93 protein-coding genes and 2 tRNA genes (1 of these 95 running past the window's edge) are annotated in these 115343 nt (G+C 53.8%); 62 read left to right on the top strand and 33 right to left on the bottom strand.

What is annotated here, in order from left to right; genetic code table 11:
- Positions 1-111 precede the first annotated feature (111 nt).
- From HMPREF0573_RS02925 to HMPREF0573_RS02880, 10 genes are all read left to right on the top strand, one after another.
- Positions 112-867, top strand: coding sequence for a GntR family transcriptional regulator (locus HMPREF0573_RS02925; protein ID WP_004007903.1), 756 nt, complete (start codon positions 112-114; stop codon positions 865-867).
- Positions 854-1459 carry a histidine kinase gene (locus tag HMPREF0573_RS02920; protein ID WP_112668458.1) on the top strand — a complete coding sequence of 202 codons (606 nt, stop codon included), beginning with the start codon at positions 854-856 and terminating at the stop codon, positions 1457-1459. Before HMPREF0573_RS02925 ends, HMPREF0573_RS02920 begins: the two co-directional genes overlap by 14 nt.
- 8 nt (positions 1460-1467) lie before the next feature.
- Positions 1468-2274, top strand: a complete 807-nt coding sequence (locus HMPREF0573_RS02915) for an energy-coupling factor transporter transmembrane component T family protein (protein WP_004007905.1) — start codon at positions 1468-1470, stop codon at positions 2272-2274.
- 56 nt (positions 2275-2330) lie between these two features.
- Positions 2331-3110, top strand: a complete 780-nt coding sequence (locus tag HMPREF0573_RS02910) for an energy-coupling factor ABC transporter ATP-binding protein (protein ID WP_244855368.1) — start codon at positions 2331-2333, stop codon at positions 3108-3110.
- On the top strand, positions 3101-3919 hold the full coding sequence (locus HMPREF0573_RS02905) for an energy-coupling factor ABC transporter ATP-binding protein (RefSeq protein ID WP_004007907.1): 819 nt from the start codon (positions 3101-3103) through the stop codon (positions 3917-3919). The genes HMPREF0573_RS02910 and HMPREF0573_RS02905 overlap by 10 nt, the downstream gene beginning before the upstream one ends.
- Before the next feature lie 29 nt (positions 3920-3948).
- Complete coding sequence (locus HMPREF0573_RS02900; RefSeq protein ID WP_004007908.1) at positions 3949-4707, top strand: BtpA/SgcQ family protein; 759 nt, start codon at positions 3949-3951, stop codon at positions 4705-4707.
- 1 nt (position 4708) lies between these two features.
- Complete coding sequence (locus HMPREF0573_RS10045; protein ID WP_004007909.1) at positions 4709-5212, top strand: ureidoglycolate lyase; 504 nt, start codon at positions 4709-4711, stop codon at positions 5210-5212.
- Positions 5213-5378: 166 nt separating this feature from the next.
- Entirely contained in the window at positions 5379-6146 is a 768-nt protein-coding gene (locus HMPREF0573_RS02890; protein ID WP_244855366.1) for a carbohydrate kinase family protein, read from the top strand.
- Positions 6147-6350: 204 nt separating this feature from the next.
- Positions 6351-7763 (top strand): MFS transporter, encoded by a 1413-nt coding sequence (locus HMPREF0573_RS02885; protein WP_004007911.1) that lies wholly within the window; start codon positions 6351-6353, stop codon positions 7761-7763.
- Positions 7764-7816: 53 nt separating this feature from the next.
- Positions 7817-8794, top strand: a complete 978-nt coding sequence (locus tag HMPREF0573_RS02880; RefSeq protein WP_004007912.1) for an SPFH domain-containing protein — start codon at positions 7817-7819, stop codon at positions 8792-8794.
- A gap of 55 nt (positions 8795-8849) precedes the next feature.
- On the opposite strand, the gene HMPREF0573_RS02875 is transcribed toward HMPREF0573_RS02880, so the two are convergent.
- The 6 genes from HMPREF0573_RS02875 to HMPREF0573_RS02850 all read right to left on the bottom strand — a co-directional run bounded on the left by HMPREF0573_RS02875 (position 8850) and on the right by HMPREF0573_RS02850 (position 13612).
- Positions 8850-9200, bottom strand: coding sequence for a cupin domain-containing protein (locus tag HMPREF0573_RS02875; protein WP_013188844.1), 351 nt, complete (start codon positions 9198-9200; stop codon positions 8850-8852).
- 25 nt (positions 9201-9225) lie between these two features.
- Complete coding sequence (locus HMPREF0573_RS02870; protein WP_036324424.1) at positions 9226-10029, bottom strand: class I SAM-dependent methyltransferase; 804 nt, start codon at positions 10027-10029, stop codon at positions 9226-9228.
- An 81-nt stretch (positions 10030-10110) separates the two neighbouring features.
- Positions 10111-10716: a response regulator transcription factor gene (locus HMPREF0573_RS02865; RefSeq protein WP_004007915.1), complete on the bottom strand. Its 606-nt coding sequence runs from the start codon at positions 10714-10716 to the stop codon at positions 10111-10113.
- Positions 10713-11927 carry a sensor histidine kinase gene (locus HMPREF0573_RS02860; RefSeq protein WP_013188842.1) on the bottom strand — a complete coding sequence of 405 codons (1215 nt, stop codon included), beginning with the start codon at positions 11925-11927 and terminating at the stop codon, positions 10713-10715. Before HMPREF0573_RS02860 ends, HMPREF0573_RS02865 begins: the two co-directional genes overlap by 4 nt.
- Positions 11924-12688: an ABC transporter permease gene (locus HMPREF0573_RS02855; protein ID WP_004007917.1), complete on the bottom strand. Its 765-nt coding sequence runs from the start codon at positions 12686-12688 to the stop codon at positions 11924-11926. The genes HMPREF0573_RS02860 and HMPREF0573_RS02855 overlap by 4 nt, the downstream gene beginning before the upstream one ends.
- Positions 12689-12700: 12 nt before the next feature.
- Positions 12701-13612, bottom strand: a complete 912-nt coding sequence (locus HMPREF0573_RS02850) for an ABC transporter ATP-binding protein (RefSeq protein ID WP_013188841.1) — start codon at positions 13610-13612, stop codon at positions 12701-12703.
- Positions 13613-13724: 112 nt separating this feature from the next.
- Between HMPREF0573_RS02850 and HMPREF0573_RS02845 the strand changes: the two genes are divergently transcribed.
- From HMPREF0573_RS02845 to HMPREF0573_RS02810, 8 genes are all read left to right on the top strand, one after another.
- Positions 13725-14519: a thiamine diphosphokinase gene (locus tag HMPREF0573_RS02845; RefSeq protein ID WP_013188840.1), complete on the top strand. Its 795-nt coding sequence runs from the start codon at positions 13725-13727 to the stop codon at positions 14517-14519.
- Positions 14520-14538: 19 nt separating this feature from the next.
- Positions 14539-15180: an endonuclease III domain-containing protein gene (locus HMPREF0573_RS02840; protein WP_004007920.1), complete on the top strand. Its 642-nt coding sequence runs from the start codon at positions 14539-14541 to the stop codon at positions 15178-15180.
- Complete coding sequence (locus HMPREF0573_RS02835) at positions 15177-15830, top strand: HAD family hydrolase (RefSeq protein ID WP_013188839.1); 654 nt, start codon at positions 15177-15179, stop codon at positions 15828-15830. Before HMPREF0573_RS02840 ends, HMPREF0573_RS02835 begins: the two co-directional genes overlap by 4 nt.
- An 85-nt stretch (positions 15831-15915) precedes the next feature.
- Positions 15916-16728 carry an alpha/beta fold hydrolase gene (locus HMPREF0573_RS02830; protein WP_013188838.1) on the top strand — a complete coding sequence of 271 codons (813 nt, stop codon included), beginning with the start codon at positions 15916-15918 and terminating at the stop codon, positions 16726-16728.
- 183 nt (positions 16729-16911) lie between these two features.
- Positions 16912-16985, top strand: a tRNA-Gly gene (locus HMPREF0573_RS02825).
- 668 nt (positions 16986-17653) lie between these two features.
- Positions 17654-17899 carry a TfoX/Sxy family protein gene (locus HMPREF0573_RS02820; protein WP_041797911.1) on the top strand — a complete coding sequence of 82 codons (246 nt, stop codon included), beginning with the start codon at positions 17654-17656 and terminating at the stop codon, positions 17897-17899.
- A gap of 78 nt (positions 17900-17977) precedes the next feature.
- Positions 17978-19027, top strand: coding sequence for a virulence RhuM family protein (locus tag HMPREF0573_RS02815; protein WP_013188835.1), 1050 nt, complete (start codon positions 17978-17980; stop codon positions 19025-19027).
- Positions 19028-19318: 291 nt separating this feature from the next.
- On the top strand, positions 19319-20134 hold the full coding sequence (locus HMPREF0573_RS02810; RefSeq protein WP_013188834.1) for an Abi family protein: 816 nt from the start codon (positions 19319-19321) through the stop codon (positions 20132-20134).
- Between the two features lie 485 nt (positions 20135-20619).
- On the opposite strand, the gene HMPREF0573_RS02805 is transcribed toward HMPREF0573_RS02810, so the two are convergent.
- Together HMPREF0573_RS02805 and HMPREF0573_RS02795 are read right to left on the bottom strand one after the other, a co-directional pair.
- Positions 20620-22239 carry an ABC-F family ATP-binding cassette domain-containing protein gene (locus tag HMPREF0573_RS02805; RefSeq protein ID WP_013188832.1) on the bottom strand — a complete coding sequence of 540 codons (1620 nt, stop codon included), beginning with the start codon at positions 22237-22239 and terminating at the stop codon, positions 20620-20622.
- Between the two features lie 471 nt (positions 22240-22710).
- Entirely contained in the window at positions 22711-23139 is a 429-nt protein-coding gene (locus tag HMPREF0573_RS02795) for a hypothetical protein (protein ID WP_013188830.1), read from the bottom strand.
- Between the two features lie 348 nt (positions 23140-23487).
- Here HMPREF0573_RS02795 and HMPREF0573_RS02790 point away from each other — a divergent pair, with 348 nt between their 5' ends.
- From HMPREF0573_RS02790 to HMPREF0573_RS02760, 7 genes are all read left to right on the top strand, one after another.
- Entirely contained in the window at positions 23488-31107 is a 7620-nt protein-coding gene (locus HMPREF0573_RS02790) for a DUF5979 domain-containing protein (RefSeq protein ID WP_236589757.1), read from the top strand.
- Between the two features lie 75 nt (positions 31108-31182).
- On the top strand, positions 31183-32637 hold the full coding sequence (locus HMPREF0573_RS02785; protein ID WP_041797907.1) for a SpaH/EbpB family LPXTG-anchored major pilin: 1455 nt from the start codon (positions 31183-31185) through the stop codon (positions 32635-32637).
- Between the two features lie 24 nt (positions 32638-32661).
- Positions 32662-33609, top strand: a complete 948-nt coding sequence (locus HMPREF0573_RS02780) for a pilin N-terminal domain-containing protein (RefSeq protein WP_013188827.1) — start codon at positions 32662-32664, stop codon at positions 33607-33609.
- Positions 33578-34495, top strand: a complete 918-nt coding sequence (locus tag HMPREF0573_RS02775) for a class C sortase (protein ID WP_049776692.1) — start codon at positions 33578-33580, stop codon at positions 34493-34495. Before HMPREF0573_RS02780 ends, HMPREF0573_RS02775 begins: the two co-directional genes overlap by 32 nt.
- Before the next feature lie 190 nt (positions 34496-34685).
- A complete protein-coding gene (locus HMPREF0573_RS02770; protein ID WP_013188825.1) occupies positions 34686-35267 on the top strand; it encodes an FKBP-type peptidyl-prolyl cis-trans isomerase in 582 nt (193 codons plus the stop codon).
- Positions 35268-35285: 18 nt separating this feature from the next.
- Entirely contained in the window at positions 35286-35906 is a 621-nt protein-coding gene (dcd, locus tag HMPREF0573_RS02765; protein WP_004007949.1) for a dCTP deaminase, read from the top strand.
- Positions 35907-36047: 141 nt separating this feature from the next.
- Entirely contained in the window at positions 36048-37085 is a 1038-nt protein-coding gene (locus tag HMPREF0573_RS02760; RefSeq protein ID WP_013188824.1) for a hypothetical protein, read from the top strand.
- A gap of 29 nt (positions 37086-37114) precedes the next feature.
- On the opposite strand, the gene HMPREF0573_RS02755 is transcribed toward HMPREF0573_RS02760, so the two are convergent.
- The 7 genes from HMPREF0573_RS02755 to HMPREF0573_RS02730 form a co-directional block, all read right to left on the bottom strand.
- On the bottom strand, positions 37115-37384 hold the full coding sequence (locus HMPREF0573_RS02755; protein WP_004007952.1) for a DUF4235 domain-containing protein: 270 nt from the start codon (positions 37382-37384) through the stop codon (positions 37115-37117).
- A gap of 130 nt (positions 37385-37514) precedes the next feature.
- Entirely contained in the window at positions 37515-38846 is a 1332-nt protein-coding gene (locus HMPREF0573_RS02750) for a DUF4921 family protein (RefSeq protein ID WP_013188823.1), read from the bottom strand.
- A 34-nt stretch (positions 38847-38880) separates the two neighbouring features.
- Positions 38881-39288 carry an ACT domain-containing protein gene (locus tag HMPREF0573_RS02745; RefSeq protein ID WP_004007954.1) on the bottom strand — a complete coding sequence of 136 codons (408 nt, stop codon included), beginning with the start codon at positions 39286-39288 and terminating at the stop codon, positions 38881-38883.
- A 313-nt stretch (positions 39289-39601) separates the two neighbouring features.
- Entirely contained in the window at positions 39602-40279 is a 678-nt protein-coding gene (locus HMPREF0573_RS02740; RefSeq protein ID WP_004007955.1) for a histidine phosphatase family protein, read from the bottom strand.
- A gap of 51 nt (positions 40280-40330) precedes the next feature.
- Positions 40331-41158: an HAD family hydrolase gene (locus HMPREF0573_RS02735; protein ID WP_004007956.1), complete on the bottom strand. Its 828-nt coding sequence runs from the start codon at positions 41156-41158 to the stop codon at positions 40331-40333.
- A 77-nt stretch (positions 41159-41235) separates the two neighbouring features.
- Positions 41236-41301, bottom strand: coding sequence for a 30S ribosomal protein bS22 (locus tag HMPREF0573_RS09460; protein ID WP_438358277.1), 66 nt, complete (start codon positions 41299-41301; stop codon positions 41236-41238).
- Between the two features lie 150 nt (positions 41302-41451).
- On the bottom strand, positions 41452-41682 hold the full coding sequence (locus tag HMPREF0573_RS02730; RefSeq protein WP_004007957.1) for a helix-turn-helix domain-containing protein: 231 nt from the start codon (positions 41680-41682) through the stop codon (positions 41452-41454).
- Between the two features lie 304 nt (positions 41683-41986).
- On the opposite strand from HMPREF0573_RS02730, the gene HMPREF0573_RS02725 reads away from it, so the two are divergent.
- Both HMPREF0573_RS02725 and HMPREF0573_RS02720 read left to right on the top strand, forming a co-directional pair.
- Positions 41987-43357, top strand: a complete 1371-nt coding sequence (locus HMPREF0573_RS02725; RefSeq protein ID WP_004007958.1) for a TrkH family potassium uptake protein — start codon at positions 41987-41989, stop codon at positions 43355-43357.
- A 22-nt stretch (positions 43358-43379) separates the two neighbouring features.
- The gene (locus HMPREF0573_RS02720; RefSeq protein ID WP_013188822.1) at positions 43380-44555 is read left to right on the top strand and encodes a hypothetical protein; all 1176 of its coding nucleotides are present in this window, start codon (positions 43380-43382) and stop codon (positions 44553-44555) included.
- An 8-nt stretch (positions 44556-44563) separates the two neighbouring features.
- On the opposite strand, the gene HMPREF0573_RS02715 is transcribed toward HMPREF0573_RS02720, so the two are convergent.
- The gene (locus HMPREF0573_RS02715; protein ID WP_004007960.1) at positions 44564-45226 is read right to left on the bottom strand and encodes a potassium channel family protein; all 663 of its coding nucleotides are present in this window, start codon (positions 45224-45226) and stop codon (positions 44564-44566) included.
- 295 nt (positions 45227-45521) lie between these two features.
- Here HMPREF0573_RS02715 and HMPREF0573_RS02710 point away from each other — a divergent pair, with 295 nt between their 5' ends.
- From HMPREF0573_RS02710 to HMPREF0573_RS02675, 8 genes are all read left to right on the top strand, one after another.
- The gene (locus tag HMPREF0573_RS02710; protein ID WP_231294071.1) at positions 45522-45812 is read left to right on the top strand and encodes a hypothetical protein; all 291 of its coding nucleotides are present in this window, start codon (positions 45522-45524) and stop codon (positions 45810-45812) included.
- Between the two features lie 314 nt (positions 45813-46126).
- Complete coding sequence (gene dnaK / locus HMPREF0573_RS02705) at positions 46127-48001, top strand: molecular chaperone DnaK (protein WP_013188820.1); 1875 nt, start codon at positions 46127-46129, stop codon at positions 47999-48001.
- The gene (locus tag HMPREF0573_RS02700; protein WP_004007965.1) at positions 47998-48798 is read left to right on the top strand and encodes a nucleotide exchange factor GrpE; all 801 of its coding nucleotides are present in this window, start codon (positions 47998-48000) and stop codon (positions 48796-48798) included. Before dnaK ends, HMPREF0573_RS02700 begins: the two co-directional genes overlap by 4 nt.
- A gap of 33 nt (positions 48799-48831) precedes the next feature.
- The gene (locus HMPREF0573_RS02695; protein WP_004007966.1) at positions 48832-49935 is read left to right on the top strand and encodes a DnaJ C-terminal domain-containing protein; all 1104 of its coding nucleotides are present in this window, start codon (positions 48832-48834) and stop codon (positions 49933-49935) included.
- 8 nt (positions 49936-49943) lie between these two features.
- Entirely contained in the window at positions 49944-50516 is a 573-nt protein-coding gene (locus HMPREF0573_RS02690; protein ID WP_004007967.1) for a heat shock protein transcriptional repressor HspR, read from the top strand.
- Positions 50517-50696: 180 nt separating this feature from the next.
- Complete coding sequence (locus tag HMPREF0573_RS02685) at positions 50697-53444, top strand: ATP-dependent Clp protease ATP-binding subunit (RefSeq protein ID WP_041797904.1); 2748 nt, start codon at positions 50697-50699, stop codon at positions 53442-53444.
- A gap of 189 nt (positions 53445-53633) precedes the next feature.
- Positions 53634-54281, top strand: a complete 648-nt coding sequence (locus HMPREF0573_RS02680; protein WP_004011500.1) for a TetR/AcrR family transcriptional regulator — start codon at positions 53634-53636, stop codon at positions 54279-54281.
- Between the two features lie 23 nt (positions 54282-54304).
- A complete protein-coding gene (locus HMPREF0573_RS02675) occupies positions 54305-55255 on the top strand; it encodes a serine hydrolase domain-containing protein (protein ID WP_013188818.1) in 951 nt (316 codons plus the stop codon).
- A 38-nt stretch (positions 55256-55293) separates the two neighbouring features.
- Here HMPREF0573_RS02675 and HMPREF0573_RS02670 read toward each other — a convergent pair whose 3' ends face one another.
- Complete coding sequence (locus HMPREF0573_RS02670) at positions 55294-55986, bottom strand: TrmH family RNA methyltransferase (RefSeq protein WP_004007972.1); 693 nt, start codon at positions 55984-55986, stop codon at positions 55294-55296.
- Positions 55987-56033: 47 nt separating this feature from the next.
- Here HMPREF0573_RS02670 and pyrE point away from each other — a divergent pair, with 47 nt between their 5' ends.
- Positions 56034-56579 (top strand): orotate phosphoribosyltransferase, encoded by a 546-nt coding sequence (gene pyrE / locus HMPREF0573_RS02665; protein WP_049776691.1) that lies wholly within the window; start codon positions 56034-56036, stop codon positions 56577-56579.
- 188 nt (positions 56580-56767) lie between these two features.
- Positions 56768-57793 (top strand): class II fructose-bisphosphate aldolase, encoded by a 1026-nt coding sequence (gene fbaA, locus HMPREF0573_RS02660; RefSeq protein WP_004007974.1) that lies wholly within the window; start codon positions 56768-56770, stop codon positions 57791-57793.
- Positions 57794-57902: 109 nt separating this feature from the next.
- Here fbaA and HMPREF0573_RS02655 read toward each other — a convergent pair whose 3' ends face one another.
- Positions 57903-59327 (bottom strand): ROK family protein, encoded by a 1425-nt coding sequence (locus HMPREF0573_RS02655; protein ID WP_236589759.1) that lies wholly within the window; start codon positions 59325-59327, stop codon positions 57903-57905.
- 185 nt (positions 59328-59512) lie between these two features.
- On the opposite strand from HMPREF0573_RS02655, the gene HMPREF0573_RS02650 reads away from it, so the two are divergent.
- From HMPREF0573_RS02650 to HMPREF0573_RS02635, 4 genes are read left to right on the top strand one after another with little or no spacing between them, the layout of a single operon-like run.
- On the top strand, positions 59513-60967 hold the full coding sequence (locus HMPREF0573_RS02650) for a xylulokinase (RefSeq protein ID WP_004007976.1): 1455 nt from the start codon (positions 59513-59515) through the stop codon (positions 60965-60967).
- Positions 60968-60972: 5 nt separating this feature from the next.
- Positions 60973-62049, top strand: coding sequence for an ABC transporter permease (locus tag HMPREF0573_RS02645; RefSeq protein WP_004007977.1), 1077 nt, complete (start codon positions 60973-60975; stop codon positions 62047-62049).
- A gap of 2 nt (positions 62050-62051) precedes the next feature.
- On the top strand, positions 62052-63053 hold the full coding sequence (locus HMPREF0573_RS02640; RefSeq protein WP_004007978.1) for a substrate-binding domain-containing protein: 1002 nt from the start codon (positions 62052-62054) through the stop codon (positions 63051-63053).
- A 49-nt stretch (positions 63054-63102) separates the two neighbouring features.
- Positions 63103-64635, top strand: a complete 1533-nt coding sequence (locus HMPREF0573_RS02635; RefSeq protein ID WP_013188814.1) for a sugar ABC transporter ATP-binding protein — start codon at positions 63103-63105, stop codon at positions 64633-64635.
- Between the two features lie 20 nt (positions 64636-64655).
- On the opposite strand, the gene HMPREF0573_RS02630 is transcribed toward HMPREF0573_RS02635, so the two are convergent.
- Entirely contained in the window at positions 64656-65507 is an 852-nt protein-coding gene (locus tag HMPREF0573_RS02630; protein ID WP_013188813.1) for an SDR family NAD(P)-dependent oxidoreductase, read from the bottom strand.
- A 199-nt stretch (positions 65508-65706) separates the two neighbouring features.
- On the opposite strand from HMPREF0573_RS02630, the gene HMPREF0573_RS02625 reads away from it, so the two are divergent.
- The 3 genes from HMPREF0573_RS02625 (at position 65707) to HMPREF0573_RS02615 (ending at position 79814) form a co-directional block, all read left to right on the top strand.
- Entirely contained in the window at positions 65707-66534 is an 828-nt protein-coding gene (locus tag HMPREF0573_RS02625; RefSeq protein WP_013188812.1) for an HAD-IIA family hydrolase, read from the top strand.
- Between the two features lie 139 nt (positions 66535-66673).
- Positions 66674-67534 carry an exodeoxyribonuclease III gene (locus HMPREF0573_RS02620; protein WP_041797902.1) on the top strand — a complete coding sequence of 287 codons (861 nt, stop codon included), beginning with the start codon at positions 66674-66676 and terminating at the stop codon, positions 67532-67534.
- A gap of 115 nt (positions 67535-67649) precedes the next feature.
- Positions 67650-79814, top strand: coding sequence for a cell wall-binding repeat-containing protein (locus tag HMPREF0573_RS02615; protein WP_236589761.1), 12165 nt, complete (start codon positions 67650-67652; stop codon positions 79812-79814).
- Between the two features lie 595 nt (positions 79815-80409).
- Here the strand turns inward: HMPREF0573_RS02615 and HMPREF0573_RS02605 are convergent.
- Positions 80410-81528, bottom strand: coding sequence for an ABC transporter ATP-binding protein (locus HMPREF0573_RS02605; protein WP_004007985.1), 1119 nt, complete (start codon positions 81526-81528; stop codon positions 80410-80412).
- A 224-nt stretch (positions 81529-81752) separates the two neighbouring features.
- Between HMPREF0573_RS02605 and HMPREF0573_RS02600 the strand changes: the two genes are divergently transcribed.
- Complete coding sequence (locus HMPREF0573_RS02600; protein WP_013188809.1) at positions 81753-83348, top strand: serine/threonine-protein kinase; 1596 nt, start codon at positions 81753-81755, stop codon at positions 83346-83348.
- Positions 83349-83400: 52 nt separating this feature from the next.
- On the opposite strand, the gene HMPREF0573_RS02595 is transcribed toward HMPREF0573_RS02600, so the two are convergent.
- Positions 83401-83476: transfer RNA gene (locus tag HMPREF0573_RS02595), tRNA-Thr, on the bottom strand.
- A 188-nt stretch (positions 83477-83664) separates the two neighbouring features.
- Between HMPREF0573_RS02595 and nadA the strand changes: the two genes are divergently transcribed.
- From nadA to HMPREF0573_RS02560, 7 genes are all read left to right on the top strand, one after another.
- Positions 83665-84654 carry a quinolinate synthase NadA gene (nadA, locus tag HMPREF0573_RS02590; protein WP_013188808.1) on the top strand — a complete coding sequence of 330 codons (990 nt, stop codon included), beginning with the start codon at positions 83665-83667 and terminating at the stop codon, positions 84652-84654.
- 18 nt (positions 84655-84672) lie between these two features.
- Complete coding sequence (nadB, locus tag HMPREF0573_RS02585; RefSeq protein WP_013188807.1) at positions 84673-86265, top strand: L-aspartate oxidase; 1593 nt, start codon at positions 84673-84675, stop codon at positions 86263-86265.
- A gap of 40 nt (positions 86266-86305) precedes the next feature.
- On the top strand, positions 86306-87220 hold the full coding sequence (gene nadC / locus HMPREF0573_RS02580; RefSeq protein ID WP_004011512.1) for a carboxylating nicotinate-nucleotide diphosphorylase: 915 nt from the start codon (positions 86306-86308) through the stop codon (positions 87218-87220).
- 10 nt (positions 87221-87230) lie between these two features.
- On the top strand, positions 87231-87929 hold the full coding sequence (locus HMPREF0573_RS02575) for a uracil-DNA glycosylase (RefSeq protein ID WP_004011513.1): 699 nt from the start codon (positions 87231-87233) through the stop codon (positions 87927-87929).
- A 93-nt stretch (positions 87930-88022) separates the two neighbouring features.
- The gene (locus tag HMPREF0573_RS02570) at positions 88023-88649 is read left to right on the top strand and encodes a LytR C-terminal domain-containing protein (RefSeq protein WP_004011514.1); all 627 of its coding nucleotides are present in this window, start codon (positions 88023-88025) and stop codon (positions 88647-88649) included.
- Positions 88650-88871: 222 nt separating this feature from the next.
- Positions 88872-90500 (top strand): chaperonin GroEL, encoded by a 1629-nt coding sequence (gene groL, locus HMPREF0573_RS02565; protein ID WP_004007992.1) that lies wholly within the window; start codon positions 88872-88874, stop codon positions 90498-90500.
- 379 nt (positions 90501-90879) lie between these two features.
- Positions 90880-91422, top strand: coding sequence for a hypothetical protein (locus HMPREF0573_RS02560; protein ID WP_004007993.1), 543 nt, complete (start codon positions 90880-90882; stop codon positions 91420-91422).
- A gap of 108 nt (positions 91423-91530) precedes the next feature.
- Here the strand turns inward: HMPREF0573_RS02560 and HMPREF0573_RS02555 are convergent, their stop codons facing one another.
- From HMPREF0573_RS02555 to HMPREF0573_RS02540, 4 genes are all read right to left on the bottom strand, one after another.
- Complete coding sequence (locus tag HMPREF0573_RS02555) at positions 91531-91821, bottom strand: WXG100 family type VII secretion target (protein ID WP_004007994.1); 291 nt, start codon at positions 91819-91821, stop codon at positions 91531-91533.
- Between the two features lie 148 nt (positions 91822-91969).
- Positions 91970-92986, bottom strand: a complete 1017-nt coding sequence (locus HMPREF0573_RS02550) for a hypothetical protein (RefSeq protein ID WP_236589762.1) — start codon at positions 92984-92986, stop codon at positions 91970-91972.
- A gap of 149 nt (positions 92987-93135) precedes the next feature.
- Entirely contained in the window at positions 93136-95058 is a 1923-nt protein-coding gene (locus HMPREF0573_RS02545) for a sensor histidine kinase (protein WP_013188805.1), read from the bottom strand.
- A 76-nt stretch (positions 95059-95134) separates the two neighbouring features.
- Positions 95135-95860: a response regulator transcription factor gene (locus tag HMPREF0573_RS02540; protein ID WP_004007997.1), complete on the bottom strand. Its 726-nt coding sequence runs from the start codon at positions 95858-95860 to the stop codon at positions 95135-95137.
- A gap of 240 nt (positions 95861-96100) precedes the next feature.
- Between HMPREF0573_RS02540 and HMPREF0573_RS02535 the strand changes: the two genes are divergently transcribed.
- The 4 genes from HMPREF0573_RS02535 to panC are packed head-to-tail and all read left to right on the top strand — an operon-like array spanning position 96101 to position 100223.
- Positions 96101-97033: a Rossmann-like and DUF2520 domain-containing protein gene (locus tag HMPREF0573_RS02535; RefSeq protein WP_013188804.1), complete on the top strand. Its 933-nt coding sequence runs from the start codon at positions 96101-96103 to the stop codon at positions 97031-97033.
- 50 nt (positions 97034-97083) lie between these two features.
- Positions 97084-97584: a PH domain-containing protein gene (locus HMPREF0573_RS02530; protein ID WP_004007999.1), complete on the top strand. Its 501-nt coding sequence runs from the start codon at positions 97084-97086 to the stop codon at positions 97582-97584.
- 19 nt (positions 97585-97603) lie between these two features.
- Entirely contained in the window at positions 97604-99382 is a 1779-nt protein-coding gene (locus HMPREF0573_RS02525) for a PH domain-containing protein (RefSeq protein ID WP_236589764.1), read from the top strand.
- Between the two features lie 4 nt (positions 99383-99386).
- The gene (gene panC / locus HMPREF0573_RS02520; protein ID WP_013188802.1) at positions 99387-100223 is read left to right on the top strand and encodes a pantoate--beta-alanine ligase; all 837 of its coding nucleotides are present in this window, start codon (positions 99387-99389) and stop codon (positions 100221-100223) included.
- Between the two features lie 160 nt (positions 100224-100383).
- Here panC and HMPREF0573_RS02515 read toward each other — a convergent pair whose 3' ends face one another.
- Entirely contained in the window at positions 100384-100647 is a 264-nt protein-coding gene (locus tag HMPREF0573_RS02515) for a hypothetical protein (RefSeq protein ID WP_004008002.1), read from the bottom strand.
- 130 nt (positions 100648-100777) lie between these two features.
- Here HMPREF0573_RS02515 and lysS point away from each other — a divergent pair, with 130 nt between their 5' ends.
- Together lysS and gluQRS are read left to right on the top strand one after the other, a co-directional pair.
- Complete coding sequence (gene lysS / locus HMPREF0573_RS02510) at positions 100778-102343, top strand: lysine--tRNA ligase (protein WP_013188801.1); 1566 nt, start codon at positions 100778-100780, stop codon at positions 102341-102343.
- A gap of 49 nt (positions 102344-102392) precedes the next feature.
- The gene (gene gluQRS / locus HMPREF0573_RS02505; RefSeq protein WP_013188800.1) at positions 102393-103295 is read left to right on the top strand and encodes a tRNA glutamyl-Q(34) synthetase GluQRS; all 903 of its coding nucleotides are present in this window, start codon (positions 102393-102395) and stop codon (positions 103293-103295) included.
- A 72-nt stretch (positions 103296-103367) separates the two neighbouring features.
- Here gluQRS and HMPREF0573_RS02500 read toward each other — a convergent pair whose 3' ends face one another.
- The 5 genes from HMPREF0573_RS02500 to sqr all read right to left on the bottom strand — a co-directional run bounded on the left by HMPREF0573_RS02500 (position 103368) and on the right by sqr (position 109341).
- Positions 103368-103940: a DsrE/DsrF/DrsH-like family protein gene (locus HMPREF0573_RS02500; RefSeq protein ID WP_004008005.1), complete on the bottom strand. Its 573-nt coding sequence runs from the start codon at positions 103938-103940 to the stop codon at positions 103368-103370.
- Positions 103941-103961: 21 nt separating this feature from the next.
- Positions 103962-105650, bottom strand: a complete 1689-nt coding sequence (locus tag HMPREF0573_RS02495; RefSeq protein ID WP_041797899.1) for a TusE/DsrC/DsvC family sulfur relay protein — start codon at positions 105648-105650, stop codon at positions 103962-103964.
- A gap of 104 nt (positions 105651-105754) precedes the next feature.
- Positions 105755-106906 carry an NAD(P)H-dependent glycerol-3-phosphate dehydrogenase gene (locus tag HMPREF0573_RS02490; protein WP_081458833.1) on the bottom strand — a complete coding sequence of 384 codons (1152 nt, stop codon included), beginning with the start codon at positions 106904-106906 and terminating at the stop codon, positions 105755-105757.
- 72 nt (positions 106907-106978) lie between these two features.
- The gene (locus HMPREF0573_RS02485; RefSeq protein WP_041798126.1) at positions 106979-107548 is read right to left on the bottom strand and encodes a DsrE/DsrF/DrsH-like family protein; all 570 of its coding nucleotides are present in this window, start codon (positions 107546-107548) and stop codon (positions 106979-106981) included.
- Positions 107549-107619: 71 nt separating this feature from the next.
- The gene (gene sqr, locus HMPREF0573_RS02480; RefSeq protein WP_013188796.1) at positions 107620-109341 is read right to left on the bottom strand and encodes a type III sulfide quinone reductase, selenoprotein subtype; all 1722 of its coding nucleotides are present in this window, start codon (positions 109339-109341) and stop codon (positions 107620-107622) included.
- Positions 109342-109540: 199 nt separating this feature from the next.
- Between sqr and HMPREF0573_RS02475 the strand changes: the two genes are divergently transcribed.
- The gene (locus tag HMPREF0573_RS02475; protein ID WP_236589774.1) at positions 109541-110932 is read left to right on the top strand and encodes a MurT ligase domain-containing protein; all 1392 of its coding nucleotides are present in this window, start codon (positions 109541-109543) and stop codon (positions 110930-110932) included.
- Positions 110929-111768: a type 1 glutamine amidotransferase gene (locus tag HMPREF0573_RS02470; protein ID WP_013188794.1), complete on the top strand. Its 840-nt coding sequence runs from the start codon at positions 110929-110931 to the stop codon at positions 111766-111768. Before HMPREF0573_RS02475 ends, HMPREF0573_RS02470 begins: the two co-directional genes overlap by 4 nt.
- Here the strand turns inward: HMPREF0573_RS02470 and HMPREF0573_RS02465 are convergent.
- Together HMPREF0573_RS02465 and HMPREF0573_RS02460 are read right to left on the bottom strand one after the other, a co-directional pair.
- A complete protein-coding gene (locus HMPREF0573_RS02465; protein WP_004008012.1) occupies positions 111761-112336 on the bottom strand; it encodes an NYN domain-containing protein in 576 nt (191 codons plus the stop codon). The genes HMPREF0573_RS02470 and HMPREF0573_RS02465 overlap by 8 nt on opposite strands.
- Before the next feature lie 188 nt (positions 112337-112524).
- Positions 112525-114570, bottom strand: coding sequence for a TPM domain-containing protein (locus HMPREF0573_RS02460; protein WP_236589766.1), 2046 nt, complete (start codon positions 114568-114570; stop codon positions 112525-112527).
- Positions 114571-114747: 177 nt separating this feature from the next.
- Here HMPREF0573_RS02460 and HMPREF0573_RS02455 point away from each other — a divergent pair, with 177 nt between their 5' ends.
- Both HMPREF0573_RS02455 and HMPREF0573_RS02450 read left to right on the top strand, forming a co-directional pair.
- Positions 114748-115125, top strand: coding sequence for a cold-shock protein (locus HMPREF0573_RS02455; RefSeq protein ID WP_004008014.1), 378 nt, complete (start codon positions 114748-114750; stop codon positions 115123-115125).
- Positions 115126-115177: 52 nt separating this feature from the next.
- On the top strand, positions 115178-115343 hold the 5' end (the start) of the coding sequence (locus HMPREF0573_RS02450) for a DUF3027 domain-containing protein (protein ID WP_013188792.1). The gene runs 653 nt beyond the window's last position; the window shows 166 of its 819 coding nt (coding positions 1-166); it begins with the start codon at positions 115178-115180; its stop codon lies off the right edge, out of view.

The raw sequence follows: 115343 nt of genomic DNA, 5'->3' as shown, positions 1-115343 counted from the left end.
GTTAAAAAGGCAATAAGTGTCATGTACAGAAAAGCTGTACAGCAAAACCGTTGACTTGTATATTCGGTACAAGTAACTTATTTTCATCGCAGTTTTTGTAAAGGGGCAAAAATGGTCAACACGTCACCTCCAGTATATGAACAAATTGCTGAGGTTATACGTCGGCAGATTCATGACGGTGATTACCTCGTGGGAGACAAGTTGCCCTCTGAGAATGAACTCTGTGAAATTCATAAAGTGGCACGTGGAACAATCAGAAGAGCGATAAATGGATTAATCGCGGAAGGTTTGCTGGAATCTGAGAAGGGCAAAGGAACATTTGTCACGTCGCCCGAAAGTAAAACTTTATTGTGGAATTTTGGTTCACTAACAGACCGTCTCAATGATACTTCCGAGCGTGCCCTAGCTAAAGTTCTGGAGCAGACCGTCGTGATTCGTGGAAATAGGAAAATGTTGAGATTGAAACGTTTGCGCTCTATTGAGACGGAAAATACGGTAATACCAATCAGCCTTGACATTTCGTTTCTTCCCGTAGACCTGCTTCCAGGTATCGAAAAGTACGATTTTGAAGATGAGTCTATCTATCGCATCTTGAGGGAAAAATACAATCGGAATCCGACCCAATCTCTTGTTTCACTAAAAGCCAGGATAGCAGATCAGGGCACAAAGCGGATTTTGAAAGAATTGCCCAGCACTCGCTGTTTATTACATGCTACTGGCGCTACCTACGATAATGTTCATGTTTGCATTGAGGAAAGCGAGATTACCTATTCTTCTCGAGTGCAGGCAGTTATGCACATCGATCATCACAATGGATATACTAAACCACTACAAATGACAAAGGAGTTACATCATGTCCATGAATAAAATGACAATCTATCTAATACCAGTTGCGATAGCGCTTAATATTGTTGTTTCGCAAATTGTATTTGCGCTGAAGCTTCCCATTTGGTTGGACTCTATCGGGGTCGTTCTTACGGCAGTGATTTGTGGATTCTGGCCTGCCACTATCGTCGGTGTGCTGACCGGAGCAGCCTCCCTGATAACAAACCCCTCCAACATATTTTACATTCCTTTATTTGTCGTCACCGCCGGGGTAGCCGCTTTACTGGCTCGTAAGCACGGATATTCGTCCTTCCTTCGTTCTCTCCTGTCAGGTATTTTAAATGGGCTAGCAACTGGTATTACGGGGTCTCTTATTACGATTATGGTCTATGGTGGTCTCTCTTCAACCGGAACTGGAATCATTGCTGGACTGTTGCGCCAGGTTGGCGCCCCAAACTGGACTGCTGCTATGGCAGCCGGGGTATCGGGTGATATTACCGATAAAGTTTTGACTGCTTTGATTGTGTTCTACATACTGATTGCGCTGCCCCAGCGCACACTTGCCAAATTCCCTCGTGGAGAAGCCTATTTGCTCACCCGCGAGAAAAAACAATCAGATAAAGACTCTGAATAGGTGTTGATATGGCACAGGTTGAGGAGATTTCCAATGATATTAGGCGCTTCGTTTTTCACCCGAGAAAAACCCATCGCTACCAGCACATTAATCCCGTAGTAAGGTTTCTAATACCTCTGGTTCTCATGGCGGGTGTGCTGGCAAGCGGGGACCCCTTAACCTTCTATATCTTCACTGGGTTAAATATCGCCGCTGCAGCAGCTTTGCAAGTATTGATACTGTTTTGGTCTCGATTCTGGAAGATTGCTCTCACAGTGTCGATATTTACTTTAGGAGTCCGGGCGTTTTTTGAATACGGCGATCACGTCGTATTCAATGTTGGACCCCTAGCTGTTACGCAAGAAGGGTTGGCATCGGCTAATTGGTATGTAGCAATGCTTCTTGCTGTATGCGCTCCCCTGGTACTGCTCACATCGATTCTGTCTTTGCAAGATTTGTCTCATGCCTTGGAGCTACTTGGGGCGCGGCGCCAAGTCTGTTATGTAGTAATCAATTCAGCGAGATTGATTCCTGAGCTTGCCACTCGAGGGAAAGCTGTGCGTGATGCGCAGCGTTCCCGTGGGATACAGGTTGAGGGTAGTCGTCTGGTTAAGCTAAAAGCTGTTCTGCCCACGATTGCCCCCCTGGTCCTCTCCGCGCTGTCAAGTGTGGAAGAACGAGCCGTTGCCATGGAGGTGAGAGGAGCTAGCATCACCGAAATTAAAGGGACCCGTTTGATTCCTCAAGATAAGATTTCCGGATTCGGGTACTTGGGTATTTTCGTTGCAGCTTTACTCTCGGTGTTTATTGGAATAGGAGGACGTCTGCTTTGGTAGTGGCAATAAAAACTACGCAGGTAGCGGTTAAGCATCCCTTAGCGAAAACCTGGGCATTGGAAGATATCAATTTGAATTTGGAGTCTGGAAAAGTTTACGGATTGATGGGGGCTAATGGTTCTGGAAAAACAACATTATGTAACACGCTAAAGGGACTCATTCCAGGTGTCCTTGGCGGCGAAGTAAAAGGTAAAATAGAGATTTTCGGTAAAGACCTGAACGGACTGTCGCAACGAGAGTTGGTTGAAACTATCGCTTTGGTCTTTGAAAATCCATACACCCAGTTGACAGGTACGTGCCAGACGGTTGTCGAAGAGATTGCCTTTGGGCTTGAGAACCTGGGTTGGGAACGCGAGCGCATAATTGAGCAAACCGCACGCGTGATATGCGATATGGATTTGCAAGACCTTGCGTTTAGAGACCCCCTGGAGTTGTCCGGTGGGCAGAGACAAAGAGTCTCTGTTGCCGCGGTGATGGCTATGGATACCCCGGTTATTGTTATTGATGAACCCACTTCTCAGTTGGATCCTGCAACCACAGAAATGATTTTCGCTGCTATTACGAAAATGAAGGACGCCGGAAAAACCGTGCTTCTCTGTGAAAATAAAATTGACCAATTGGTAGAAATTGCGGACGAAATAATCATTTTAGATAACGGAAGGGTTTACACTGCAGGGCAACCCGGTGAAGTACTATCACGAGCCAAATCCGATGGGCTTCACTGCGGTTTCCCGGAACTATTTACGTTATCTTCGGGTTTAAATGTCTCACCTAGATGGATTACATTCGCGCAGGCTAAAGCATCTGTCAATACGTATGTTGAGGAATGGCAATGATTAATTGTGACCACGTTGAATACTGTTATCCGGGTGGGACTCGGGCTCTCACAAGCGTATCCCTCAAAATAGAATGCGGAGAGTGCGTTGCACTCATAGGGCAAAACGGAGCTGGTAAAAGCACCCTGTCGAAGCTACTGAACGGACTAATCCGACCTACCTCCGGAACTATTTACTTAGAAGGGCAAGATACCTCAAATTATCGAACCGATGAAATAGCACAGCGCGTAGGATACGTGTTTCAGAATCCCGATGATCAAATTTTTTCTAAAACAGTACACGAAGAATGTGAGTATGCGCTCAAGCGTCTAGGTGTAGAACAAACTGAAAGGGAAGAGAGAATCACCCAGGCTCTGAGCGTATGTAACTTACTGGAAGAAGCAGAGACTAATCCACTAGATTTGCCCCTTGCGCAGCGTAAGTTTGTCGCAATAGCTGCGGTGCTTGCTATGGACCCTAATTATGTGATTCTGGATGAGCCAACCGCCGGACTGGATGAGTTAGGTCGACGGGATTTAGTCGCCATTATGCAATGGGCCAGTAATGCTGGTAAGTCCGTAATCGCAGTTTCGCACGACATGCGCTTCGTTATTGAAAATTTTCCGAGGGTTGTGGTGATGAGCCAGGGTGGCATAATCAGTGATAATTCTGTAGCAGATGCGTTCTCCAATGATCAAGTCTTGGCAGAGGCGAAGTTAACCGTCCCCCCTGCGGTCCAAATATCTCGGCACGCCGGCGCGCCTAAAGAGTTATTACAAATGGATCAAATTTTCAATTGGTGCAAAGACTTCTTATATCGAAAATCATAAATTTATCCATTTAGAAAGGCATTAACAACATGATGCAAACTAAACAGAATCTACTCGGTAACTGGCCCGGAAACGGTGAAAAACTCTTGCTAGGGATGATTCATTTAAAAGGTAATGAAATAGACGATATCTATTCCCGTGCCGTACGCGAGTGCGACATATATGCTCGTGGCGGATTTGATGGCGTAATAGTTGAGAATTATTTTGGCACTATAGACGACGTTCGCTATTGTCTGCCGCGGCTACAAGACAAGTTCCCTCAGCTTTATGTCGGTGTTGATGTGATTTGGGATAACGATAAGAGCTTCGATTTAGCTGTCGAGCACCAGTTGCCCTTTATCGAGCTTGATTCTCTGGCAGGACAACTCCCTCCTCAAGAGGAGCCGCAATTTGAGGAACGTATCCGTTGGTGTCAGGAAAACTCACCTGCCGTAATTCTTGGAGGAGTCAGACTTAAGAATCAACCCGTTCTCAGTGGAAATCCGCTCGAGGTAGATTTAATGCTTGCCAAAAAACGTGGCGATGGAGTCATTGTTACGGGAGTGGATACGGGAGTTGAAACCGAGCTTTCCAAGATAATTCAATTTCGAGAAATCATAGGTGACTTTCCACTGTTGGTCGGCGCTGGCGTAAATGAGAAAAATTGCACGGAGCAGTTGACAATCGCCGATGGTGCCATCATCGGGTCCTCACTCAAACAAGGAGGAAACGCTAAAGGTGATTTGGAAATGGATAGAGTCGAACGATTAGTTACGGCAGTTAGAGCATTGCGGGGAAAGGTAAAGTAACATGAGCAAGCGGTTAGTAGTCGGAAAAGATGACGTGTCGAAATGGGGGATAGCACTACTTTTTTCACCAGGAAGCGATTCTGTCGTGGTCACTAACGGTGATGGATGGCATGACTTTAAGAGCGCTGCGAAGATTTCAGACGGTGCAGTCAATCTTGCTATGACGCAAGTTAGTGTCCTGCCGAAACGGATTGAAAGAATGGAGAGACATGACCATACAAAGGAAACTCTTTGTCCTACCAATCATTCGATAGTGCTAGGGGTATGCGCGAAAGAATTTGATGTCCCCGAGACTGACCAATGTGTGTTGTTGGAAATTCCCTGTGGAACTGCCCTTGTTATGGATAAAGGAACCTGGCATTCGCCATGCTTCGGGGTTAGCGAGCCAACCCAGTACTACTGGATTGCTACCTCGGACCCTCGTTTTCCGTCAGAGTGGATACCGTTAGCAGGCGGTAGCTTGGAGACATACATGGAGACGGAAAGTGATTCTGATGTCCTCTGACGAGCTAGGAGATTCACTTGAAACACAGTTCGAGAACGGGGGTGCTATCTGTTTCATCGGTGAACCCGTTCTTGACATATATATAAATCTTGACCATTGGCCGAAGCTGGGGGATAAGGCATGTCTGCTGAGTCAAGAGACCTTGCCTGGAGGAACAGTAGCTAATATGGCAGTCAATGCCTCTTGGTTAGGGCTAAAGACCCGCATGATCGGCTGTCTAAAATCCGGAGAAATCAGCGACCAGCTGATAAAAGACTTAAATGAGCATGGGGTTAACACCGACTTCATTTCCTTGACTACCGACGCGCCTGACCCTGTCTGTTACGTCTTTTTAACTGAAGGAAGTAATGTGGCAGCGTACCCGGATCGTTCAAGGGAAAAGCTGTTTTTAGATCAGGAGAGCCTAGAAACGATTTCAAAATCAAGAGTGGTGTGCTCGACACCTGAAAAACTGAGAAGAATATGTAATCATGATGATTTTCTGCAATCGATTCGTAAGGTGAAGCGTTCAGGGGGGCATCTGGTGCTTGATATAGATACCGGCGCAGAATTCGATGCTAAACACCCTCTAGAAACAGAGGCTTCCATAGTAATTATGAATGAGTTTGGGGCTGAGCGTCTATTTGGCATGAACTGGGAACAGCTATCTTCACGACTACCAGACCAATCTCCCGACATTAAATCCGTATTTACATGCCCGGATATTACTCTGTTCGTAACCGGGTCAGAAAAGGGCGTGTGGACTTACAGAGATGGATGGCGCCTGTGGGAGGTAACTCCCGCTCCGGTAGTAGATCCGACCGGGGCAGGAGATGCTTTCGTTGCCGGAATCGTTACTGGTATAGCACAAGGTTATTCCTTTGAACGTTGCGTTTTGCAGGCGTTAGACTGTGGTAAGCAGGCGGTGGGAATAAAGGGTGCCCGATTACGCTGATTAGCTGGACTATTCGCAAATAAACTGATTATGCAGCGGTTATCCTAAGTTGCATAATGGTGGTCTCTGCCACCAACCCTTGTTACGGGCTTTTGACCTGTAACCCGAGCAACGAAAATATATTTTGGTAACTCCCTGTCAGAGCCTTAACCTAGTGTTCCGACAGGGAGATTGTTTCGATTGAAATGAAGGAGTGAAAAATCCGTGGACAGCGTGGAAGCAACGGGACGCAACGAGAAGTCATCTGAGAACCAGGGGAATAACTATCTCAGCGGTTACCTAGCAGCCTGGTTTAAAATCATCGCAACCGGCATGATTACCCTGGTTGCTTTTGAAGCTATTGCGGTCAACACGGCCATGCCCTTCATTGTGGACCGCTTGGACGGCAAAAACCTGTTTGCTCTGGCTGCCGGGATTTCCATGTCCACGCAGTTAATTACTACCGCCCTCGCCGGGACTTGGGTCGATACCAGGGGTCCAAAACCGGTAATTTACGTGGGTATTGCTGCTTTCACTGGTGGATTGCTGGTGGCGAGTTTCGCCCCGAACATTTGGTTCGTCGTGGTGGGGCGCGCGGTTCAGGGCTTGGGTGGCGGTTTGCTCATTGTGCCTCTCTATGTGATGGTCGGTTCCTACGTCTTACCGCACAAGCAGCCAGCTTTTTTTGCGGTTTTTGCTATTGCCTGGGTGGTCCCTTCCCTGGTCGGACCGCTGGTGGCGGGGTTCCTGGTGGACTATGTGCATTGGCGTTTTGTTTTCGGGATTTGCCCCATCCTGTTCCTGGTGTTTTTCCCGTTGCTGTGGCCAAAATTCCGCCAATTTCCCCAGCTACACGACCCGGTTCCGTTTCGCCCCTCGCCTCGACTGCTGTGGGGTTCTATCTTTAGCGGCATTCTGATTGGTACTCTGCAGGTCATTTCCGGGGTGGAACGAGAGACTGTCTCCCCGATATTCATTGTTGCGGCTTTAACCTTGACCTTGGCGCTGTTCTTTGCGGCTCGTCCCATCCTTCCTTCCGGGACTTTCCGAGCAGTTCGCGGAGTTCCCGCCACGGTGGCGATGCGGGGACTATTGAACGGTACTTTCGTCACTGTAGATCTCTACCTGCCCTTGCTGCTGAAAGAAATTCACGGTTGGGGTCCCACCATGGCTGGTCTGTCGATGACAGTTTCATCTATTACTTGGGCATTTAGTTCGTGGATTCAAGGGCGGATTGTGGATCCGGCGCATCGTCGCTGGCTGATTTTCATCGGTCCGATTATCGAAATTTTTGGCACGTTGGTGGTGCTCCTGGCGGTTGTGCCAGGTTTCAGTCCCTGGTTTGTGTTGGTGGGTTGGGCCATAGCTGGTTCGGGGCAAGGTTTGATTTTCCCGCTGGCCACGGTTCATGCCCTCTCTCTGACTCCGGCTCAACGTCACGGTGAGGTTTCCGCAGCCTTGAACGTAGCCGACACGCTGGCGGCTGCCGCGCTGGTGGCGTACGGCGGAATCACCTACGCTACGACTCTCTTTTTAGGACCTTGGGCATTCGCTGCCACGATTGGTTTGATGGTGGTGATGATGTTCGTCCAATTCTGGGTCGGTACCAGGATTTTTGAGTCTTCTTCGCACAAGTGAGGTGCTATAGTTTGTTGTGAGGCTAGGTTTTTGTTGATTGGAAGGATTGGAAGATGGGTGCTTTCCTCGCTTTGTTCGAAAATGTGCTGACTTTGGCGGTTATTGTTGTCATCGTCCTGGCGTTGCTCATCATAGGTGGAATGTTCTTTGTGGTGAAGCAACAGACTAACTATGTGATTGAACGTTTCGGTAAATATCACAAGGTTGCACTGCCCGGTCTGCGGATGAAGATTCCGTTCGTGGATCGGATTGCGAAAAAGGTTCCGCTGCGTATCATGCAGCTGGATTCCGTGGTGGAAACTAAAACGAAAGACAACGTGTTTGTCACGATTCCGGTTTCGGTGCAGTATCAAGTACAAAACGTGGTTGATTCATTTTATCGTTTAGCCAATCCGGAACGTCAGATTCAGTCTTACGTCTACGACCGGGTGCGTACCTCCCTGGCGAAACTAGACCTGGATGAGGCGTTTTCTTCGAAAGATCAAATCGCCCAAGATGTCGAAACGACTTTGGCTGCTGCCATGAACGCTTATGGTTTCGCCATCATCAATACCCTGGTGACAGACATCAATCCGGATCCGACGGTGCGCGCGTCCATGAACTCGATTAATGCTGCTCAGCGGGAGCGCGAGGCAGCGGTTTCCCTGGCGGAAGCCGAGAAAATTAAGACTGTGAAACAGGCTGAAGCCGATGCAGAATACAAGCGCTTGCAAGGTGAAGGTATCGCGGCTCAGCGTAAAGCTATCGTCGATGGCTTGGTCAGCCAGTATGAAGCGTTGCGCGACGCCGGAATTGGAGCCGAAGCGCAAGAAATGCTGCTGTTGACCCAGTATTTCGATACATTGCAGGAAGTCGCGAAAGCCTCTAATACTCAGACGCTGATGCTGCCGTCCAACCCTGGTGGGGTCAGTAACGCGATGGAGGAACTGCGCAACTCGCTGTTCGCCGCCACTCGTGCCGCGGATCAAAAGCCGAAGACCGCGGTACCGCCGCGTTCGCGTACCGTACCCACAACCTCAGCGCAACAGTAACACTGTAATTCCGTGATTTCGTGTCTAGTTAGTGTCGTTGGGAACCTAAAGGGTGCTATTTACCCTGCTCGCTAAGCATATAGAGAACCATTTTTGCGGGAGTCAAGGCTTTAACAGCGTGTGGTAAGCGGGTAGAAAAATGCACCATTCCGCCGGGAAGCAGTTTCACAGTTTTGCCGTCGGCGGTGATTTCAATTTCCCCTTCCAGGGTTTGCACGATCACCGGCATAGCAGCGGTGTGCTCTGATAGTTCTTCGCCGCTGTCGAAGGAAAATAGCACAACATTGACCCCTTCTGCACGCATCAGGGTTTTAGAAACGGTAGAGTTCGGGGAGTACTCAATTTGTTCCGCAAGATTATCTATATACCCTAGATCAGTAGTAACTGATTCTTCTTTTGAATCCATGTTGAATCTCCTCTGACATTTATCTCTATTTACTGGGTTTACGCGCTGTTATAGCTATTCCGGTCAGATTCTTACGGTAGTGCTTAAACGTGGCGCGCATTTCTAAAATCCTCGCCCGTAACTCTCGATCGCGTAGAACATTACCGAGTATCCGCAACACTCCCTTGAGACCTTCATCAGCTAGGTTACGCCGTGGTGACAGCGAAGCCATGGGTTCAAAACCGACCCATTCAATAATAAAACCAGCATTTTCCAGTACCTTGCGCCATTCATTTTCGGTGAGGGGACGAGCGTTCGCGCGAATAACTTGGGCGAGACGCTTGCGCAACTCATCAGCTAGCTGCATGTCTATATCGTTAGGAGTTAACCCGAGTTCGTGAATCGCGTAGCATCCACCTGGTTCTAGTATCCGGTATGCTTCTGAAACAATTTTTTCTTTGTTTTTCTCGCTTTGCATGGTGAGCATCGCCTCACCCACCACTACCTGAGCTGATTGTGACTCTAAACCGGTGTCCTGGGCGTCTGCTTGCACCACTCTGCCGCCGCTGTCCGCAACGATGTTCTGCACCCGCTGGGCTGCGTCCGGGTCTTTATCTACCCCTGTATAGGACTCGACGGGCGCGTCAATAATAATTTTGGCAGTTTTGCCTAATCCGGGTGCAAACTCTACAACTCTCTTTCCTGGTATATCAGCTGCTTGGAGCATCCGGTTGGTAAGTTTGAGTCCTCCGGGACGCAGCACCCGTTTTCCAGCACGCGCTAGTACCCAATATCCGGGTGCGACTTTAGTTGCGCGGGTACTTTGCGGAAGATTACAGTCATCATTCATGTTCCCAGTCTATCAGAATAGGCTTAGGCAAGCCTTACCTATTCTAAGTAGTTTGGGTGCTTGGACGCACAAGCGGTGTGTTTAGAGCCATCCGAGTTCACGGGCTTTTCGGGCTGCGCCTGCCGAGGTGTCCGCGTGGGTTTTGCTGATCGCACTAGAGAGGTAGTTGCGTACCGTGCCGGGTGAGAGATACACCTGGGTTGCGATTTCTTGGACTTTCAAGCCTTTTTCGGCGATTTTCAGGACTTCAATCTCGCGTTCTGTCAGCGGGTTATCGCCCTCGAAAAGGGATTCGGTGGCCAATTTTTGGTCCACAGCGGTACCGCCGGCGGCGATAGTTCGTACCGCGGCGGCGAGTTCTTCGGCAGGAGTTTCCTTGACCATAAAGCCTTTGGCGCCGGCGTTCAAGGCGCGTTTCAAGTAGCCGGGACGCCCAAAAGTCGTCAAAATCAGCGTTTTAGTGTCGGCAGCAGTCTCGGTGATGGCTTGGGTGGCAGCGATTCCGTCAAGGTCGGGCATTTCGATGTCCACCACAGCAACCTGGGGGTGGTGGGTTTGGACGGCATCGAGGAGCTCGCGACCATTGCTGGCCTGGGCGACTACCTCAATGTCGCCTTCGAGTTCCAGCAGTGCCGCAATTGCTCCGCGCACCAGCGCTTGATCATCAGCCAATACCACGCTAATCACAACTTTACCTCCACTACGGTGCCGGTCTCCGGGATGTTTTGCCGCTCGCTCTCGGCACTTGCGGCACTCGTGACCTCACGTTTCCCAACTATACTGAGAGTCCCGCCGACCTGTTCCACACGAGCCTTGAGCCCCTCCAGACCATGTCCGGTAGCATCGGGGGAGATGCCCACCCCATTATCGGTGATAGTCAGACTGCTCCGGTTCATCTCGATAGTGACTTGACGAGCCGCCGCGTGACGAATGATATTAGTAGTCGCCTCCCTAATCACCCAGGCAAAAATCGCTTGGTTCACAGCGGGGATGGAATCGAGATTTGACCAGGCGGTGCCCTCCCGCTGCAAGTCAATACCGGCACTCTCCAATGCCTGAGACGCGGCGGCGATTTCTTCGAACAAACTCTGTACTTTGAGCCCCGCCACAGTCTGCCTAACCTCTTCGATTGATTCCCGCGCCAGGTTTGTAATCTCGTGCAGTTCCGCCTGGGCACGCCCGGAATCACGTTCCAGCAGTTTTCCGGCCAGTTCCGACTTGAGAGCAATGACCGTAAGGGTGTGACCCAGGACATCGTGTACATCCCTGGCAACGCGTTCGCGTTCTTCCAAAATCGCTTGTGTTCTGGCTTGGCGCTGGCTCTCGATACCGGAACCGATAAAGAAAGCTATTCCCGCCACGAACATAAACACCGCTGAGGTGGAGATGGAGAGACCAAAATATTCTTGACCATTCGGTACAAAACGGGGGATGAGGAAGGAGGCTAAAACCGTCAAGGCTCCGGCAATGTAGCCAGCCGCCTGGGGCAGGGCGAAAGGTGCGGCAGCAGCGATAAACGGCAGGAAAGTTAAGGATTTCAGCGGTCCTAACACTGCCACCTGTAGCAATGTAATCAGCACAAGTACCACAAAGACTATGGCGTCGCTCTTGCGTAGGCGGTGCCGACCGTCGAAGTAGCGGAAGTTACGCTCTCCCATGATTGGTTTGCGCCACGAGAGTGAAAAAGCAGCCACGTAAGCCAGCGCGAATATGGCGGTTAATACCAGGGAAATTATCTTCGGTCCCAGGGGTAAGGTCAGGGCTCGACTAATCGGAAAGTACAGGAACCCCAGCCATACGAGACTCATGAAGGTGCTCGTGAAAATGTAGGAGTTCGAAGGCGAACTGGTGAGACTGCGATCTTCTATGGCGAGGGCAGGGGAAGATTCCGGGTTCATGCGTGCCTCCGTGAACGTTGATAGCCCCACAGTGCCAGAAGAGCAAAAATCAAGATCCACACTACAAAGTTCACGATGCCAATTCCTAGGTTTTCGGTGTACGGCTTTCCGTCCATAGTAATCTGATTTCCGTTAGTGCCGGCATATCTGGCGAGAATTCCGTAACCGTAGCCCGGCATGAATTTCGCGAAATCCAGCAGCCATCCGCCCAGGGGCATGAAAAAATTCGCTATGAAAGCAAACAGGGTGGTCAGTCCCGAGGCGATAGAGACGGCTGTATCGGAATGCAGCAACAGTCCGAAAGCCAGACCGTAGAGGGTGAAAGTGAGTGATCCGCCCAGAATCACCAAGACAGAGATAATCCAGGCAGAGGGCTCCGCTTTGGCTTGAGTCAGACCACCCAGCAGGAAGATGACCGCCACGGGCAAAGCCGCCAGCAGCGCTCCCAGGGCGATTTTGGTACCCAGGTACCTCCCGTTACTCAGGGGAGTCAGTGCGATTTGGCGTCCCCAACCTTGAATCTTTTCCACGGAGGTGCCAGCGGCAAAGCTGGCGGTGGAGAGAATGGCTCCGTAGGCGGCGATATTGACCATAATGACCCAGGCCCAATTGACAGTCGTGTCGGCGACCATTTCCTTGGCGTAGGTCGCGGCAACCCCAAAAATCAGGTAAATCACCACCGGAAGGCCAATGACAAACATGGGTACTTCGGGTGAGCGCAGAATTCGCTTTAAATCCAGAGCAAATATTTTCGTGTTCATGATGAGATTTCCTTAGTTGCTGGTTAGGGTAAAGAAAGTGTCCTCCATGGAGGGAGGTACGATTTCCAAATGGCTCACGCCTGGTTGAGAGAGGATGAAACGCGCGAAATCATCCGATTTCTGTACCGAGAGGTACATTCTGTGGCCTTTGATTTCGACAGATTCTTGGGGCCAATGTTGCTGTATCTGAGCGGTGAGCGCGTCGAGGTGCGAGGAATCAACCTGGAAGGACACGTTGCGCGTTCGCTGGGCAGTAATTTCTGCCGGGCTGGCATCCGCAATAATTTTTCCGTGATTCATCACCACGATGCGATCAGCATAATCCGCGGCCTCCTGCAGGTAGTGGGTGGCAAAGATGATGGTCTTGCCGTTTTGTGCCTGACCGTGCATCACTTCCCAAAAGTCGTGGCGCGCGTTGGCGTCCATCCCCGCAGTCGGTTCGTCGAGTATCAATAAATCCGGGTTTGGCAACAGAGCTAGCGCGAATTTAATCCGCTGCTGTTCCCCGCCGGAGCATTTCCCAATCTTACGTTTGCGGATTGGTTCCAGGTTTGCCGCGCTTATCACTCGCTCCCGATTTTCCGGGGTGTCAACATCGTGACCGTAAGCTGCGGCAATCCAGCGGACGACTTCGGAGACATACATGTCTTTGAGCAGGCCCCCCGTTTGCAGGACGGAGGCAATTTGACCGCGGGAAATCGCAGTTTTTGGGCTTTCGCCCAGAACCTGCACTTCCCCGGAGGTCGGTGCACTGAGCCCCAGAACCATATCCAGAGTGGTGGTTTTTCCCGCCCCGTTCGGTCCCAGCAGAGCCATAACTGTACCAGTCGGTACATTAAGTTCGATGCCGTCCACCGCGTGGACTTTCCCGAAGTGCTTATGCAGATGAGTGAGCTGCAGAGCAGCTGTAGTGGTTGTGTTCATGTATTTAAGTCTCGCGCCCCGGCGTTTGAGCCGGTAGTGTGCGCAATCACAAAAATTAGATGACATCTGTCATGTTTTCCGGGCTTTGTGGGAGCCAGATTAGAATGACTCCATGACCAAGATGTGCGAGTATCTGGACGATTCGGCAAAAAATGGCGCTGTGTCGGTTGGTTCACGCTGCCTGGTGGTGGTCGGAGGGGTGCAAGGTCTGCGTGCGCTGTGCGCTGATAGCTGGGATTTTTTGACCTATGAGCTGGTAATTTGTGGCGATTCGGGTCAGGATGTGGCGCGAACTTTGGGGATTAATCCCGACGTCTATATCGGCGACTTCGATTCTTCGCCGCGTCCGGCAGGTCAGACTGAGTTCGCGGACGGACGCACCCGCTCTCCCGAAACCTTGGCGGCAGTGCCCGTCATCACCCCTAGTGATGCGGTTCCCGGCGATGGCGTGGAAGTGATAGTACTCCCCGTAGCCAAAGAAGTTACAGATTCTGAAGCGGCAGTCGATTTGGCGTATTCTCGAGGTTACCGGCACATTGATGTCATTGGCGGCTTGGGGGGGCGCTTGGATCATACTTTGGGGAACCTTGGTATCTTGGCGAAATACGCTCACACTTCCGCCCGACTACGCTGGATAGATGGCTACAACATGGTGTCCTTGGTGGGTCCGGGAACCCATACGGTACCCCGCAACGACTACCGCTATTTCGGTTTAATTCCTTTCGACGGTGATGTGCAGGGGCTCACCCTGGCGGGGACACGCTACCTGGTCGAGGACTTTACCCTGGTTCGCGGCTCAACACGCGGGGTTTCCAACGAAATCACCGCACAGTGCGCCACCGTTTCTTTCACCAGCGGCAGACTGCTGATGGTCTCGTCACGAGACTTGCAGATTTCGGGTCAATAGTCCGTCCGGGTGGCTCTTCATGACAAGCGCGGTAGGGCAGGTTTCAGGTTTTCGCGAGCTATTCGAGATTTTGCAACGCAATGTGAGAGATGCGGGAAAGTGGTGGCCGGCAGAAACGAAGTTTGAGATCCTGGTGGGTAGTGTGCTGACCCAAAACACGACCTGGACCAGCGTGGAAAAGTCCCTAGAGAACCTGCGGAAGCAGGGACTGCTTAACCCGATGCGGCTGGTGGGAGCGAAATCGAGCGAACTGGAGACACTCATTCGACCCAGCGGATTCATGCGCGCGAAAGCACAATACCTGAAAAACTTGACCGAATGGTACATAAAAACTGATGCCCGGGCTGGTGAGATTGACACCCCAACGCTGCGCAACTCCCTTTTGCGAGTTCCGGGAGTGGGTGAGGAAACTGCCGACGACATCCTGCTTTATGCCTATGACCGCCCGGTTTTTATTTTCGATACCTATGCGCGCCGGTTGCTAGCGGCAGCTGGTTTGGGCGAGTTTCGGACCTATCGTCAAGCGAAGCAGGTCTGTGATGCGGCATGGCGAGTGGAGGGATTTACGGTGGCGGAACTGGCGATATTCCACGGTTTAGTGGTACAGGCCGGAAAGGACGCGCGCCGGGAGGGAAGTTGGGAAGGTATCCTGAGGACATGATTAAAGGCGCGATTTTCGATTGTGACGGGACGCTGCTCGACACGATGCCGCTGTGGCGAGAGGCAGCCGGAAAATACTTGACGACCTTGGGGATAGAGGTCGAAAAAGGTTTGGGGGCGCAATTTTTCGAGATGACTTTGCCCGAGTCGGCTCGCCTGGTGCGCCAACGCTTCGGTTTGGACTTAACGGTCAACGAAGTCGTGAATGGTATCAAAGATGCGGTCTATACCGGCTATCTCGAGGACGTGCAGCTCAAGCCCGGTGCCAGAGGTTTCTTGGAGGTGCTGTCCGAAGCGGGGGTGCCGATGACGGTGGTCAGTTCCGGTTCTGAGGGTCTGATTCGCCCGGCTTTTCGGCGTCTGGGGATTGAGGAGATGTTTGCCCAGTATTTTGCCTCCTCGGAGACTGGGATGCATAAGCGCGAGCCGACTATGTTTTTGCAGGCGGCGGAGGCGATGGGCAGCGTGCCGGAGGATGCTTGGGTGTTTGAAGATGCGGTTTATGCGGTCCGGGTGGCGAATGCGGCTGGGTTTCACACGGTGGGAATTGCTGACGATGCCAGCCTGGGCGAGTCGGATGTTCTGGCGCGCGAGGCGGAGGCGTACTGGGAAGAATTTCCCGCCGCTATCCCTGACTTCATGCTCCAGTAACAACCCGGCGATGTTCCAGTCGCGATTGAGGGTTTCGCCGACGTTTTAAAAACCCATTTTGACTAAGAAGGCAGAAAGGAGCCCGATGCGTTCAGGCAGTTTCACGACCAATCTTGGGGTCATTCGCTATTGGGTGACCGATGCGCCGTTGGCTGGCAAGCCCTGGCTGGTGTTACTGCCGGGCTTGACTGCTGATCACCGACTGTTTGCGCGACAGATTAAATATTTTACCGGTCGGTACAATCTGTTTGTGTGGGACGCGCCCGCGCATTACCGCTCGCGGCCCTTCGAACTAGCTTTTGACCTTGACGATATGGCTCGCTGGCTGGGCGAAATACTTGACGTGGAGTGTATCGAGCGGCCCGTCTTGGTGGGGCAATCCTTGGGTGGCTATATCTCGCAGGCCTTCATGGGCCTGTTCCCGGGTCGGGCGGAGGGCTTCGTTTCGATTGACAGTGCTCCCCTGCAAAAGCGGTTCTATCCGGACTGGGAGCTGGCTGCCTTGAAGCGCATGGACGCAATCACCCGCTACATTCCCTGGAGTGTGTTAAAGCCTTGGGGTGCCAGGGGGACCGCCACCACTAAGTACGGGCGCCGCCTGGTCTATCGTTTCTTGGAAACGTACGGAGAGGCGGAATATCGGCGATTGATGGTCTTTGGCTATGGCATGTTAGCCCGCGCCGTGGAAAAGGACCGTGCGTACCGAATCGACTGTCCGCCCCTATTGATTTGTGGGCAGCGCGACCATGCCGGCGACGTAAAGACCTACAACCGCAAGTGGTCGCGGGCGATTGGCTGTCCGGTGCATTGGATTAGGGGGGCTGGGCACAACTCGAACACCGACCGACCTGGGGAAATCAATAGTCTCATCGAGGGCTTTGTAGGTTCCCTTCAATAGGTTCCTCTGGTTGCGTCAACAAAACACCAAACGAAAAAAGATTCATCGCCTAACAGTGCGGAGCTGATTAAGAAACGATGTGCCGTTTCCGGCGTCGTACCTCAGAAATAAAACGACTCTTGTCGCCTGCGATTTTTGCACTAACAGCATGTGTGAGATACTGAGGAAGCGTTTGTGCGCCTTGCGGGCGTAGTTCATCGGTAGAACGACAGCTTCCCAAGCTGTAAAGGCGGGTTCGATTCCCGTCGCCCGCTCCATTGACTAAAAGCCGGGCTTTAGCCCGGCTTTTAGTCAATCTGGGGGGCTGCGACGGGAATCGAACAAGTTCGCTCAGCGGCAGCGACGCAGTCGCATGAGCCGCTGAGTAAAACGGTGGAGGCGTTAAAAAACGGCACTGGTGTGCCGTTTTAGCCGGAACGCCTTAAAAATCCTCCGTCGCCCGCTCCACAAAATAAGCCCCGGCAGGAATCAAACAAATTGCGCGACGGCATCGAGCGTAGCGAGAGTGAGCCGTCGCGAAAACGGTGGAGGCGGCATAAAAGCAATGCCCAGTGGGCATTGCGCCGCCGGAACGCCAAACAGAAAACGGCAGCGACGCAGTCGCGTGAGCCGCTGAGTAAAACGGTGGAGGCGTTAAAAAACGGCACTGGTGTGCCGTTTTGCCGGAACGCCTTAAAAATCCTCCGTCGCCCGATCCATGAAACCAACAAAGCCCACCAATCCCGACCTTTTGCGGTAGTACCACGCAGAAACCCGAAATAAAGACACACGAAATGTTACTTAAGCCAAAATAGGTTGCGTTAGCGGGTATATTGATAGCACATGATTATTCCCACAGTGTTCGTTGCAGAAACTGGTGGAAGGTGTTGGGCCCGGGGTTCTTTCTGCGCTGAGAGTGCTTTTGGTCTGGAGAAATGGAGCGCTGATGAACGACTTGACTGATCTTCCAAATATTGGGCCAAAGTTAGCGCAAGCACTTATTGAGGCGGGGATTGACACACCTGCGAAACTGGCCGAGGTTGGCAGTGTAGAAGCATGGTGGCGTGTTCACCCCCGATTCACCTGCCAGCACTCGTTACTAGCTCTTGAAGGCGCGATACAAGGCGTCCCTAAAAGCCTGCTTAATCAGGAAATTCGCGAACGATTGCGACAGGAAACACTTAGTGATTGATGTGTTATGAGTCGGTTCATGACGAGTAACCGCAAATGACCGCAACGTCTATTCAGTATTTGCGCAGGGAGGAGTGCCATGACCACAAGGGACGGTAGCCAAACCGATGAACCAAAAGGACAGATGCTGATTTATCAGAGCCCAGACAACTCCGTAACTATTGAGGTCAGGCTTGAGGGCGAGACGGTTTGGCTCACGCAACAGCAGATGGCAGAGCTCTTTCAGAGTTCAAGGTCTAACATTATCGAGCATATTGGCAATATCTATGCCGAGGACGAGCTGGATGAGGAGGCAACTTGTCGGGAATTCCGACAGGTTCGTCGTGAGGGCAGCCGCAACGTGACGAGAACACTGCCTCACTACAACCTTGACATGATTATTTCCTTGGGATATCGAGTAAAATCAAAGACTGCTACGCAATTTAGACGGTGGGCAACCGAGAGGTTAAAAGAGTACCTCGTCAAAGGTTTTACCTTGGATGATGAGCGACTCAAGAACCTCGGGGGCGGATCGTACTGGTACGAACTTCTCGAACGAATCCGTGATATCCGTTCATCGGAGAAGGTGATGTATCGGCAGGTGCTGGATTTGTACGCCACAAGTGTCGACTACGACCCGAGGAGTGCAGAATCGATTGCGTTTTTCAAAATGGTTCAGAACAAGTTGCATTATGCTACCCACGGACACACCGCGGCGGAAATCATCCATGAGCGAGCCGATGCTTCCAAGCCTTTCATGGGAATGACCGCTTTCAAGGGTAGTCAACCCACACTTGAAGAAGCAAAGGTCGCGAAGAACTACTTGACAGAAGACGAGCTGAGAGTGCTGAATCGTCTTGTTTCTGGTTACTTCGATTTTGCCGAAGTTCAAGCTATGAATCATCGTCCGATGCACATGAGCGACTACGTCGAGCACCTTGACAATATTCTGGCAGCAACTGGGCAACAGCAACTTCAAGGAGCCGGAAAAATTAGCCACCAGGTCGCGATTGAAAAGGCAACTACTGAGTACCGCAAATATCAGACACATACGCTGTCTCAGGTCGAGCGGGACTATCTGGAAACCATTAAAGCTCTCGAAACGAAAGCCAAGAAAGGCGAGAGTGACGCCCCCGATTCGGACAGATAAGTCCAAATCAAGAAAGCGCGGAGTAGATTGCGCCTGTCCAACCTATCTGGTCACATCAAAATACGCCAGACGCTCACTAACACCGACCTTTTGCTGCAATACCGGGCAAAAACCAGAAATAAAGACACGTAAAATGTTACTTAAGACACAGGTTTCACAATACCTGCTGATACTGTTGCCGGTATTGTTTTTTTCGGTTGCTATCGCTTAGAATGACGCTATCAAGACCGGTTCCGCCCGTGAGGGTCCAGGGCCGGTCCTCATCGTTTCTGCGCCGAGTAGGAGTTCGTGATGCCACAGTCTCTCGCTACTCCTCAGGTCAATCAGTTCAAAACCCATAGCGAGCAGATAGCTTTGCTGCGTGAACGTGGAATGCTCATCGAATCTGATTCTAAAGCGTGCAGGTTACTTGACCAGGTGAATTACTATCGGCTTTCGGGATACTGGTATTCATGGCGCAAACTACTGAAAACGGGAGAACGCGCCGATAGTTTCATTGCTGGCACGACATTGGCTGATGTGGTTGCCGTCTATATGTTTGACTGCAAGCTTCGTGAGGCTGTATTTACCTGTCTCGCTCCGATAGAGCTTTCAGTGCGTTCTATGCTTGGGCATGAACTCGGTCGCATTGACCCCTTCTCGCATCTACACCCAGATAGTCTCGGTTCCTTGGCGCGAGCATCCGACTGTGAGGGGTCGTCTTCTGGACACCAAAAGTGGCTGGAGCGTTATGAAAAAGAGCTACGCGCATCGCGTGAAGATTTCGTGGATCACCACAAGAAAAAGTACGGTGGCAAGCTTCCCATCTGGGCTGCTGTGGAAGTAATGGATTGGGGTTCGCTGACTCACCTGTACAAATTAGCTCCCATCGGTGTGCGAGACACGATTGCTGCTCGCGTAGATTTGAATGCCACCCAGTTAGGTTCATGGCTGAAAGCGCTAAATATTTTACGCAACTATTCATCTCATCACGCGCGTATGTTTAACAGGGTTTATGCTATCAAACCCTGGCTACCTAGAAAAGCCCGAACTGGACATGATTGCGGACACGGTAAACCGGATTTTTGGTCAGCTAACTTTGATCCAATATCTTCTGGTTCACCTTGACCTTGGAAACGTCGCCATCCTTCCTGAACTCCTCGAACAGTACCCACGGGTCAAGCCGCTACCAATAAGCCACCTTGGTATGCCCGATAATTGGCAGGAAAATCCTCTTTGGGCAACCAAAACTGTCTTGTCCTTCCGATAGAACCTCTGTCGCCCGCTCCACGAAACAAAAAACCCACCAACGCCGACCTTTTGCTGCAATACCAGGTGCGGCTCTCACTGGTTAGGAACGGTAGAGACAAAACTGGATAAATCCGCGAAATTCTTTTCTCATTTTTTAGGTTTTAATGTCGCGGCGGGTTATTATCTAGGTAATCGTTCAGCCCGCCTCGACTCTTGTCGAGAGTGGGCTGGATCTCTTTCTACCGCTTTTTGAGGGCAGGTGTATTGACCAAGCAGGTGAAACCAGCCGCGACCATCGATCAACATGTTGATTTGTTGCAGTAGAGAACGCAGAGTGGCGGACAGGTTTGGTCATTGGAGTATTACTGGATATCAATCGTCGAGCCTTGCCAATGGTCGATGAGCCAGCGGTCGTGACTGGCGATAATCAATGTTCCTTTCCACCTACTCAGCGCATCTTCCAAGGCCTGCATACTGTCGAGGTCGAGGTAGTTGGTCGGCTCGTCGATGATGAGGATGGTAGGGGTTGAGGCTAGGGCTAGGGCGATTTGTGCGCGGCGCTGGTTGCCCGCAGACAGTTCGGGGATTGGGGTTGTCCACATTGCGGGGTGCAGGATTCCTTTCCCGGCTTCGCCGATTCCCCCTCTCCAGACTTCGGTGGTGAATCCAAAATCACGGACTTTCGGTAAATGTTGGGGCACCAGGCTAATCGCTTTGTCGCGCGTGATGGTTCCGCTTGCCGTGGCGTCAGCAGGGGGCTGTCCAGAACTTATCCAGTTCAAGAGTGTGGATTTCCCCGACCCGTTAGCGCCGGTGACCAGCAGGTGTTCGCCATAAACGACATCGAAACTGAGTGGCGCGAGGCGCTGTTCCACGCTTGCCTGCCTTGCAGATACCGCCACCCCGGTACGCTCGGCAGGCTGGGCAAACGCGAAGGACAATTCATAGTTACGGGGTTTGCGTACTTCTCGCGCCGCTAAGGTGTCTAAGCGCTGGTCGTCGTTTCGTATCCGACGTGTGGCGGTCGCGGCGGCACGGTCGGAAAAATACTTCTTTGCTTTGCCTTCAGCGCTGGCAAGACGCACACCTCCGCGAGAGATTTTTCCTGCCGCCTGCCGATGCCTCCGCACCTTACGCGTTTCGGCTTGCTGGGCAGCGTGCAGTTCCACATACTTGGTGCGGGCACGGGCTTTTTCAGCCAGATAGTCGGAGTAACCCCCAGTGCAACGGTAAAGACCTGCGGTTTCGCCCACCCCTTCGGCCTTCGCCAAGGCATTGAACACCTCCACGTCCATATCGTAAATCACCGTGGCGGTGTCCTCTATGAAGGCCCGATCGTGGCTGGCCATCAGGACCGGACCGCCCCAGCTATTGACCGTTTGTGTCAGAAAACTGAGTGCCTGAGCGTCGAGATGGTTGGTAGGTTCGTCCAAAATCAATACTGCCGGTTTCAAGATGAGGGTCGCCGCTAATTGCAGGCGGCCGCGTTGACCGGGAGACAACCGGGACAGCTCCCGGTTCCGCCCCGACCTTGTAAAAGATATCAAACCGAGCCCGGCCAGCACTTCGGCTACCCGAGCGTCGAGCGACCAAATATCAAAACTCGTCATCTGAGCCAGCAGCTGGTCATACTCTCGCTCCCACTCGCCAAGTGCGCCGCCCTCGTCGATTCGCACAGTTACCTCCGCAAACTGGCCAGCTATGGTTCGCAGTGGACGTAGCGCGGCGTCAAGGTAGTCGCCGACGCTACCATCAAACTGTTCGATGCTGGGTACCCGGAAGCGCTCCGATTCGGTTCCCTCGACTTTGCCCCGCTGTGCCGGCAGGTCACCCGAAGCGATACGCAGCAGTGTAGTTTTGCCACACCCGTTGGGTCCGACCAGGCAGGCGCGTTCACCGTCGCTGACGTGCAAACTGACATCATTGAGCACCGGGACGGTCGCATAGGAAAAAGAAATATTAACGAGGTTGATGGCAGGCATAGTAATCTCCAGGACGCAAGAATTAACGGGAAGCGTCTCAGCCAGGCTGAGTAGAGATTACCTGGTCATCGGAAGATATCTCCTCGATAGAAGGGGTGGGCGAAGGACCAGCTCCAATTTTAGCTCATTGCTTTCGTGCCAGCTACTGTTTTTTAGGTGCCGGCGTCCCTGTCACAAGGGACGGATTTCGTCATGCTGTCTTGCTGAATGCGCAGGGCAAGCCGATTTCCAAGACCTATGACGACACATTCTTTACGTCGGACCCGGAAGGTGCTGTGATCGTGGCGATAATCCACGAATCGGGAGACTCATACAAGGTGAAAAAGACCATAAGTACCAACCCCACAACCAGCATCGGCTTTATGCCACTTCTCCGGGGGATGGCAACGGAATCGGGGGCTACCTCGGATACAAATAGGAACACTAAGCGCGAGTCAGTCGGTGCTCCCTACTAGCTAGCCCCCTGGGGCGTTAGTTTTCGCTAGGTGTCTCGGGGGCAGGGGATGCCACGGCATCTTTTGGAGCTTTCGGGTGGCGTTTATCGAGGTAGTGCGCGGCACAGGAAGCGATGACGAGCAGGCTGAAAAGATTCCATGCAAACGCGGCAAAGCCGGAAAGCGGCTCGTTTTCCTGAGATGTCAAAAATGCGATTCCGAGAAGCACAGCCAGCAACACGTCAACTACGTAAACCCATGATTGGTTTACATTCGCGGTTTGTTTCCCTGCCAGAACGCTTGCCATTATCAGTATCACGAAAGAAAAGACTGCCCACCACCGAGGGATGACCGGCTCTCCCAGAACCTTAAACAGAACAGCCGACGTGGCGATACCGAGAACGACAATGATTGCGAGCGTGGCGAACCGCGACACTTTGCTACGCTGATTGGCTAGTTCCTTCATAGGCGACATTTTCTCATTTCGATTTCTATATCTCAAGAGGGTATGGTCCGGGAGTCTGTGGGGGCTGCCGCAGCAGGGTGGGGCGGGACGTTTAAGGTGCAGTGCCACTGGCGGTGCCGTCAAACCAGATTATGATGGTTTTGAAGGGCAAATTCTTTAACATTAATATCGCATTTCTACTGTTCAAAGCAATTTAGGGAGCGATTTTAGGTCAATCTGACCTTATTTGTTAAGTCAAAGTGATTTTTTTATATGCCATGGTATTGACGTGTGTGTATCGCTAGCAATACTATGGCACGAAAAAAAGAATCACGGATTATGACCACGAGCGTTCAGGGAAGGATTGCAATGGCTTCTATGCGAACAAAGCGTCTGGCAAGTTTTGTGCTGGCACCGTGCATAGTGCTAACTGCCTTGGCTTTTACCTTGCCTGCACTGACGGTTGCCGAGAACGCGGCGGCGGCGACTGGGCAATCCGCGAAGCCTAACACCGGACCGATTGGGACAGACAACGATCCCTGGCCACAGTCCTTTCCCCGGGACACGGACATGAGTCACGTGTCAAAAATGAAGCAGGGACGTATCGCGCTGGTTTTTGATTTTGATCCGCGCTACACCTGGGAGACCATGGGTGGAAACCGGATACCTCAGGGCAGGAATCAAAAAACCACGCGTAACTTCGACCAGTCCGAACAGATTAAAAAATATCTGAAAAACTTGGAGGGCGCCCCGGTACAGGTGGGGATATACACTTTTGACCGTTTTGACCGTACTGACAGGTACCAAAACGTAGCCTGGGCAAACACCCCGGATTTGCCCGCGACATCACTGGAAAACAAAGATGGCTTCGACAAAGTGATGGCGAAACTGGACTCCTTGGATGCCACCGACGGTACGGGAAGGCGTAAAGGGGATGGCACCGCTGCTGACGACGTGTCCAACCAGGAGCAGGGATTGCAAAAGGTACTGAACGATATGGATAAGTACCACTACACGGACGTGTTCCTCTTTACCGTGGGTATGCCAAACAAATGTGGGGTACACGATGGGGGATGTCCGGACGTCATAAAAAACCTCACCGAGGATCAAAAGAAATTCCTAAAGAAATCTGGTGCGCTTAAGGATGATGGCACCTCAGCTATCACCGAGCCGCATCGGTGGACGTACAAGAGCGACCCTGCAATTGCAGCCGCGGTGAAAGCCTACGAAATTCAGAAAAAAGGTGCCAAGCTGCGCCTCATGCATATGTACGTCAACTGGGGAATCAACGACCGCGCTTTTCAGTATGCGGGGTACATGCTGGGTGAAAAAATCGAAGGCACCATTGTCCCCGGTCCGCTGGGAGCCGAAGACCATGTTAAGTTGAATATCCCTGAGAGCATCAAAGACCAGTGGGTGACCATTCGTCACGCCGGGAATTTGGGGCTATACCACAGCGATAGAAGCATGATAGATGGGAGATATGACGGTAAAAAGATTGTGGAGGCGTGTAACAATTGGCACGGCTTGGGGACGCTTGACCTTCCCAAAAGAGATGGCTTTGCCCAAGATATTAAGCTCGGTGGAAACAATGGAAACCAATATTGTAACCACGTGCGTGATGGTAAGTTCGGTAAAACTGTGGTGGACTGGTTACAGAAGGCTCAAGGTCTAGCGGTAATTAATGACCAGGTTGACCAAGATTTACGCTTTATCAAGCCCAACGCGAATCGACAATTTAGCATCAAAGTTGCGGGCGGCAACGATACCTCCGTGAAAACCGCCGCGGACGGCTTCTTTGATCATGATGGTGCGGATGGTCAGGTCACAGAAGTTAAGTTTACCCAACCCTCGCCCCGCGAGCAGATTACGCCTTTCAAAGGCACGGATCATAAACTGCATAATGCCCGCTGCCATGGGTGGAACGCGGGGAAAAAACCGGAGACGTTCTATCCTGAAGACATTAATGACCCAAATGGTATCCCTATTGGTTTTAAATTCACGGATGAACAGCTAAATGTGAGCCGCGCCGGATATCAGCTAGCTAAGTGTGCGGTGTATTCCCGTCCTTTCCAGGAAGTAGAGATTGTCAAGCGTGCCATCACTGCTAAAGACGACCCGATAAATACTGTGCTGGGTCCGGGGAAAGTAAAAGAAAACAATCAAGTGGTGACTAAGCCGGGAGCGAAATACGAATTCGCGTGGAAATGCGTTGATCCCCTGAACCATGATGTCAACAAAGTGATTTCTTCCAGTGAGGGAATTCCCGCAGGTAAACGTACTCTGGAGATAAAAGGAAAGGTCAACAACCTCTACGAATGGGAACCCCTGGGAATCGGCAAAACTATAACTGAGAACAATCAGCCAAAGTCGATGCTGCCTGTAGGAGCCAAGTGTGAGGTTACAGAAAAGATTAAACTGCCCGCAGGCTATTACGCAGACGAGCGAGAAAACGCGGCAAAGGCTAACCAACTCTATACCTCAGAAAATCGTGTGGAGGGACGTAACTATCAGATAGAGATCCCCGCTAACGCCTCGGACCAGGAAAAGCAACACCCCGGGAGCGTAGGTCAGGCGCAAAACAAGGATAAACAAGCAACCGGGGGTCACACTTTTGGTGCCACTATCCGTTATGAACAAGGCAGTATTACCGCTTCTGGGGTTTCTCCGATTTCCCAACTGGTTTCCACGACTACTTACCGTTCCCGCAAGGCAGGAATTCATTTCACCCTGAAATTAGATAATCCCGAGAACGATCCTGCCTACGACACGGTTTTGGCTAAAGAAAAAGCTAAAACCGCACGTAATGGCGTAACTCTGGTGCCGGTTTACTACAACTGCCGGTTTATGCCCGACCCGAAGAAACCCTTGGAATTACCGGAAACTAATCAGGGCTACATTCCTACCCCGGTGCAAAGTGGGTGGATGTATGTTCCCGTCAAGCAAGGGGAAGCCACCGGCGAAGCCTACATCGGTTACCAAGGAGTTAACGAGCGAGGTGAACTGCCGAAACAGGGCGGTCAGGAAGTCAAGGTTCCGACCTGGCCGGTAGGAACACACTGCCTGTTTTCTACGGTGGCGCCTCCGGAGGCTGAACAGCAAAGCACGGGACGTCCGCTCGATTTGCCCGGTTTCACCAGTACTGAGAAATACTCCTCTACCGTATGCGCGGGTCATGACTATCAACCCGGTGACGGAGAAATTGAGTGCGGTAAAAACTATTTCTGGGTCGGCAGTGATAGAGAGCACACCATCAAATTAACCCAAGAATTTTATCGTCAACATGGACAATTGGAAGTTTCCAAAGTTTTGAAAGGCTCGGCGATTAGCCAGGGTCTCGCCACGCCTTACGAAATGAAGTTAGGTTGCCAGCAGGAACGGGTGAAATTACCTGTAAATGATAACGGTCTCACCCGTGGCAATGATGGTTCCTACACCTTCACCGTGAAGCCCGGAGAGCCACGAACGATACAGGGAGTACCCGCAGCGGCTAACTGTCAGCTGAGCGAGACTAATTCCAATAAAACCAAGATACGTAATGTTACAGTCACGATTCCTCGGACTCAGGAAATAGCTCCGCTGAAAGATTTGTCGAAGCCCCATCAGGTTGAGGTGGAAAACACCCTGGAGTACACGCCGGGAAGCCTGAAAATTACCCACAAAGGCACATATGACAATAACCTGACCTCCGCGATGCAAGAACAAATTCAGAACCAAAATCGCAATATAGAGCTTCGTTGTACTGATTTGGATGGCAAAGTTACTACCCAGTCCGTGCAGTTGCATCCGGGAGACACATCTGTGATACCGAACCTATCCGCGGGTTCCAAATGTGTTGTCAGCGCCGATACCAGTGGATTTAGTGTGCAAACCCAGGATGACCCGAATGCGGGACCATCGGAGCATTACATACAGGTGGCATCAAAACCGGTGGAAGTCACGATTAACCCAGGCAGTAATGAGAGCACCGTCGAATCTTCGTTTTCGCATCTCACTGCCGGGGAACTCACTATATTTTCGCGAGTAAAGCAGTGGCCGGCTTACGGTGCGGTAAGAGGGAAACTGCCACGGAATGTTTCTGCGGAGATAACCTGTGGAAGTCAAAGTTATTGGACTAAAACGTTAGATTTGGACATGACGGTACCGTCTACCATTAGTGGTACGAATTTGCCGGAAAACACTGCATGTAAGCTGCACGTAAAGGTGTTCAATACTTGGCCCACCGAGATTGAGGGCACGACCGAGTTCAAAGCTGGTGCCGGAAACAAGCTGACGGCAGCCAATTCACCCGCTGAAGAGTTCGATTTCACAACCCCGCGTTCCAATCAGACGGGTACTTCTCTGGTGCTGGCTCATAGCTTCCGCGAGGCTCAATCCACGGCGAAATTCCGCCTCGATACACCCCAGATGTGGACCAGCGCAGACGAAAATGCCAATACCGGAGTGAAGGTGCCTGATTCCTGGAAAGCGGCCCTTTTGAAAGGCATGAGCGCAGTGCCTAATGAAGTAACCTGCAAACTGGGCAACGATACTGTTTCTCGACCCGTAAATCTCGACCCCCAGGGCAACTTCGCACAGACTCAGGTGCCTCGTGGCTGGAAGTGTCAAGCGGCAGTCAGCCCAAGACTTCTAAAAATTGCGGGTACCGACCTCAAAGAGTCGAAATGGAGCCCGAGCGGTCCTGCCGGCGCAACTGCGAAAAATTTTGATGCGAAAGTGGCAGGCGCTGACCCGCAGGCTCCCGTGACATTGGACTGGACCGCAGGTGATGAATTTTCGGCAACGCTGAGTAATACATACCGTGTCCAATTGGCATCCTTTAATGTTAAAAAGAAAGTCGGTGGCGAGGGCGTCGGCGCGATTCCAGCGGAATACCAGTTTAAGATTCATTATTCGTGCACATTGAATGGTGAAACTATAGATCTTCCCGCGCCGGCTAACATTAACGATAAAACAGCTGAAGCCTACGAAGTGGTCAATGGCAACAACAGTGCCTGGGACGCAGCCGCACACCTCAAGAAAGACCTCGAAAAGCGTTTCAGCGGTACTTTGCAGACCGAAAAAACCGTTGACATCGTGCGGTTCCAGCAGGGTGAATGGCATCCTATCGACGCCCTACCAGCCGGTGCGGTCTGCACAGTTTACGAGGACGCCGCCGCTAAAGTCGATTCTTCGCGTCTGGATAATTATTGGGAGCTTGCCGCTGGCTATCGCGGTCGTGAACCCGCTGCCAAGTGCGAGGCTGATTCGAAAAAGTGTACTCCGACCTCGGAAACTAATAATGACGGTTTGGGCGGGGCAAAGGTATTTTTGCCTACAGACACATCGTCTCAGGCTAATAGTTTCTATAAAGATAAACAGAATGCTACAAACGACCACGGAATTCCTTTGAATCCCCAGGTTCCACAAAAATTCCCGGAAAACTTCGCCGGTACGGTAGTGGCGTGGAACAACTACACCTTTGATAAGGCGAAGAAACTGCGTTTGACAATGAAGCTGGAGGGAAACGGTAAAGAATTGCTCGCCGGACAAACTCTGCACACGCGGTTGTATTGTCAACCTCCTGCTATGCGTGACCAAAACAAGAGACTGGTAGCTTCCCAGTCCACGAAGGGTCGCAACGTGATTAACGCAGATCTGGAATTCAAGGTGACTCCGGACGCACTGAGGTTGGGTCGCATAGATGCCACCAGTGATGTCAAATTACCGGTGAATTATAAGTGCGTTATCGCGCAAAAGATGTTCTCTTTGGGTGATGGTCTGGCTACCATCCGACTCAGTGCAGACAGCGGTCCGGACAGTATCCAGCCACAATCCAGCGCCCCAGCAGATTTAGGCACGGGAACAACAGGCAGCACGCCAGTAAAAAGTAATTCTGCCACCACAGAGCAACTCCAGGAATTCTTTACTTCCCGCGACGATCCCGACGCTACTGGAAAGAAAATCGAGTTTAAGGAATATACGGCAGACGATAGGAATCTGTTCCAAGGGGCAGATGAAAACTATATTGCGGCTTTCCAGATGCCCGCAAAACTCCAGGAAGGTGCTACTGTCGGTTTCACTTTGACAAATCTGTTGTCCCGACCGGGTGTGGACTTTACGGTAGCGCACCAGCTCATCGACAATGTCAGCGGTTACTACAACTTGGGCGGGAAGCTAAACGATGCTCACGCGCTTAGCTATAAACTCGCATATGAATGCCAGGATCAGTACCTGAAGGAAAAATACCAGGACGGCGGAACAGAGAAAACTCGCCCGCTTACCTATCAGGGAGAAGTTGCGCTGGGCGTGAACCGAGAGGTTCAGCTTTTCGCAGCCGCAGACCCGAATGCCGCCAGCAGTGGCACAGTAAGCTCCGGGCAGCCTAAATTTATTCCTGCCAGCTCGAGTTGCGCATTTTGGTTAAACAATGCGGGGAACGATCCAATAGCCGGATATCCGGCAGTGCAGCTGTTGACCAGCAGCATGGTGCAGGGCGATGCCAAGTTGGCAGGTCGTTTCCGTAACCAACGTAAGTCTGCCGAGCGCGATCCCGGTCAGCTCAAAGCCAAACCGATAGTTTTTGAAAAAGATCCTAGTGCGACAGCTAACTCGGGAAATTCTGGTGCCACCGCGCCGAACGGCGTCGCTTCGGGGAATAGCAGTCAGCCGGCAAACCCTGCTAAAGCGGGAGAAAAAGCCACACCGTTGAAAGCGAAACTCACCTTTGATACTTGGTACTTTACAGAACGCCAGGAGCTGAGCCTGAGCACCTATACTTACGGGGCAAAAGCCGATGAGGCAATCGCGCCGGGCACTAAGTTTACCTACGAATACACCTGCAATTATCCCCAACTTCCGGGAATGACTTTCGATGGGGCAACGCGCAAGCTCGAAGGCATAAGTCTGGGTGACCGGGTCAGTCTGGGGCAGGATACCAGTGAGCCCTGCGATAGAGCTCCGTCCGGCGGGGGGACAGCTGTGTCTAGCCAGCCAGGAGGACCTGCCCCCGCTCCCAAACAGTGTGTTAAACGAGTAGTACCCGCGGGAACCTCATGCACCGTCACCGGACACCAACCGAGTCGCCCGGCAGCACAGAACTATCTGAATGTGGTGACTAACCAGGTAACCAACCAACCGGACTTGTGGAATATAGATAAAAACGGTCAACCCAAGGGTAAACCTAGAATTACCAGCAAGACTGTAGAAAAAATTGTTAAACAAACCGGTGCCGATGGCAGCTTTACCGTCCAATTAGGTGGTCAGACCAACGGTAAAGACAATCCGTTAGACGTGATTATTGGTCATATTGTCTATATGCACGGGGCAGAAATTTATGTGCGCCGAGTTGACGACCAACACCATCCGGTAAAGGACGCGAAGTTTGACTTGTACACACAGCCAGTCAGCGCAGTCACCGCTGGCACAAGTCCCGCCGCGAAGTCTCAGGTTTCGTTTACGCCGGATTTGGACTCATCTGGACAGGCTTCGGGCTGGTACCGTGCCATCCTCGCTCCCGGAACGTATTGGGTCGGTACCACTAACACCGGGGCTAACGGAGCTGAACTGCTGTGGCAGCGCTATCAATTCGATGTCAGTATCGCCGATAAGAAAAACGGTAAAAATCTGAATCCCGAATTCGACACCGTGGTGACTCTGTCTGAAAAGAGCCAGCATAGCGGTTTGGTGACATTGAGCAAACGAGAACTGACGACGACCCCAGGCAGCACCGCCGGTAGTACGCCCAGTTCATCCAGTAACCCCACCCCGTCCAGCTCACCCAATGCCACGGAGTCATACACTTCCAGCCAAGACCTCAATTCGCTGGATGCAACAGACTTCGTGAAATGGGATTTAGAGATTGGTGACATTCGATTTGGGACCCTGCCGCTCACCGGAGGCAAGCTGCCGTGGATGCTGGGTAGCGCCGGAATGCTGATGGGGGCGGCAGTAATACTGATGTGGCGGTTACCCAGACGCGAGGATTTTACTTCAGGTAAGGAAGCCTAGGGAACCGGCATGAGGATTCAACGTAGCAAAACCGAAACAAACATAACAACATATGGATATACGGGAGGGATTGACATGCGAAACGCAAAAGAAGGTGTTTCACGAATAATGGGTCTGGGGATAGCCCTGGTGTTGGCAGCCGTGTTTTCAATGCTCATATGGGTGCCGCAGGGACACGCAGACGGCACCACGGTAGATATGAACAAAACGGGGTCTATCACGGTGCACTCAGTGGAGGGTGATACCGGTGTCCCCGCTACTGGCGCGGAAGTCAACAATCTTACTAACCAAATAATTAATGGTTCGGAATTCAAGCTGACCAAGGACTCTACAGACGTCAGCACCTTAGCTGGTATGCAGGCAGCCGCTGGGGTGACAACTAAGAATTTCACCGCTGACACCCACTTTAGAGCGAAAAACTGCACCACCCAGACCAACGGCTCATGCAAATTTGAACCTTTGACCCCCGGTGTGTACAAGTTGGAACAGATCAAGGCGCCGACAGGTAAACAGACTGCCGCTCCGGCTATCGTGGTGCTACCACTGACCAATCCCACAGGCACTGGCTTCATGTATGACATTCACGTCTATCCAAAGAACGCCACCATCGGCAGCATCAAAAAAGTAAACGCCACGCCCGCCGACACCCTGCTGAAAGAGGGCGCGGAAATGACCTTTAAGATTACCGTCCCGATTCCCAAACATGACGCCGATGCAAAGAAATTCACCGCATTTACCGTTACGGATGAACCCGGTTCCGGTCTGACGGTAGCGGAAAGCGGCATTACGTCCGTAGTCCTGGGAACTGAAACCCTGACCTCAGACACTCACTACACAGTATCGAAAACGAATAATAATGTTAAGGTAACGTTTGTTGGTGACGGCTTGACTAAGCTCAGTGGGAGCACGGAAAGTGAGCTGATTGTAAATGTGAAAGGCACAGTCACTAACATCACCACTGCTAAGGTAGTTGAAAACAAGGCTGCCTACGCTTACAAACTCGCAGACGGCACGAATAACACTGGTGGGAAAGACCCCAACGGCAACGATCCCGGTTCAGAGGGTGTGGAAACTAAGGACGATGATTCCTCCCAGACCACCTTTGGATATGTACAGATTAAGAACACCGACGGAACCACCAACGCACTGACGGGTGGCAAGTTTAAGGTTGGCAAGTGTGCTGCGGATGGTAAGTCCGTGGTAGCCGGTCAGGAAGTTGCTACGGATGCCACCACAGCTGCTCAGGTTGGTCCGATTGGTCCGCTAGCTAAACTGTGCGTCGAGCAAACCACGGCACCTACTGGCTATGCCTTGAACCCCGAAGCCACTGCCATCGAATTCACCGCTGAGAAAATCAAGAGCGCTAACAATAAACCGCTGGAAGCCCTGGTTACAAACACCAGTAATAACGACTTCCTCGGGAAGCTCCCTCTGACAGGTGGTCCGGGCGTAATTGCTCTGCTGAGCGCAGGAGCAGTGTTGATGTTGGTTGCCGTAGCGCTGATGTCGCGTAAACGTCACCAGGATTAAGGCACATTTAGTCAGGAGAACGTGATGAAACTGATGGGACGGTGGCTCGCAGCTTTGGCGCTATGCCTGGTGGTTACCATAGTGAACCCCGCGGGAGCGTTAGGGGTCACGCGTGCCACCGCCCCAATTCACTCCTTCACAGGGGATGGCGACCCTGCCAGTTTATTTAACGCGCACGTTGCTGCTCCCACAGGTACCGGCACCCTGACACTCGTCCGAGAGGCAGGTAACCCCTATAACGATGAGACACCGCCCAGCGTGCAAGGAGTGGCATTCAAGGTCGCGAAAGTCACAGGAGTGACTTTGGCTACGGCTCAATCCTGGCAAGACATCAAGAGTCTCACCCCAGAAAAAGTCGCCGATAAATTAGACTCGCCGGTCACGCAGTCAACCGACTCTAACGGCAGGGCGGTCTTTGACCACCTCAGCGTGGGACTGTACTTGATTAGCCAAGAACAGGAACATGCTTCTGGAAAAATCGCGCCTTTCCTAATCACCGTACCGGTAGCGGATAAAACCCGACACTCGTGGAACTATCGACTGGTGATTACCCCGAAACCGCAACCTCGTTCCCCAACCGGTTCGACATCCGGTTCGGGAACCGGTCCATACGTTTCGGGAGAAGTCTCAAAAGATACAACGCCGACCCCCACCCCTAGTGAATCTAAATCCCCGACTCCGACAGCGGATCCAAGTCCTGGTGGCGGAAATAAAACCTATTCCGCAAATAAAGACCATAACAAACAGGAACCGCCGGTAAAATCCGTGTGGTTGCGTGCCCCGAATGGTGACCTGATTTTAGTTGCGCCCGATGGGACGATAATGGCGAGACTGCCCGCAACCGGGGTGATTGCCGTACAGGTTGGCGGAATGGCCCTGTTTCTCATAGGTGTCGGGATGTGGATTTTGCTGCGGACGAAACGCCGCCAAGAGAGCCAGGATGCTGCCAGTGTCGAGGCATTACACAAGTAAAAAATCGAATCGTCAGATTTCCCGCCTGGTGCCGCTATTGTTTGCCCTGGCGGGAATCGCCTTGTTTATGTACCCCGTAGTGGCAACACAATGGAACAACTACCGGCAAAACCAGATTACGACTTATTATGCCCGGCAAGTCCAGGAACCACAGCGTTTGGAAGCGCTGGAGGCATCCGTGGCGGCAGCTCGGCGCTACAACGAGGAAACCCCCGGCGCGCCGATTCTGGATCCCTGGCTTTCCCGCGTGTCACAAACCAATAATCCCTACCAGGAGTATTTGGAACAACTGAACGTGATGGAACAAATGGGGCAGCTAATCATTCCGAAAATTCGTGTGAATTTGCCGATTTATCACGGCACTGAACCAAAAACTCTGGAACGGGGGATTGGACATCTTTACGGCTCATCACTGCCGGTAGGAGGGGCGGGGACGCACGCCGTGTTGACCGGACACACCGGTCTGACCAACGCCACTTTGCTCGATCACCTGGAACAAATGCGAGTCGGAGACGCTTTTTATCTGAATGTGGCAGGGCTGCACATGAAATATCGTGTGGTATCCGTAGTCGTGGTGGAGCCAACCGAGATAGGAACCCTGAAAAGGCAAGACGGACGGGACTTGGTGACACTGATTACCTGTACTCCCTATGGAATTAATTCACACCGTCTGTTGGTGACAGGAGAACGCACCGCGCTGGACAAAAATGAAGAGAATGCTTTTAACAGCGGCTTTATGCTGACCTGGTCGTGGTGGATGGTGGCTGCCTTAGTTGCATCGACGCTGATGGCATTGCTGACCCTGTGGTGGTGGCGCGGCAAAGGGCGACGCCGCAAAGAAAAACACCCGCGAAAGCAGGGAATAAAGCACGCGAAAGCACGGTAATGCGATGCTCCATTCAACCGATGCGACTATTTCCCGATTGAGAATTCACCGTGACCAGGGCAGATTGACACCGCGGGGACTAATCAGCGAGAGTGTAATCAGCGAGTGTGAGCCGGGGCGCCACTCGTGGGGTAACCACGCACGGTGTGGTTTACCTGGGGTGAAAATGATTTTCCGCTAGGGTGTAACCATGACTGTGAAAATTGTTCCTAAACTGTTTCTGCTCACTGGCGCGGCGGCGTTGACCCTGAGCTTGAGCGCGTGCTCCACCCATGCCAAAGAACAGGCTGCCAGCCAAAGCCCGACCGCGTCCAACTCTGCCACCCCCACTCCTGAAGAACCCAAGTCCACCCCGGCTGCTGTCGTCGAGGGCGACCGTCCCCAGGTGGTCGGTTCGGGAGCTGATACCGCGGTAGGATTCCCCAAGGATATGCCCGCCCCGGAACAGAACACCGCGTGGGTCGTCCAGGAGGGGACAGGCGCGGTGGTCAGTGAGACTGATACCGTCACCGCTAACTATGTGGGACAAGTGTGGGGTCAGGGTAATATCTTCGATTCTTCCTTTGCCCGCGGAAAAGCCACATCGTTTAGCTTGCAGCAGGTGATTCCTGGTTGGACCAAGGGTTTGGCAGGGCAAAAGGTCGGGGCAAAAGTTATCCTCGGGATTCCTTCTGAAATGGCTTACGGTCAACAGGGGAACCCGCCCGTCATTCCGCCAAACTCGCCTTTGGCTTTTTACGTGGAAATCGTTGATTCTAAGCCTGCTTCCTAGAGACGATAGCTCAGTGCCATGTTGATTTCTGACCGTGATATACGAGCCCTAGTAGCTCAAGGCAAAGTCGTGCTGGATCCCTGGGACCCGGACGCGGTGCAGCCCGCCTCCGTGGACATTCGCCTAGATCGGTACTTTCGCCTGTTCGATAACCACAAATACGGCTTGATTGATCCCTCAAAGGAGCAAGCTGAGCTGACTCGCCTGGTGGATTCTGGCGACAAACCGCTCATCTTACATCCCGGCGAATTCGTGTTGGGTTCTACTTTTGAACACGTGACCCTGCCCGATGACATCGCGGCGCGTCTGGAAGGGAAATCCTCGCTGGGGCGGCTGGGGCTGCTGACCCACTCGACTGCGGGATTCATCGATCCGGGCTTTACCGGGCATATCACCCTGGAGCTGTCCAACACAGCGACCATGCCGATTGCGCTGTACCCAGGCATGAAAATCGGTCAGCTGTGCTTCTTCCAAATGTCCTCTCCCGCAGAGGCCCCCTATGGCTCAGGGGCGAAAGGCTCCCGCTACCAGGGGCAGCGCGGTCCGACTGCCTCGCGTTCTTACCTGAACTTCACGCAGGTAGAGGTCCCGGAAGGACGCGGGATTGTAGCTGAAGCTCATTGCGACCCAGAACTGTGAACTGCTTTTCCTCGGTCACCAGGGACGGCGCGGAAACGCTGCCAGATGCCACGACACGTCGTCGAGCCTACCCCCGCGACTGAATAGCGTCCCTGCAGCGTCACCTCGGTAACGGTCGGGCAGATTTAGGAAGGAAAAATCATGTTGTCACCTGCCAATCGCCACGATTCTTTGGATTTGTCAGCTGCGCAGCCGTTTCACTTGCTGGCGGTTGCCGATGACGTGCAGCCTGAAGAAATCGACATTCTGGCAGGGCAAATTTGGACCGAGTGTTCCCGCTTGGGACCGGGACTTTTAGAGCTCAAAAAAGAGGCATATCTGACCGGTCCTTGGGATTTGACGCCGGAAGCGATTGTGGGGTTGGGGCTGCCCAGCCGCCTGAAGTTCGCGTATTTGGCAGGCGTTCCTGCCCTGCGTGGGAAACCCGTGCCGCAGTGGTTGCAGGGGCGGGATCCCTTGTGGGACGCGTTTCGAGAAGGCGGTCCGGAAGGGCTGGAACTCGAAGTTTTGCAGGGGCTGCGGCGCATGGCACGGCGGTTGGCTGGCGCCTTGCGGTTCTCGACCGGTCCGATTATCGTCCCGGATCCAGATTCCGCGGTGAGCTTGCGTGTGCTGTCCGAAATTTGGTTGGAACCAGCGGCCTGTCTCCAGGTGGTGCAGCGAGCCTTGCCTATCGCCGCCCTGCTGATGGGAAACGAAACTGAACAGACCCAGCGCCGCTCGGGACCTAAACCCCCTCGCCTGACCACCCCCGAGGAACGCGCTAACTATGACCCCGACGGCTTGCGCTCGCGTATTCAAGCCGGGGTCAGCCCGGACGAGCGGGCGTGGCTACATGCGGAAGCAGAAGCCTATGACGAAGCTGCCATGTCTATGCCCCTGATGGTTGACGCCTACGCGATTGCCGCTGACGTAACCCAAAAATCGTCCGTTCACGTGGTGGTGCAGGGAGAAACTGCTATCCCCCCGGTCTTGGGACATGCTGAAGACGGCTGCGTGAGCTACGCCATTTCTTGGATAGCCCCAGAAATCACCATAACGGAGGAAAGCAGGCTGAAACGGACGATGCGTCTGGATCGGCTGACCGTCATTGATGCCATCGAAGCTGTCGCCAGACAACTGGCAGAAGCAACCAATGGGGTCATTATTGACGAGGACGATTTCGTCGTTACTCTCTAAGTCCGGAACCAGATGGAACGCGCCCTTGCCTAGGCGCTTTCGATGCCGATGCCGGCTTCGCTGTGCTTGTTTACCCACCACTGACTAGCGGTACGCACGGTGAAACGCTTGATAATGGCGAGCAATACCCCGGACAGGACCGCGAAAACGATGGCTTGTGCCAACCCGACTTCCACGTCATCGTCCTGCGGAGGATTAGCTCCGGTGGCCATCCTCCATCCCAATTTGACGATGTTGTCGCTGACCAGGCCCGCCAGGCCCACAGCCGCTACATTTACAACTTTTTCTCCGATGTCCACGTTTTCTCCTTAAATCCTTGTCAGGTTTACACCAAACAACAGCGTCCCCTCCATGTTATCGGGTCAAGACTCGGTTCGGTCGAGAGTACCGTCGCGGGTTTTGTCGGTGCAGTCGCGCGTGCGGGACGGGCTATTCTCCCAAGGAATCTTTCGGCAAACGGTATTCGTTGCCCAGCCGCAGCGAGGGTGCTATCAGACCTTGTTCGCGCTTTTTCTCCAATAGCGTCACCATTTCGTCGCCCAGCGTCCACGGGTCGACCGAGTTGAGGTAAATCCGGGTGGAGCCTTCGAAACCTGCCAGGGTCGAAGTGCGCTGTTTTAGCAGGATACGGAACCGCAGTGGGACATCGAGGTCAACAGGTCGGTGGTACCATTCCTCGTTGGTGGGGACGGCGGGTCCTACCGCACAGTGCAGTGCGTGTAACACGTCAGAAATCCCGTCGACCTGTTCCCGAGTGTATTCCCACGGCAACAGTGCCGGTCCCAGAGGCCAGACTGCGATGGTTTGGTAGCGGTGTCCAAAGTCAGCGAACCCTACTGCGTAGTCGTTACCCAGAATCATCATTTGTCGGTGCGTCACATAATGCAGGATTCGGCGGTAAATCGCTGGGTCTGCCGCCACACGCGCAGCTTCAGCTTCAATCTGGACCCCGTATTCATCCACGGCTACCAGCTGTTTATGCAGGTGGTCAAAGGATGCTCCGGCTGGTCGCAACCAATTTTGGAAAGCGGTGACGTATTTCACGGCAGGATTCAATTTGTACAGGTCTTGCAGGGTGGCGATGGTGTAGCCGATGTAGGCACGGTGTTCAGCCACGCTCAAAGTCCCTGCCGAAGCGTTTTGATCCGCCCTGGTCGCCCCGTCCACGTAGTGACGCCGTGCCACGATTACATCGTGTCCCCCGGCGAACAGGCCGGTGGCGTACTGCAGCAAAGCGTCATCGGGGATAGTTTCCAGGTGGTCCTCACCGGACGCCTCCAGGCGCATTTTCACTACGTGCAAGACGTGATCATATCCCGCTGCGGAAGCCAGGTAATCTGCCATGCGCCGGTTTTGGGCCTCAGTGGGGTAGTGGTTGTGGTTTTCGTGCCAATAATCATAGGAAACAATCTCAAAAAGGTTGGGAATACGCCGAAACTCCGCGACCATGTCTTGCATGGAGGCGGCGGGCAGGCCCTCGATTTTGTGGAACTTTGCGTCCAAACCTTTGACCAGCCGGGATTTTTCCGGCGGGGTGTCAAAGTAGCGGTCCGTGCAAAAGGCGCAGGTGTTGGTGAAGTCGGAGGGCTGCAGCAGCGGTGCCGGTTCCGTGACTACTTCGCGATGGAAGTGGGGGCGATTCCCGCGACTTGTCACTGTCCATACTTGGGTTCCGGTCAGGGGATTGCGCTGTTTGATGGTGCCGTCTGCCATTCGGTCCATCGGGTCGGGGGTCAGCTGGAGAGGGTTCTTATCCTTCATGATGAACAGTAATCCTTTGGGGTTGGACCTCGACTCACATATCGAGCCAGGCTTTCGCTTGGCCGGACACATCTTCGAGTACGGCTTTGGCATCATTCGCCAGTTTGGAAGGCACAAAAATATGGGTGTGATAGATTCCGGAAAAAATGTTTGCCGGGATGGAACGGGAGGACAACACTTGGGCAATCCCAGAATTTAATCCGACCACGTCCAGGGAACCGGGCGCTGACAAGGTGATAATCGTGTAGGGGTCGGCAGTGCTCAGACCGGCACGAGCAGCTTCTTCCAAAGTCACCCCGATGGTAATGCCTTCCGGTTCACGGATTAACGCCACCGGTTCCACGTCTGGAGGTAGCTGGGTAACACTGGCAAACACGTACTCCACCCCGATGCGGGGGTTAATCTGAGCCAGCATTTGTTCGTATGTGGCGTTCTCGCTCATAAAATCCTATTCAATCGTTTCTCGGGGTCTTTCCCGGTGACGTAACCTTTTCATTCTAACCGTCCTGGGGCACTATTGTCCGGAGCCTCGGGAACAGTATGTCAGTTAGTGAAAAGGAAGTCGTGTGTCCCCTGGAGAATTGGTGCGAAACAGACTAATAGTTATTAAAATATTTAACTAATTTCTGAGGGTGGCAAGTCACTATGGAGAGCCTCCGGAGGGGCGCATACTATCAGTCGTGTCACGTCCAATTTAAGCCCGGCTGAGTCGCTGGTTTTGCCGGGCGCAAGCGTTGCTAAATCCCCCTCGCGAGTCAACGACCAGTGTTGACCGCGGCGCTGGAACGCCCCGGTGTCACATCCCTAGCCTCAGCCACCAGCGATTCCGCTGGTGAAGCGTACTCCATGCCAATCAAAGTGGCATTATCGAAATAAAACGAGGTCACGGAGGCCAGGGCGCACTCGCGTTTCCGCGGATCGTGAACCAAAGATTTGCCCTCCACAAAACGTCGCAGCGTCCAAATCGGCAGCTGGTGAGAAACCACCAAAGATTCCCTACCGGGGGGAGTCAAGGCCCTCGCGTGAGCCACCGCGCGAAACATCCGCTGAACGATGTCCCGGTAATGCTCCCCCCAAGACGGCAACCAAGGTGCCACGTACAGCGGCCAGTATTGCGGGTGCGCCAAAGTCAGCGAGGAACGGTGAATCTTTTGACCGCGCAATTTATTGCCCGCTTCGGTCAGACGCGAATCGAGGTGAACAGGCAGCTGGAAAATTTCGGCCGCGGGCGCGGCGCTTTCCTGGGCGCGCTGCAGAGGAGAGGACATAATCATGGCAATATCGCGGTTTTCCGCTGCCAGCCAGCGAGCTGTTAGCGTCGTCATTTCCCGCCCGCGCTCGGTCAGCCCAAAGCCGTCGAGCCGTTCGTAGAGCACCCCTTCCGGATTATCAACTTCGCCGTGTCGCATCAGGTGGACGGTGGTCAGAGCCATGGTTCCTCTCTTCAGGGTTGATGGTCAGTGGTGGTGATGGGTGTGGGACAGTTATCGGCGACGGGGAAACCGGGAACGCCAAATCCGTCCGGGGACGTGTAGAATCCGGCGAATCACGTATCTCCAGAGGACTCGCAGCGTCCACAGGAAACCTATCGTGATGGCGGGCAGGTAGCGGCTGCGCACCTTGATGGCAATATCCAGACGGCGGTGCGCGAAATCATAAATCGGCCAGTGGCGACGTTTGGCAATCCGGCGCAACTTTGGTTCGGGATTGACCACACAAGGGTGTCCGACCAGGTTAAAGAGCTTTTCGTCAGACATGGAATCGGAATAGGCATAGCACTGTTTCAGGTCGTAGTCGTGTTCCCAAGACAGTTCCAGCACCGCTTTGGCTTTCATGGTGCCGTGCATCAGAGACTGCGGCATCTTTCCGGTGTAGCGTCCCCGCTCATCGACTTCCACCACCGTGCCCAGAGCCCCGGTCAACCCCAAACGATGCGCCATAGATTGCGCAATTTCCCTTGGGGTAGCGGAAACCAGCCAGACATCGTGCCCGGCATCGAGGTGCTTTTGAATGATCTTTAATGCTCCTGGAAACAAGCGTTCCTGCAGGAAACGGTCATAGAGTTCCTCACCGACCAGCACCAAATCCGATTCCAGTTTGCCTTCGATAATCTGCAGGGACCGTTTTTTTACCTGCTCCACGCGATGGATGCTTTCTCCGAAAATGACGTAAAGCAGGGCTTGGCGAGCCGCAAAAACAAAGAAATCCAGCCCAAAGTAGCCGCGGGAATACAAATCCCGTGCCAGATACCAGGTCGAGGCACCACGGATTAAGGTGCCGTCGACATCAAAGAAAGCTGCGATTTTCGCCACGTATTAATCTTACTGAAGTGTTTTTTGAGACGCTCAAAAACGTGCGCGGGCTCGGAAAAATCCGAGCCCGCCGACGTCTACTTCTTATTACGACGCTGATGACGCGTCTTCCGAAGCAACTTGCGATGCTTCTTTTTCGCCATCCGCTTGCGACGCTTCTTAATGACGGAACCCACGCCGACCTCCTAAAATAACTGCTGCCACCGAACACGCGGCAAATAACCACACAAGTTTACCTTTTTCAGACACCCTAGCCAAAATGAGGGAACCTGCGCGCGCGACGACACCCCAAACTATTGCGCGACGGCTTCGTCGTCGTTGCCAATCATCCAGTTGTCTAGGTTTGACGCAGAGAGCTCCTCGACAGCTTTCAACGGTACTCGAAACGAACGCTTGACACGAACAGCGGGAAGATCGCCAGCATGAACCATACGATAAACGGTCATCTTCGAGACCCTCAACAAGTCCGCAACTTCCGCTACGGTGAGGAACCGTGGTGCCTGGCTCTGAGTCATTCCCGTCATCCTAAATTTGCCTAGACGCGCGACCGGAGCCACTTTAGTCTCACACTCAACACGCGCTACATACAAAAATATATCGGTAATTTACCTAAAAGTGTTAGTTCTTCACCCCCGATTTTCTCTAAACCTCCGATTTTTGCCGAAATTCCTCGCTTTTGACGGACGGGTATTCCAGTTTTGGTCTGGCAAAGGGTAACGTTGTAACCGAGTTTTCCGCACGGGGGCTTCTCAGGGCTCCGTTGGGACAGCGAAAGCTTACCCGAAAAATCAACCGGAAAATCCCTGTCAGGAAAAGGAACGGGCGAACTTGAAGTTTTTTGCGAACCTGCGCGAAAAAAGCGGGAAGTGGTTTGATGAACTGGCCCGCCGCGCCCCCGCTCGCCTGACGCTCGCGGTGTTCCTCTCTATCATTGTCGTCCAAACTGTTCTCCTGTCCCTGCCGATTGCTACTCGCGATCCAGGTCATGCTCGCTTTATTGATGCGCTGTTTACCAGTACTTCCGCAGTGTGTGTGACCGGTTTGACGGTGGTGCCTACCGATACCTACTGGTCGCCGTTTGGGCTAGTAGTCATCATGCTCGGCGTGGAAATCGGGGGACTTGGTGTCATGACCCTAGCATCTATGCTGTCCTTGGCAGTATCGCGCCATATCGGTCTGACTGCTCGCATCTTGGCTGCCGGGGAAAAGAAATCTTCCCTCGGAGAAGTCGGCTCGCTGGGAAAAATGGCGCTGCTGGTGTCAGTTTCGGTCGAATCAGTCATTGCCCTGATGCTTTTCCCGGAGTTTATCCGGCAAGATTACGGCATCGGCTTGTCAGCTTGGTATGCCTTGTTCATGGCGGTCAGCGTGTTTAACAATGCTGGTTTCGTCATCGTGCCGGGCGGGGTGGAACAGTTCGTGGCTGATTTCGGCATTATTGGTCCCATGTGCCTGGGAGTTTTCATCGGCGCTATCGGTTTCCCGGTTTCCCTCGATTTGGCACGCAATTGGCGGCGGCCTAAACACTTGAGTTTGCACTCGAAACTGACCATCACGACCTACCTAGCGCTGTCGGTAGTGGGCGGCGGAATCAACGGGATTATCGAGTGGGATAATCCGCGAACTTTGGGGGCTTTGGATTTGCCGGGGAAGCTCCTGGCAGCTTTATTGGGGGCGTTTAACGCCAGGTCACTGGGGGTTTCCACGATTGATGTGGGTTCTATGCACGAGGCGTCTTGGTTCGTTTCTTCCATCATGATGTTTATCGGGGGTGGTTCGGCGTCCACCGCCGGGGGTATCAAGGTCACGACTTTCGCGGTGATGGTCCTGGCAATCGTGGCAGAAGTGCGTGGTAATCGTGACATTGAAGCGTTCGGGAGGCGTATTGGCCCGTCAACGGTGCGCCTAGCGGTGGCAGTTGTCGCGATGAGCGCCCTGGTCATAGGGTTGTCTACCGCCACGTTGTTGCTGTTGACGAATTTGCCGTTGTCAGAAGCTCTTTTTGAGGTCAATAGTGCGTTCGGGACTGTCGGTCTGTCTACCGGCGTCACCGGTTCCCTCCCGGATTCAGGAAAAATTTTGCTGTCCCTGCTGATGTTTACCGGTCGGGTGGGAACCATGACCTTCGGGGCTGCCCTCGCCATGCGGAACCGCCGTCGGGTGATACGATTTCCTGAAGAAGCCCCCAGTATCGGATAGGCATGCAGCGGGAGTAAAAACAATGGCGATGACGAATTGGGCGTTCCCCAGTCTGGAGACGAAGCCGGGGGCGTGGCGTCGCTACTGGGTGGTGCTGGTGGCTTTCCCGGACCTGTTTCGGGAAGTTTTTGCAGATTCGACCCTGGAGGCCTTTTGCCTGGGAATGGTAGATGACCCTTTGAGTCGGAAGTTGTTTGTCTCGTATATGCGCTCCCATGCCCGCAAGGAACGTCATGCTCTCAAGGCTTTGCAAAACGGCACTGATGTGCGTGATATTCCTGGTGCCACCCCGGTAATTCAGCAGTTTAAAACTCGCTTTGAGGAGCTTCGCCGCGAGAACGTTCAGGGGGTTTCAGAACAGAAACTGCCCCTGCTGGTGGAGCGGCTATCTACGGCTGCGTGTGATTACACGTTTTGTGAAAATCTGCAACCGCGAATTGCGGATCGGGTCATCGGTCCGAGTGGTCGAAAAATCGCGGATGCCTTAGCGCAGCAATGGCTGGATTATCCCCAATTAAAGTACCTAAACCAGCGTTTTCACCCGCGGGCGCAACACCTGAGGTTTGATTCTCTGGATGCCGTGACTTTCCGTCAGCCCTCCGTCCCCAGCGCTGTGCAGCGGACTGCTGGACAGTTGCCGCGTTATGTGGAAGCTCATGGGGGGACGAATCCGCAAACTTTCCCTTATATATCGAGTTTCATTGGCCCGGTGCCGCCCATCCCCGATCCAACTTCCGGTTTGCGCTTCCCACAAGCGCCGTTGCGGCAGTTTGCCTGTACACGCGACCTGTTTGATCCGACGTGGGCTGGCAGTCCGGAACAAGCGCGGGAGCTGCCTTTCCGTTTTGAGGAGATTCCTCCGCTCAGCTTTGACCGGGTCTATCAAGTGAATACCCTGCAAGACTGGCGTGAACTGGTTAGGCGCTATCCGCTAGAGTTTACCAACCCGGATGTGCGGCAAGAATTCCAACGCTTGAGCGGTAAAGACGCACTCTTTCTGGGGGTTGATTGGGACCGAGTCCGTCGCGACTATGACGTGGTGTTTTTCGGTTTCAGAGCAGTTTTGGATGGCGCCGATGTGGGCGTGGACCTCGAAGCGAGTGAATTGGGTGAAGTGGCGCAATCCTGCACGGGAACCCGTCTCACTGCACTTATGTATCGAGTGGTGCCGGGCTCGACTTATTGGTTGAATCTCTAAGCTTTCACTCAGGGGCGATTAGCAAAATCTTCGAGCAGCTTTCCGTCTCCTGACACGATAATCAGGTCATTAGCTGCCACCACGGTGTCAGGTCCGGCGTATTCAAAGTGCTGTCCGGGTGAGATAACACCTAGGATGTTGACCCCGTAGCGACGGCGCACATCGGATTCCAACAGGGTGAATCCTTGAATTTCTGCCGGGGGGCGCATCTTAACGATCGAGAAGCCTTCGCGGTCCATCTCTACGTAGTCCAGCATTCTGCCGTCAACCAGGTGCGCGGTGCGCCTTCCGGCATCAAATTCTGGGTAAATGACATGGTGGGCGCCAATACGACGCAGGATTTTGCCCTGTTCTCGACTGATGGCTTTGGCCCAAATCTGTTCCATCCCCAAGTCGACCAAGTTAGCGGTAATCAGCACCGATGCTTCCAGAGCGCCCACACCCACCACGGTGGATGAAAAATCTTTGGCACCCAACTGTTCCATCGCGTCCAGCCGGGTTGCGTCGGCTTCTACCACGGGAAAGAGCGGGGAAAAACGCTCGACTTGTGCCGGGTCATTTTCAACAGCCAGAATTTCGCGGTCCAAAGAATTCAGCGTCATCGCGACCGCGGATCCGAAACGACCCAAGCCGATTACCAATGTTCCTGAGGACTTTTCCTTTTCAGCCACCCTCAAAGTTTACCTGTTTCATGCCTTGTGGTTGGCTTTCTGGCGGGATTGTGGCGGTTTTCGAGGGATTTTTGACATCGCGCGGCTGCGGCGGGGAATCACCCCAAAACAATCTTTTGTCCTGACAAATACCCCTTTTGAACACTAAATGCCAGCTCAAACCCAACTCTGGACGAAAAAATCTGGAAAGAACCTAATGAAGTCGAAAACCAACCGATAGTTACGGTTGTCGCCAAGGTCACCGGCAACGGTGTCTTGGGGTCAGAGATTATGGCAATCCAAGGATGGGATGAAAATGAGTGAGCAACTCGGTGGCACAGATAAGCTGCAGACGCCTCAGATGTTTGCAGTGGCGGTGGCTTCCACGGCTGGTCGCAGTGCCTACGATAATGTTCCTGCTTTTCCCAAGATTGTCGCCCCCAGCAATGTGAATCGGGCAGACGCCAATGCGCGGGCGTTTAACTCCGGAACGTTGGCTGACGCGGTAAACAGGCTGGTAGGGCTCCCTCCCTTTAATGTTCCTGCTTCGGGTATTGTGGGGATTCTTAGTTCTCGCACGGTGGCTAACCAGGGTTTCGTCGCCTAGCGAGGCGGGGTCGGGTCAGATTCTTTTTTCTTCATGATGTTCTCCTTTCGGGGCAAGGCGTCCGGGTTACTTTCCGGGCGCTTTGCCCTTTCTGGGTTTGATTTCACGAGTCCGCTGCGCCAGTTTTCGTTTTGGTTTTCTTTTTCGGGAATAAATCCGCGCCTAGATAAGTTGAGTTAGATAGACTCAAGTTTTACAGCCTCGGGTAGACAAGGAAAATTGCCTGAGATAAACTTGAGTCGTTAGAACTCAAGATTGCTGTTCTTGGGTTTGAAATTTAAAGAATACGAACACACAAAAAGGGGAGAAACACAATGGCAAAAGCAGTAGGCATCGACTTGGGAACCACAAACTCGGCTCTGGCAGTTTTGGAAGGTGGTGAACCTACGATTATCGCTAACGCGGAGGGAATGCGTACCACACCTTCCGTGGTGGCGTTCTCAAAGACAGGCGAAGTCTTGGTAGGTGAAGTTGCCAAGCGCCAGGCGGTCACGAACGTGGACCGCACCATTTCATCGGTAAAGCGCCACATGGGCACCGACTGGAAGATTGACATCGACGACAAGCAATACACTCCGCAGGAAATCTCGGCTCGCATCCTGGGCAAACTCAAGCAGGACGCCGAAGCCTACCTGGGTGAAAGCGTGGAATCTGCCGTCATTACAGTTCCGGCATATTTCAACGATTCGCAGCGTACCGCGACTCAGGAAGCTGGCAAGATTGCGGGCTTGAAGGTACTGCGTATCATCAACGAGCCGACCGCTGCGGCGCTGGCTTACGGGCTGGAAAAAGGTAAAGAGGACGAGCTGATTCTGGTCTTTGACCTGGGCGGCGGTACGTTCGACGTGTCCCTGCTGGAAGTTGGTAAGGACGACGACGGATTTTCCACCATTCAGGTGCGCGCCACCAATGGCGACAACAAACTGGGCGGTGACGACTGGGATCAGCGCATCGTTGATTGGTTGGTTGACCAGGTAAAGACGAAGGACGGCGTGGATTTGTCCAAGGACAAAATCGCACTGCAGCGTCTGCGCGATGCTGCTGAGCAGGCCAAGAAGGAACTGTCCAGCGCAATGAGCACGAACATTAACCTGCAGTACCTGTCCATGAGCGAAAATGGACCGATTCACCTGGACGAGAAGCTCACGCGCGCAAAGTTTGAAGAAATGACCGCAGACCTGCTCAACCGCTGCAAGACTCCGTTCAACGCGGTTATCAAGGACGCCGGCATTAAACTCAGCGAAATTGACCACGTGGTGTTGGTCGGTGGTTCCACCCGGATGCCTGCCGTAACCGAGCTGGTCAAGGAGCTGACTGGCGGTCGCGAGCCGAATAAGGGCGTGAATCCCGATGAGGTCGTGGCAGTGGGGGCAGCTCTCCAGGCGGGCGTCATTGAAGGCGACCGCAAGGACGTTCTGCTCATTGACGTGACCCCTTTGAGCTTGGGTATTGAAACCAAGGGTGGCATTATGACCCCGCTGATTGAGCGCAACACGGCTATCCCGACGAAGCACTCCGAGGTCTTTTCGACCGCCGAGGACAATCAGCCTTCCGTGCTGATTCAGGTCTACCAAGGGGAACGTCAGTTCGCTCGCGACAACAAGCCGCTGGGCACTTTCGAACTGACCGGAATCGCTCCTGCGCCACGCGGACTGCCGCAAATCGAAGTCACTTTTGACATCGACGCTAACGGTATCGTGCACGTTTCGGCAAAGGACCGCGGCACTGGTCAGGAGCAGTCCATGACCATCACCGGCGGATCTTCCCTTCCGAAGGACGAAATTGACCGCATGATTAAGGAAGCCGAGGCGCACTCTGCGGAAGACAAGCAGCGTCGTGACGAAGCTGAGGTGCGTAATGGTGCTGAACAGGCCGTTTACCGTATCGAGAAACTGCTGAAGGACAACGCTGAAAAGCTGCCTGAGGACGTGGTGGCTCCGGTGAAGGAATCTTTGGAACACCTTAAGAAGGCTAACGAAGGTGAAGACATCGAAGCTATCAAGACTGCGATGAGCGAACTGGAGGAAAAGGCCCAAGCCATTGGACAGGCTCTGTACGCCCACGCGCAGGAAAACGAGTCGGCGCCGGCGGACGGTGCTGCTGCGGAACCTAACACCGCCTCCACCGATGATGACGACGTTATCGACGCCGAAGTCATTGATGAAGACGATGAGGGTGATAACAAGTGAGCGAGGACAAACTCAGTCAAGAGGCCCGCAAGGCGTACGCCGAAGCTCAGAAAGAATTCGATGAAGCCGCTGCCCATGAAGCCGAAAAGGCCAGCGCGACACAGAATTCCGCAGAGACTGAGGTCAAAGCCAAGTCTGGCTCCAAGAACGGCAAAAATGCCGACTCCGCGGCGGAGCATTCCTCACACAGCCATGTTTCCCCCGGTGACTCTGCTGGTCACGAAAACGGGGGCGCGGCTCAGGCGGGTGGACAGCCCGCCGCGGATGAAGCGGATGAGCTGACCGGCGAGTTGGCTCATGCCCAAGAGGACCGTATCGCGACGCTAAACCAAGACCTCGATCGCGCCAAGGATGACTTGGCGCGGGCGCGGGCGGATTTGTATAACCTCCAACAGGAGTACAGCAACTACGCCAAACGCACCAAGGCGGAAATCCCCCAGCAGCAAGAAGCGGGGGTCGCCTCGGTGGTTGATGCCCTGATGGGAGTGTTGGACGACATTGATTTGGCTCGTCAGCACGGAGACTTGGAGGGTCCGTTTGGCGCGGTGGCTACCAAATTGGAGTCCACTTTGCAGACGCGGTTTAAAGTCAAGCGTTACGGAAAGGTCGGCGACACCTTCGATCCGAATCTGCACCAGGCCATTCAAATGGCTCCGGGTGCAGATGACGGTGGCGAACATATCATCGACGCGGTGGCGCAGCCGGGCTACCTGATGGGAGAACGGGTTCTGCGCGCTGCCATGGTGGTGGTGGGAGTTGAGAAAAGTCCCTCTGCCGACCAAACTTCAGAGGCATGAATCGTGAATCAAGAAATGGAAAGGGGGTAAGCGATGGGCACCAATGATTGGATTGATAAGGATTATTACGCCGTCCTGGGAGTCTCAAAGGACGTGACGGATAAAGACCTGAAAAAGGCCTATCGCAAGTTAGCGCGTCAGTATCACCCGGACCAGAATCCCGGCGATAAAGCGGCTGAGGAAAAGTTTAAAGAGATTGGCGAGGCTTACTCGGTTCTCTCCGATTCCGAACAGCGTCAGAAGTACGATGCCTTGCGAGCGATGGTCTCTGGCGGTCCTCGGTTTCAGGCTGGGGGGTCCCGCCACGGTTCTGCCTCCGATTTTGAGGACGTGTTTTCGGCAATGTTCTCTGGCGGTTACGGCGCTGGTGGTAGCACTTACGGTGGTGCCGGTCCGGATTTGAGCGACATCCTCAACACTTTTACCCGCTATGCGGATAGTGCGGATGGAGCTGGTCCGGGTGCATCTTACGCCGGATTTGGACCAGGCTTTTCGGGTCGTTTTCCGGGAGGAGCCCGACCCACGGCTGACCCAGGTTACGGTGCCGGAGCATCCACCGCGGGGGCGCGCAAGTTCGCGTTCCGTGCCCAAGACGGTGCTGACCTCACGGCTTCCACGAAACTGACCTTTAAACAGGCGTATAACGGCGCCACCATTCGGCTCAAGCTGCACGGTGAAGTCATTAGCGTGCGGATTCCTCCGGGGGTTCGGGACGGGCAAAAGATTCGCCTGAAGGGTAAGGGTAAGCCAGGCATAAACGGTGGCGAACCGGGCAACCTGGTGGTGACCTGCAGTGTTTCTCCGCACCCCTTCCTGCAGTTGGATGGGAAGGATTTGCTGTTCACTCTGCCCATTACTTTTGCGGAAGCCGTCAACGGGGCACTTATTGAAGTACCGCTGCCGGATGGTTCGACCGTGAAAGTTAATGTACCGAGCGGTACACAATCTGGTGAGGAGATTCGGATTCCCGGATACGGCTTGCACACCAAGAAAGGACGCGGGAACTTGCGCTTAACCGTGCAGGTAGCCGTCCCGCAGAAGCTCTCGCGGGCTGCCAAGAAAGCCGTTGATGATTTCGCGGCGGCAACCAGCAGCGCTAATCCGCGCGCCGAGTTAGATCGGAAGGTTGCGCTTTAGGAGATGTCATGAGCCTAATCGATGAGATGAATGCGGCCCTGGCGCTGTTGTGTTCCAACAATCGGCGGCTGGTGGAGACCATTCTGACCAAAGAATTCGGAGGGGCTCACGGCACTGCCGGGCTCAGCGAGGTCGAAGCCCAACAGGTGTGGGTGAAGCCCCGGTTTCGGGTATCTCAGGCCGCCGAAATGATGAGCATCCACCCCCAGACCCTGCGTCAATATGATCGGCTGGGTCTGGTGGTGCCGCGACGCACCGGTGGGGGTGGACGGCGCTATTCGCTGCGGGATTTGGCGCGACTACACCAGGTTCAGAGTTTGTCCCAGGGAGAGGGCGTGAACTTAGAGGGCATTCGGCGCATCATGGATTTGCAGCGCCGCGTGGATGAACTCGAAGCAGAAAACGCGGCGCTCTCCCTGGCGGCAAACCGGCAAAATCGGGTCTTTGCCGCCTCCTCCAGCGGTGAAGTTACGAAACTTAATCGCGGGCAGCGACCCGAAAAGACACAATCAATAGGCTTCCCCCTTGGGGCATCTTCTCAGTCGAGCGCCCTGGTGGTGTGGGGTCAAGAAATCCCGTGAGCACTCTAAATCACAGCAACTGAAACCGGGTAGTTCTGTTTCCCAGGAATTACTGTCTGGTGCTGAATTGTTTCCAAATTACGCAAAGGGTGAAAATCGGTTTTTACCCTTGTGTCGCGGAATACGCCGCCCGCAAATACTGTTTATCTAAGTGCCGAAAAGGCGAAGGGAATGATATCTATGGATCAAAAATTTACGACTAAGTCTCAGGAGGCTCTGGCAACGGCACTGCGTACCGCGGGGGCGGCTGGCAATGCCATGCTTGAACCGATACACCTGCTTTCTGCGCTACTGGAAGACCGTGAAGGAATTGCCTTCGAAGTGCTCAGCAGTGTGGCTGATGCTGACGCTATTGGTCGGGAGGTACGCCGTGAACTGGCGTCTTTACCGGGGGCGACCGGTGAATCTGTGGCGGAACCGCAGCCTTCCCAAGCTATGCTAAACGTCATTAGTGCAGCTGGTGCGAAAGCGCAAGAGCGGGGGGATGATTATGTCTCTACCGAACACTTACTGTTGGGGTTGGCTGAAAATGAGGGCAGAGTCGGCAAGATTCTGCGCGATGCGGGAGCTAACGACAAAAAACTGCGCCAAGCTATTAAAAAGATTCGCGGAGACGCCAAAGTGACCTCCCCGAACCCCGAAGCTACGTTTAAAGCCCTGGAAAAATACGGCGATGACCTGACCCAGCGGGCTATGGATGGCAACCTTGACCCGGTAATTGGGCGCGACAGCGAAATCCGGCGGGTCATTCAGGTGCTGAGTCGCCGCACCAAGAATAACCCGGTGTTGATTGGGGAGCCCGGCGTGGGCAAGACCGCCGTGGTAGAAGGTCTAGCCCAACGTATCGTAGCGGGAGACGTGCCCGATTCCCTCAAGCACAAGCATCTCATTGCTCTTGATTTGGCAGCGATGGTAGCGGGGGCGCAATATCGCGGTCAGTTCGAGGAACGGCTGAAGGCAGTGCTGGAAGAAATCAAGAACGCTGAAGGTGAAGTGGTGACCTTCATTGACGAGCTTCACACCGTGGTCGGGGCGGGAGCCAGTGGCGGGTCGATGGACGCCTCAAACATGCTGAAGCCCATGCTGGCGCGCGGAGAGCTGCGTCTAGTGGGGGCGACGACTTTGGACGAGTACCGCGAGCACATTGAAAAGGATCCGGCTTTGGAACGGAGGTTCCAAACTGTATTCGTGGGGGAGCCCAGCGTGGAGGACACCGTCGCCATCTTGCGTGGCATAGCTCCGAAATATGAGGCTCATCACAAGGTGACTATTGCGGACGGGGCTTTAGTGGCTGCCGCACAGCTTTCTAACCGTTATATTTCCGGTCGTCAGCTGCCAGATAAGGCTATCGATTTGATTGACGAAGCGGCGTCTAGGCTGCGGATGGAGCTGGATTCCTCGCCGGAGGAGATTGACTCTCTGCGCCGAGAAGTGGAGCGGGTCAATATGGAGTTGTCCTATTTGAACGCCTCCGACCCGAACCGGGAGGATCCGGCGACCGAGGGGCGCGTGGCGCAACTGCAAGCCAGTTTGGATGAAAAGCAGGCGCAGCTAGATCGGCTAAACCTGCGGTGGGAAGCCGAAAAGGCGGGTCATAACCGAGTCGGCGAACTGCGCGTAAAGCTGGACGAACTGAATACGGCTCTGGAGCAAGCCATGCGCGAGGGGCGTTGGGAAGACGCAGGACGTCTGCAAAATGGCGAAATTCCAGCGATTCAAGCCCAGATTACGGCAGCGGAAGGCGAGTCCTCGAACCAGTCGAGTGCGGCGGGGCACGCTCCCACCGATTCCGCCATTTCTGGAACAAACAGTACAAAACCTGGTCATCCGGATGCTGGCGACTCGCAAGACGGTCCCATGATTGCTGAGAAAGTCGATGCTGCCGAGATTGCGGAAGTAGTCGCCTCTTGGACTGGAATCCCGGTGGGCAAGCTGCTCCGGGGCGAATCTGAAAAGCTGCTGCACATGGAGGAATACCTGGGGCAACGCTTGATTGGGCAAAAGGATGCCGTGCGCGCGGTGTCGAATGCGGTGCGTCGGGCGCGTGCAGGAGTCTCCGACCCGAATCGTCCGACAGGCTCTTTCCTGTTCCTGGGACCGACTGGGGTAGGCAAGACCGAGCTGGCGAAGGCTCTGGCTGATTTCCTGTTTGATGATGAAAAGGCTTTGACCCGTATTGATATGAGTGAATATGGTGAGAAGCACTCGGTCGCGCGCCTGATTGGTGCCCCTCCGGGTTATGTCGGATACGAAGAAGGCGGTCAGCTGACCGAAGCGGTGCGGCGGCGCCCTTATGGGGTGGTGTTGCTCGATGAGGTCGAAAAGGCGCATCCGGATGTTTACGACATTTTGCTGCAGGTGCTTGATGACGGTCGATTGACTGACGGTCAAGGGCGTACGGTTGATTTCCGCAACGTCATTCTGGTGCTGACCTCGAACCTGGGGTCTCAGTTCCTGATTGATCGTGAGGCTGATCCGGCAGAGGCGCATCGCCAAGTTTTGGATTTAGTGCGTGCCGCATTCAAACCGGAGTTCTTAAACCGTTTGGACGAAACCATCATGTTTGAGGCTCTGTCTACCGAGGATTTGGAACAGATTGTCGACATCCAGATTCACCAGTTGACCACGCGCTTGGCGGAATCTCAGTTGACCCTCGAAGTCACCGAGTCGGCGCGATCTTGGCTGGCGGTCACGGGCTACGATCCGACTTACGGAGCGCGCCCGCTACGTCGCTTGATTCAACGCGAGATTGGCGACCAGCTGGCAGAAAAGCTGCTGGCGGGGGACATTACGCCCGGTTCGACCGTGGTCGTGGACATGCCCAATTTCAGTCCCACAGATTTAATAAAATCTGGAGACTTGAGTGAATTGACAGGACCAATGTCAGACCAATATCGACTGGAGCTAAGGGTAAAAAACGCCCAATAATCCAGTAAATTGCCTGTTCAAGGCGGCGCGGAGACAATTCCGTGCCGCCTTGAGTGGTTTTATGTTCCTGAGAACGCTTCTCAAAACGTGGAAGTTTACCGAGTGGTAAGTTATGATTAGGTGTGAGTTTCCTGGCTTTTTGCTGGGAATAGGTTTTTAGGTGTTGGTCTACCAGCGAGAGAGGTCACAGTGGCGCAAAAGCGGGAGCGTGGTCCCTATCAATCGGGGTTAGCGAGGCGGGAAGCAATTCTGGACGCAGCTGTCGATTTACTCGCTGAAGTCGGCTATCACGGTATGTCTTTGCGCGACGTAGCTCGTCATGTGGGAATTTCGCATCCGGGGGTTATCTATCACTTTCCCTCCAAAGAGGTGCTCCTAATGAGCGTCGTGCAGCGCTACGAAAAACAGCTCGGTTTTGACCTGGATAACCTCGAGAAGCTAGATGCGTTGCCGGTATTAGATACCCTGTTAGAGGTCACTTCTCGGCTGAATGAAAATCCCATGATTATCGAAGTGGAATGCATGATGATGGTTGAAGCCTGCTCGGAAATCCATCCTGCGCACGATCATTACATGCGCCGTTCCGCGCGTTTGCTCAGCATTTTAAGGCGGGCTTGGTCCCGCCTGCAGCAGGATGGAAAAGTTAGCGCCACGGAAGATCCGCTGCGTTTGGCAGAGATTCAGGCTGCAGTCTTTAACGGCATCTTGATTCATTGGCTTTATGACCGCGATTTTGATGCTTCTGAGGAACTGGCACGTTATTTCATCTCGGTGTTCCTGCCACAGCACCAAGAGGAGCTGTTACTGCACTACCGGGAGTCCGGCTGGATTCATTAAACTGTACCGATTGGTAAAGACCTATGAGTGTCGCATTCGGTTCCCTCACTCTGGCGCACCTGCCGGCGCGCCAGGGCTTTGACTTTCCCTATGCTTTGGCGGTCTTATCGCGTCAGGCTAACGGGGATGTATATGTTTGGACCACTGGATCCACGCCCGCCGCGGTGGAGCGGTCATTTCCCTGGATGTCAGTCACCAAATTCTTGGTGGCGTTGGCATTTTGGCGGCAATCTCAGCGCGCCCCCGTGTTGTCTCTAAACACCCCGGTCGGCTCCCCTGTAGCGCCGGGGGTGAATCTGGTGGACTTACTTTCGCACTGTTCAGGACTGCCTTTTGACGCTCCAGAAACTGCTCCAGACCGACCTCGTCTGGGGGTGCAGCTCGGGATTTCTCGTCCCGATGCGCGCGCAATCGCGCCGTTTACTAAGCGAATCTACTCGAACTACAACTTCGAGCTGGCTGGGGCGATAGCGGAAAAGGTCGTGGGGAAATCGTGGACGGACTGGGTGCGGGAAGCAGTTTTAGAGCCTCTTGGAATGAGCGGTACAATTTTGTCGCATTCTCCGGCGTGGGGTGCGGTCGGTCCTGTGACTGACTTGGCTCGTCTGGCAGGGGAGCTGCTTTGCCCCGAAGCGGGAGTGCTGGGATTTACCGAGCAGGACCTCGATAGATTTTGCGCACCGCAGCATCCGGGATTGCGCGGATTGCTTCCGGGCTATGGGCCGCAAAAGGACAATCTCTGGGCGACGGGCGTGGAACTGCACGGCGTGAAGTCGCCCCACTATCTGCCGGCGTCATTTCCTCCGGAGGTCGTCGGGCACTTTGGTCAGTCGGGGTCGTTTATCTGGGTGGACCGCGCTGCCGGCGTGGCGGGGGCATTCTTGGGAGCACAAAAATTTGGTCCGGTGCATCGGGCACTGTGGTCCGACCTTAACGCTCAGATTCGTGAACTTGCTCTCTTGGCGCAACATTGAAACTCGACGGTACGGACATTTGGTTCTGACTTCTCTGGTTAAGAGTTTGTGGGGCGTGGCGGATAAGCTCGCCGCCACGCCCAGATACTGATGGCGGCAGCGTGCCCCACGTTCAGCGACCGTGTCGAACCGTACTGTGTAATCTGTACTAATCGTTCCAATGCGTTCTGCATAGCGGGGGTCAGACCCTGCGATTCTTCGCCGAAAACCATTAGGGTGCGCGAGGGCAGTGTCACGGTTTCCAACGGTTCCGCACCGGGAAAATTATCCATTCCCACTATCGTGAGTTCCTGTTGGGCAGCATACGACACCAGGTCCTGTACCTCCGGGTGGTGGTGCAGGTGCAGATAACGGTCGGTGACCATGGCGCCGCGGCGGTTAAAGCGCCGCCTGCCCACGATGTGTACGTGACGCACACCCAGACCGTTCGCGGTACGGATGATGGAGCCGGTATTGAAATCGTGTCCCACATTTTCAATTGCGACTTCCAACGTAGGCTCCCCCGGTCCAGATTGTAATAATCGGTCCAGTTCGTCGCGGATGGCTTCTTGCCGCCAATAGCGGTAGCGGTCAGGTACATTGCGAGTATCACCGTCCCGCAACAATTCCGGGTCATAGTGGGGGTCGGTTGGCATGGGCTGATTCGCCGGCCAAGGTCCCACCCCTACCGCTCCCGCTGCATAATCTGCCAGTGCTGGAGGAGCATCTACCGGTTTATTGTTCTCTTCCACGCTTTACACTTTATGCTTAAAGCGTGAAAAAGAATGATCCACAGCTGATGAAACTCGCTGAACTTGTGAAAACCCTCTCCGTTGTCCACGGGAAAGTCACTCTCGCATCGGGGAAAGAATCCGACTTTTATGTCGATATGCGTCGCGCCACCCTGCATCACGAGGCTGCCCCGTTGATTGGTCATGTCATGCTGGATTTACTGGAAGAAAATGGGTTCCCAGTCTCGGAAATCGACGCCGTCGGCGGGCTGACAATGGGGGCTGACCCGGTCGCGACGGCGATGCTGCACGCGGCGGCGGCCCGAGGCTTAAGCTTAGATGCTTTCGTGGTACGTAAGGAAGCAAAAGACCACGGCATGAAACGCCAGATTGAAGGCCCGGACGTGGCGGGCAAGCGGGTAGTCGTCCTGGAAGATACCTCGACTACCGGTGGCTCCCCCCTCCAAGCTGCGCAAGCGCTGAAAGCTGCGGGAGCCGAAATCCTCGCAGTCGCCGTTGTGGTCGACCGTGCCACCGGGGCGAAAGAAAAGATTGAAGCCGCTGGCTACCCCTATTTTGCGGCGCTGGGTTTATCTGACCTGGGGCTGTCCTGACAATTTAGAGTCAACTCCACAGACGGCGTTACCGACACCCCTTGTGCCGGGCTCGCAGCGACAGCACGGTATCGCCCTTTGGTTAGGTCAGACTGGGAAATCCGCAATAGACGCGAAAAATGTGTGCAAAAGTGCAAGAATAGAACACGTCAACATGACAATTCGATGCTACATAAAAGGAGATAATCGTGGCCATTGCAACCCCCGAAGTTTATAAGGAAATGCTGAAGCGCGCCAAGGAAAACAAGTTTGCCTACCCGGCAATCAACGTGACTTCCTCGCAGACTGTGACTGCTGCCCTGCGTGGTTTTGCTGAAGCCGAATCTGACGGCATCATTCAGGTGTCCGTGGGCGGTGCGGAATACTGGTCTGGCTCGACGATTAAGGATCGCGTGGCAGGTTCGCTGGCAATGGCCGCTTACATCCGTGAAGTTGCTCAGAATTACCCGGTCAACGTGGCTATCCACACCGACCACTGCACTGAAGACAAGCTCTCGTCTTGGACTGAGGCCCTCATCGACTTGGAAATTGAGGAAGTTAAAGCTGGTCGTCTACCGTTCTATCAGTCCCACATGTTTGATGGGTCTTCCATTCCTCTGGAAAAGAACCTCGAAGTGGCAAAGCGTCTGCTGCCGAAGGCTGCCGCAGCCAAGACCATCCTGGAGGTAGAAATCGGCGTCGTTGGTGGCGAAGAAGATGGCGTTGTTGGGGAAATCAACGAAAAGCTCTACACCACCACCGAGGATGGCATTAAGACTGTTGAGGCGCTGGGCTTGGGTGAAAATGGTCAATACCTGACCGCTTTGACCTTCGGCAACGTCCACGGCGTGTACAAGCCGGGTCACGTCAAGCTGCGTCCTGAACTCTTGGGCACCATTCAGGAAGAAGTCGGCGCTCACTTTAACGCCGGAAACCGTCCGTTCGACTTGGTGATGCACGGTGGCTCCGGCTCCACGGCTGAAGAAATCGCCACCGCGGTAGCCAACGGCGTCATTAAGATGAACGTTGACACCGATACCCAGTACGCCTTCACCCGTCCGGTCGCGGATTTCATGCTGAAGAACTACGAGGGTGTGCTGAAGGTAGACGGTGAAGTCGGCATTAAGAAGCAGTACGACCCGCGTTCTTGGGGCAAGGCTGCAGAAGCCGGAATGGCGGCGCGCGTCGTCGAGGCTTGCGAACGTCTGGGGTCTGTCGGCACCAAGATGAAGTAAATTCACTTCTGTTTCCGGAGGGGAGCCTGTCCAGGTTCCCCTCCGTTTTTATCCAGATGATAATTAGTGACAAAGATATTTATACAATCAATTTTGAGGTAACTTTTCCTCAGTCGATGAAAGTTGTCGGTGTTTCATCAACCGGGAAATAAGACAGGGCAATATCAGTAGGACGTTGCCACGATTCTGGGGCACTGAGGAAGCGCAACAAAGAATTCCAAGCAGCACCCTGCAAAGAAGAACCTTCTTTAACAATTGATTCTTGTAAGTCGATTTCCATCCAGTTAGAGCACAGCGCGCGACGGGTAAGTTCATCGCGAAGTGCGTCTTCGTAATAGGGAAGTAATTTTTTCAGTACTCCGCCCAAGACTATGGTGGTGACATCAACCAGGTTTATGTAGGTGGACAGAGCTCGTCCCAGATATCTCCCACAAAGCCTTACTGTTTCGGTCACTTGGGCGTTGCCCTTGTGTAAGCTCGCAAATAGTTGTTCCCACGGAGCATTTGCGGGTAAGCCTGCTCGTTCCAGAAGGTTCGCTTTATCAATATACGCGTCCAAACATCCCACTGCTCCACAATCGCAGGGCTTATCTTCATCGCTGACTGTGATGTGTGCAATTTCACCAGCCCATCCATGCAAGCCGGAGGAAACTTTTCCATCTAGTACTAGAGCAGAACCGATTGCGCTATTTTGTGAAATGAAAATAAAGTCGCTGAGCTCATGACCGGTTTTTTGTCGGGCGATACTTTCTGCTAACGCAGAAAGATTCGCTGTGTTCTGGTAATCAACCGGTACTTCGATATGGAGCTTCGAGCGGAAGTGTTTCTCCAAATCAATGTTTCTCCATCCCAAATGAGGTGACATGTGCAAGTTACTGGTTGAGGACGAAATAATTCCCGAAAATCCACAAGTAATCCCGCACAGAGACAAACCCGAGTGTTGTATTTGGGAAGTTAACTCGTTCACCATGGTTGCAAGTTTCCCAAGGGTACTTTGAGGCGAGTAGGCGGGTACGTCAACTTGGTCAAATTGTTCGGCAATGATGTTTCCGCGCAAATCCATCACGCAGGCGCTGATGTAATCTCGACCGACTTCGGCACCTATGCCCCCGTGAGTACGTCTGGCTGGAGTCAACATGATGGAAGGTCTGCCGGAAGGTCCGACACGGGTAGAGCCTTCCCTAATGATGCCGAAGTCCAGTAGATGTTCTATGAGCCTGGTTACTGTTGAGCGGTTTAGTCCTGTTTCGTGTGCCAGGTCGGCTCTTGACATGACTTCAGATCCGGTAATGATTCGGTAGGTCAGCAGTTGCAGATTGTGATTACGTAAGGACTCTGCTCGCATGCCGGGGACTTCGTGATCCGCGGACTGCAAGGATGTGTTTTTTGATTTGGCTGTTCGACTCAAGTTGACTCCCTCGTCATCTGGAACAATCATAACCCAAATTAGTCTTTCGTTAGCCTGTTTTGAAAGTATTAGTTGCCAGAAGCAACTTAACGCTCTTGATGGATAGAGAATTTTTGCAGTATCCATGAACGAAACAAACCCTTTCCCGGGTAGTTGCCCATGAATCAGAGGAAAGTTGAATGAATGCCTCGCATAGAAAAATGTTAAAAAAATGCTTGACAGGATTTATTCGATGGTGCTAATGTGCATAGTGCAACAAAGGTGACTCTAAACGGAGAGGTTCAGAGTCTAGTGACACGATGAGGTGGAACGTGAGTAACCGGTTGGTAGCAGGGATAGATTCCTCGACACAGTCATGCAAAATCATGATTCGTGATGCCGACACGGGTGCGCTGGTGCGTTCTGGAATGGCATTTCATCGTACAGGAACCACAGTTAATCCTGCGGTTTGGGTGCGAGCCTTCGACGAAGCGGCACAGCAAGCAGGAGGCTTGGAAGACATCTGCGCTATTTCTGTAGCGGGTCAGCAGCACGGGCTGGTTACTTTGGACGAGGACGGGGAAGTCGTTCGTGATGCCGTGCTCTGGAACGATACCAGCGCGGGAGCTGATGCCAAGGACTTAATTACAGAGCTAGGGCAGGGAGACGCTATTGCAGGACGGAAAGCCTGGGTAGCAAAGACGGGTTCGGTACCGGTTTCGTCACTCACCGTCAGTAAGTTGCGTCATCTCGCGGTGAACGAACCCGAGAATCTCTCCCGAACCCGTGCAATCGCCCTTCCGCATGACTACCTGACCTGGAAAATCACCAAGAGGAACAAAATCACGGATTTAGTGACAGATAGGTCAGATGCATCTGGCACCGGTTATTTTGATCCCGTGGAAAACGTCTACCTACCAGACATTTTGGAGTTAGCCGCAGGCAAAACGGGCACGGACCTGATTCTTCCGAAAGTTCTCGGTCCCCATACTCCTGTAGGCGAATTTAGCGTGCAGGGTAAAGAAATGCTTGTAGGTCCCGGAGCTGGGGACAACGCCGGAGCTGCCCTGGGTCTTGACCAGAAACCTGGTCATGTCATTATTTCTCTGGGGACCTCAGGTGTCGTCTCCCTAGTTTCGAAAAAACCCACCTGTGATGAAAACGGTGAAGTTACTGGTTTCGCAGATGCGACCGGAAATTACCTCCCGTTAGTGTGCACGCTCAACGCGTCTCGAGTGCTTGATACTACGGCGGCAGCCTTAGGTGTCAATTATGAGAGATTTTCCGAATTTGCACTGAGTGCGCCTCCAGGGTCTGAAGGTTTGGTGATGGTTCCTTATCTCACCGGCGAACGCACTCCGAATGCGCCGTTAGCTACCGGCTCTCTCTTGGGCATTCGAGGGGATAACTTGACCGCGTCGAATATAGCTCGAGCTGCAGTTGAAGGGATGCTGTGTCTAGTGGGATACGGTCTCGAAATCTTCAAGAGATTAGGCGTGGAAGTCAACGCAGTTTCCCTCATTGGAGGCGGGGCAAAGTCCGAGGCAGTGAGACGTATTGCTCCGTCTGTCTTAGGGGTGAAGGTGACTATACCGGAGATTGGAGAATATGTGGCCGATGGCGCCGCGCGCCAGGCTGCATGGGTTCTAAACGGAGGAACTCGTCCGCCTGTCTGGTCACCCCGGCTGACCTCCTCATACACCGCGCAATCGCAACCTTTTATTATGGAACGCTATCAAGAAGTTAATGGCCTTTTTGCCGATACGACACAGTTAGAATTGGAGTAAGCGAGATGAAAGATTTTCGTCTACCGCAAGAGCTGGGAGTTGCCGGAGTGGTCCTGGCTGTAGGTATCATCATGGGTGTTATCTCCCCAGCTTTTCGCACCTTAGATAACCTTGAAGTACTATTTCTCAATGGCTCTGTGGTGTTGTTTTTGGCCTTGGGTCAGACTTTTGTACTGCTAACAGGTGGTATCGACCTATCTGTGGGGTCCAACATCGCTTTGACCGGAGTGATTGCTGCATTAACGATGCAATCCGGTGTTCCTTGGTGGGCAGCAGCCCTCATCGCCTTACTTGTGGGTGTTGTCGTGGGACTGTTCAACGGGGCAATGGTGTATTGGGGCAAGATGCCGCCTTTTATCGTCACTTTCGCGACTTTTGGCATTTCGGCATCGATTCCAAAGATTCTCACGGATGCGAAATCTGTTACTGTTTCGGATCCCATGTTTGCGATTTTCGGTCGCGGGAGTCTATTCGGAATCCCGATACCTGTAGTTATGGTCTTAATTGCAGCTGTCCTTTGTGCATTATTCCTTCGACACAGCGCCACTGGGGTACACATCTATGCAGTTGGCGGTAATCCGGCAACATCTCGATTGGCTGGTATCAACGTTGCCAAGATTACAGTCCTGGTTTACGTAATTTCCGGTGTGACCGCAGCCTGTGGTGGCATTATCACCGCTTCGCGGCTGATGGTGGGATATCCCACAGCAGGTTCTGGAACTGAACAGTTCTATTCAATCGCATCAGCTGTGGTTGGCGGGGTTTCACTATTTGGTGGGATTGGCTCAATTCCTGGCGCTTTTCTGGGGGCGCTGCTCATTGCCGAAGTCTCAAACGGTATGAATGTCATTGGCGTATCTTCCTATTGGCAACCTCTGGTCATTGGCGTAATTATCTTGATTGGTGTGCTCATTGATACAAATCGCAAGGGCTTTTCGATGCGCCGTTTGCTTCAGCATTTTACGAAAACTACTGACTCTGCAATTGATTCAGATTCTCCTACGCAAGGAGACGAAACGCTTGGACACTCAACGAGTGTAAAAGATGATCAAAAAATACAACCCTCACTGAAAGAAGGATAGAAATGAAAAAAATTCTTGCAACCATAGGCGCGGGTGCGCTTGCTGCCTTCGCCCTATCCGCCTGCGGCAATGCGCTGGATACCGGGACTTCCGGAAGTCCTGGAAAGGATAATGGAGCAGCATCCATTCCGGAAGCCTGTAAGGGAGACAATCCCTATTTGGCTGTACTATTGCCCAACCAGACGAATCCCTACTATGTAGCCATGAAGGAAGGCTTTGAAGACGAAGGCTCCAAGAATGGATTCAAAGTCGAAGTTCAAATTGCTAATGATGACGATGCCAATCAGCTGGCTCAAGCCCAGGCTATGCTGGGTAAGAATCCCTGTGCCTTGGCGTTGAACCCGGTTAAATCTGAACCTGCAGCTGCTATCGTCAAGGCCGCAAACGACAAGGGTGTCCCGGTGTTTACCGTCAATATCTCGGCTGATCCCGATGCTTTGAAAGCACAAGGTGCATCGGTAGTTCAATACCTAGGAGCTGATAACGCGGCTGGTGGGGCTCAGATGGCTGAGCAGATTATGAAAGACCTGGGTGCTGACACTGCAATGGAAATTGGTTTTGTCACCGAACCTGATGAGGTTGTAGTGGTAGAACGTGACGAAGGTTTCAAGAAGGCTATTGCAAAGAATCCCAATGCCAAGGTGGTAGCTGAAGTCGATGGCAATGTTAAGCTCACAGACGCGTTAAATGTGACTTCTGAGATGTTGCAGGGGCACCCTGGAATCAGCGTAATCTTTGCATCTACTGGTCCCGCTGCACAAGGTGCCGTGGAGGCGGTTAAAGCCTCGGGGAAGGATATTAAGGTTTACGGTTTTTGCGCCTCGGAAATGCAGACAAACGACGCCTATCCCGCCTGTGTAGCACAGGAACCAGAAGACTATGGTCGTCGTACCGTACAGCAGATTAAGACTTATATAGGTGGAGATAAGGTGGAAGATAACATTCTTCGACCCCTGAAACTGTTCACTAAGGGTCAAACACCCGCTCCCGGCGAAGTCGGCTAATTAATAACCAATCAGTAAACCTTCATCGAGAAGGAAGGAGACGCCTGCGATGATGGAAGTATTTGAAGCAAGAAATATTGCGAAATATTATTCTTCGGTGCCTGCTCTCGCAGGCGTCTCTATCAAAATTCACCCCGGTGAAATTGTCGGCTTAGTGGGTCACAATGGCGCCGGCAAATCTACCCTGTTGAAAGTCCTTTCGGGGGCTCACGGTGCAGATGGCGGAGAAGTGCTGATTGACGGTACAGAAGTTAACTTTGCTTCACCAGCAGGTGCCCTAGCTAAGGGCGTGGGAACCGTCTACCAAGAGCTGTCACTGTTGCCGAATCTGACGGTTGCGCAAAATGTGTTTTTGGGAAGAGAAAAGTCTGATTGGAAAGGACTAAAAAAGGAGGAAATGCGCAACCAGGCAAAAGAGCTGGTAAAGAGTTTCGGCATCGACGTAAACGTTGATGCGCCCCTGGGGCATTATGCTGTGGCAACTCGCCAGCTTTTGGAGATTGCTGTTGCTACGTCTAAAAATATCAAATACTTACTTTTAGACGAGCCAACGACCTCTCTGGAAGGCGAACAGGTTGATTCGCTTTTGAAATACATTAAAAACCTGGCAGAAACGTCCAATATCGGTGTACTAATCGTCGACCATAAGCTTGATGAGTTATATCGGATTTGTGACAGAATTGTTGCTTTAGTTGACGGAAAAGTTCGCATTGATGGTAATGTAAATGAAGTTTCTCATGAAGACGTGGTGGTGGCTATTGCCGGGGAAGACGTATCGAGTCTTCTTGATTCAGAGCCAAAGAGAGATGCTGTATCTGTGCCCACTTCAGAAACGTCGAAAGTACAGGGGCGCGGTGAGCCGTTAGTACAGGTGAGGAATCTTCGTTCTGCAGCATTAAAAGGCGTTAATCTTGATATCTATCCTGGAGAAGTGCTTGGTATTTATGGTCTAATTGGTTCGGGGAGAACAGAATTCCTCCGCGCGCTGGGCACATTGCATCCAATCGAAAGCGGAAGTATTTCTGTTCAAGGTAAATCTTTTAAAGGATATAAACCTGTTGACTCATTAAAAGCAGGTTTGGTCTATGTTACTGAAGAAAGAAAAATGGACGGTATAGTTCCGCAACTATCACCAATAGTAAATACCTCATTACCTGTTACGAAAAAATTTAGCAAACTTACTTGGTTAAGTTTGAAAAAAATGGATTCTACGATGCAGAAGATACTCGCTAGGCTCCAAATTCGAGGTAATCTTCAGGGGCCTGTGGTCAGCCTCTCGGGCGGAAACCAACAGAAAGTTTTGTTGGGACGAGCTATTGCGTTAAATCCGAAGCTACTGATGCTTGATGAGCCCACTAAAGGTGTAGACATTGGCGCCAAAGGAGAGATCCACCGCATATTTAAGGATATGGCGCATCAAGAGCAGGTAGCCGTGGTTGTAGTTTCTTCGGAAGAAGAAGAAATCCTTGAAGTCTCTGACCGCGTATGTGTCTTTGCGCAAGGACGCAATATCTGTGAACCAGAGGACGTCGCGAATTTCAGCGTACAAAGGTTGCGTAAGCTGGCTTGGTCAAAAGACTAAACACTCTAAAATTGCGGCACTCAGAGTGCCCGGGAGAACAGGCGGGAGTTGAACAGGGTACGTATCAGCCAGCGGGGAGCTAGGCGTGCGCCTGCCATCGCAATTTTGTACCGAACGGTCGGGGTGACCAGGACGCGGCGACGGCGGGCTGCTTCGATGGCAGCGGTGACGACCGCTTCGGGACTGATGAATCCGTATTCAGGCCAGACTGAGGCGTTCATCTGGGCTGATTGGTGAAACTCAGTTTTCATTAGACCGGGTGCCAGGGCGGTAACGGATACGCCGGTGCCGCGCAGTTCAGTGGAAACTGACTCGCTAAAGAAACGTACCCACGTCTTTATCGCCGCGTAGGTGCCCATAGCGGTGTATGCCGTGGCGGACGAGACGTTGATAATTGCTCCGCCTCCAGAGACTTTTCCAATCGCGGGTCGCCCGATTAGCATTTGTAACAGACGTTCCACTTTTCCAGGTTTGTGGCGATGAGTTCGCAACCTCATTGCTCGGGCGCCCTCAAACGTCAGTCGACACAATGCCCGCACCATTACCTCTAGAGCATTGTCCTCGCGTTCCCACTGACCGCCCACAAAGTTTTGTCCCAGGCCAAAACCCGCGTTGTTGACCAGCACCGCAATCGGGCGGGAATCATCACGGAGACGACGAATGACCGCGTCCTGACCGGTCTTGGTGGACAAATCTTGAGCCAAGACCTCCGTTTCAACGCCCAAAGTGGCGTGAATCCGCTGCGCCAAAGCCTGCAAACGTTCTTGACGTCTGGCGACCAGCACGACGTTGAGCGGTTCGGCAGCCAACTGCCAAGCAAACTCTTCGCCTAAACCGCTGGAAGCTCCCGTAATCAGCGCCCATTTCACCACAAAAAATCACCCAATCATTGCAATAAATTCATCTATTGCATAACCTTATTAGTGAACGTTTGAGTTGCCAAAGCCGGTGCGTCCGGTAGTCTTTGCCGGTGTTGCGGCGTTTGGATTCTGTCGTCACCCCAGATTCTGGGGACCGAAGGAATATGAGGGAAACACATTGAAAAGCCACACAGCTGACAAACTTGAAGCGATGATGGACGCGACTTTCGGCACGAAAGAGGAACGGGAAAAGGAAATCACTCCAGTTATGAAACCTATCAAGTACTGGCTCACCGACATGGACGGCGTATTGGTACACGAAACTAAAGCGATTCCGGGGGCAGCGGAGTTCCTGCAAGCCCTGCGGGACAAGGGTAGGGAATACCTGGTGTTGACCAATAACTCCGTCTTTACCCCTCGTGACCTCTCCGCGCGCTTAGAGGCCTCCGGGCTGGAGGTTCCCGAAGAACGTATCTGGACTTCCGCGTTGGCGACCGCCTCTTTCCTGAAAACCCAGTCCCCGAAATCTAGCGCCTATGTGGTGGGCGAAGCCGGTTTAACCACCGCCCTGTACCAGGCTGGCTATGTCATGACCTCCACAAATCCGGAATATGTGGTGTTGGGTGAGACGCGTTCCTACTCTTTTGATCAGATTGCAACCGCGGTGCAGCTCATCAGCAAGGGCGCCAAGTTTATCGCCACAAATCCTGACAAGACCGGTCCCACCAAGGACGGTCCCATTCCTGCCACCGGCGCAGTTGCCGCCATGATTACGGCTGCCACCGGCAAGAATCCGTACTTCATTGGCAAACCCAACCCGGTTATGTTCCGCACCGGCTTAAACAAGATTGGCGCGCACTCCGAAGAAACCGCCATGATTGGTGATCGGATGGAGACGGATATGCTGGCAGGGGTAGAGTCTGGCTTGCATACGTTCCTGGTGCTGACCGGCTCCACGCATCGTGAACACATCACTGATTTTTCATATCGACCTAACGAAGTCGTGGACTCGATTGCTGACATCATCGCGCGAGTGTAGCCTCACGGGGCGAGTCGTCCACGATTGATAGTTGGCGCGCGTTTAAGCTCTCGCAAAGGCTGCCCGAATTCAGTTATCCTTGCCCAGGAAAAACGGGAATTCGATAGACTGGGAAACGCTGATTTGTAGGGAGGTTACGGTGCGTATTGCGACTTGGAACGTGAATTCGATTCGCACTCGAGTGAATCGAGTGACGGCGTTCCTGGAACGTGAAAACATTGACGTTCTGGCGATGCAAGAAATCAAGTGCCGTAACGATCAGTTCCCCACCCTGGCTTTTGAAACTGCTGGCTACCAGGTGTTTGTCAACGGTCTGAATCAGTGGAACGGGGTAGCAGTGGCGGCACGCCAAGGGATTAGCGCCCACCTGCTGGGCACTGAGTTTTACGGCGCTATCGACCAACCGTACTTTTCCGTCCCGCCCAAACCGCCCCAGCTGGAACCACGAGTGTTGGGGGTACGTGTGGCCGGGGTGGAGTGCTGGTCCCTCTATGTCCCCAATGGTCGCGAAGTCGGTCATCTTCACTACCAATACAAGCTGAAATGGCTCGATTCTCTGCGTTCCCACGTGATTCGTACTCTGGATACAGATCCGGAGAGTTTGGGGCTATACCTGGGGGACTTCAACGTGGCGCCTCGTGATGAGGACGTGTGGGACCTGGCAGACTTTGCCGCGGCGACCCATGTTTCCGAACCGGAACGACAAGTGTTCGCCAAGCTCCTCGACCCCGACACGGTCGCCGATGCGGTCACCCTCCACGATGACCTTATCGGGGGTCTACCGGGAAACCTGACTGAAATCACGCGGAAATTTGCCCCCGGTTGGACCTATTGGGATTACCAACGCGCCCGTTGGCGGCGTAACCAGGGCATGAAAATAGACTTTGCCCTGGCTACCCCCCGTCTGGTTTCTCGAGTGACGGGCGCATATATTGACACAGCCGAACGTGATGGGGAACAGCCCTCCGACCATGCTCCGGTAATAGTCGATTTTGAATAGATTCCGTCAGTCATCTGACGTTCGGGCTTTCCCTCAGAAATTGCTCCACCCTGCCGATATTAATCGGATAGTGTGGATACTGCATCGTTAATTAAGTTAAGAGGGAGCAAGAGATTTGGGTATTCTACGTCGTATGACCGTGGCGGGGACAGCGCTGGCTTTGACCCTGATGGGACTGGCTTTGCCTACCAGGGCTATAGCGGAGGACCGTGCCGCTTATCCCGGTGCTATTGACCTACCAGCTTGGATTACCGACGGAAAACGTGAACCGATTAAATCCGATGCCTCCCCTCAAGATAACTGGGTGGTGACCGGGAAAGTCGTCACCTATCGCTCCGGGGAGCGCGCCGGTGCGAATGATGACCCGGGTGAGAAACTCGTTGCCGGAATCAATGTGTATGCTCGCTACCAGGCTAATAACGGAGCTTGGTCACCTGTTTTTAAAGCCACTACCAAAGATGCCTCCACAGATTCCAAGACTGGCAGACCCTCGAACTACGCCATCAAAATGCGCGACTTTGTTGATTACAACGGAGAATTGGGGCAATTCCGTCCCGGTGAGGGCAAAGCTCAGCGCCTACAGGTGTGGATTAACCCCGAACAGGTTCCAGGGTATCGACTGACTTTCTCGGAGCGTACCGGCGGGGTCGTACAAGGCTACTCCACTCCCAAAGATTTCAACTACCAGTTCAACCAAATGATGCAGTGGGGATATACTCCATTCGGTAAGTCCACCCAAGTGTCCCAGATGAATATCGGTCTCATTAGAGTCGCAAACTCTGCGGATGAGCTGGACCTTGGTAACGGGGTAAATATTGAGCCTTCTTTGCCTAGCGCTTCCGCGAAAAAAACTTTGAAAGGTTACGTGCGCTGGGAGAACCAAACCCTGAACCGGGGAGGTGGCAACGCCTATGTCGGGCGTCCCAACATCGAGGATTATCCGGTTAATACTCCAGTCGTAGATTACGTAGTGGTCGCAGCCGTAAAAGATAAAAACGGTGCTGTTGAAGCCCGCTGCACCACCACTACGGAGGTGCCAAACGACGATGGGAAATCCCCCAACTGGCAAATTAATTTTCGCCAAGACGTCGATGTTAAGAACATGAAGTTCCAGGTATTCAAAGGGGACTGTCGGCCGGGAAACGTCAGACTCGAAAGATTGCCGATGCGCATGGGTTATTGGAGCCCGTTCCCCACCACGGTAGATAGCTGGGGAACCCCGTTGGAGTCCACCCTCGGCAGTGCAAATCGTGGTTGGACCGGACTGCCGGGGACGTGGGCAAATAACGTCCGGGTATTGTTGCGTCCCCTGCAAATGGAGTTGACCCCCCACGGCACCAATTCGGGTCCGGATGCGGGCACTCAATCTTTCTATGGGGATACAGTCACAGTGGATTACAGCCGGTTGCCGCTGAACACGCCACTGGTGGCGCGTCTGTACACCGGAAAGTTGAACGATGACGGATCGGGACGTCCTATCGATTCCATAAATTTTAAAGCAACAGGTGAAAAAGGCACCGGGTCGCTGACTTTTAACACGCCACTGAAGGGCGACACATTTCAGGAATACTGGGTCGACGTGGTTCCCCAGAAGATTGATAAAAATCCGGAACTGCAGGTGTTGGCATCCCAAAGTTTCCTGTATAAGCCTATTCGGCTGGGAATTAATAGCGGAAAGGTGAACGAAACTGGAGCTTACACGATTTATCAGAAAGCTCCGGATGCCACTTCCAGCGGAGTCAAGCTCACTGAGTGTCAGGTGATTTCAAAGGAACCTATCGATGCCACCACGCGGCAAGATTCCCTGCCTTCCAACTTAAAACGGGACACTTCCGCAGGCAGTAACGGATGTACGTTACAAGGCGTACCGGAGAAATCTGGGACTTACTCGCTGTGGGTCAGGTTCAACTTTACCGACGGCTCCGGCAAGAATCATACCATCGTGCAATATCTTCCTTGGAAAGTCGCTCCACGTCTAAAGCCGCAGATAGAATCGGGAACTCCGGATTCGGAAATGAATAAATTCTCTCCGCTGGAAAAATTCCCTGCCATTGGAGTGCCATATTCCGGTTTGGTTTCTCCCTATGCGGATTGGCAAGGTCGGCACTTCACCTATCAGGTATTTGATTCTGAACCGGGTGCCAGCAGTGTCGCTCTGGAGCCTGCAGCGGATGGAATGGTTAGTCTGCGGGATGGAAGTGTTGATAGTGGGTTAAGGTTTGACCCGGCTACCGGTCAAGTCACCGGCACGACTCAAGCGGGCAAATCCGCCGTTTTTTGGGTGAAAGCTACCGACGAGGATGGTGGAGTCACCCCTGCTGAAAAGTTTGAGATTCACCCCGGCTCGCCCTTGATTTTGCAGCGCGCCCAGTTGCCCACCGGCTCTAGTGGTAGCGAGTACCAGAACGCGAACGGAACCCCGATTGTGATTTGGGTTTCCGGTGGGCAGCCCACGACCGATAAATTGACGGTCAGTGGTGGTCCTGAGCTGTCCCGCAATACCTACTCTAATGTTGAAATTCTGGGGATCTATGATGGTGAGAATCACAAGGTAAACACCACCGATATTGGCGGAATAAACTGTTCTACCCAAACTTCGGGCAACGGTAAATATATTCTCTGTTCGGGCCAGCCCAAGGTGTCTCAAGTCACCACCTATTACCTGCAGGTGAAATACACAGATAGTGCTGGTCGTACCCTCGACGGATCCAAATACAACCTGCCCCAGATCAAAGGCCTGTCGACCCTGTCCGGGGCAGAGGGCTGGCTAAAGATGACGCTGCTGCCAAAAATCACAGTTGATACTAGCTCTGACCCCAACGTAACCAGTATGGAACTGCCCGATGGTACGAAAGGATTGAGTTACGGACCGCAGGACGTTAAGAAATATCTGTCGGGCGGTACCGGGAACTTCGCGAATTATACTTTCAGCGCAGCCGGTTTACCGGCTGGTTTAACCATGGACGCCAATGGTGTAATCACTGGTAAGCCTGTGGAAACTACCACGCTAAACGGGGCGGCGGTTACGGTTTACCTGCGGGGCAAGGACGGCACCGCGGCGGAACGCTCCTCGACGTCCGTCAACTTCACGCTGCGAATCAAGACTGATTTCAAGGCGGTAAAGGATGTTCTGTCCGCGACAGCACGGGGAGGAAATACCTACACTTCCAGAGAGCCGCTGCTTGACATGAGTTCTGCCGGAATTACTGGTGGGGTATCTCCCTACAGTTACAAACTGCAATACAAGTACAGCGAAAACGATGATTGGCAGAATGCCGCCCTTTCCGGGGGGCGCTACCAGGTTCCCAATGCGGATGGTAACCCTTCCGGTCTGTTGCTGGATAGCAACGGCAAACTGGTGGGGGCAACTATGGGCAAAGACTCTTTCCCTCAGCTGCGGGTGGTGGTGACCGATGCTGATACAGTTTCTTGCCAACAGGGATGTCCGGTAAACGTCGGCTTAAACCTGAAACGAGTCGATGACCGACGCCCCAGCGTGGTCGAGGGGGCTTCTCTCACCGTAAACGTAGGGGAAACTGCTACGGGGGCTTTACCGGTAAATGATCCCTCAGGCACGCCCCAAAAATATACAGTCACAGACGCGGTACTGCCGAGGGGAGTCGCTCTCACAGTTGATGAAGACACTGGAGCCTACACCTTAACTGCAACCCATGAGACGAAAGCAGACAATAGCGGTTCCGTCACCCTGTCTGTCACTGGCGCTAACGGCGCGAAAGCTGAGGTAATTTTGCGGGTTCACGTGATGGACCAACGCATCCCGCAGACAAATAATAACGTCGCGATCAGTCTGGAACAGGGCATTCCAGTTCCTGCTACAGCGAAGGTGTCCGGGGCGGTTGACGCGGCGCATTCTCCCGAAATCAAGTGCTTTGTGCCCGCAAACTACGCCTCTGGTGATTGCCCCACTACGGCACAAAAACTGCCCGGACTGGTTGGGGTCACCCTGAAACCGAACGGGACGCTCACCGGCACCCCGGTTAAGGGCGATGTTGGGGAACACCAGGTTCCATTGAAAGCGTTGGGGGTGAATGGCAAATGGTCGGCTGAGTTTAGCACGACAATGACCGTCTCGCCCTCCACCCTGGTATTCGAGCCAGGATTGGCGCCGGGTGGTACCACCGGACAGCCTTATGAGTGGACCTTTAGTCCCGCCACCGGCGCCGAGGGTCTCACCAAGCAATACCTAGTTCTAGATCCGAACGGTCATCCTGTTGACGGTTGTACCGTGAACAACCACGGGAGCAAACCGAAACTCCAGTGTGATGCGAACGCGCTACAGAACAAGGTAACTTACACTTTGCGAGTGAGTGCTGGAACTGGCGACGTTGCAGTCAACATTGACCGGGCATTTACCCCAGCGATTTATCCACCGCTGAAATTTGGAAGCTACACCTTGCCCAGTGCCGCCGTTAAAGCGGTATATCGCCGGAATGACGGCAGTACATTCAGTTTCACCGCTGCGGGGGGTAGTGGCAGCTACGGATTTAGTTTCCAAGCTGGCTCTAAACACCGGAAAGCTACACCTCCGTCCAGCTGTACCGGATGGGCCTTGTATACCACAAACGATGAGTACTCGGGGCTGTGTCTGGAATCTGACGGGCGTATCACCGGAACCCCAACTGTGGCTGGAGTTATTGATTTCTCCAAACTGGAGGTCCTTGATAGCGCGCAGCATCGCGCCGGACTGCCCACAGATGTAGAGAAAATGCTGGTTATAAACCCGCCACTAGAATTCACTACGCCGTGTGTAAAGCCGACGTCCGGCACCGATTACCCGTGCCAGGGCGAAAGGAATCAACCGGTCGCAGCGAACGGAAAACTTAAGATTGCCACCGTGTCCGGCGGTGCTACGCCTTACCGCAATCTGCGGGTGGAAGGTCTGGAGGCCTATAACGCCGGAGCCGCTAGCTCAACCCCGAAGTTACGTGCTGAATGGTGTGATGGCAACCAGACATCCAACACCGTCGGAGACATCTGTTTGACTGGGACGTGGTCCAAGACGATGTCGCCCGGATCCTCCCTGAACATTTCCGTGACCGGGGCGGCAGGACGGACCGTCACGGTGGAAGTATTTATCCCGGTATCCACCGACCTGAAATTCACCGATAAGCCGTCCGGTGCTTTGCCCAGGGGAGTGACCCTGGAACAAGCCACCAATGGTGGTAAACCTGGCAATATCAGCGATACCGCCTGGGACAGTGTGAAAGATAACGTTAAATCGGGTCTGCCCACTGTGGGTATTAGCTTGGACAAGGACGCCGTAAAGGACGGTAATAGTGGAGGCGTTCCAGCTTTGGTTAAGGGTGGGGTCGGTCCTTACACTTATCTGACCGTGCCCTGCGACAACACCGATGCATCCGGTAACTGTGCCCTAGGGGACACGGGTTTGTTCTTGGACAAGTCCACGGGTCAGCTCGTGGGCACTCCGAAACCCGGTACCAGCGCTGCTGTAGTGGTGAGCGTTACCGATTCGGATTCCCCGGCGCAAACCAAGAAATCCAACCTGGTGTTTTCTATCGCGGATACCCGAAAGCCAGTGGTGCGCGCGACCAAGATAAACGCCGAGGTTGACACCGCTGTGCACCAGGTCATACCGGTTAATGACGGCTCCGGGCAATACCGGAGCATCTCAGATTCGGGCAAACCTAGGTGGATGAGTCTCACGCTGACCAATAATGTACTGACCGTTACAGGAACGCCCGAGTCAGGCGACGTCACAAGGGCAGATGGCACGTTTAGTGTGCAGGTGACGGATGCGAACGGTAATGTCAGCGAGTCGGCCACCATTACTTACACCGTTGAGGATAACCGTGTCCCGGACTTGAGCAGTCTGACGAACGGCTCCAGCAGGGACTTGACTGGAACGGAAGGTCAAGGTATCCAAGGTTGGACACCCCTGCCTAAAGATGCAGCCGGTTACGGTCCAAAGATTACAAAATGGAAGGTTGAGGGGCTGCCTCAGGGGGTAACCTTCAACCCCGCCACCGGCACGCTTTCGCCCAATAAGATTGCTTCTGGTGAATCGGGGACCTACCCCATCACCATTACTGCCACGACCGAAAACGGTAAGACCGCCACCATTGTGAAGACACTGGAAGTACGGGCTTCTGACCTGACAGTCACGGAAAGTAAAGTCCAGAATCTGACCGGGGGACAACTGACCAGCCCCGTCACGGTAGCGACCGTGAGTGGCGGAGCTGGCAACTACGGCTTAGACGTGCAGGGGTTGCCGAATGGCGTTACCGCGGAACTTGATAACAGTGGCAACATTGTACTGAAAGGTACAATACCTGCGGGGAATAACGACTTCCCCGTGACGTTTACTGTAAGGGATGCGGACGGGGTGGAGCGGACTCTCACCCGCACCTTGCACATCGGCGCGGGATTGTCTGTCGCCAAGACCACCATGCCCACTGCCACCATTGGTAAGGCATATGAGCAGCGCTGCTTGGGAGTTTCTGGGGGAACCGAGCCTTATGGAATTAGTGGAACTCTGAACGGCTTGCCCGAGGGTATGGCACTGGCGGCAAATGCTGGCGGCAAGGACATTTGCTTGACAGGCACGCCCTCCGGCAACGCAGGAGCGTTTACGGTTACTTTCACCTTGCAAGATTCTGCCACCAATCCGCCAGCAACCAAAGAGGTGACACTTACCATTCCGGTGAACGACGAGTTCACCGCAAACAGACCAACACCGCCTATGGGCAACTTGTATGTGGGCAGTAAAACTACTGACTTTACTCCCACGGAGGGTAAGGGTGACACCTGTTATGGACTGGACGCGTCTGGAGCGTGCCAGAAAGCCAAGTTTACCTATTCGGCGTCTGGCTTGCCCGCGGGGCTGTCCATTAATCCTCAGACTGGGGTGATTTCCGGTACGCCGACGGAGCCGGTAAAGAACCGGGAGATTAGCGTGACGGTAGCTTCCAACGCGCCTGGTGGCGATGCGGTAACCCAAACATTCATGATTACGGTGGCTTCGGCATTTTCCAACCCGGAAAATCAGTTCCACATGCCATCTGCAGCCAGCTCAACTAGTCTGGACGGAAACGGCACGGTTAAGAACGACAGCAACCAGGTACTGTCCGCTCCGGAGATTAAGAAAAACGGACAAGTTATTGCGACAGGAAAGTACTCCATCCATGGCGGTACCCCTGACTCGCAGGGGAACTATCCACTGGGCGATACCGGTCTGGCTTTGACTCCGGACGGGAAACTTGTCGGCACTCTCAAACCCGGACAGCCCCTGGCAGCTGGCAACGACGGCACTTTTGGCCTTGGGTCATACGCTGTGGTTCTTCAGGATGACGCTGGCGGTGACCAGATTGGTCCTCAGACGATTGCATTTACCGTGACCGATACGCGCAAGCCTGCTATTACGGTAACCAGCGCCACTGTTGAGGTCGGGCAAGCAGCCGATATCAGCATTGGGGTGACCGGTGGATCTGGAAAGATTGACACGGTCGAACTAATGAGTTGTAACCCAGGCAACAACAACGTGAGAGTGGATGGAGCCACAATCAAGGTGTTGGCAGCTGCTTTTACCAAAGGTGGAACTACGGCCTGCCAGGTTAAAATCACGGACCACAACGGTCTAGCCAAGACTGAACCGTTCACTATTAAGGTCAACGATAGCCGTCTGCCGAAGTTTAACGCGAGCAATCGGGAACGCTACGCTTGGCAAGGTCTGGATTTCGCCAAAGTCACTTTGGGGAGTAATACTAAACCGGGCATTCCGGTGATGACGTGGCTGGTCGACCCTGCCACCGACGCTTCGGCAGCGCCGCTAAAGACAGTAACAATTGCTGGCTTGCCCGAAAATTTCAAAGTTACCTCCCAAAATGGAACAGTTACTGAGAACTCCGGAGCTTACACGTGCAGCAACCCAGCAGATTGCACCATTGTGGGTTATGCTGCCAAAAATGTCATCGGGATACCGTTCTTTACCCTCACGATTACGGCAAACACCCAGAACTCGGAGCGGCAACCGACCAACCTCACCGCCAGAAAGTCGATACCGCTGCGCGTGTTTGCCTCCCCACTCCAGCTAAACACCAAAACTCCTGTCGGTATGATTCGCGGCGCAGCCAACTATAACTCCCCGATCGGCACAGTCGACTATCTGGGCGGAACCATTACTCCGACTACATCGGCGGGACAGGCTTTTCTCAACAGCCCTAGCGCCTGGGACGGCACTTACGCCTTAGACAACGCCAACTACGATATTGTGAAGGTCACGGCGTACAACCGCAACGGAACAAGTTCAGAAGTGTCGGGACACGGTCTGACCATAACCGCCGCAAACTCTGTTGCTGCAGCGATGCCAACGGGAAGCCAGAAGGCGCAAACCTTGACGCTAAGCTCCGCAGGCACTGATGCTATCCCGCGGGGAACCACTTCCCTGGCGGTCGAACTGAAAGTCACAGATGGACACGGAATTGTGCGTAGCGCCACCGTGAACATTCCGGTGGTGCAAAAGCTGGAATGGGCTGGTCCGCCGTTTAATCGTGCCGACTCCACGGTGAAACTGGATACCATCGGGGTGCAAGGCGCACCCTATCCGGCGTATTACGCCCAAGCCAAGGGTGGGGACGGCAGCTTCAGTACCTCTCTCGCTGAGGAAACTGTTGCCATTCGGACTGCTGTGGATGCTGACGCGAAAGCCAAGTTCAATGGCGGAACCAGCTATACCGGGTACAAGGGTATTACCCCGGTGTATTGCAAAGCGCAGGGCAAGATTCAATCTGATACTCGCCCGAAGTGCTTCCCCATTCCCGGCTTGGGCGGGACTATTCCTGCAGATAATGCCTGGAACAATCCGCTGACGGCTGACCATCAGGGTCTGTTTATGCTCTCTAACGGGAAACTCTCCGGGTCTATCCCCGTAGATGCCGCCACCGGCGTCCATACCGCTCAGGTCTTGGTCATTGACGGCTCCGACCAGCTGATCAAAAAGACTTTCTCTATTAAGGTTGAAAAGAAACTGACCCTGACCATAGATAATAATAATGAGTTGCCAAAAGGTAAGAAGGGTGTCTGTTACGGCTCCACCACGGTGAAACCTGATGGCGACGGAAAATGCCCCACCACGGGAGACGGTTCCGGGGTTCAGGTTGGCACCTATGGCGGTACCAATGGTATTACCGCGAAGTGTGAACTTATCCCGCAGGTAGCCGGACTTAAGGTCACCTGTACCGGAGGCAAAGTCACGATTTCTGGTGCCCCGACCCAAACTTATGACGGCAACGCCACTGTCAAAGTCGCCTTGACCGGTGGCGCGGGTCAGAGTGTGGAAAAGACTGTGCCGTTGTTGATTGAAACTGACATGATTTTCAAAGACCACTCCGCCATTGGCGCCGACGTCAAAGTGGAAACCCAACTGGATGGCACGCAAAAAATCGAGGTCAACACCACTGCTGACGGAAACAAATTCCCCAAGGTGAAGCTGGACATTGAGGGAGGGGTGCCACCATACACCTACCACGTAGAAAACAGTGATGGTTCAGCGGTTTCACCCGTACCTTGCCCCGCAGGTGTAACAAGCACGACTAGCAAGCCGATAATGTGCTACCCCATCGGCACCACCGGTCTGGTTCTAGACTCAGAGGGTAACGTCCACGGCACTCCCATTCCTGGTGGCAATGCGGACGGAAAGCTCGTCGTCGCGGACTCCGACACAACCTCGCGCACTAAGAAAGCCGCTATCACGGTGAATATTGCCGACCAGCGTCCTCCACAGGTCTACGACCTCACTATTAACACGACTGTAGGTGCAACCTCCTTGAGTGGTTCTACCCAACTGGTAGCAGAGGATCCGCAAAACCCGACGGTTGACCCCAGCAGCTCGAATTGGACCCCCGAACAAGTCAGAGCTGCGAGTCAAAAAGGCTTCCACGCCAAAGAACCGGTCAATACGCTGGGAACGGTAAAAGGTTGCTCGGCGAGTTCTCTGCCGAACTGGTTGACGCTCGGATCTAACGGGGCGATTTCCCTGGTCAATGGCGAGCAAGTTCCGATTGCGGCGGCGGGGCAAACGCTGCGGTTCTGTGTGTGGTACGTAGGTCCCAACGGAGTCAACGCTCCGAAACCCGCTGTGGTTAGCGTGAACGTCACCGACCAACGCCGCGTAACTATCGACAGTGGAAACGGTGGCACCAAGGAGGTCAAGATTGGTAAGCCGGTGAACCCGGACCCAACTACGCTGGTGGAGGCTAAAATCCCAGCTGACATGGTAGGTAACACCAGTAAACCTATCACGGTTAAGAAACTCAACCCCAACGGAACCGCTTGTGCCGGCAACGATTGCAAGTTCACCTCTGACAGTGCCGGCTTTACCGACAAGAGTATCGATGGTCTCACCGTCACCGGATTGAACTGCACAGGGAGCGCCGATCCGCGCAGCTGCTCGGTTACCGTCACAGGCACCCCGACCCCTCAGGCAGCCGGGAATCATCAGCTGTCCTACCAGGTCATCCTGCCTAACGGGCAGACCCAGATTATTTCCCACACAATTTACATCCCGCCCTACGACCTGGCGTTGAGTGTGGAACCGATGAGCCCGGCGGTCGGGGGACTGGAATATCTCCAAACGTCCAAGCCCGTTCTGGCTGTGGGAGGTTCAGGCAAATACTGGTTCCAGCTCTGGGATCCGAATTACCCGGTAGCTGACGCTTCTGACCCGAGCAATAAAGCGAAGGTTGGGAACATGGACTTGGTGACTACTGACAACCAGGTGAAACTGAAGTGGATTCCCACTACGGTCGACCTTGCACAAGCGCAACAGGGTAACGTTCCGGTCACCATCACCGTGTGGGATAAGGATGCCTGTCACATGCGACCAGCAGACCTGGTTGAGAACAAACCGGGACCGGCTAGTTGCCCCTACCAGGTCACCAAGACGGTTAAAATCCCCGTACATGCTGCCCCTGAAACTGCGGAAATTAACGTCCCGGATGTCACGGAAGGCACCCGCACCCCCGCCCCGTCGGTTTACACCGGCAGCGGCAGACCGGAACTGACACTGCTTAACACTGTGCCGACTGGCAACGAGGACTTATTTGAGTTCGACGCGAACTCGGGTGTCGTCACCTTGAAAGCGAGCGCGCGTCCCGGCACTTATACCGCTGTGATTCGTCTTACTTTGCCGGGTGTTGCCATCCCGTTTTACCGTAACGTGACCTTTACGGTAAAAGAGAAAACCGTCACCGGTCCCACCCCCACCCCAAACCCACAACCCGGCTACGGCTCGAGCGCTGCAGGTAATTCTGGTGCGGTCTATGACGATTTAGTGTTACGTCATGGGGGACGTGACCGGATTGGTACGTCTCTGGAAGTGCTGGATTACTTTAGCGAGAGATTCGCTACGCCCAGCTTATCGAAACAGAACGCTGTGCCGGCTTACAGCGAGTATGCTGGCAAGGTGAATCGTCCGTGGTCAGATACGGCGGTTTTGGTGCGCGACGATGACTATCCTGACGCTTTGGTCGCGGGTCCCTTGGCGGCTAACTACAACGCGCCAATTCTGATGACCCCGTCTAAACGGGTCCCGCAGCGAGTTGTGGAGACTTTGCGCAGACACGGATTTACGAAAGTTATCCTGGTGGGCAATTCCAGTGCTATCAGTGCCGGGGCGGTATCCCAATTGCAAAATGCTGGCTTCCAGGTGCAGCGCCTGGGCGGTCAGGACCGTTACCGAACCGCGGGAGTCGTCGCTGATCACCTGTTGGCGTCACGCGGTCGGGATAAATCCGACGTGTACCTGGCGACCGGTGTCGACTTCCCGGATGCTTTGAGCGCATCCTCTGCCGCTATCAAGAATGCCGGTGTGGTGCTGCTGACTCCTCGCCGGACTGTGGATGGAACCAGTCAAGGGTGGATGAACTCAGCCAAGACTGCGAAGGTAGTCGCAGTAGGTGGACCGGCGGTAACAGCCGCCGAACGGTCGGTGCATCTCGATGAGAAGCAGGTGGGTGCCGACAGGTACGAAACTGCGCAAAAGGTCGCTTCGGCTTACTTCCCGCCGAATCCGGGACGCATCGCTGTCGCTACCGGCAAGGACTTCCCCGACGCGACCCTGGCAGCGTCTCTGACTGCCCGTACCGGCGCGCCTTTGGTGTTGACCAGGGTGAACACCTTAACTAAACCTACTACCCAATTCCTTACCCGGAATCGTGCCAGTGTCCGCAAGGTTGACCTGGTCGGGGGGACCAGAGCGGTTTCTGAGAAAGTGCGTGGTGAAATCTATCACGCCCTGCGTTAATTTCCTGGATGTAGCGTGAAATAGCAAAGAGCAGGTTTTGTACTGTTAAGTACAAAACCTGCTCTTTGTGTCCGGGAAGCGTGCTGGATTCGTTTGGTTTCTGAGACGGGGTCAGTTTTTTGACCCGGTGTTGAATATAGCTAGCGATGATTTTCTCGGGACGCATCAGGTTTCGCCGCGGTCAGTGGGGTAAGCATTGGCGGTAAAAAACTGGGCGATTCTGGATGCCAGAATCGCCCAGTTTCAACCGGCGGGTGGTTGGGTTTTGGTGGTGTTGATTACCTGCCGGTTGAGGGGGTTTATTCAAATAGCTTTCACAGTTGGGATGGAGCGGCATTGCGAACTGCCAACGCCATCGGAACCGTTTTCAAATTTACCCGTTTCACTCATAAACAGCAACTAAACTCGTCCGACCTGGCTGTTGCGTAAATGACTGAAAGCTCTTGAATTGAGCGGGGTCTTCCACGAAAAATGCGTGTCAAAATTACATGGGTGGTTCCCGCCTATGCGACGGGAACCACCCAGATTAGTTTGCGTAATTCGCCGAAATGCGACCCGACCTCATGCGCTGACCGGTGCGCATCCGGCGCGCGATTTAGTCGGGCAGACGCTTGCCGGTGGCGGCGCTAAATACATGCTGATGACCGGGGGTAATCCGCACATTCATGACGCTTCCAGGCTTCGGAGCGGTACGTGGAGGTACCCGCACGACCAGGTGATCTTCTGTGACCGAACCCGAAGTTCCCTGTTCCGCACCGTCGAGGTGACCGTAGACGTAGCCGTCCGAACCGAGTTCCTCGATGATGTCCACCACGATGGGCATCACGCCATCGCCGGTGTCGGTGGTGATTTCCAAGTCCTCGGGACGGAACCCAATCGTGACCTCGCCACCGTCAGCGTCGGTTAGAGCGCTGCGCTGCGCGGCGGAAATCGGCAGGGAGGCGCCGTAGAGAACCGCTTCTTCGCCTTCCACCTTGAACTTGCGCAGGTTCATGGAGGGAGATCCGATGAAACCTGCCACAAAGTCATTTTCGGGGTGCTGGTAAAGCTCATCTGGGGACCCGACTTGTTGCAAAATGCCGTCCTTAAGCACGGCAATCCGGTCGCCCATGGTCAGGGCTTCGGTTTGATCGTGGGTCACGTACAGAGTGGTCACTCCCAGTTTGCGTTGCAAGGACGCAATCTGGGTACGGGTCTGCACGCGCAGTTTTGCGTCCAAGTTCGACAGTGGTTCGTCCATCAGGAACACTTGGGGCTTACGCACGATGGCACGACCCATGGCCACGCGCTGACGCTGACCACCGGACAGGGCTTTCGGCTTGCGATCCAGGTATTCGGTCAAGTCCAAGACCTTGGCTGCTTCCTCGACGCGCTTAGTAATTTCGTCTTTCGGAGTGCCCGCAATCTTCAGCGCAAAGCCCATATTGTCTCGCACTGTCATATGCGGGTACAGGGCGTAGTTTTGGAATACCATCGCAATATCGCGATCTTTGGGCTGCACATCGGTAACGTCCTTGTCGCCAATCAGAATGCGTCCGGAGTTGACTTCTTCCAAACCTGCCAGCATTCGCAGCGAAGTAGATTTACCGCAGCCGGAGGGACCGACCAAGACCAGGAATTCGCCGTCTGCAATTTCCAAATTAAGCTCATCCACCGAAGGGGTGGTGTTGCCCGGATAGATACGTGTTGCTTTGTCGAAAGTAACAGTTGCCATAATAATTTAATCCCTTCACCGGCGGGTACGCGCCGGACGATCCGTTGTAAAGGCTGGATATGAAAATTTGTCGGCAACGGCGCCGACCTGACCATTATTCCAGATTCGCGCGTTCTTTTTCAGGTTTTTATGCACAAGATTTTTGGGGGTGGGTTGACGGGCACAGGTTCGTTCCGATTAGTGGTGTAGGGAAGCTGAGGCGGGGGTTGGTTATACTCGATTACATGAGCGCAAACGCCGAGTTATTGGGTGCCGAGATAGGCGGGTATGTCTTGGAGCGCCGGCTCGGGACAGGTGCCTCCGCCACGGTCTATCTGGCCCGTGACGGTGCCGGTAATCCGGTGGCGTTTAAACTGTTGGCTCCCGACGCTGATTTGGGGCAGCGCGATGGTGACGCTCGAGAGCGGCTTCGTTCCGAGGCGTTAAGTTTGAAACGGGTCAAAGTTCCTGGGGTAGCTGCTGTGATGGACCTGGAAGTCGACGGGGTAGATGCTTTTATTGTTACGGAATACGTCCCCGGTCCGACCCTGGCGGAGGATGTGCGGGTTTCCGGCGCTTGGCAGCGCGAGGACGCTTTGGAACTGGGGAACCTGCTGGCTGACACTCTGCGCGCAGTGCATGAATCCGGGATTTGCCACCGTGACATCAAACCTGCCAACGTGATTCTTGGACCGAACGGTCCAGTGCTGATTGACTTTGGGATTTCTTCCGTTCTGGAAAATACCAGCGGGCTGACACGAACCGGTTTGGTGGTAGGAACTCCCGGATTTATATCACCGGAGATTATCGAGGGACAAAAGGCGGGTTTTGCTGATGACTGGTGGGCGTTAGCGGCATTGCTGCTGTTTACTCTGACTGGGCGACCTCCCTTTGGAACCGGCTCGCCGACGGTGATTATCTCGCGGGTGCTGGCTGGGAACCCCGACGTGGAAGGGTTGGAAGTGCCCGTGGCGGAGGGCTTTCGCCGCGCTTTGGCTCCCCAGGCTCGGCGTAGCGTGGATTTCGCTGAGCTGCTCCGAGTCGTCGAGTTTGGCGCGAACAGTGCGGAAACCGCTACGACCGCGCTTTTGACCCCGGCGGTTCCGAGCGAACCGGGATACACGGTGGTGATACCCCAAGAATTGAATGGTCGGTACAATCTTGCGGGGGTGGAGAGTCTCTCTGCCAGGATGGAATCCGCTCCGGAATGGTCTGCGGATGAAACTGGCGAAGTGGCTGTCACCTGGGGGAATGTGGATTTGCCAAATCCCTCGACGAGCGTAGATTCCGAGTCTTTCGCCAGTGTTGCTACGGGTGAACCCGGCGTCAAGCAAACCCCCGGTATGCTGCCTTTCCTGGGACTGGTTGGCGCGCTCGCTTGGACCGTGTGGGTTCCGTGGCAACCGGCAGTTTCCGGAATTATCGCGGTGCTCGGCTTTTGGGTGGCGGCAGTGGCGGGCTGGCATTGGCGTTCGACCCGGAAAATTCTTTCGTTGCCCGGAGCTTGTATCAAAGGCTTGGTTAGCACCATACCCGCTGCTGTTATTTTGGCGGTGGCGCTGCTTACAGTGGAGGAAATCCTTTACGGTCATAGAATCATGCTGCCCTCCGCGCTGCCCGACACCGTCACACTTTTTAGAACAAGCGTTCCAAAAAGTGTTTATGTCGCACAGGGTCTGTCCGGGGTGGCGCTGCTGACGGCGTGGTGGATTCCGCTCAGCGTCCCGCTGCGGATTGGTGCCAGGCGAGTGCTGCGGGCAGTTTTACCCACTCCGATGCGGCGTCTCATCTTGGGGTTGGCACTAGCGGGATTGGTCGCCGTTGTTTTCGTTCTGGCTTGAGATGGAGACGGAAGGGCGTATGGAAAGTATTGCCAGGGGATACCCCACAGAGTGGAGCCACTTAACAGACTCGAACTGTTGACCGTCCGCTTACAAGGCGGGTGCTCTACCAACTGAGCTAAAGTGGCGATGTTCTGATTTTCCCATAAATTTCCCCGCGCGACAAAGCCAGTATTTTTGGTGCCCACGTTCCGGGGGAAAAGCCGTTGATAAAGGGTTCTATAATCGAAGCAATGTCAAAACGAAAGTGACTCGAATCTTCGCGAGCTGTGTCAGGCGCGCTGTCCGGGAAACTTGAGGAAGGAAAGCCACCATCATGACTCGCAGCGCCACGGAAACTCAAGCCCTTCAAAAACGTATCCGCCAGCTGGCTCAGGAAAAAGACGCCGTTATCCTGGCACATAATTATCAATCCAGTGAAGTTCAAGATGTGGCGGATTTCACGGGAGATTCCTTGGCGCTGTCCCGTTTGGCTGCCGATGCTCCGCAGCATACCATCGTGTTTGCTGGCGTTCACTTTATGGCGGAGACTGCCAAAATTCTTTCCCCGCAAAAGCGCGTTTTGATTCCCGACGCCACCGCGGGTTGTTCACTGGCGGATTGTATTACTGCCGAACAGCTGCGAGATTGGAAAGCCGCACACCCCGGCGCGATAGTGGTCAGTTATGTCAACACCACTGCCGCGGTGAAAGCAGAAACCGATATTTGCTGCACTTCTGCCAACGCTATTGATGTGGTGAAATCCATCCCGACGCAAACTGAGATTTTGTTCTGCCCTGACCGTAATCTGGGGGCGCATGTGCGGCGCGTCACCGGGCGGAAGAACCTGGTGACCTGGGATGGTGCCTGCCATGTACACGCCGCGATGACTCCCGACATTTTGCTGCAAGGAATCCTCGCCGCCGGGGACGCAGACGTCTACATTCACCCCGAATGCGGGGGTACGCAGGCAGCTGTGGATCTCATCGGGGCGGGTAAGCTCAGTGAGGAACGCGTGAAAGTGCTTTCGACCGGCGGAATGCTCTCGGAAGCGAAAAAAGCTCCGAAAGGTTCGCGAGTGTTGGTCGCCACCGAGGTGGGGATGCTGCATCCCCTGCGCAAAGCCAATCCGGAAGTCACTTTTGAGCCGCTCATGCCCCAGGCGGCTTGCCCGTATATGAACCAAACCACTTTGGAAAACTTGGTCAGTTGCTTGGAAAACGGTCGCGACGAAGTTTTTGTGGACGAAGACATTGCGGTGCGTGCCCGAGCCAGTGTGCAGCGCATGATTGCCATCGGTCACACGGTCTCGCCCCAGCAGCACTAGGTGTGGGGATGCACTCTCATGGATGTTAATTGGACAATGACGACCCCGGTCCTGGTGGTTGGTTCTGGGGCGGCGGGTTTGAGCGCCGTAATCAACCTGGTTTTTGCCGGGGTCGATTGCGTACTGGTGACGAAAAGTGACCTCACCGCCAGTTCTACCGACTGGGCACAAGGGGGGTTGGCTGCGGTTTGGGACCGGCGAGACACTCCTGCAGCCCACTATGAAGACACCATTGTGGCGGGGGCGGGCTTGTGCAGCCAGACGGCAGTGCGCACCTTGGTCCAGGAAGCCCCGCGCGCCCTGCAATGGATGATGCGGATTGGAGCGCGTTTTGACCGTAACGCAGCCGGGGAAATCGACCTCCACCTGGAAGGAGGGCATTCCGCGCGGCGTATCCTGCACTCCAATGGGGATGCTTCGGGTCATGAAATCGAGATTACGCTGGCGAAAAATGTTGCCGCTATGGACGGTGCGACCTGGGACACCGGCGGACAAGGTGAACTGAAAGTCCTGGAAGACTGCGAGTTGTGTGATGTCCTGGTCGATGAGAAGGGTCGAGCCTGCGGCGCCACGGTGCGGGATTCTCGGCGCGGATTCGGGGTAGTTTCAGCTTTTGCGGTGATTCTCGCTACCGGCGGAATCGGTCAGTTGTGGAATGCGACGACGAACCCCGAAGTCGTTAACGGGGCGGGTTTAGCAGCGGCGTTGCGTGCCGGAGCGATTGGACGCGACCTTGAATTCATGCAGTTCCATCCCACCATTTTTGTACCACCCGTTAAAGTTAAGGGTGACCGAGGGGTACTTGTGTCCGAAGCAGTACGCGGGGAAGGTGCTGTTCTGGTGGACGGGCAGGGAAATCGGATTATGCGCGGGGTTCACCCACAAGAGGACCTAGCGCCGCGGGACATAGTCTCGGCAGCAGAACAGGAATATATGGTGGCTCACGGCTTGGATCACCTGTACCTGGATGCCACCAGTTTCGGGACTCAGAAATGGAAAGAAATGTTCCCCACCATCTATGAGCTGGTTTCCAGTCGCGGGGTGGACCCCATTACTGAGCCTATCCCGGTTCGCCCCGGAGCTCACTACTATTGCGGCGGAATCGCGGCCACCATGAGCGGTCAAACGAACGTGGCAGGACTCTATGCCATTGGGGAAGTGGCGTGTACCGGAGTGCAGGGTGCGAACCGCTTGGCGTCGAACTCCCTGACAGAGGCCCTGGTGATGGGCAGTTTAGTCGCCCAGCAGCTGGCGGAAGTGGACTTACCGCAGCTGCGTCGGTGCCCGGTGGCGAAACCGGCAGCGATTCCTCAGCCGGTAGAAATTGCGCCCCCGATACTGGAACAGATTCAGGAAATCATGAGCCGCGACGTCTATGTGCTGCGCGACCGCGCTGGTTTGCAGCGGGCGCAGCGTGAACTGGAGAAACTGTCTCCCCATGCTACGCTGGTAGCCCGTGCCCTGGTAGCATCGGCCTGGGCACGAGAAGAATCCCGCGGTACCCATCGGCGGACGGATTTCCCGCACCGTCGCGAGGAATGGCGCCGACACCTGGATGTGCAGCTGGGTCCGGACGGAACTTCCCTGGAAGTCAGTGTGACTCCAGTTTGAGCCCCAGGCGTGAGCCAGACATAGAAGGAAAGAGGGAACGATGTTACCGCCAGAAATCGCCAGCGCTTTAGCGGCAGCGAAGTTGGATTCGCGCCAGGTCGCAGACTTTATCGAGGCAACTCTAGATGAAGATTTGGCGTATGGACCGGACGTCACCACGGATGCCATTTTTGATGACACACTCACCCTCCAAGCTCGGATGGTGGCTCGTGCGTCGGGGTGCCTGGCTGGGGTTCCGGTTGCTGCCGCGGTACCTTTCGTGTTGGCGCAAAAGACCGGTGCCTCGACTCCGCAGGTCGCGATGCGCCGTCAGGACGGGGAACGGGTCGAGCCAGGCGATGTCATTTTAGAGATAACTGCTGGTGCCAGGACTATGCTGACCGCCGAAAGAACCCTGTTGAACCTAGCCAGTCAGCTCAGCGGTGTGGCGACCGCGGTGGCAGCTTATGTCGATGCGATTGCTGCTGCCTCCGGCGAAAGTGGAACGACAGGTACAAAAGCGCGGGTGCGTGATACTCGAAAGACGATTCCCGGAATGCGCGTGCTGCAAAAGTACGCGGTGCGCTGCGGTGGCGGAGAAAATCATCGGATGGGGCTGGGGGATGCGGCACTCATCAAAGACAATCACATTGCCGCAGCCGGTTCGCTGACGGCGGCAGTGCTGGCAGTACGGGCATATGCTCCCCAGATACCTTTGGAAGTCGAATGTGACACTTTGGAACAGGTTCGGGAGGCGACGAATCTGGGGGTAGGGCTGATTCTGCTGGATAATATGAACCCGGAAACCATGACTAAAGCGGTGGCGATTGCCGCCCCGCACGGAGTGAAAACCGAGGCCAGCGGGGGCTTGACACTGCGTGATGCGGCAGCGACGACCGCCAGCGGAGTGGACTATATCTCCGTGGGAGCCCTCACGCATAGTGCCCCCATTCTCGATTTAGCCTTGGATATGTAGGGAGCAGGCGATGCAAACAGGAGAGGAACGGGGTGGATTGGAGCGGATTATGTCCCCGGACTGGGCGCAAGTTATGGCTCCTGTGGAGGGACAGATTCACGCCATGGGAGATTTCCTACGCGCTGAGCTGGCGGCGGGGCGGGGGTACTTTCCGGCTGGAGAAAATGTATTTCATGCCTTTCAGTACCCCTTGGAGCGGGTAAAAGTCCTGATTGTGGGGCAAGATCCCTATCCCACCCCCGGTCATGCCATGGGACTGTCGTTTTCTGTAATGTCCGGTACAGAAATTCCCCGTTCACTGGTAAATATTTTTAAAGAACTGCACCAAGATTTAGGTTTGCCCTTACCGACTTCGGGAGACTTGCGACCTTGGGCTGAACAGGGGGTAATGCTGCTAAACCGGGCTTTGACCGTACAGCCGGGGAAACCTGCCTCTCACCGGGGTCGGGGCTGGGAAGCCATTACTGAGTTCGCCATCCGGGAACTTGCTAACCATCACGCCGCGCAAGGGCTGCCACTGGTCGCGATTCTGTGGGGTGCCGATGCACGTAGGACCAAAGAGTTCATGCCCCATGTGCCCTGTCTGGAATCTGTCCACCCCTCCCCGCTCTCAGCGTCACGAGGATTCTTTGGTTCCCGTCCCTTTTCTCGAGCCAACGAACTGCTGGTGGCGCAGAGTGGTCAGCCGGTGGATTGGCGCCTGCCCTGAGTCCGCCGGTCTGGAATCCATTTTTCGTTACTTTCCGTAGGGTTAACGGCGTGGGAACAGCCTGAAAACTACGATAATCCATAAGCTAGACACGTGGACGAAGCACGATACCCCGAGGATGAATTCGACCGTATTGGCAAAAACTTACCCCAGGGCGCTCACCGGCCTGGTCAGCCCTGGTGGCACGGTTTCTTGCCTTTTGTCATCGTGATTATTGCTGCGCCCTTGCTGGCTTGGGCCATGCTGCTCCTAATTGGGTCGCATCCCTCAACTGCTAATGATGCGGCGGGTAAGCCGCCAACGAGTCAAACCCCAAACGCTGTGGCGACGCCAAGCCCTTCTGAAACCGAGAAACCTAGCAAAAAGCCTGCGGAAAGCGCCGCACCCAGCGAGGAGCCGACTCAAACCACCCCGCCCACCGCCGAAACAAAGACCGAGCCTCGTGCGGCTGATAAAACTATCACCGTGAGCGTCTTGAACGCTTCGGGAATCAACGGTCTGGCAGCAAAAGTTAAAGACAAAGTAGCCGCGGATGGCTTCACAAAAGTATCCGCAGAGAACTTCCAAGGCACTAAGCCCTCGGCAAACACCATCTATTACCCCGCTGGCCACGAGGCGGAAGCGCGCGAGATGCAACGGATTTTGAATATCGACATGATTGTGCCTAAAGACGGTGCGCAGACGGTGCAAATCGTGCTGGTGAGTAGGCTCAAAGGGTAGCCTGACGGAGCATTTTGCGCAGCCTCACGGTGTGAACTCAGAAATTTAAAACTTGCACTCTCGGTGTGAGAGTGCCAAGATTGAGTTAGCACTCTCAATGTTAGAGTGACAAGTTGGTGAATGAGGCTGCAGGTCGCGCGGAGACGTGAACCGCCACAACCCCAGCCGTCCGTCGCGGGCATTCGCCGCACATGAACCTTATAAAAGCGGAGGTTGTAATAAATGGCAAAGATGATTGCCTTTGCAGAAGAAGCCCGTCGCGGCATGGAACGCGGCTTGGACCTGTTGGCCGACACCGTCAAGGTGACCTTGGGACCCAAGGGTCGCAACGTGGTGTTGGAAAAGAAGTGGGGCGCCCCGACCATTACTAACGACGGCGTGTCTATCGCTAAGGAAATTGACCTGGCTGACCCCTACGAAAAGATTGGCGCCGAACTGGTTAAGGAAGTCGCCAAGAAGACTGACGACGTGGCTGGAGACGGTACCACTACGGCGACCGTTTTGGCACAGGCTATTGTCAAGGAAGGTCTGCGCAACGTGGCTGCGGGCGCGAACCCGATTGCACTACGTCACGGTATCGAAAAGGCTGTAGACGCGGTAGTGTCTCGGTTGCTCGCCGACGCAGTGGAAGTTAAGACCAAGGAACAGATTGCCGCTACCGCTTCGATTTCGGCTGCTGATGAAACCATCGGTGGAATGATTGCTGAAGCCATGGAAAAGGTGGGTCAAGAGGGCGTCATCACCGTGGAAGAATCCAACACTTTCGGCTTGAGCCTCGAAGTCACCGAAGGTATGCGTTTCAGCCGCGGCTACATTTCTCCCTACTTCGTGACCGACGCGGATCGTCAGGAAGCCGCTTTGGAGGACACCTACGTCCTGTTGGTGGACACCAAGATTTCCTCTATCAAGGACTTGGTGCCGCTGTTGGAAAAGGTCATGCAGGCTGGTAAGCCGATTGCTATCGTGGCAGAAGACATCGAAGGCGAAGCTCTGGCGACCCTGGTGCTCAACCGCATTCGTGGCGCACTGAAGGTCGTCGCAGTGAAGGCTCCCGGTTTCGGCGATCGCCGCAAGGCTATGCTTCAGGATATGGCTATCCTGACCGGCGCCCAGGTCGTCAGCGAGGATCTCGGTCTGAAGCTGGAGAACGTGGGTCTGGAAGTGCTGGGTACTGCCCGCAAGGTTGTTGTCACCAAGGATGACACCACCATCGTGGACGGCGCTGGCGACAAGGATGCCCTGGAAGCTCGTATTCGTCAGATTCGTCAGGAAATCGAAAAGAGCGATTCCGACTACGACCGTGAGAAGCTCCAGGAGCGCTTGGCGAAGCTGGCTGGCGGCGTAGCAGTCATCAAGTCCGGTGCCGCTACCGAGGTAGAGCTGAAGGAACGCAAGCACCGCATCGAGGATGCTGTGCGCAACGCGAAGGCTGCCAAGGAAGAAGGCTTGGTTCCTGGCGGTGGCGTGGCTCTGATTCAGGCTGCCGCGGAGGCTTTCAAGGATTTGCAGCTGAAAGGCGACGAAGCGACCGGTGCCGCCATCGTGCAGGTAGCAGTGGAATCCCCGCTGAAGCAGATTGCGGACAACGCTGGTCTGGAAGGCGGGGTCGTGGCTGAGAAGGTCCGCCACCTGCCCAAGGGCGAGGGCCTGAATGCTGCTACCGGCGAGTACGAGAATCTGTTGGAAGCCAAGGTGGCTGACCCGGTGAAGGTGACTCGTTCCGCTCTGCAGAACGCTGCCTCTATCGCAGGTCTGTTCCTGACCACCGAAGCCGTGGTGGCTGACAAGCCTGAGCCTCCGGCTCCGGCAGCAGCTCCGGCTGGCGACGACAACATGGGTGGTATGTACTAAGCCAGTAGGCAACTGCTCGAGTTTTCATAACTTTCATCGGGGCGATTCCTGCTTTTGCGGGAGTCGCCCCGATGGATTTTATGAGTCCGTCATCCGTAAAACCACGGCGGTGGGGGGACAGCTTCGGGTTGCTACCGAGAAAATATAGGTGAGTATGTCATTACAAAGATTTGAACAATACCCGGAAAAAACCTTGAAATATACGCAAAAACTCCGAAAAAAGTCCTAATGAAAACTGAGTGGTTCCCGATAAATCAATTAGAGGTTACAATGTTAAGTAACAGCCGCAAGGATTTCTCGGTTTGGAACCTGGGAAAATCGTGTGGTGAGGGGCTGGGAAAACCCTGGAAATAGGAATTCGAAACTGAGGCAGGACGCGATGAAAAAGTTTTTGGTTACAGCAACGGCGCTGATGCTGGGATTGGCTTTTGCCCCGGCTGCATACGCTGAGAATTTGTCTACCCCGAGCGCATCCGGAGACTCCGCTGGCACGGTTATGCAGCACGTGAATCTGGATTCAATGCCCTCTGGTGCTTCCAATGTAGTGGTCAATCCCTCATCCCCCGCACCCACCGCTCCCTCCACTGCCGAACTGAACACAGGCGGCAGTGATGTAGATGTCCCGGCTGGACCTGAGGTCATGTACCCACAGGCTCCTGCCTCCGTTGCTAACGCGGAACCTCAGATTCACGCTAATGTGGCTCCCCAGGCTCCTGCCAACGCCAACGGACAAGCCAAGACCTCCATCTCGGCAATCAACGCGAATGCGCCACAAGCCTTTGTGTCCTCCCCGATTAAATCGGTTCCTGGTGTGGTTTCTTTCGTCTTTATCATGCTGCTGTGTGTGGGAGCTGGAGTGGCGGCTGCGGTCGTAATCTCGTTTGTCACCGGCAAGAAAATCAACTTGGGTCTGAACCGCTAAACACAAACAGCGTCCGACCTTACGAACTTCATAAAATGTTGAGAACTGAGAGACTTTGCGAGTCTCTCAGTTCTCAGTTTTGGGTATTTTGGTTTGTTCCAAAGATTTTTAGGCTCCGGCAAACAGCGCGGTAGCATTCGATTCCGCTTCAGCATAGTTCGCGGAGGCAGTATCTAGCTGTATACCAATCTGGCGAAGGTTATCCTCCACGGTAGCTTGGGTGGCGCGCCATTGAGCTGCTAGTGCCGCAAAAGCGCCGGACGCGGCACCGGTCCACGACTCTTGCAGAGTAGTCAGATTTGCCATCATCGCAGAAACCTGGGCGCTAACTTCCTCAGCGCAGGCACGGGTTTGGGCGCCGGCGGCAGCTACAGCATCGCTATCGACTTGAAATTGCATGGTGATTCCTTTCGTTTGAAACACTTAAAGCGCGGGAAAACCAAACTTTGGTTTTCGCACTCTCAAACTAAGGCAAGAGAAGTCAGCTGCCCAGATACAAAAAAATTACCTGTGGAAAACTCCGAAATCGTACTCCCTGTGGAAAACCCTATTCCTCCACGTCAGAAAGGGGTTTCAGACCGACTTCAGCGGGTTTAAGTGCTTTCATGACCATCGTGTCCATGGCTTCAGCGACGTTTTCGAGGGTCGATCCCAAATCTGCTTCGTCCGGAGGTGCATAAGGATTGACTTCGTTCGGTTCATCCGTATCTTCCGGATCCTGGTCCCGCGAAGCTGCTTCGGGCAACTCTCCGGTTTCGGGTTTGGTGGCAGTTTCCACCGGAGTGCCCTCCCTTGGGGTAGGCAGCATATCCGAAGTAGGTGCTGTTTCAGGAGTCGCGCCGGTTTGAGCAGCGGGTTCAGCCCCAGCACCAGCAATGTCCAATCCAGTAGTGCCGGTCTTTTCCAGACGTTCCAATTCTGCTCTCAGATTTTCGCGAGCCTGTTCTTCCCAACCCGCAGCGCCGTGAGTCCAAAAAAGTTGTGGGCGGCTCAGCAGGTTGCCGATGATTGTGGATCTGGCAGAAATAAAGCGAGCTTCATCGTAGGCAGCGTACTCACGGCGAATGTCCCGCAGGTATTCCAGATACTCTTGAGGATCCGCTGCTAAAACGCATAAATCCGCGTCTGAGAGCACTTGGGCATCAATGTCTTCAACTGCTTGATGGCGATATAAACCTCGGATGAGGTCCGTAATTTTTTCAATCCGGGCTTCACCAACGCCCAACTCAGCCAAAGAATCGGCAGCATAATCAGCTGAACCCAGCACATCCAGTCCCGCTTCACCGCGCTCTACTGCTGCTTCGGAAACATCAAAAATCGCACCGTGATACCACACTGCCAAACGGATAGCTTCCACGTCACGAGCCTGTTCGCTGAGAATATCGACGTTTTCCAGTGTGGTTTTGAGATATTCAAGATTATGAAAATGGCGCTCCGGAGCCATCCACCGCTGCGCCAACTCAGTGCCTACGGATTCGGCTACATCTCGTGGCGCCGTACCGCCTTCTGCGGCAACAGAACGGGCAAAACCCGTCAATAACCAAGCCGGTATTTTCTCGGCCATACACATCATCCTCTGTCCGCTTGGGGAAACCCAAAGCAACCTACAAAGTATATCTGTTTCTTTCGGTACTAACGACTTTCCTTAAAAAACCAAAGCTCCAGACAATAACTCCCGCGCTCTCAATGGCATCGGCGGGGAAAAACCCTCACTTAAGCGGAGCGCGGCGGGGGCGGGGGTGGGGGTGCAACTGTTGGTTTGGGAACGGGCTTAGCCACAGGTCGCGAGGGCGGTGCCACGGGGGGAGTTGGTGGCACAACGGGACTCGGCAAGGTGGGTCGAGCCACTGGGGGAGTCGGTCTTGCGGCAGGAACAGCCTTCGTGTTTACTCCGGGCACACCCCGCGATCGGGATGCACTAGCGGTAGATTGCGCCGCGGAGAGCTGACGGGAGTTTTCCTTGGAGCTGGAGACCTTATTGATTGCGGCAGCAGCGGCAGCGAATTTCGCGGCTGGGTTATTCTTGTTTTCTCCTTCAGCATCCACGTGTGAGGCTTGGCAGGGCAGCTTAATCCTCACCGTGGCACCACCGCCGGGAGTCTGGAGCATCGCCACCGTACCGTTATGAGCCGAAACGATACCGGAAACGATAGCCAAACCCAGACCGGTTCCGCCGGTGGTCCGCACTCGTGACGTGTCAGAACGATAGAAACGTTCAAAGACCTTTTTGGCGTCTTCTGGGGCCACGCCCGGACCGTGGTCACGAATCTCTAAGACGGCGCATCGTTGGAAAGCTGGAATCTTTGAAGCCACGGCATTCTTAATAGGAGCTCCCGTTTCGTCGGGCCACATGTGGTATCCCACCACCACCTCGACGGGAGTGTTTGCCGGAGTATGCTGGCGCACGTTAGTTAACAAATTGGTGATGACCTGGGAAATCTTTTCCGCATCCACGGTTGCGTAGACACTGTAAACTTCCTCCAGCGTCTCATCTTCCATGTTCAGCAGCTGCAAATCGCGTTCCGGATCCAGCACCGCCATATCCGACAGAGAGTTCCTCGCCAAAGCTGTAATATCGGTGCGCTCGAACGTCATCGGACGATGTTCATCCAACCTCGCCAAAGTCAGCAAGTCTTGCACCATGTTGCCCATGCGGGTGGCCTCAGACTCGATGCGTGCCATGACTTCTGCCTGACGCTCCGGACCCACACCGCCCATCCGCGACAGCTCCGCGTAACCGCGAATTGCAGCGGTGGGGGTACGCAACTCGTGGGATGCATCAGAGACAAAACGCCGCATCTTACGTTCGGACAATTCCACGGCAGAGAACGCTTGTTCCAGGTTGGAAAGCATCACGTTCAAAGAATTCGCCAGGGATCCCACTTCGGTGGTGTTGGGAGCTTTCTTAACACGTTGCGTCAAATCTCCAGCCGCAATCTTGTTCGCAACTCCTTCAATCTCATGCAGAGGTCGGAAAGCTCTTCCTACCAGGTAGTTTGTCATCAAAGTGCCGACAATGGCGATGATCAATGTCGAGATTGTGATGGTAAACATAATGGCTTGCAGCATATTACTCTGCGGAGTCATAGACAGACCAACAGTCGCGGCTCCCGCGACCTTCCCCTGTGAAGTCAGCAAAATCGACAACACCCGCCACTTTTGACCGGATTTGGTCGACGGAACCGTCGTTCCGGGCATGACCAGGGAAGATGAGTTACTTATTGTGGGAATATCAGCTTTTTTCGGCAAGTATTGACGCTGTGGAATGCCCGACTTACTCTTCGTAGACGGGGTGATAAATTCACGATCCGGACGGTGCATCGAGCCCACAAACTGCACGTATATGTAGTAATCGCTGGGCATATTGTTGGAAAACACCGTAGTGTCCGAAAGGTTCGCGGCGTTGGGGCCCATCACTCTAGCTGCCGCGGAAAGCTGGGCGTCCTGCTGGCTGGTCAGATACGACGAAAGTGACAGCACCGTTACGGTGCCAGCTAAGGACAGCGCCGCGACCAAGGCGACTGCAAAAATTATGGTCAGTCGCGTGGCCAAGGCCAGGGAGATCCACAGTTTCCCTATTCCACGCACTTGCCACTCCTCATCTGACTTGGGTGCCTCCTTGAAAACCCGACTCATTCCACCAGACGGCAGAGAAATGATTTACCCCGCCTCGTATTCTCATATCGCAACGGCGGCAGTAAACCGCTGATAATTACTCGTTGGGATCGCGTAACAGGTAACCGACACCACGACGGGTTTGGATGAGCGAAGGCGGAATACTGCCAGTCTCGTCAGGGGCATCAAGTTTGCGTCGCAGGTAGGAAATGTAAGATTCAACGATGGCAGCGTCACCCTCCCAATCGTATTCCCACACGTGATCGAGGATTTGGGTCTTTGAAACCACACGACCTTCGTTCACCATTAGGTAACGCAACAGTTTGAACTCGGTGGGGGAGAGGTCGATGAGACGCCCGCCCCGATGCACCTCGTAGAGGTTGTCATCCAGCTCCAGGTCAGCCACGCGCAGCAGGGGTTGTTCCACCGCGGACCGCTTCGTGCGACGCAAGATAGCGTTGATACGCGCCACGACTTCCTCTAGACCGAAAGGCTTGGTGACGTAGTCGTCTCCGCCAGCCTGCAGACCTTCGACCTTATCGCGCATGTCATCCTTGGCGGTCAGGAACAAAATTGGCATATCAATTCCGGAAGCACGCAGCTTTCGAGTCACGGTAAAGCCGTCCATATCGGGCAACATGACATCCAAAATGACCAAATCGGGTTTCTCCGTTGTGGCCAGGCGCAAAGCCTCGGTGCCATCCCCGGCGCTTAAGACATCGTATCCCGCAAAACGCAGGGAGGATGCCAAAAGATCGCGAATATTAGGTTCGTCATCCACGACCAAAAGTCGTGCTTCGCTCACTGCAGGTTCCATAACCATCCTCGTTAAACAAAACGTTCAATATGTCGTGCGAGTTAGGAGGCACAACACTCCTCACATACATCTTAACTGCAAAAAATAGTGCTTGGGTACAGCTTGACGGGGGATTTTGCGTTGAGAAATCCCGAGATTCCCTTATGGTGAGCAATTTTCAGTGGTTGATGGGTTCACAAGGGTAGAGCCTGGCGCTCCTCGAAAGTGCTGAGTTTTCGTGTGGCTGGCGTAGTTTACGATAGTGACATGTCTGAAATTGGTGGGAATCCCAGTCCGTCGCTGCGGGTCGGAGTCATCGGTATGGGGGCGGTCGGTCCTATCTTGGCTGCTGCGTTTAGGCAGGCAGGTCATACGTTAGCGGGAGTTTCGGCGCGCTCGGAGACTTCCCGAGAAAGAGTGGATGCCATCCTCCCCGGTGTTGCGGTGGTGCCGCCGGCACAGCTGGTGCCTGATTGCGACCTGGTGGTGTTGAGCGTGCGAGATCAAGAAATTGCCCCCCTCGTTGCTGAATTAGCGCAGACTCAGGCGTTTCAACCGGGTCAGCTGGTGGCTCACGTTTCCGGGGCTCACGGATTGGATGTTTTACAGCCTGCCGTCTGCACAGGAGCCATTCCCCTGGCTTTGCATCCGGCACAGACTTTTTCCGGCACTTCCTTGGATTTGCAACGTTTACCAGGAACTCATTGGGCGGTTAATGCTCCGCAATCCCTGTTGGCAGTGGCGCAAGCTCTGGTTTTGGACTTGGGCGGGGTGCCTCACGTACTTCCGGATTCGGCGCGTCCCCTATACCACGCGGCTTTGGCGCATGGGGCAAATCACCTGGTAATCGTGCTGACCCAGGCAATCCGGGCGTTGCAGATGGCAGGGCTGGACGACCCGGCTGTTTTTGCTGAACCTCTGTTTAAAGCGGCTTTTGACCGGGCTTTGCGCGAAGGAGAAACCGGGCTGTCTGGACCGGTAGCACGTGCTGATTTTCCAACCGTGGCGATGCACCTAGAGGCGCTGCGGAGCGGACCCGTGCTGCATAAAGATGATTTGGATCCCGCACTACCTTTTGATGATTTGGCTGACGTGCCCGATTCCTATCGGGCATTGGCGCGAGCTGCGACCCAGCGGTTGTGGCAACGTGGAGGTTTAAGCTCTCACCAGCGCGAGCAGCTTCGTAAAATTTTAGGCTGAATGCACATTCCGCCATGATTAATTTCGTGGCGCTCAGATAGGATGTCACCATGACCGATGAATTATTTAACCCTGCAGGCGTGACGTTTAAACCGATTTCCATGAAACTCATCACGGTGCGGATTCTGGGACTGTTGGCGGGGATTGCGGTGTTCGCGCTGGCTCTTGGGGGATTCGCAGGGGCAATGATGTGCACACAAGGTATTCCGTGGTTTTGGTTCCTAGAGATTGTACCGATTGGTCTGTTGGTGTGGCAGTTGTGGTTAATTCCACGCCAGGTCAAGGCATGGGGTTACGCTGAGTCCGAGCGGGATTTGTTTTTACGTCGGGGCATCATGTTTAAGAAAATGTGGGCGATTCCCTACGGGCGGATGCAGTTTGTGGATGTGCAGCAAGGACCTATCGACAGGATTTTCGGCATTGCCCAGGTCAGCATGAAGACCGCTTCGACGGAATCGGCGGCGAGCATCCCCGGATTGGACCATGCCGAGGCAGATCGCTTACGTCAGATCCTCACCGCGCGCGGTGAATCTTTGAGAGCAGGATTGTGAACACGGCGAGGAAAGACAGATGACACAACCAATTGACCCGGGCTGGGAACCCTCGGAAGGAACCCCCAAAGAGTCTTCGGCGCCTATGCCCTCGCAGGGCTCGTCGGAGGGGATTCCAGCCAGTTCTGACCTCTCCAGCGTTACTGCGCAACCTCCGGTTTGGCGCAAAGTACACCCCTTGACGCCACTGACCCAGATGTGGGGGGTTCTGGTGGCGCTGGTGGCAATCATTTATTCGCAGCTCGACTTGATACGTGACATTTCTAAGGCGATGGCTGCGATACGGTCGACAGGAAAGGTCTTGCCGGTGCTGCTTTTTTCCCTGCTGGGAATCGTGGTGCTTCTGCTGTTGCTGGTTCTTTTTGCCTATCTGAGCTGGAGGTTTACCGCTTACGCGCTGACTGATGAAGCGGTTTTGTTTCGTCACGGCATCATTTTTAAAAAAGAACGTCACATGCGGTTGAACCGAATTCAAGCGGTAGACGTTATCGCCCCGTTGGTGCCGCGTCTGCTCGGTTTAGCAAAGCTGCATGTGGATTCTGCAGGAGCCAGCGGTTCCCAGATTGACATTATGTATCTGAAGGCTTCTCAGGCGCAGGAGCTACGGGCTGAAGTTTTAACCAAAGCATCAGGTCAAAAAACTGTTGCCAACCGTGCTGTAGATACCACTAATTCTTTAACGAATAGTACAAAAATCATCGGGATAGGCGAAGCTGGATTAGTGGGAGACCTGCCCGCCGCCAGCGGGGAAGCGCCGGAGACAAAACTATACGAAATCCCCACCGAGATGCTGGTGGGATCAATCTTGCGTTCAGTTTCTACCTGGTTCGCGGTGCTGCTGATTCCGCTGCTGTTGGTGCTGGGGCTGATTCCCGCGATAGCCATCTTCATGAGCGGTGATGCGGACAGTTTCTGGGCAGCGCTGTTAGTGGCACCCCAAGCCCTGCTCGGTGTGCTTGCCGGTATTTTTGCTACTATCACGGCGATAGGTCAAAAAGTCAACGAAGGGTGGAACTTTACCGCGGCGGCTTCTGCCGATGGAATCCGTCTGCGCCACGGATTGACGACCCATGATTCCCAGACCATTCCTCCGGGGCGAGTCCACGCTGTAGTTTTAAAGCAGCCCTTCCTGTGGCGGAGTAAGGACTGGTGGCGGGTCGAGTTAACTATGGCTGGCTACCAGGGAACCTCTGAAGGAAACGGCGGTAATAAGAGCAAGACCAGCTCTCACGTGATGCTGCCGGTAGGAACCCGCGCTCAGGCATTGCAAGCATTGTGGATGATGGAACACGACCTCGGTGCGGTCACCGACCTCAACGGCGCCGAAATTGGAACAGCCGGTACAAATCTCTTGGAAGTCATGATGTACGGATCCGGTCCGGCACCGGGAATCTTTACGGCTTCACCGAAAGCTCGCTGGTTTGATTGGATTACTTGGAATCGCAAAGCTGCGGTGCTGACCACGACGATGGTGATGATTCGCGACGGCAGGATTACCCGGCGCGTGTCTTTTGTACCGCATTGCCGGATGCAATCCGTGGCCCTGCGGCAAGGACCGGCGCAACGGGCTTTAGGGATGGCAAATGTCAAACTGCACTTGGTGCCGGGCGTGGTGCCAACCACGGTGTACCATCTGCCTACCAGCTCTGCGCAAAGTCTGTGGGAACTGCAAGTTTCGCATGCTGATATGGCGCGGGACAAAGAACCCCCCGCGGCTTGGCTGGAACGCGTCATCTCGAACACGCAGCCTTGTGCCGACTCTAACGAGGAACAGACAGATATTTTCAGAGAGGAATAAGACCATGGAATTACTGAAAACCCGAGAAGAATTGGCGACCTGGCGCAAAGGTATTCAGGGCAAACTTGGTCTGGTCATGACGATGGGAGCCCTGCACGAAGGGCATTTGGATTTAGTACGTGCCGCGAAAGCCCAGGCAGATACCGTGCTGGTGACGGTGTTCGTCAACCCCACACAGTTCGCGCCCGGTGAGGACTACGACACTTACCCTCGTGACCTGGCAGGGGACGCCGCCAAGCTTCAAGAAGTCGGGGCAGACGCCCTGTTTGCGCCTACCCCTGAGGTCATGTATCCATCCGGTGAGGCACTGGTCCGCTTTGATCCCGGACACGCCGCCACAATCCTAGAAGGCAAGACTCGCCCTACCCATTTTGCTGGAGTGCTGCTGGTGGTGGGCAAGATGTTCCACCTGACTCGTCCCGATGTGGCGGCTTTTGGTAAGAAAGACGCCCAACAACTCGCCATTATCTCGCAGATGGTTACCGACCTGGACTTCCCTTTGACTATTTTGCCGGTGGAAATCCGCCGGGAACCCGACGGTCTGGCCTTGAGCTCGCGCAACCGCTACTTGTCCCCGCAGGAACGCGACACTGCTTTAAACCTTTCCCAGGCTCTGCAGTGGGGGAGAGAAAACGCCTCTCGTCTTGGTGCGAGCGATTTGGCAGCTAAGGTGCGGGAACGTCTCACAGCGGTGCCCGGCATAGACGTGGATTATGTCGCCTTGGTGAACCCGACAGGGTTCGTGCCGATTACCGGCGAATTTCACGGTGCGGCAATCTTGGCACTGGCGGCGAAGGTCGGTTCTACTCGACTGATTGACAACATGGACGTGCAACTTTAGAGGTCACAAGGGTCCTGCCGCGCCTTTCTGGGGTAGTAAACGTCTATGGTGGTTGCGGGAGAAATCGCTCGAAGCGGACTCCTCGCGGGGTGCACGTGGACAGGGAACTCATCCTGTTTGATTAATTCCGGGTGCGCCTGCGTTTTGCAGTCGCACCCGCTTACTCAATGTGCAAGAACAGCTGTTCCAGGTGTTTGATATTTTCTACTCGCTCCGGTTCACTGGCCTCGGCGGTACCCTGCAAACTGGAAACCATCAGGGCGAAAGAAGCCCTGTCTAAGCGGCGTGAGGACTCGTTCAGCTTGGAAATCAATACGCTCGCGTCTGCATCAGTGTCGAGGAGGCTGATAACCTCATCTAAGGACTGTTTAGCTTCGTTCAGCCGGGTGGAAACAGTCATTTTGTCAGCGGCGGAAAGTTGCATCGCATCCCCTAAACATCTTGATTGACTTCTTGGGGCAATTTTACCCGGCGCAAACCCGCCGAGGAACCGGTTGAAAAGGGTAAAAACCCTTACTGAACAACGCGACCGGGGAATGGTCTAGACTAGAACGGTGGCTGAAAAAGAAAACAAAACTGAGAATGTAAACCCAGCGCCTGTGGCGAGCGACGAGGAAACGTATGCTGCCGAGGCTCCTGAACAGATCCGAATCCGCGCGGAGAAACGCGCCAAGATGCTGGCAGAAGGCAAAAATCCCTATCCGGTTCACGTGGATATAACCACCACCATTTCTGAAGTTCGTGAAAAATACTCGGATTTGCAGGCAGGGGAAGAAACCGCAGAATTTGTCGGCTTGGCAGGGCGGGTTCGTCTGATGCGCTCCAGTGGCAAGTTGGCTTTCGCCACCCTGCAAGAGGGCAATGGTTCCACCATTCAAATCATGATTAGCGAACGGGAAGTCGGTCCGGAATCAATGTCCGCTTACAAAGCGGAGGTTGATTTGGGCGACCACCTGTTTGTCCACGGTCGGGTCATCAGCTCCAAACGTGGAGAGCTGTCCATTTTTGTGGATTCTTGGCAGCTGACCTGTAAAGCCTTGCGCCCCCTGCCGAAATCGTACATAAACGAGGCTGGTGAAGAAGTTTCCCTGAGCGAGGATATGCGGGTTCGCCGGCGTGACCTGGATATGATTATGCGTCCCGCTGCCCGCGACATGGTACGTAACCGGTCTCGCGTGGTACAGACACTGCGTCGCTACCTGGATGAACACGACTACATCGAAGTCGAAACCCCGATGCTGCAAACCCTGCACGGCGGGGCTGCCGCCCGTCCTTTTGTGACCCATATGAACGCCTACGATACGGAGCTCTATCTGCGTATCGCCCCGGAACTGTTCCTCAAGCGTTGCCTGATTGGCGGAATAGACAAGGTCTTTGAAATCAACCGGAACTTCCGCAACGAAGGTGCGGATTCTTCGCACTCTCCTGAATTTACGATGCTGGAAGTGTATTGCGCTTACGGAGACTACCACCAGATTGCTCGCCTGACTCAGGAAATGATTCAGCGCTGCGCACGGGACGTGTTCGGCACCGAAGTCGTAACTTTGAGCGATGGAACCGAATTCGATTTATCCGGGGAATGGAAGTGGATTGACCTCTACGGTTCCCTGTCTGAAGCGCTGGGGCAGGAAGTCACGGTGCGGACTCCGAAAGATGCCTTGGTCGCATTGGCAGATCGGCTCGGCATTGAGCTGGAACCCTACTATCCCTCCGGGAAAATCGTAGAAGTTCTGTGGGAAGAACTGGTTGGCGATAAATTGTGGGAACCGACTTTTGTGTGCGATTTCCCCGAAGACACTTCGCCCTTGGTAAAGACACACCCCGATAAGCCCGGTCAGGTACAAAAGTGGGATTTGATTATACGTGGCTTTGAAGTTGCCACTGGATATTCCGAGTTGAATGACCCGGTGGTACAGCGAGCGCGCTTTGAACAGCAGGCTTTGGATGCTGCCAATGGAGATCCGGAGGCCATGGAAGTGGATGAAGACTTCCTCATCTCTATGGAACAGGGGATGCCTCCCGCAGGTGGTATGGGAATGGGTCTCGATCGTCTGCTGATGACCTTGACCGGGTCGGGAATCCGCGAAACTATTACATTCCCGCTGGTTAAGCGGGTTTAACGTGAGTCGCGGTGGCTTCGGTCGGTTTGCTCCTAGCCCGTCAGGAGTCATGCATTTCGGGAATCTGCGCACCGCGGTAGCAGCGTATCTGTTCGCTAAATCCAGTGGGCGCGAATTCCTGGTGCGAATAGAGGACATTGACACCGGACGCTCCCGTCCCAGTTTTGCTGCACAATCCTTGGCAGATTTGGCGGCATTGGGCATAGTGAGCGACAGGAGGGTCGTCTACCAATCACAGCGCCACCAGTTGTACCAAGTCGCCTTGGAACAGTTGGTACAAAAAGGTCTGGTTTATGAATGCTACTGTTCGCGGGCAGATATCGCGGCAGCTGCCAGTGCGCCGCACGGGAAACCAGGAATTTATCCGGGAATCTGCCGGGACCTGAGTGATTCTGAACGGGAGGCTAAACGGACCGCACTGGCAGCGCAAGGTCGCCAACCGGCATTGCGTTTGCGGGCGCCACAAGGAGTGGAATATACGGTAAAAGATTCTCTGTTGGGGCCACTGACTGGTCTGCTTCACGATTTCGTATTGCGACGCACCGATGGGGATTGGGCTTATCAGCTGGTCGTGGTGGTGGACGACATCAATCAGGGCGTGGATCAAATCGTGCGAGGGGCTGACTTGGCTTCCAGCGCCCCGGTGCAGGCCTGGCTGACCGAAATTTTGGGTGGCTATCCTGCCGCCTATGCTCATGTGCCACTGGTCATGAATGCGCAAGGGCAGCGTTTGGCAAAGCGAGATAAATCCGTGACTCGCCCGGAACTGAACGCGCTGGGGTGGTCTGATCAAAAGATTCTCTTGAAGGTTTTAGAAACATTGGGATGGTCGGCAGCGAAAACTGACGCAACCGCACTGCTGACCCTCCCTACAGAGGAAATCCTGAACCACGCTCTCGCGAGTTGGAGTCCGGAAAATCTACCCGCGGAACCGGTCATTTTTCACCCCTAAGCGGCGGCAGCAACAGCGCTCGATTCGGGACTGGGTCAGCGCTCAAGAGTGCGAGGAGAGTAAACCAGGAGATTAGATAAAAATAATCTGTGCGTCTTCCGATTTCTTAATAAAATCAGGGGCGGTGATAATCCCAGAAACCCCCTTGAACATCATGTTCTGGCGCAGCTCCATGAGATCAACGGTCATTTTGCATCCCCACAGATGACCGCCCATTTCGACAATCTGTTCTAACAAGTCGCGCACGGGAGGGATACCGTTCTTTTCAAGCATTTTGTTCATGTACCAGGTGGCGAGATGCGTGGCACCCGGCAGATTTCCAAAGCTCGGGGGCAGGTAGCGTTTCCCCCAACCGGGACGAAATTTTTCCAAAAGGGGAAGGTGCAGAGCTGTATTTCCTTGCATAGTGAATTTTAGGGAGTCCATGGTGCGTTTCGTGATAATGTCCAAACCCCAGAAAGTAAAGAAAATATTGACGTCCACTTTTTCGGTAAGCGCTGCGATGGACATAATTAGCGCCGGGTAAGCCATGTCGAGGTTTCCTTTGGAACAGATAAATGCCATCTTGCGTTTTTCCATGTGCAACAATGGCTCAGATACGCGCCAGAAATCCTGGTCAAAAAAATCAGGTGCAGATTTTTCCATAGATCAATATCCTTCCGGCACTTAGATACAGCCTAGGGGCTTCGGAATACCAGCTACGTAGCAGATGAGTTTATTTGGCTTGGATGGGAACAGCTCGAACAGTTCTGCAATTGGGAAGTGTCCCGCCATTTCCATACGGCGCAGAGAGGGACTGACGTGGTATTTGACAAAACTCTGTCGGGCAAATTCGATGACTTCCCAATGTCGGGGGGTCATTTCCAAGTTAATCGCTCGCGCCAAATCAGTCCCGACCGCGCGGGTCCATTGACATGGATTCGTCATAAAGCCCTCCGCGTCCACGTCAATACTCCTGCCTCCGGCTTCGTGGAGGACGGGTATTTTCAGAACTTTTGTGGAAAATGCCGCGGCAAGACAGGCGTTAGGGCGACGTTTCCAGGTGGGGGCGATTAAACTGTCGGCGTCTGGGGTCGTGTCTGGAGCAGACAGCGGAGTAGTGCCGTCGGGGCGTAAGCCCCAGCGCCTAAAATCCTTACCGAAAAGCTGTATATGAGAGAATCTGTCAAAAACACGCAGACCTGCCATGAACGCGCTATAGAACACGAACAGGAGCCGTTTTGCGAGGTGGTTTCTCCGTGTCTGTTTCAGCAACGACAGGGGACCCAGGCGAGGAAAAAACCAGTTTCCAGTTACTGCTGGTACGGTGTAGGAACGATCAATTACGGTAGCCTGATTGTAACCGGTGTCGATAATGCACATCGCGTGACCATCATAACGCCGCATCATTGGCCTACCAGCTATGTAGTCAAGTAAGTTAGAAACTAATACCCTAGATTGATATACGCACGCAGATCCAGATTTGGAAGTTGGCAAATCGGCAGTGTCACCAATGACAAAAATATCGGGGTATTCACGATGCTGCAGTGTTTCTAAATCTGGATGCACAAATCCCATTTCATCGCCCAGCTTGGAATCCACGATGAATTGCTGACCTCGCATGGGAGGAACGGTCACCAGCATGTCGTAATCAATAGCCTTGCCGTCGTAGGCATACATCCGTTTTTCCGTTGCATCAATGTGGCGGACTACGAAGTCAGGCTGCACCTCGATGTCGCGCAGGCGCAACAGGTTAGAAAGATTCCGAGCAGCGATAGATTGCTCGAAAACCTGGGATTGCGGGGTAACTATCGTAATTTCGATGTCATCTCGGACCCGGTGGGTAAAGAAATAGTGATCGGCTTTCAGGGCGAACTCAATTGGGGCGACCGGGCAACGGATGGGGAATTCGGAGATATGCACGACGAGGTGACCGTGGGTAAAGGTCTGCAGCGCCCGGCGTAAACGTCGCGCCCAAGCCTGGGTATAGAAAGAATAGATCCCTGTGTTCAGGAGGGTTCCCTTCGCCATTCCCTCGACCAACTCAGGACGACACTCGCATCCTGTTGCCAAGACCAGGTAATCATAGGAAATTTGTTTGGCTTGGGTGATGACCATTTTTGCGACCGGGTCCACCGCGGTTACTTTATCCTGCAGGAAACGGATTCCAGGATGGAGGGTCTGCCGGCGCCGCCGCCACAGCAGAGGATTCGGAATTTTCCCAAAGGGTAATGCGACAAAACCCGGTTGATAATAATGCCGAGTGGAATAGTCGATGACGGTGATTTGGAACTCTTTACAATCTAACCGGCGCGCCAGCGAATTTGCGGTGACGGTGCCACCGGTACCTCCACCAATAATCACCACGTTTTTCATTCCAAGCCTCATTGCTTCGTGATTTCGCCATCGAATCCGTTCAGAATTCTAACGAAAATAATAGCGTGGCGGGAACTGTTGAGAGACCGATCCCTCGGTTTAATTTATTTTTTGAACCGTCTGACCAGCTTCTTCAGTCTCCACGAGAGACCAGATGCAGCGGGAGACCAATCCGAGTTCCACTTACCTTGCTGCGAGGCAGCAAAATTATCCGCGGGATAGGCGGGCAGGGCTGCCGAAACCAGAGTCTTGCGAATATCTACTTCTCCGCTAATGGCTTCGTCCACGGCGCGCAGCAGAGGCAGTTCGTCCAAAAGCTGCGGGCAGCGCTGCTCGATGAGTGTCATTGCCAACGGGGTGGAGTGTACCCCCTCGACCGTGTGCCCTGCCGCTTTCATTTCGGTTTCGGCTTCGTCCGGGTGCTCACCGCGCCCGAGACGCATCCCGAAAAACTTATTGCGGCCCGAAATGCCGGTAACTTCCAGGTCGCCTACTCCCGCCAGACCAATGGCAGATTCCGGGCGACCGCCCAAAGCTTCGCAAACCAGAGACATCTCGCGAATTGCCTGGGCAAACACGGCGGCGCGCAAGTTAGATTGTGGAGATCCGGTTGATTCCTGAATGCCCTCGGTCACTCCCAGGGCGATGGCGTAGCTGTTTTTCAAAGGAGCCAAGACCTCCACCCCGGTCGTATCTTCAGCTGGAAAAGCGCGGTAATAATCAGTGCGTACTGTCCGGGCATAGTGAATTGCAGCTCCGAAATCCTGGCAGGCGTACACCGTCGCGGTGGGTTCACTCAACGCGCATTGGCGGGCGATGACGGGACCTCCGATGGACACCAGAGTCGGTAGTTCGGCGCCATTTGCCACCGCAATCTGTTCCATTGCTTCTGCCAGCAAATGAACTTGACCCGCTTCATCCTTGACAAAGCCCTTCGTCAGTACCCAGACTGCCCGCACAAGGTCGAAATATGGCGCCAGACGTCTGGTGATATCGGGTAGACCTACTGCGGCAACACATATCGCCAGCACTTCCGCGCCTCTCACTGCCGCATCGAGGTGTTTGGCACGGTAGGTCTTAACCTGGGGTGCCAAGGGCACGTGAATCGCGGGGTGGGGTTGACCCTGAGCATATGCATCCAAAACGGCATCGTCGTATTCGGTTCCCCACATGGCTACGTCCCAGCCCGTGTCAACAAGTGGTCGGCAGAGCGCCGTACCCATCGCTGACGCTCCGATTACACATATCTTTGGCATTGCCCACCTCTCAAAACAAACGGCACCAAGCCACTTTACCGCACTGGTGACGGGGCGACCTACCCGGAAAACTTAGATAAAGATAATCTGTGCTCCCTCGGACATCTCGATGAAAGTATCAGCATCGACAATTCCTCGGACGCATTTGTGTAGATGACGCGGTGTCAGCTTCATCATGTCTGCCGAAAGTTTACATGCCCACAGGTTCGCCCCCAGTTGCGCAATCTGTTCAAGCATGTCGCGTACGGGCGGAATTTCCATCTTTTGCAGCTCATTTTTCATGTACCAGGTAGAAAGTTTCGTCATTCCCGGCAGGGCGCCAAACAATGGAGAAAAATGCATATCCCCTAATCCGGGATAATACTTTTCCAGTGTGGGAAAGTGTATGGCAGCGTTGCCTTGCATGGTGAACTTGAGTCGGTCCATCGTACGTTTATTGATTATGTCCAAGCCCCAGAAAGTAAAGAATACGTCCACGTGAACCCCCGCGTTGAGTGCGGAGTGAGCCATGATCAAGGCAGGGTATGCCATGTCGAGGTTGCCTTTGGAACAGATAAACGCCATCTTGCGGTCTACGTAGGTAATCTCGTCAGCTTCTCTGATTGAGTCAGCATTTGCGGGTGCGTCTGGTGGTGGAGTCATAATCCTGATCTTTGATGGTATGTTTCGTCTCTCGGAAGGTTCTGGAATCTGGTCAGTTAAGCTTGCCATTTTCACACGCATCCCACCGGTTTCGGAGCCCCTGCGAGGAAGGCTAACTTTTTCGCAGGCTTGGTTCCAAACATTTCAAAAACGGTTTTGACCTTGAATCCCCCTACCTTGGCAATCCGTCCCAAGGTTGGAGAGACGCCGTATTCTTCAAATTCGCGGCGGACAAAACGCACCACTTCCCAAGCAGCATCATCTAGCTCTATGTGCAAAGCCGCCGCTAAACCCTTGGCGACTTCGTCATTCCACTGTTCCGGATGAATCATGAAACCCTCATCGGTTACGTCAATAGGTATGCCGTTGACTTGATGCAATACTGGAATTTGGTTACTAGCGGCAGGAGTTGGCGGTTCACAGCTGGGGGTGGGATACGGAGCCACCTGAGGAGTCGGAGGAGCCACCTTGACCACGGGAACCCGAACTTGTGGAGAGGGAGATACTGCTTGACGTGGCTTCGGAGGAAGCGCTGTGACTCCATCATCACGCAGACCCCACCGAGCAAAGTCCTTGCCAAATCTAGGCATGTTACGAGGTAGCAGCAGCGGAAGACCGCGCACCAAGAGACCCCAATAAGCGAAATAGAACCCTATTTTAGCCAAGTGGTTGAAATGAGTTTCTTTCAGCAGGCTTAGCGGTCCCACCAGGGGGAGGGGAAACTTGCCCGTGACTGGTTGTACGTCATAGTTAAAGTCGAGCAACAGCGCCTTGTGAAATCCCGACTCAATAAAGCAAGTGACGTGTCCATCAAAAGATTCCGTCAAGGGTTTGCCGCGTAAGTAATTGAGGAAATTCGGCACGAAAGTCTTGGCTTGGAAATGAGTCACTGCGCCGGCCTTGGAAGTGGGAAAATCTCCCGCGTCGCCCAGCACGAAAATATCCGGGTAGGCGGTGGATTGCAAAGTGTGCTTATTCACGGAAACATAGTTGGAGTCATTTCCCAAGCCAGAATCAGCGATGTATTGCTGACCCATGGTCGGAGGGGTCGTCACCAGTAAATCAAAGGGGATTTCCCGCCCGTCGTAGCCAATCAGAACTTTGCGTTTCGGGTCGAGGTATTCAACGTTAAAGTCGGTTTCCAATTCGATGTCACGATGACGTAACAGCTCTCCGAGCTGTGCTTTGGCTACGGGTCTAGTAAAAGCCCCGTCCAGCGGGGTGACGAAAGTGATATCTATGTCTAAACGGCGTCTGCGCATGAAAAAGAACCAATCCGCCAAGAGCGCGAATTCCAGCGGAGCTACGGGGCACTTGATGGGCATCTCGGAGATGTGCACGACTAGATGCCCGCGCTTGAATTGCTGCATCGCCCGGTGCAGACGGACTGCGCCACCCAAGCTGTAAAAGTCATAGACGGATTTGCGCCACACCCTGGGGTCGCTCATTCCCGGCACTTGGTCGGGGCGGATGGTGCATCCCGTGGCAATTATGAGGTAATGGTAAGGGATAATCTGACTTCCAAGTTCTATGGTTTTAGCCACCGGATCCACTCGTTTGATGGTATCCATGAGGAAACGCACTCCCCTAGGCAAGAAATGCGAACGAGGTTTCACGACGCGGCGGGGTTTATACAGACCGAAAGGTATAAAGAGGTATCCCGGCTGGTAGTGATGGTTATTGTCGCGGTCCACTACCGTGATGCGGTATTCATGGGCAGGAAGTTTTCTGTACAGGCGATTAGCTACGGTTGACCCGGCAGTGCCGCCGCCGAGGATGACGATTTCCTGCATGGTATTCTCCTTTGACTTCTTCGCCCAAAGCGTTTTGTAATAAATCGTTAGCTGTCGCAGAATTCGCTGTTATATCAATAGACTTGCATGTTACTGTTAGGTAGTATGCAGGGCTGTATGAGATTGTTTTTGATATTGCCCTTAGAATTGTTACGTGAGTTCATCCGTTTCTTCCTCAGACCTAAACAGTCTATCGGTCCTGCCTTGGAAAGGTCGACTGAATTTTCGTGATCGCCTCGCATTAGCGGCGGGCAGAGGTGCGGCGTGGCTGTCCCGAGTCACCCGGCGAGGCAGCGGTGGCATGATTGGTGGTCGGGTAGCGTTGCGGCTGCAGCCTAAGATTCTGGAGCATTTGGCGGCAGATCGGCTTGTTGCTTTGGTCACGGGTACTAATGGGAAAACAACAACTACGCGAATGCTCAGCGAAGCAGTCCGGGCGGGAGGTGTAGCTGTAGCTTCAAACCGTGGCGGAGATAACATGACTCCCGGAGTTGTCGCGGCTTTGATGTCGAATCCGCGGGCTGGCGTGGCGATTCTGGAAATTGATGAAATGCACCTGGAGCTGATTGCGAAAGCAACTCGCCCGCGGGTTATCGTGTTGTTGAACCTCTCACGTGATCAACTGGATCGAGTGGGGGAAATCGCAGTTATTGAAAAACGCATCCGTCGCGCTGTCGATGAAAATCCACAAGCTTACGTGGTCGCCAATGTGGATGATCCTCTGATGACCTCGGCAGCTTGGGATAGCGCGCATCCTGTCTGGGTCGCGGCAGGCAAAGGCTGGAATGGAGACTCCTTGACAGCGCCTCGAACCGGCGGAGCTATTATTTATTCTCCGGATGAATCGGACGCGACCACTGGAAAACCACCTGAACTAGCTTCCGGTCTCGACCGGGACGTGTCGTGGCGCTCGGTTCCAGTCGAGGAACTGCTGGCTCATGAGGTGCCTTGGGACAAGCCCCCGACCCAGTCTGAGTTTGCTCGGCCTCACCCGAAGTGGATTTGGAAAGCCGAGAGCTACCAGCCCGGTGTTCCTGTGCAGCTAATCGATACCGGCAGTGGGCAGGAAACAACCGCGACGATACAGCTCCCCGGTCGAGCAAATCGTGGCAATGCCCTGCAGGCTTTCGTGGCAGCGAGATTACTGGGCGTGGAGGTCTCCGCTGCTGCTACCGGTATCGCTCAAGTGAAAGATGTGGCAGGGCGTTACGCTAGTTTCAGCGTGGATGGGCGCCATGTGCGGATGCTGTTAGCAAAGAATCCGGCAGGATGGATGGAATCTCTGACGATGCTGAACCCGCAGGCTGAAATCATCGTGGGAGTCAACGGTCAAATTCCCGATGGAACCGATTTGAGCTGGCTGTGGGATGTGAATTTTGAATCTTTAAGCGGAAAAACCGTGGTCGCTACCGGCGAACGTGGCGCTGATTTACAGGTGCGTTTGAACTACGCCAACATTGAGACACGTTGGGCGTCGACAGTTTTGGATGCTATCGAGATGGTTGCGCCCGGTGAGGTTGATTTATTGTTGAACTACACAAGTTTCCGTGATGCACGGGCTGAATTTGTAGCGCGAGGGTGGTTGCAGTGAACGAATCGACGTTGCGTATCGGGATCTTAATGCCCGAAGTATTGGGTACTTACGGAGACGGCGGTAACGCGGTGGTGCTGGCGCATCGAGCCAAATTGTTGGGCTATCAATCTGAGATTGTTCACGTGAGCTGCACTGAGGCAATCCCGGAGAGCCTGGATATCTACACTTTGGGCGGTGGGGAAGACGTTGCGCAAACCATTGCCTCTCGCCGCCTCTTAACCGACCGCGGATTGGAACGAGCGGTACAAAAACAAAAACCCGTTCTCGCGATATGTGCAGCATTCCAGGTTCTAGGAACTTGGTACACGGACGCGGAAGGCAGACGCACCGAAGGGGCAGGATTGCTGGACGTGGTGACTCTGCCGCAAGGAGCGCGAGCTATCGGAGAATTAATCAATTCCCCGAGCGGTTTACCGTTGGAACGAGAACTGAGTGAACCCCTGACTGGTTTTGAGAATCACGGGGGCGCAACCCTCTTGGGTCGGGACGCATCCCCATTGGGATTCGTGACCTCTGGCATCGGTAACGGTCAGCCTGGGGTAGCTCCGGGACTGGCAGACGGCGCTAGTGCAGCAGCCGGTGTACAGCAGGGGCATGAAGTTAGCCGGGAGATTCCGGAGGGCTATCGTGCCACAGAGGACGGAAAAGCAATGGAAGGTTGTGTGCAGGGTTCTATCATTGCGACCTATTTGCACGGTCCGTGTTTGGCCCGGAATCCGCAGCTGGCTGACTTGCTGTTAGCCCGCGCCTTGAGAATTCCCCTGCCTCTGGCGGTACCGGAAATTCCTGGATTGCAACGTTTGCGTCAGGAACGTTTAGCCGCGATTAAATAAAATCTTCCGGGACAAATTCGCTCAGCTGGATAGCTCCGATACGGGGCAGCGGTGCATTGAAGGCATGAATCTCTCGTTCTAAATCCACGATTTTTAGACCGCTTTCCTCGAGAGTGCGCAATTCGCCGGAGAGGAATTCTTCAAACCCAACCACCGTAACGTCGTGGTCGTTGCGCAGCAGACTGCGCAATTGAGGTTCAAAATCACCATCGTGAGAAACTAATACCACATTTCCGTATTCTTGTTTGTCGATAGCTTCTAAAGTGCGCTGAATCCCCACGTCAACAACCTTTTCATCCCTTTCAGAAGCAAGCGGAATCGGCTGGTAATTCATCGCCAACAGGGCTTGGACAAACGTCATGGGCATGTGCGCGGACGCATTTAGAAAGAACAGCCCCTTGGTTTGACCCGGAAAGGTTTCCGAGACATAGTCGCGGACACGATCCCAGCGGGGGCGTTCGTCAGGGTCGGGACGGCGTCCCAAGACGCTCAGCCCTAAGGTGGCGTCGATGTTTTCTCCATCGACTAAAAGGTAAGTCGTTTCTTCTTCAGGAATTTGCAGCTTCATTGAGTTTTTCTTTACTTACAGTATTTATCTTTAAATTTTCAAAATTTGAATAGCCGGGACTTCCAAAAGGTATCCCGATATTTTCAGACTTCTCAGCATCCTATAACTTTTTAACTATGGCGTTGGGCGGATAACTGCCCTAAAAACAGTTTTGACCCGGAAACCGGGTCAAAACAATTATCAGAGGACTATTTAGCTGGCGTGGGGAAAGCTTCCGGAATCCCACTGCCCAGCTGAATCAACATCTCTGCGCTTGTAGAAAGCATCGTCATCCCGATGAGCGGTCCTTGTGGGAGCTTCTCTCGCGCTTGGGCGATAAGTTGCTCGCAGCGTGCCAATTCCAGTTCAATCTGCGGGTCAATGCTATTGCGACGCAGCATTATATCTGTGCGCAGCAGCTCCAGATGCTGCTGCTCCCACTCTAAACGCAGCGGGAATTGTCCTTGTAACTGAGTCAAATCTTGCGCCAAAACCGAAGTGCCATAGATATTGAACAGGTTGGCTTGCAGACCACAGAGCTTGCTCAAAGCCTCGATGGGATCCCCTTCCCCGACCAGAGCCTTCTGGGCTTTTTCCATAGTTCGCAACGTAATGGCGATTTCCTGACCACTTGCTTCGGGATCATAGGTCCGGACGGTTTGCACATTCGCGTTCAATGTTTCCAACATGTTGGAGAGGTGCTCTTTGGTTTCAGATAGAAATGCACCGAGCTTGGTGATGTGTTCGAGGGCGAATTCGGTCTGAGTGATTGCTCGCTCAGAACCGCGCGCATAACGAATTGCAGTTTTGGCGTCCCCTTCTTGCAAACACTTTTGCCCGGACAAAATTCCCTTGTAGGCAGCTTTTAGTAGCCGTTTCGATTGACTTAGATTGGCGCTGGCATGACCCAGATTCGCCTGGGGATAGTCGGCTTCTAGCTGTTTTTCCACGATTTCAACCTGTGCCAAAGATTTCCGAGCTCGGTTCCAGGCAGCTGCCAACCGGTTGAGGGAAACCTCGACCTGGTCAGGATTGTAGCGACGCTTCGTGAATTCGAGTACCTCAGCGGACAGAGTCTGTTTAACCTGTTGAACCGAATCCTCAACTTGCCCGACTTCTTCGGAGCTGACTAAATCTGCTCCTGCAAGCCAGTTCATCAGGGCATTGGCTTGCTCTCGAGAGAAATCCAAGGTGGCGGCGAAGTTAGTGGTTTCCGCCGGTCCAAAGGCTTCCACGGAAGCGTGCAAGTCCTCTGCCGCCGCAAAAATCGCCTTGTTCAAATCGTGTACAGCGTTGAGACCCCGTTCGTAGCTGACCTCGCTTGCAGCGGCTGCTGCTTCATCGAAGAGCATCTCTGGCTCTGGATAGGTCGGGGCTTCCGGCTGAATCTGTTCCGGTGGTGCGGCTGTCGGCGCAGCTGCAACAAAGGTATCTGTCGGCACTGTTTCGGGGGTATCTCCAACCAGAGCAGGGGTCTCAAAAGTCGCGAAGGACTGAGTAGCGTTTTCCGGAGGTTCTGTTTCGGTGGCAGTCGCGGGGGCAAATGTCGCGTTGCCTTCAACCGCGCTGTCTTGATTGACTTTCTCAACCCGGTCAAACTTCGCACTGTCCTGAGGTTTCGCTGCTGTGCTGTAGGAATTCCGCCGATAAATCGCGATAGCCAAAGCCACTGCCACCAACATTGCCAAAATCAGCATGAGGATGAACCAGTTGTTGGTGGAACTTCCTGAAACGTCGGCGTTATCCGCGGGAGCTGCCGGACCAGATTTCGCCGACATGGCGAGATCCATCAACTGTTGGACGAAAGAACTCACTCCAGATGCGTAATCGCCGTTACTCAACTGATAAGGCAAAACCTGCATAGCCCGGTCGCCAGCCTGGGCACTATTGATAGCCGAACCAGCGGTAGAAGAAGCCGCAATCTCTCCGGCACCGTCGGCATTGGGATTATAGGCAATGGAGAGGAGATAAGAATTAGCTTGTAAATGCGAAAGTTGCATCGTTTTTTCGTTCCATTCGCGGGGAGAGAGCTCACCGAAATCAGGGACGATAGCGATATAGACCGACATGTTAAAATTCTTGGCGGCTTCAAGAGAACTCTTCACCTGGTAGATACCATCGTCGCCCAGCTTGTTATCGGGGTCGTAAATCTGACTGCTCGAAACATCCAGGGGATCAGCTGCGGGTTGGACAGCAGGAGAAGCCTGCGCGAAGTCCGCCGGAACGAACCCCGCCATCACTAAAATAAAACTCACCGCTATGAAACGAATTCTTGAGAACACAGTAACTTTGCTACTTTCTTCCAAACAGAACAAACGTCACCTACAACTTTATCTCAGCTGTGGCTTACAGTTAGACTGGTTGGGTTGAGAACTTTGCCGAAATCGTTAGATTTACGCGGTAAGTGAACCAAGATTTACAGAGGAGGACAAGTGCCGAGCGGGAAAGTGAAATGGTACGACGCTGTCAAAGGCTTTGGTTTTGTAGCTGGAGCCGACGGTGAAGAGGTATTTCTCCATGCCTCGGCTCTGCCTGAGAACGTGGTGGACCTGCACCCCGGTACCAAGGTTGAATACTCGGTAGTTGACGGCAAACGTGGTCGTCAAGCCATGAACGTAACCGTAGTTGAAAAACTTCCCTCCGTAGCGAAAGCACAACGTAAAAAAGCTGCTGATATGGTGCCTATTGTGGAGGATCTCATCCGGATTCTCGACGATGCCTCCGGAAATCTGCGACGGGGGAAATATCCCGAGAACGGGAAACAAATTGCCAAGATGCTGAAAATCGTGGCGCAGTCTTTCGAAGCATGAGCACCTCCAGAATGAATGAACTAAACCAAGAAGTGACACGAAGGAACTTTTGATGGCTCAAAAACAAACCCAGGCTACCAAGCCTGCGGAGACTTTGGAGCTTGACTCCGTACTAGCAAAACAGTCTGACCTGGCTCGTAACGCCCTAAAATCCATCACGAAAGACACCGAAGTGGGGGAGCACCTGCGGGTGGAAGCCACTGGTCAACGGTTGGTGA

Origin of the sequence: Mobiluncus curtisii ATCC 43063 (genome assembly GCF_000196535.1) — a bacterium.
In the GTDB taxonomy this organism is placed as follows: domain Bacteria; phylum Actinomycetota; class Actinomycetes; order Actinomycetales; family Actinomycetaceae; genus Mobiluncus; species Mobiluncus curtisii.
Note: the sequence above shows the minus strand (reverse complement) of the source record. Positions and strands in the feature narration are given on the sequence as shown.

Bases quoted from the DNA above. Each gene is read 5' to 3' on its own strand.
- HMPREF0573_RS02490 (WP_081458833.1), bottom strand. From the start codon at position 106,906: ATGCCAAAGATATGTGTAATCGGAGCGTCAGCGATGGGTACGGCGCTC.
- HMPREF0573_RS02495 (WP_041797899.1), bottom strand. From the start codon at position 105,650: ATGAAAAACGTGGTGATTATTGGTGGAGGTACCGGTGGCACCGTCACC.
- HMPREF0573_RS02760 (WP_013188824.1), top strand. From the start codon at position 36,048: ATGTTGTCACCTGCCAATCGCCACGATTCTTTGGATTTGTCAGCTGCG.
- HMPREF0573_RS02790 (WP_236589757.1), top strand. From the start codon at position 23,488: ATGGCTTCTATGCGAACAAAGCGTCTGGCAAGTTTTGTGCTGGCACCG.
- HMPREF0573_RS02685 (WP_041797904.1), top strand. From the start codon at position 50,697: ATGGATCAAAAATTTACGACTAAGTCTCAGGAGGCTCTGGCAACGGCA.
- HMPREF0573_RS02855 (WP_004007917.1), bottom strand. From the start codon at position 12,688: ATGAACACGAAAATATTTGCTCTGGATTTAAAGCGAATTCTGCGCTCA.
- HMPREF0573_RS02745 (WP_004007954.1), bottom strand. From the start codon at position 39,288: ATGAGCGAGAACGCCACATACGAACAAATGCTGGCTCAGATTAACCCC.
- HMPREF0573_RS02465 (WP_004008012.1), bottom strand. From the start codon at position 112,336: ATGAAGCTGCAAATTCCTGAAGAAGAAACGACTTACCTTTTAGTCGAT.
- HMPREF0573_RS02925 (WP_004007903.1), top strand. From the start codon at position 112: ATGGTCAACACGTCACCTCCAGTATATGAACAAATTGCTGAGGTTATA.
- nadA (WP_013188808.1), top strand. From the start codon at position 83,665: ATGACTCGCAGCGCCACGGAAACTCAAGCCCTTCAAAAACGTATCCGC.
- HMPREF0573_RS02770 (WP_013188825.1), top strand. From the start codon at position 34,686: ATGACTGTGAAAATTGTTCCTAAACTGTTTCTGCTCACTGGCGCGGCG.
- HMPREF0573_RS02555 (WP_004007994.1), bottom strand. From the start codon at position 91,821: ATGCAATTTCAAGTCGATAGCGATGCTGTAGCTGCCGCCGGCGCCCAA.
- HMPREF0573_RS02920 (WP_112668458.1), top strand. From the start codon at position 854: ATGTCCATGAATAAAATGACAATCTATCTAATACCAGTTGCGATAGCG.
- gluQRS (WP_013188800.1), top strand. From the start codon at position 102,393: ATGCATTTCGGGAATCTGCGCACCGCGGTAGCAGCGTATCTGTTCGCT.
- HMPREF0573_RS02830 (WP_013188838.1), top strand. From the start codon at position 15,916: ATGCGTTCAGGCAGTTTCACGACCAATCTTGGGGTCATTCGCTATTGG.
- HMPREF0573_RS02785 (WP_041797907.1), top strand. From the start codon at position 31,183: ATGCGAAACGCAAAAGAAGGTGTTTCACGAATAATGGGTCTGGGGATA.
- panC (WP_013188802.1), top strand. From the start codon at position 99,387: ATGGAATTACTGAAAACCCGAGAAGAATTGGCGACCTGGCGCAAAGGT.
- HMPREF0573_RS02880 (WP_004007912.1), top strand. From the start codon at position 7,817: ATGGGTGCTTTCCTCGCTTTGTTCGAAAATGTGCTGACTTTGGCGGTT.
- HMPREF0573_RS02820 (WP_041797911.1), top strand. From the start codon at position 17,654: ATGAACGACTTGACTGATCTTCCAAATATTGGGCCAAAGTTAGCGCAA.
- dnaK (WP_013188820.1), top strand. From the start codon at position 46,127: ATGGCAAAAGCAGTAGGCATCGACTTGGGAACCACAAACTCGGCTCTG.
- dcd (WP_004007949.1), top strand. From the start codon at position 35,286: ATGTTGATTTCTGACCGTGATATACGAGCCCTAGTAGCTCAAGGCAAA.
- HMPREF0573_RS02795 (WP_013188830.1), bottom strand. From the start codon at position 23,139: ATGAAGGAACTAGCCAATCAGCGTAGCAAAGTGTCGCGGTTCGCCACG.
- HMPREF0573_RS10045 (WP_004007909.1), top strand. From the start codon at position 4,709: ATGAGCAAGCGGTTAGTAGTCGGAAAAGATGACGTGTCGAAATGGGGG.
- HMPREF0573_RS02525 (WP_236589764.1), top strand. From the start codon at position 97,604: ATGACACAACCAATTGACCCGGGCTGGGAACCCTCGGAAGGAACCCCC.
- HMPREF0573_RS02815 (WP_013188835.1), top strand. From the start codon at position 17,978: ATGACCACAAGGGACGGTAGCCAAACCGATGAACCAAAAGGACAGATG.
- HMPREF0573_RS02890 (WP_244855366.1), top strand. From the start codon at position 5,379: ATGGCAGTCAATGCCTCTTGGTTAGGGCTAAAGACCCGCATGATCGGC.
- HMPREF0573_RS02695 (WP_004007966.1), top strand. From the start codon at position 48,832: ATGGGCACCAATGATTGGATTGATAAGGATTATTACGCCGTCCTGGGA.
- HMPREF0573_RS02550 (WP_236589762.1), bottom strand. From the start codon at position 92,986: ATGGCCGAGAAAATACCGGCTTGGTTATTGACGGGTTTTGCCCGTTCT.
- HMPREF0573_RS02720 (WP_013188822.1), top strand. From the start codon at position 43,380: ATGGCGATGACGAATTGGGCGTTCCCCAGTCTGGAGACGAAGCCGGGG.
- HMPREF0573_RS02635 (WP_013188814.1), top strand. From the start codon at position 63,103: ATGATGGAAGTATTTGAAGCAAGAAATATTGCGAAATATTATTCTTCG.
- HMPREF0573_RS02600 (WP_013188809.1), top strand. From the start codon at position 81,753: ATGAGCGCAAACGCCGAGTTATTGGGTGCCGAGATAGGCGGGTATGTC.
- HMPREF0573_RS02840 (WP_004007920.1), top strand. From the start codon at position 14,539: ATGACAAGCGCGGTAGGGCAGGTTTCAGGTTTTCGCGAGCTATTCGAG.
- HMPREF0573_RS02835 (WP_013188839.1), top strand. From the start codon at position 15,177: ATGATTAAAGGCGCGATTTTCGATTGTGACGGGACGCTGCTCGACACG.
- HMPREF0573_RS02915 (WP_004007905.1), top strand. From the start codon at position 1,468: ATGGCACAGGTTGAGGAGATTTCCAATGATATTAGGCGCTTCGTTTTT.
- pyrE (WP_049776691.1), top strand. From the start codon at position 56,034: ATGAAACTCGCTGAACTTGTGAAAACCCTCTCCGTTGTCCACGGGAAA.
- nadC (WP_004011512.1), top strand. From the start codon at position 86,306: ATGTTACCGCCAGAAATCGCCAGCGCTTTAGCGGCAGCGAAGTTGGAT.
- HMPREF0573_RS02500 (WP_004008005.1), bottom strand. From the start codon at position 103,940: ATGGAAAAATCTGCACCTGATTTTTTTGACCAGGATTTCTGGCGCGTA.
- HMPREF0573_RS02775 (WP_049776692.1), top strand. From the start codon at position 33,578: ATGCTGCCAGTGTCGAGGCATTACACAAGTAAAAAATCGAATCGTCAG.
- HMPREF0573_RS02655 (WP_236589759.1), bottom strand. From the start codon at position 59,327: ATGGATACTGCAAAAATTCTCTATCCATCAAGAGCGTTAAGTTGCTTC.
- HMPREF0573_RS02625 (WP_013188812.1), top strand. From the start codon at position 65,707: ATGATGGACGCGACTTTCGGCACGAAAGAGGAACGGGAAAAGGAAATC.
- HMPREF0573_RS02645 (WP_004007977.1), top strand. From the start codon at position 60,973: ATGAAAGATTTTCGTCTACCGCAAGAGCTGGGAGTTGCCGGAGTGGTC.
- HMPREF0573_RS02530 (WP_004007999.1), top strand. From the start codon at position 97,084: ATGACCGATGAATTATTTAACCCTGCAGGCGTGACGTTTAAACCGATT.
- HMPREF0573_RS02540 (WP_004007997.1), bottom strand. From the start codon at position 95,860: ATGGTTATGGAACCTGCAGTGAGCGAAGCACGACTTTTGGTCGTGGAT.
- HMPREF0573_RS02850 (WP_013188841.1), bottom strand. From the start codon at position 13,612: ATGAACACAACCACTACAGCTGCTCTGCAGCTCACTCATCTGCATAAG.
- HMPREF0573_RS02730 (WP_004007957.1), bottom strand. From the start codon at position 41,682: ATGACGGGAATGACTCAGAGCCAGGCACCACGGTTCCTCACCGTAGCG.
- HMPREF0573_RS02740 (WP_004007955.1), bottom strand. From the start codon at position 40,279: ATGGCTCTGACCACCGTCCACCTGATGCGACACGGCGAAGTTGATAAT.
- HMPREF0573_RS02780 (WP_013188827.1), top strand. From the start codon at position 32,662: ATGAAACTGATGGGACGGTGGCTCGCAGCTTTGGCGCTATGCCTGGTG.
- HMPREF0573_RS02870 (WP_036324424.1), bottom strand. From the start codon at position 10,029: ATGAATGATGACTGTAATCTTCCGCAAAGTACCCGCGCAACTAAAGTC.
- HMPREF0573_RS02690 (WP_004007967.1), top strand. From the start codon at position 49,944: ATGAGCCTAATCGATGAGATGAATGCGGCCCTGGCGCTGTTGTGTTCC.
- HMPREF0573_RS02805 (WP_013188832.1), bottom strand. From the start codon at position 22,239: ATGCCTGCCATCAACCTCGTTAATATTTCTTTTTCCTATGCGACCGTC.
- HMPREF0573_RS02535 (WP_013188804.1), top strand. From the start codon at position 96,101: ATGTCTGAAATTGGTGGGAATCCCAGTCCGTCGCTGCGGGTCGGAGTC.
- HMPREF0573_RS02860 (WP_013188842.1), bottom strand. From the start codon at position 11,927: ATGAACCCGGAATCTTCCCCTGCCCTCGCCATAGAAGATCGCAGTCTC.
- HMPREF0573_RS02810 (WP_013188834.1), top strand. From the start codon at position 19,319: ATGCCACAGTCTCTCGCTACTCCTCAGGTCAATCAGTTCAAAACCCAT.
- HMPREF0573_RS02485 (WP_041798126.1), bottom strand. From the start codon at position 107,548: ATGACTCCACCACCAGACGCACCCGCAAATGCTGACTCAATCAGAGAA.
- HMPREF0573_RS02900 (WP_004007908.1), top strand. From the start codon at position 3,949: ATGATGCAAACTAAACAGAATCTACTCGGTAACTGGCCCGGAAACGGT.
- HMPREF0573_RS02710 (WP_231294071.1), top strand. From the start codon at position 45,522: ATGAGTGAGCAACTCGGTGGCACAGATAAGCTGCAGACGCCTCAGATG.
- HMPREF0573_RS02675 (WP_013188818.1), top strand. From the start codon at position 54,305: ATGAGTGTCGCATTCGGTTCCCTCACTCTGGCGCACCTGCCGGCGCGC.
- HMPREF0573_RS02545 (WP_013188805.1), bottom strand. From the start codon at position 95,058: ATGAGTCGGGTTTTCAAGGAGGCACCCAAGTCAGATGAGGAGTGGCAA.
- HMPREF0573_RS02750 (WP_013188823.1), bottom strand. From the start codon at position 38,846: ATGAAGGATAAGAACCCTCTCCAGCTGACCCCCGACCCGATGGACCGA.
- HMPREF0573_RS02640 (WP_004007978.1), top strand. From the start codon at position 62,052: ATGAAAAAAATTCTTGCAACCATAGGCGCGGGTGCGCTTGCTGCCTTC.
- sqr (WP_013188796.1), bottom strand. From the start codon at position 109,341: ATGCAGGAAATCGTCATCCTCGGCGGCGGCACTGCCGGGTCAACCGTA.
- HMPREF0573_RS02515 (WP_004008002.1), bottom strand. From the start codon at position 100,647: ATGCAACTTTCCGCCGCTGACAAAATGACTGTTTCCACCCGGCTGAAC.
- HMPREF0573_RS02905 (WP_004007907.1), top strand. From the start codon at position 3,101: ATGGCAATGATTAATTGTGACCACGTTGAATACTGTTATCCGGGTGGG.
- HMPREF0573_RS02605 (WP_004007985.1), bottom strand. From the start codon at position 81,528: ATGGCAACTGTTACTTTCGACAAAGCAACACGTATCTATCCGGGCAAC.
- HMPREF0573_RS02845 (WP_013188840.1), top strand. From the start codon at position 13,725: ATGACCAAGATGTGCGAGTATCTGGACGATTCGGCAAAAAATGGCGCT.
- nadB (WP_013188807.1), top strand. From the start codon at position 84,673: ATGGATGTTAATTGGACAATGACGACCCCGGTCCTGGTGGTTGGTTCT.
- HMPREF0573_RS02575 (WP_004011513.1), top strand. From the start codon at position 87,231: ATGCAAACAGGAGAGGAACGGGGTGGATTGGAGCGGATTATGTCCCCG.
- HMPREF0573_RS02875 (WP_013188844.1), bottom strand. From the start codon at position 9,200: ATGGATTCAAAAGAAGAATCAGTTACTACTGATCTAGGGTATATAGAT.
- groL (WP_004007992.1), top strand. From the start codon at position 88,872: ATGGCAAAGATGATTGCCTTTGCAGAAGAAGCCCGTCGCGGCATGGAA.
- HMPREF0573_RS02560 (WP_004007993.1), top strand. From the start codon at position 90,880: ATGAAAAAGTTTTTGGTTACAGCAACGGCGCTGATGCTGGGATTGGCT.